Source organism: Streptoalloteichus tenebrarius (genome assembly GCF_024171885.1).
GTDB classification, from domain to species: Bacteria; Actinomycetota; Actinomycetes; order Mycobacteriales; family Pseudonocardiaceae; genus Streptoalloteichus; species Streptoalloteichus tenebrarius.
The window spans coordinates 346,029-430,866 of record NZ_JAMTCP010000001.1 but is presented as its reverse complement, the minus strand read 5'-3'; the positions used below and the strand labels follow the sequence as shown (position 1 = coordinate 430,866).

Genomic DNA, 84,838 nt, shown 5'->3' with positions numbered 1-84,838 from the left:
CCGGTGGGAGCTTGGTTCGCGGCTCCAGCACTCCGGCCCCCGATTCGGGGTCCGTTCCGCGCTGGCCCCGGAGAATGTACGCAGCGTCCCCCGGAAGGTCAAATCCCCTGGTCAGGAAGTTGACCATGCCGGGCTCGCGCCCGAGAACCCCCGAGCCAGCACCCAGCGCAACCCCTGCCACCGGAGCCTGGTCACCGCTCGGAGCAGGCAGCCCCGCTCCGCCTGGGTCGGCCGCCTCAGACCCACGACGAGGCCGCGCACGCCCCAGTCCCGGGCCAGCCCGTGACCGAGACAACGGTCTGTCCGCCGCACTCCCCCGGCTCCGCCCTGGGAACCCCGGGGAGCCCTTCACGGTCATTCCTTCGGTTTCCGTCCGATGAGGATTCCGTGGGGTGTCCACGTGGGGCACGGGATTCTCTCGAATCCGACGAAGCCGGCGTCCGCCATCGACTTCTCGTGCTGCCGCCACGGGTAGATCATGCCGCCTTCCGCGGGGAGGGCCGCGAAGTACACGCTGTCCAACGCTGCGATCAACGGGCCGTCTCCGGTGTCGTTCGACATGGAGTTGAAGATGACGACCCGCCCGCCCGGCACCAACGCCCGGTGCGCCTTCCGCAACAGCTCGGTGTTCTGTTCCGGCGTCCAGATCACCATCTGGTGTGCGAAGAGCACGCAGTCGTAGCCATCCGGGAACTCGTCGGCGAAGAGGTCGAACCCGCGGACGGTGACCCGCCCGTCCAGCCCGAACCCGCTGATCTTCTCCTCCGCCATGCTCACGTAGGCGGGCATCTCCAGAACGGTGACGTGGAGATGGGGGTTGGCGTGCGCGAGGGCGATCGCGTTGACCGCGTCGCCGCCCCCGCAGTCGAGCAGCGCGCGGGCCTCGGAGAGGTCCAGGCAGCGCGCGAGGTGGCCGTTGGCCAGCCGTGACCACGAGTTCATGTAGCGGTAGAAGGTTTCGCTCAGGTGAGGTGTCTGCGACAGGCGGCGGTAGAGGTCGTTCCCTTCGCCCGGGATCCGTCGCAGTCCGACGTTGGTGTTGCGTCGCAGGGACTCGGTGAAGTCGGCCTGCCCCTCGTAGACGATGTGTTGTTCGAACGCGACGACGTTCTGGACGTGTGGCCAGATTCCGCGCTCCACCAGGTCAGCCACCCGGGGTGCGAGGCAGTAGGTCTCGCGGTCGCGTCGGAGGAGCCCGAGTGACGTGCATCCCAACAGGAGGATGTCCCGTGCGCGTTCGGCGAGGCCGAGGCTCTCACCGATCCGCTGGGCGGTCATGGGCTCGCCCCTGGCCAGCAGATCGATCAGGCCCAGTTCGCAGGCGGCGTTGAGGTACTGGAAGGCCGAATGGCCGAAGAGGATCATGGAGAGCCACTCCATGTCCGTCCCGTCCGTTGACGGGTGCCGCACCGGAGTGAGGTTGTGGATGTGCTCGGCTTCCATGGTCTCTCCCCGTGCTCGACTCGGGTGCCGCTGGTTCACCTCGGGTGAGGCTGTCGTTCCTGGGGTCCGCGTGGTGGGGGGAAGAATCCGGTGTCGACGAAGTAGTCGAGGTAGCGGCGAAGGATCTCGTCGGAGATCTCCGGGATGTCGACGTCCGCGCCCGCGAGGTCACGTCGGGTGTTGCTGAGGTCGAACCGCAGTGCCGAGGCTCCCCGGAGCATGGGGACCACCTCGTGCCACAGGCCGGCGGTCCGCAGGGGGTCTGTGGCCGCGGTGGCTTCGTGGTCCACCCGCGCCAACCACTCTTCGACGGGGACCGGGTCGAGGCGGTACCCGACCGCGCGCATTTGGTCCAGGATCGCGTCCAGTGACACCGGTCGCGCGGCGGTCAGGTGATAGGTGTTGCCCGGCGCCCCGGGGCGGGTGGTCAGTTCGGCGGTGGCCCGCGCGACGTGGTCGACGGGGACCAGGTCGACGTCGATGCCGGTGCGGTCGCCGGCGAAGCACGGCGCGGCGCGGACGTCGAGCATGGTGCGGATGAGTGCCCAGAGGGCGTCGTTGGTGTTGCCCACTCCGCTGTGGGTGTGGCCGCCGACTCGGCCGGGACGCAGGATGGTTGTGGGGATGCCGCGTTCGCGGGCGGCGAGCACCAGTTTCTCCGCGACCCACTTGCTGCTGACGTAACCGTTGGCGCTGACCAGTTCCACGGGCAGTTGGCAGTCCTCCCGCACGTGTCGGCTGCTGCCGTCGGCCGCGATCGCGACGCCGATGGTCGACATGTGGTGCACGGGTTTCACGCGGGATGCCGCGGCCAGCCGGAGCACCTCGTGGGTGCCGTGCGCGTTGGCGGCGCGGATCTGCCGGTACGGGAGCATGACGTGCACCCGTGCGCCCACGTGGTGGATCACGTCGACCTGTTCGGCGAGGTGGTCGAACTGGGCGGGGGTGAGGCCGAGGCGGGGCTGTTCGAGGTCGCCGACGACCGGTGTGATCCGGTCGGTGGGGAGGTCGCCGACGATCCGATACCGGTTCAGGGTGTCGCGCAGCCGTTGTCGCGCCTGTTCGGGGTCGTCGGCGCGCACCAGGCACAGCACGTGGGCTCGGGTGCGGTGCAGCAGCTCGGCGAGGAGGAAGGCGCCGAGGAAGCCGGTGGCGCTGGTCAGCAGGATGTGCTCGGGGTCGGTCAGGCACCTTGTCTCTGCGGGGCGGCTGGTGTTCGTGGTGATCTCGGGGGCCAGGGTCGCGTCGGCCAGCAGGTGCGCGCGGGCCGACGAGGGTGCCGGAGACGTGTCGGTGTGGTCCAGCGTGGCGGACAGCTCGGCGACGGTCGGGGTGTCGAACAGCGCGGAGAGCGGGAGGCTGACGCCCAGTTCCTGGTTGATCCGCGTGACCAGTTGGGCGGCGAGCAGGGAGTGGCCGCCCAGGTCGAAGAAGTTGGCGTCGACGCCGACGGTGGGGCGGCCGAGGGTGTCGGCGAACAGTCGGCAGAGGGTGTGTTCGCGGCTGGTCCGGGCGGGGCGGCCGCCGGTGTCCCCGTCGAGGTCGGGTGTGGGGAGGGCGGCGCGGTCGACCTTGCCGTGGGGGTTGGTGGGGAGTCGTTCGAGGCCGACGACCGCGGCGGGGACCATGGGTGCGGGAAGTCGTTCCCGCAGGTAGTCCCGCAGGGTGCTGGCGACGCGGTGGGCGCGTTGGGCGGCGTCGGGGTCGTTGGCGAGGTGGACGGGGGCGACGCTGGGCGGGGCCGGGCGGTAGAGCCCGCTCGGGGTGGGGCGGGTCGGGTCGGTGGTGAAGACGACGTCGACGTCCCCTTCGGATGAGGCGCCGTTCCAGGTGACGGCGACCTGGTAGCCGAGTTGGTCCCCGAGGTCGTGCCAGTGTTCGGGGTCGACGCCCGGGGCTGGTGGGTGGTGGAGTTGGTGGACGGCGGTCGCCAGGTCCTGTCCGTCGCGCAGGGCTCGGGTGGCGGCGTTCTCGCCGGCGAGCCGGGCGTTGGGCACCTGGACCAGTCGGAGCGTCCTGGGGCGCTGGGTGGCCAGGAGTGCGGCGACGCGGTCCGGGTCGTTGGTCTCGCTCCCCCAGGTCCATTGCGACACGGGGTCGTCGTCGACGGGTGGGGTGGGGGCGCGGGACAGGAGGACGTCGTACCGGTGTCGGGTCAGCTCGGTGTGCTGGCGTCCTCGTCGGAGGCGGATGTCGACCTCGGTGATGTCTTCGAGGAGGTCGGGGAGTCGGACGAAGTAGTCGGGGTCGATCAGGAGTTCCCGTTCGTGGGCCGCTCGGCGCTCCACTGCCCGGCGCACGGCGCCCGGGTCGTCGTGGCGGTGCAGTTCCATGGCCGTGTACAGGAGGTGGCGGGTGCGCAGGTTGCGGATGTCGCCGAGGAAGATCCGGCCGTCGGGGGTGAGCAGGGTGACGGCCTGGCGCAGCACGTGTTCGAGGTAGGCGGTGTCGGGGAAGTACTGGACCGTCGAGTTGATCACGATCAGGTCGAAGAACGCCGTGGGCAGTCCGGTGAGGTCGTGGGCGGGTGTGGCGCGCAGTCGGGTTCTGGCGGCCGTCTCGGGGTGGTGGTGGAGGTGGGCGCGGAGCTTGGCGACGGCGACCGGGGAGATGTCGCTGCCCCAGTACTCGTCGCACTCGTTGACCAGGGCGGACAGCAGCAGGCCGCTGCCGACGCCGAGTTCCAGCACATGGCGGGGGCGCAGGGCGCGGAGTCGGGTGACGGTGGCGTCGCGCCATTCCCGCATCGCGGGCAGTGGGATGGGGGCGCCGTCGTAGCTGCTCACCCATCCCCTGAAGTCTTCTCCCCATTCGGGGTTGCCGTCCGGTGCGGCGTAGAGCGCGTCGTTGACGTGACGCCAGTGTTCGACGTGGTCGACGGCGCCGTCGGGGTTCGGGGGGCGGGGTGTCGGGGTGACGTAGGCGACGAGTTGGGAGCCGGCGGTGGGGTCGACGCGGGGGATGACGGCGGCGTGGGCGACCTCGGGGTGGTGGCTGAGGACGGCCTCGACCTCTCCGGGCTCGACGCGGAATCCGCGGATCTTGAGTTGCTGGTCGGCTCGTCCGAGGTGTTCCAGTTGGCCGTCGTGGCGCCAGCGGGCCAGGTCGCCGGTGCGGTACATCCGTCGCCCGTCGGCGGTGAACGGGTCGGCGACGAAGTGCGCGGCGGTGAGGTCGGGTCGGCCGGCGTAGCAGCGGGCCAGGCCGTCTCCGGCGACGTAGAGTTCGCCGGCCACGCCGGTGGGGCACGGCGTGAGTCGTTCGTCGAGGACGTAGGCGCGCAGGCCGTGGCTGGGATGTCCGATCGGTGGTGGTCGCCGTCCCGACAGTGGTTCGGACAGGGCCGCGCACACCGTGGTCTCGGTCGGCCCGTACCCGTTGATCAGGCGTCGTCCGGTGGACCAGTCCCGCGCGGTGGCGGGTGGGCAGGGTTCGCCGACCACGACCAGGGTGTGGACGTCGGGCAGTTGGTCGGGTCGCAGCGTGGCCAGCACGCTCGGGGGGACGATCAGGTGGGAGACGCGGTGGCGTGCGGCGAGGTCGGCCAGGGCCGGTCCCAGGGGTGAGGGTCCGTCCGGGGGGAGCACGAGTGTCGCGGCGTTGAGCAGCGCGCCGACGAGTTCGGCCATGATCCCGTCGAAGCTGGGCGCGGCGAACTGGAGGAACCGGCTGTCGGGTGTCACGCGGAGGTTGTCCGCGAGGGCGGCGGCCAGGGCGGCCAGTCCCCGGTGGGGCACGACCACGCCCTTGGGGACGCCGGTCGAGCCCGAGGTGAAGATCAGGTAGGCGGCCTGGTCCACCGAGGGGCGAACCCGTGGGTCGTCCAGAGCGGTGTTCTCGGTGGGTTCTGCCGGGTCTGGCTGGTCGACCAGGAGCGCGGGGGCGGGTGTGGTCAGGTCCTGGGCGAGTCCACGGGTGGTCAGCACGATGTGGGGTTGTGCCGTGGTGAGGACGGTGTTGACCCGGTGTGTGGGTGTGCGTGGATCGATGGGGAGGAAGGCGCCGCCGGCCTTGAGGGTTGCCAGGATGGCGACGACCCAGTCGACGGAGCGGGGAAGGATGAGGGCCACGACGCGCTCGTGTGCGACGCCGTGTCGACGCAACCGGTGGGCCAGGTGGTTTGAGCGCCGGTCGAGTTCGGCGTAGGTCACCGAGTCGTCGCCGCAGCGCACCGCCTCCCGCTCCGGGTGGTCGGTCGCGACGCGGGCGAACAGTTCCGGGGCGGTGGCCGGCGGAACGTGGTGTGGTGAGGTTCCCCAGCGCGTCAGCAGGCGTTCCCGTTCTCCTGGCAGGAGAACGTCCACCTGGCTGAGCTTCTGCTCGGGTCGGGTGGTGACGGTGGTGAGGACGTGGAGCAGCCGGTCGACGAGGTTCCGCACGGTCTCGCGGTCGAACAGGTCGCTGCTGTACTCGACGACGGCGGTGAGCCCGTGTGGGGTCGCGCCGTCGCCTTCGCGTTCGCGGAAGGAGATGCCGAGGTCGAACTTGGCGACGTCCAGGTACAGCGGTTCCATGCTGGTCCGCGCGTCGGGGAGGTCGAGTCGGATCTTCGGGATGTTCTGCACGACGAGCATGACCTGGAACAGGGGCTGTCGGGCGGCGGAGCGGGCGGGGTTGACGGCCTCGACGACGGCGTCGAAGGGCACGTCCTGGTGGGCGTAGGCGGCCAGGTCGATGGCGCGGACCCTGGCGAGGAGTTCGGTGAAGGTGGGGTCGCCGTCGGTGTTGGTGCGCAGCACGAGGGTGTTGACGAACAGGCCGACCACGTCGTCGAGGGCCGCGTCGGTGCGGCCGGCGACGGCGGTGCCGAGGGGGATGTCGGTGCCCGCGCCGAGGCGGGTGAGCAGCGCGGCCAACGCGGCGTGCAGCACCATGAAGAGGGTGACGTCGTGGTGGCGGGCCAGGGTCTCCAGTCGTTGGTGGAGTGCGGCGTCCACGTCGAACGACAGCACCGCGCCCTGGTGGGAGAACACCTTCGGGCGTGGTCGGTCGGTGGGCAGCGGGATCTGCTCGGGCAGGCCGGCCAGTGTCGTGCTCCAGTAGTCGAGTTGCCGGCGGTAGAGGCTGTCGGGGTCGTCGGGGTCGCCGAGCAGCCGGAGGTGCCAGAGGGTGTAGTCGACGTACTGGACCGGCAGTGGTGGCCAGGTGGGGGTGTGTCCGGCGCGGCGGGCGCGGTAGGCGGTGGCGATGTCCCGGCAGAGGGGTGCCATTGACCAGCCGTCGCCGGCGATGTGGTGGATGAGCAGCAGCAGCACGTGTTCCTGGTCGTCCACATGGAACAGTTCTGTGTGGACGGGAACGTCCCGGGTGAGGTCGACGGTCTTCCGGGCGGTGGCCACGAGGTGGTGCCGCAGGTCCTGCGCCCTGACGTGGTGGGTGCGAAGTTCGGGGCGCCAGTGGGACGGGGCCAGCACGACCTGGCGCGGAGTCCCGTCCAGCTCGGGGTAGACGGTGCGCAGGCTCTCGTGGCGCTCGACGACGTCGGCCAGGGCCGATCGGAGGGCGTGGTGGTCGAGGTCCCCGGTGATCCGGAGCAGGGCGGCCATGGTGTAGGTGGCGCTGGGTCCCTCCATCCGGTGCAGGAACCACAGTCTCCGTTGTTGGTGGGACAACGGGATCGGGTCGGGCCGGGGCGCCGGGCGTGGGGTGGGGCGGGCGGGGCGGGCCATGGCGTGGTCGACGCGCTGGCTCAGTCGCGCCGGTGTGGGGGCGTCGAAGACCTCGTCGACCGAGAGGGTGGCGCCGAAGCAGGCGCGGACGCGGTTGACCAGTCGGGTCGCGAGCAGGGAGTGCCCGCCGAGGGCGAAGAAGTCGTCGTCCGGGGCGACCGACTCCACGTCCAGCAGCTCCGCGAACAGGCCGCAGAGGATCTGCTCCTGGGGGCTTCTGGGGGCGGGGCCGCCGGTGGGGGCCGGGGGTGGCGGCAGCGCCCGGCGGTCGAGCTTGCCGGTGGGGGTCAGCGGGAGGCGGTCGAGGAGGATGATCACCGCTGGGAGCTGGTGTCGTGGCAGGCGGGTCAGGGCGTGCCGGCGGAGTTCGGCGGTGTCGGGTTCTCGGCCGTGGGCGCCCACGACGTAGGCGATCAGCCGTTCGGCGCCGGTGTGGTCGGGGCGGGCGACGACGGCGGCCGCCTCGACGTCCGGGTGGGCGGTGAGGGTGGCCTCAACCTCGGCCGGTTCGACGCGGAGGCCGTGGAGGTTGATCTGGTCGTCGACGCGGCCGAGGTACTCCAGGTCGCCGTCCGGCCGCCACCGCACGCGGTCTCCGGTGCGGTAGAGCCGGGAGCCCGGGTGGCCGAGGGGGTTGGCCACGAAGCGCGTCGCGGTGAGGGCGGGGTCGTGGAGGTAGCCTCGGGCCAGGGCTGGGCCGCCGACGTACAGCTCCCCGGGCACGCCCACGGGGCAGGGGTTGAGGTGGGCGTCGAGGACGTGGGTGTCGATGCCGGGGATGGGGCGGCCCAGCGGGGGTGTGTCCGCTCCGGCCAGGGGTTCGGAGATCGCGGCGCCGACCGTCGTCTCGGTCGGCCCGTACCCGTTGATGATCCGGCGGCCCGGCGCCCAGGCGGCGACCAGTGCCCCTGGGCAGGCCTCGCCGGCGACGACCACGGTGCGCAGCCCGGGGTGGTCGTCGGGGTCCATGCCGGCCAGGACGCTGGGTGGGATGGTGGCGTGGGTGATGTGGTGCTGGGCGACGAACCGGGCCAGTTCCGGCCCTGGTTCGCGTTCCGCCTCGCTGGGGATGACGACGGTTCCGCCGGCCAGCAGGGTGCTGATGACCTCGGCGAGGGCGGCGTCGCAGCCGAGGGCGGCGAAGAACAGCACCCGGCTGTCCTGGTCGAGCGCGAACCGGTCGGCCTGGACCTCGGCCAGCGCCGCGAGACCGCGGTGGGAGACCACGACGCCCTTGGGCGCGCCGGTCGACCCCGAGGTGTAAATCACGTACGCCGCGTTGTCCACAGTGGACGATTCCGACGACTCAGGCGGCCCTGACGAATCAGGTGAACCAGGCGAATCAGGTGAATCAGGCAGCCCAGACGACGCGAGCGTGGTGGCGACCGGTCGGAGTTCTCCCCCCTCGACCAGGATCGGGTCGACCCCACCCAGATCTTCGCTCCACAATGGACTGTCCATCGTGGAGATGAGGACCCGCGGGTCGGCGTTGTCGAGCAGGACCCTGATCCGGTCAACGGGTTGCGCCGGGTCCAGGGGCAACACGGCGCCCCCGGCCTCGGCCACGGCGAGCACCGCGGTGACCCACTCCGGCGCGCGGGGCAGCAGCACCGCCACGACGCGTTCCGGTCCCACACCACGTTCCCGCAGCACACGAGCCCAGCGGCGCACGTCGCGACGCAGGTCCGCGTACGAGGTCGCACCGTTGCTGGTGGCCAGGGCGGTCGCGTCGGGTGTGGCGGCGGCCCTGGCGGCGAACAGGTCTCCCAGGGTGGCGGGGACAGTGCGTGGTGGCGGGCCCTGGGCGAGGGCGAGCAGCGCGTGACGCTCGGCGGGGCCGACCACGCGCAGCCGGGCCACGGGGTCCCCGGCGACGCTGACGAACCAGAACAGGAACCGGACGAACCGGCGCAGGTGCCCCTCCAGCACGTCCTGGTCGTACACCTCGGCGTTGGCGAACAGGTCCAGGCGGGGGACGAGGTCCGTGCCCTCGCCGAACAGGTACAGCGACAGGTCGTGGATGGGGCCGGCCTGGAGGAGTTCCATGGTTCCCGGGACGTCGGCGAGCCGCAGGTCGGTCGGGAAGGGCATGGGGTTGACGACCAGGGACACCAACGGCAGGTCGGGCGGGACGGAACCGAGGTCGCGTTGGAGGCGTTCGAGGCGGTAGCGGTCGTGCCCGCGGATGTCCGCGGCCTCGTCCCGCACCTGGCCGACCAGCTCAGCGGGAGTGGAGCGGGGGGACAGCCGGACCCGGACCGGGACGACGTTGGACACCATGCCCGGCACGCGCCGCAGGTCAGCGGTCGGGCGGCACATCCGGGCGTGGCCGAGCAGCAGGTCCTGTGCGCCGGTGAGGTGGGACAGGTAGGTCGCCATGGCCGCGGTCAACACCCAGGCCGAGCGGGTGCGCATCCGCTGCGCCAGGTCCCGCACGCGGAGAACCAACGGTGAGGACAACCGCGCTGTGGCGCGGGACAGCCGTTTGCGGTGTCCGGCCCAACGGCCGGCCAGGCTCACCGGCTCGGGGTGGTCGGCCAGCCGGGCACACCAGAACGCGCGGTCGCGTTCCTCCTCCTCGGACCCCCGGTAGGCGAGGTCAGCGGCGCACAACAGGGAGTACTCCCCCAGTCCGCTCCGGCGCGGCCGGCCCCCGTTCGCCAGGTCGGTGTAGACCTCCGCGACACGCCCTCGGATCAGGGAGAGGCCGAGTCCGTCCGCGACGACGTGGTGCAGCCGGTTGAACCAGACGTGGTGGTGGTCGGTCAGCCGCAGCAGCGTCGAGGTGAACATCTGTCTGTCGAGCGCCGTGTGGCGCGCCAGGTCCTGGGCGATCCACTCTTCTGCCGCCAGATCCGGACGTGGCTCGCCGGACAGGTCGACGAACCGGGGTGGGTGTTCGGGTGTCGAGTCGACGCGCTGCCATGGTGTTCCGTCCCGGTCCACCAGGCGCATGCGGAGGACGTCGACCTCGGACTGCACGCGGTGGGCCGCCTCGACGAAGACGTGCCGGTCGACCCGACCGCCCAGGTCGATCCGCTCCCCCCAGGTGTAGGCGGTGCCGTCGGGTTCGAGCATCTGCGCCGTCCAGATCCCCTCCTGCCCGGACAGCAGCGGGAACTCTCGTGATCGGCGGGCGTTGTCGTGCATGGGAGCCACCTGCTGGGGGACGGGGGCCGTCACGGATCACGGCGCCGGGGCCAAGCCCAGGGCCAGGACCAGGGCCGGGGCCGGGGCCAAGCCCAGGGTCAGAGGAAGCCGGCGATGCCGTTGCAGGCGGCGTCGGGGTCGGAGGTGCAGTACAGCTCGACGTAGTCGGCGACGAGGTCCTCGACGTCGGCGTATCCGTCGCCGTCCCGGTCCATGCGGTCGAACGCGGCGTCGCGTTCGGCGCTGGTGAGCCCGTCCTCCTGGGTGACCCAGACGAACTCCGCCTTGCTGACGCGTCCGTCGCCGTCCCGGTCCATGCGGGACAGCAGGCACCGCACCCCGTCCTCGAAGACGTGGCGCACGGCGTCCCGGTCGTCCGACAGGGCCACCAGGGCGGTGACGAACCCGTCGTGGTCCACCTCGCCCCGCCCCTCGGGGTCGAGCGTGCGCCACCAGCGCTCCACCAACACGCGCACCGGTCTCATCTCCGGCGCCTCGTAGTCCGCGCCGCTGCGCTGGACCTCCTTGCGCACCACCGACTCCATGTCGGCGCGCCGCACCACCCCGTCGCCGTCCCGGTCGAAGAGGGTGAAGGCCTTGCCGAACTTGCGGGACTTGTAGTCACTGAGCGCGGTCATCTGCCCTCCAGCGCGGTTCAGGTCGGGAGCAGGTTCTGTCGGGCCATCACCAGCAGGCTGTCGGCGACGGCGGAGGTGATCTGGTCGATGTCGGCCTCGGTGTGCGCCGCGGACAGGTTCATCGTGGGAGCCCCGAGCGTGTAGACGCCGCGTAGCCGGAGGTGCAGGCTCAGCATCTGCATCGCGCGCACCATCGCCGGGGAACCCATCTCCTCTGCCCACTCCTCGTAGCTGGCGCGGTCGTCCAGTGGCTCGCCGAGCGCGAGAAGGGTCACGTGCCGGGGGTGGCCCCGCAGGTGCACGGGGATGCCGCTGCGGTGGGCGAACTCGTCCAGTCGGGCGCGCAGCAGGTCGTGCAGTCCGTCGATCCTGTCGAAGATCTCCCCGTGGTGGTCGCGCAGGTGCCGGAGCTGGGCCAGCGCCGCGACCACGGCCAGGTGGTTGGCCTGGTGGGTGCTGGACAGCCAGGTCTTGCTGGCGTCGCCGGGCAGGCCGTCGCTGCGGGCGCGGTCGAGGTGGTCGGCGCGGCCGGTCACCGCGGACAGCGGGACGCCCAGCCCGCTGGTGAGTTTGCCGAGGCACGTGATGTCGGCGGTGACGCCGAACGCCTCCTGCGCGCCGCCGGGGGCCATGCGGAACCCGGTGATCACCTCGTCGACGACCAGCGGCACATCGTGTTCGGCGGTGACGGCGCGCAACGCGCGCAGGAACTCGCGAGCGGCGTGGGGCGCCTGGCCGCGGAACCGGGGCACCGGGTCGACCACGACGCAGGCGAGGTCGGCCGCGTGCTCGGCGACCAGCCCCAACGCCGCCTGGTCGTCGAAGGGCAGCACCAGCAGGTCGTCCCCGGTCAACGCCCGCAACCCGTTCCCACCGGGCCGAAGCTCGTACCCGGACGCGGGGTCGCGGGGTCCGGCGGGGCCGAGGCTGTTGTACAGGCCGATCTCGTGGGACCCGTGGTAGGAGCCCTGGAACTTGGCGACCACCTGGCGTCCGGTGGAGGCGCGCGCCATGCGCGCCGCGGCGGCCACGGTGTCGGCCCCGGTGTGGAACAGCCCGGCCCGGTCGGCCCCGGGAACCGTTTCGGTGAGCAGTTCGGTCAGCTCCACCTGCTCCGGGCAGAAGTAGGCGGCCCCGACGCCGGTGGCGATGCGGTCCCTCACCGCCGCGACGACCGGGGGCGGGTTGTGGCCGAGGACCGCCGCCGTGTAGCTGAGGTGGCAGTCGACGTAGTCGTTGCCGTCGACGTCGTACAGGTGGGCTCCCTCGGCCCTGGCGCAGCAGACGGGCAGGATCGGAGCCGAGAACGGCAGGTTCGCCGGGAGCGACGTGGCGCTCTGGTGTGCGCGGTGGCTCAGGCGCACGGACCCGGGCTGGCGGGCGACGACCGCGCGCACCAGGTCCCACAGGTCGTTGTCCGTGCCGCACAGCACGGACAGGCTGGAGCGGTCCGGCGGGGTCAGGCCCGACGGGACGGCGACGGGTCGCACCGCCTCTTCCCCGCCGTACGACAGCGACGACGGACGATGACTGTCCACCCTGGTCACTCCCCTCTGGCTCGCGCCGGTCGGCGTTCGACGACGATGGGCATCCGCTCCGGCCGGACCGCGAACGGGAGACCGCCGACCGTGGGGCGGGCGGTGGACCGCAGGGACACCCACCGGGACCGGATCGCCCGGAGGATCTCCTCCAGGGCCAGCAGCGACAGGGCACGACCGACGCAGAAGTGCCGGCCGACGCTCCAGGTCAACGGCGGTGTGGCGAACGTGCGTCGGACGTCGAGCCGCAGGGGGTCCTGGAACACCGTCGGATCGCGGTTGGCCACGAGGATGTGGACGAAGAGGAACTGTCCCCGCCGGATGGGGACGCCGCGGATCTCGACGTCGTCCCTGGCGATCCGTTCGGTGGCGAAGACCGTCGGCCGGAGCCGGGTGCACTCCAGGACCGCGGCCGGCACCAGGTCCGGCTGTTGGCGCACCAGGTCCCACTGGTCGGGGTGCTCGACGAGGGCGTTGATCAGCAGCGCTGCCTGGGCGGCCACCATCTGGCTGCCGGCTCCGAGGATCGTCAGCGCCACCCGCAGCGAGTCCGCCTCGCTGTGGTTGCCCTCGTGCTCGCCGCGCAGGATGAACGACAGCGCGTCGTCGCGGGGCTCGGAGCGGCGTTGGCGGAGGAGGTCGCGGAGGTAGTCCTCGATGGTGTCCCGGAAGTCCGGGTACTTCCAGACGTTCTCCCCGCCCAGGAGTTCGCCGAAGTCCGCCGACAGCCGGTACACCAGGTCGGCGTCGGAGTCCGGCGCGCCGAGCAGGCGGCAGGAGAAGCGCGCGACGGCGGGTTGGGCGATGTCCCGCATCGCGTCGCACCGGCCGTCGGCGGGGACGGAGTCGACGATCTCGGTGGCGATCTCGGCCATGGTCGTGCGCCACCGGCGCATCCGGCCGGGGGTGAAGAAGCCGGCCACGGCGGAGCGCAGTCGGAGGTGTTCGGCGTCCTCCTTGCTGAACAGTTCCTCGGCCACGAAACGCAACACGCCCTGGTCGGTGCATCCCAGGGCGCTGAGCAGTTCGGGCATGCACGGGGTGAGGGCGGTGGTCTGGAACACCTCCTGACAGGCGCGGTAGGTGAGCACTTCGAGTCCCCGGGCGCTGCGGGCGATCGGGGTGCCGGGGGGCAACGAGGTCAGGGCGGTGTAGGGGTCGGCGGCGAAGTCCTCGGCCACCACCTCGGGAACTCGCGGTCCGTGCCGCGTCCACTGTCCTGACTCGACCAACGACCACCCCACATGCGCCCGGTTATCCGTCACCACCTCCGGGGGCGGCGACCACGAAACGTGACAGCGCCTTCCGGAGCGGGAGGACCCCAAGTCCACGTCTGATGGTGCCCGGCAGGAGTACTGACCGGCCCCGCGAGCACACAATGCGTCACCCAAACCCCCTGTTCCGGTGACACTTCTCGGTGCTGGGCCGCCTGGTGCCCCGCCCGCCGTGGGTGCGGCGCCGGCATGTGCCCGAGTGGCCGACGGCTGACGCCCGTCCGCGACGGCGTCGGTCGCGGTCGGCCGAGGTGGGTCGAGGTCGCTCGCGGTCAGTGGCGGCCGGTCCTGGTCGGTCCTGGTCGGCCCTGAAGACGGTTCACTAGATGCGATGACGGCGGGGCGGCACGCTGTGTGCTGGAGATACCCTCGGCCAGGCACGCCGTCTCCACAGTGGTGTGTAGGGCCGGACCACGATCCGGCCGAGCGAAGGCGTCCAAAGATGACTCACCGCGACGAGAGCGCACTGTCCACACTCAGCGCGATGGCCTCCCTGGTCACGCCCTGGGTGCTGCGCGTGGCCGTCACCCTGCGTCTGCCCGACCTGATCGGACGGGCGACCGTGGACGTCGACGAACTCGCCGTGCGCGCGGGCGCCAACCCCGACGCGCTGCGCCGGGTCGCCCGCCATCTGGTCCACTGTGGAGTCCTGCGGCACCCGGCCCCGGACCGCCTCGAACTCACGGCGCTCGGCCACCTGCTCCGCTCCGACCATCCCGCCCGGCTCGTCGACGCGCTCGACCAGGCCAACCCCTTCAACCGGCGGGAGGCCGCGGCGGTGGCCCGCCTGCTGGACGCGGTGCGCGACGGCCGCCCGGTCTGGGCGCCGCGCCAGGGGCACGAACGCGAGGGGCACGAACGCCACGGCCACGAACGCCAGGGCCATGGTCGCCAGGGCCATGGTCGCCAGGGCCACGACCTCTGGTCCGCCCTCGACCACGACCCGGAGCTGGCCGCGGGGTTCGACCAGGCCCTCGCCGGCGCGGCCGACCAGCTCACCGAGGGAATCGCTCGGGCGTTCGACTGGGAGTCCGTCGCACACGTCGTGGACGTCGGCGGGGGAACCGGCCGTGTGCTGGCGGCGTTGTTGACCGCGCATCCCCGACTGCGGGGCACGCTGGTCGACCTTCCGCCAATGGCCGAGCAGGGCCGGGTCCGGTTCGCCGGGCGGGGGTTGGCCGAGCGGGTCGCGGTGTCCGGGCAGAGCTTCTTCGACCCACTGCCCCGCGGCGGCGACGTCTACCTGCTGGCCAACGTCCTGCACTGCTGGAACGACGAGGACAGCCGGAAGGTTCTCGGTCAGTGCGTCGCCGCCGCGCCGTCCCACGCCCTGGTCGTCGTGGTGGACCAGGTCCTTCCCGAGGACCCGGCCGACCCGGCGTACGGCGCGCTCGTCGAGATCGACCTGGGGCTGTTGGTGTTGCTCGGAACGGCGCTGCGCGACCAGGAGCGGTTCCGGTTGCTCGGCGAGTCCGCCGGGCTGACCCTGCGCGAGGCGACGAGGATCGCGCCCCACACCGTCTCGTCCCTGCTCACGTACACCATCGACGACTGAGCGCGGGGAGGTCCGCGTGGCCACCGGCAACCCTCCGGCGGACGCCCTCCGCCGCTTTCCGTTCCCCCAACCCTCACCGCTGGTGCCACCACCGGCGCTGGCGGCCTGCCGCCTGCTCGCCCCGGTGTCCCGCGTCCGGTTGGCGGACGGCCAGGTGGCGTGGCTGGTCACCCGGTACGCCGACATCCGCGCGGTGCTGACCTCCCCCGACTTCACCCTGCACGTCCCTCGTCCCAGTCAGGACGACGCGACCAGCAGCCGCAGCGAGTTCATGCTGACCGACGACAACGCCAAGCACCACCGGCTGCGTCAGGTGGTCGGCCCCGCGTTCTCGCTGAGCCGGGTCGAGCGGCTGCGGCCGAGGGTGCGGGAGATCGTGGCCGGTCTGTTGGCCGCCATGACCGGTCGGGGGCCGACGGCCGACCTGATGGACAGCCTGGCCCTTCCCCTGCCGCTCACCGTCGTCTGCGAGGTGCTGGGAGTGCCGGTCCCGGAGTGGAGCCGGGCTCGTCACTGGGCGTCGATCTGTCTGGGCGACACCGCCGAGACGGGTGACGAGCGGGCGCTGGCGGCGTTCCAGGACGTGGAGGATCACGTCACCGAACTGATCGCCACCCGACGGGACCGGGCCACGGGTGTGCTGGGACGGCTCGTGCGCGCCGCCGGGGAAGGACGGCTCAGCGAGGGGGAACTCCACAGCATGGTGACCGGACTCCTGCTCGCCGGTTACCTCACGACCTCCAGCACGATCGGGGTCGGCACGCTGGTGCTGTTGTTGAACCCCGACCAGTGGGACGCGCTGGCCCACGATCGCGCGCTGGTGGGTTCCGCCGTGGAGGAGATCCTGCGATTCCGGCTCACCGGCACGGAAATCAGCACCCAGCACCGGGCGCTGGCCGACGTCACGGTGAGCGGGGTGCTCGTCCGACGCGGCGAGTTGGTGGTCACTCCCCTCGTGGCGGCCAACCGGGACCCGGATCAGTTCGACGACGCCGACCGCTTCGTCGTCGCCCGCACCGACAACGCGCACCTGAGCTTCGGCCTCGGCACGCACTACTGCCTCGGGGCCGCCCTGGCGCGGATCGAGTTGCAGGAGGCCATCGGGGCACTGGTCGACACCCTTCCCGGCCTTCGACTCGCCGTGCCGGTCGAGGATCTGCCGTGGAACACCTCCGGCGCGGAGGTCGATCTCCGCGCGCTTCCGGTGACCTGGTGATCCCCCACGCCCGACGGACGGTGCGGACGCGCGTCGCCCCAACGTCACTCCCCCGTCGCGGGAACTCCGTCCGAGGGCGTCCTGGTCCTCTTCGCGGCGGGCCAGAAGATGGCCGGGTGAACCGGAAATCCCCGGCGCGGGACGTTGAGCACGCACACATCTGGTCGCTGACAGCGCTGGTGCTCCGCGCGCCGACGACCTTGGGGTCCGGGGTGTCGTCCAGCCTCACTCTCGTGAGTGAAAGCGGGGCCGATTTGATCAAGATCCGTACCGTCACCCGAGTCGGTGGCCCTACGCTCCACCACGGATGGCACTCATGCCACCACGGACTGTCACCCCACGAGAGGACATGGTCATGGCGACCACCACCACCGACCCGATCACCGCCAAGCTGGAGGCGCTGTTCCACGCCACCGACTCCAACAACGACGGCCACGTCGAGTGGGAGGACTACCACGGGATCATCGAGCGCTGCCTCAGCGCTTACAAGATCGACAAGAACGACCGCAGGGCGCGGGCGCTCCTGGCCGCGTACCAGATGAGCTGGATCGAGCTGCTGCGCCACGCGAACGGCGAGGACCGGCTGTCGAAGGACCAGTTCGTCCTGGCGACCCGCCTGTCGGCCGTGGACACCAGCCGGCACAACCTGGTGGAGGGCCTGTCGCACGCGATCTTCGACATCATCGACTCCGACGGCACCAACGCCATCGACAAGGCGGAGTTCGAGAAGTACGTGAAGGTGTGGGGCATCGACGCCAGCAGCGCCCTCGAAGCCTTCGGGAAGCTGGACCTCGACGGCGACGGCGAGATCAGCCGCCACGAGTTCATCCGCGCCGCCCGGGAGTTCTTCTACTCCCCGGACCTGGACACGCCGGGCAGCCTGTTCTTCGGGCACCTCTCGGTCTGACGTCCTGGACGTGAACGGCGGCCCGGGCACTGGCTTCGACTGATCTTCGGAGGGTGTCCCGGCCTGTTGGTGGGTGGCTGGCGTGACGACGTGGGTCACCGACACCCGTCAGCCACCCACCACGGCCAGTACGGCTCAGCATCAGTGTTCTCGTGCTGATGCCCGAACTCCGGCCTGATCCCGAGGCCGCACGCGGAAGGCCAGCAGGCACGCCCACGCCCACCGCTTCGCGCCCGCGCTCGATTTGACGTCCACTGTAGACGATCCAACCGCGTGGGTGTCGTACCAGCGGGGGCGACCGTCAGGACCACACCGTTGGCCCGTATGGGGTAAGCGGTACCGCGAATCTGCCGATGCCACAACATTTTCCCTCGCGGTCTCCCGACCTCCCCGGCTCATCGCGAGGATGCTCGGCATGCGATCGGTTCGTGCGTCGGCCCAGCGGCAGTCACAACTACCTCCGTCAGTCCAGGCGGCCTACGTTGGCGCAGCGCTTCTGCTCCTCGTGAGCATCGTGATGGCCTGTCTCCTGATCGCCCTCCTCTTCGGTGAGCGTCAGGACATGGACCTGGTGGAGCTTCTCCAGGTCGGCATGACCCTGGAGACCGCCAGTGGAGGGGTCGCCGCGCTCCTGCTGACGGCCCGCCACCAGCGGGCATCCGGGGTTGGCCAGGAGAACGGACCGATCGCCGACCCGTACCCCCGCGCGCTCGCCCAGCTCGACTCCACGGAGGCCGCGGTCAGGTTGGACGCGGTGCGCATGCTGGAACGGTTGGCGCAGGGCAACCCGTACCAGCGACAGGCAGTCGTCACCACGCTCTGCGGCTACCTCCGCACGCCCCACCAGCTCCCCGACCCGGCGCCGTCTCCGGACGGAACGGAAACCGGCGTGTCGGAGCGGCAGGTCCGGGCGACCGCGCAGCAGGTCCTCACCGACCACCTCCGACCAGAACGCGGCGCCGACGGAGTGCCCACCAATCCCGGGTTCTGGCCGGACATCGACCTGGACCTCACCTCGGCCAGCCTCGTCGACTTCGACTTCGGGCGGTGCGAGGTCCGTGGAGCCGAGTTCACCAACGCCACGTTCTCAGGGCAGGCCTGCTTTGACAACGCGACGTTCCACGGCGACATCTCGTTCAGAGGCGCGACGTTCCACCACGCCGCATCGTTCCAACACGCCGTGTTCGTGCGAGGGGTCGACTTCAGGGACGTCGAGTCCGCGGAGCCGCTCAGCCTCAGCGGAGCACGAGTGCGGGTCGACGTCGAGGCCGAGGTCCGGGGAAACCGGTTCTGGCCGCTGGGCTGGGAGATCGGCTCCGCCGAGGACGACGCTGGTGGACAGGGGAACGGCACCGACGGCGTGTGGCGCCACCTGGTGGCTGTCCACAGCGACGGATGACTGTCGCTCTCGATAGTGTCCACAGTGCTTCGGCGGTCAGTCCCCAACGCTACGAGGACGCGGTGCGCGCATGGGCCCAGGACATCGCCAGAGCCTGGCAGGGTCGGGCCAGGGACCGCGAATGAGCCTCCCCGGCAGAAGCACCGAGGGCGGGTGCTGGTCGGCCCCCGCCCTCGGTGCACGCTCACGGTCAGCTCAGGTCGAGCCGGCCCTCCTTCACGGCCCCGACGAACGCCGTGAACGCGGCCGGCGCGAAGACGAGCGCCGGCCCGGCCGGGTTCTTCGAATCCCGCACCGCAGCCACCTCAGCTACCGACGCCACCTCGACGCACTGGCCGTTGCCAGCCGAGCGGCTGGACTTCCGCCACCCCGTGGCCACTGAAGTTGCTGACTTCCACATCGCAACCACTCCCCTCGACCCGAGTCAGACCCTGATGGTTCCCCACGACAGGTTGCCGAACGAGGGGCCAAACGAACGAGGGCGGGGACCGACCGCCCCCGCCCTCAGTGCATGCTCACAGTCAGCTCAGGTCGAGCCGACCCCGCTTCATTGTTGTTGCTTCGCGTGGCGGTGTCCGCTCACCCGCCGAATCAGACACGATCGAGCCGGCGGGTGGACCAGGTAGGTGTGGGCCACCTGGTCCCCCGCCCTCAGCAGTGTCTCGCCATGCCGTTGGTGGAGAGAGCGACCACCACCCAATGGCCTAGACGAGGTGGTCGAACTCGCCGGCCTTCGCGCCGGCGATGAATGCCGCCATCTCCTGCGGCGTGAACACCAGGGTCCGGCGCTTGCGCTCGGCCTCGTCGAGCTTGTCGTCCTGGAGACCGATCAAACCGCCAACCACGGCGAACGAAAGGCATCCACCGTTGCCGCTGCTGTAGCTGCTCTTCTGGTAGGAGGCCTCGACCACCGCCTGGTACTGGGCATCGTCAATCTCGTTGTACGGGTTGGAAGGCTGAGCCGCCACGGTTACAACTCCTTCATGACCTGGTTGATCAACGCCAGGCTGTCCCTGGCACTGAGAGCTTGGGCCAACGCCGCACTGAAGGTGTAGGTGCACTGTGTCACACGGTCCCGGTCCTCGTAGATGCGGCTGGCGGTGTCACTGTCTACGAACACTGCTTCACCGTCCCCTTCCTGCGAAAACGTGAAGATCACCAGACTGTCCGGTCCGGGTAGCGCACCGGCCGAGAAGGGGAGCACGTGTACTGACACCGGCAGCGCCTCGGTGATCGCGATCAGATGACGAAGCTGTTCGCGCATGACTTCGGGGCCACCAACGACAGTCCGGATGACACCCTCCGTCATCACTGCGACCAAGCGGCCGAAGTCGGGAGCACGCAGCCGTTGCTGTCGCCGCATCCGAAGTTCCACGAGGCGGTCCACATCGACAGGCAGAACGTGTGCTCGGGCCGCACCGACTACTGCCTCCGCATAGGCTCTGGTCTGGAGTAGTCCTTGAACGAAGGCGATGTCGTAACTGCGAATGCCGGTCGCGTCCTCGCCGAGTTCGGCCAGCATCTCGACAGGTTCAGGAACGTAGGCTCGGTACTCCTGCCACCATCCGCGCTCGTCGGCCCGCCGGCGGAGCTCCTCCAACTCAGCAGCCCGGTCCTGACTGGCGTTGGTGGCCGCCACGATCCGCGTCAGGTGATCCGGGATGAGCCGCGCGAGTCCTGTCTCGACGCGAGACAGGTGAGTGGTGGTCAGGCGTCGGGGCGGCTTGCCCGTGTTGACCAGGGCAACGAGATCGTCCTGGGATAGCTGCGCGTCCTCGCGGAGTTGGCGCAACAGCTTGCCGAGTCGACGCGAGCGAACCGTCTTGCGCAAGGTCATGAGCCATTGTCCCGCCCAGTCGGCGATCCTCTGTAGCCGCTTCCTCGCCACTGACCAGTCAACAGCATCACCCCATTGGTCGACTACAAGATCGTGAAACTTGCAGGCAAACTGCTAGCAAGTGGCTTGGATCACTCATCTTCTGAGTCAGGTGCCCAGCGCTCGAACGGCAGCGGGGCCAACGGGTTGCCTGTCGCATCTGGCCTCGGGCAAGCAAGGAAGAGGGAGCATGAGCGCCTTCAACTGGCCCACCAGCACCAGTCCGCGATCACGTCCTCCGCATGACATCGCCATGAAGGCCGAGGCCAGGGTGCTTGGCCGGCCAGTGCCGGCCCAACCCGTCGGCACGCCCTCGTCCCTGCCGCGTCACGCGCTCCGACCCCACGGGGATGGTGTTCCCGCCTCCGACCTCCTCCGCCGCCACCGGTGGAACCGTCCACACCGGACCTCTCACGCGAGAAACCCAGACACCCCCGAGACTTCCGGCGAGACGCAACGCCTGATCGAACGCACCCTGGACCGGCTTCACCGCCTCGGCCCCACCCCCACCTACGGGTCCGACCCGGAGGCCACCACACCCCTACCCACGCTGCGGGAGGGCTAGCCATGGTCGTGAAATGGCGTCCCCCGCAGCCGTTGAACTCCACCCGACACCTCGTGCGGCTGTTCCGCATCGAACGCGGCCAACGCGTCCTGCGCTTCGAGGGCATCGACGAGGACGACTACTGGCAGATCGCCCCCGGCGGCCCCGCCCACTACGCCGTCGGCTACGCCTACGACTACTTCCGCAAACACGGTATTCCCGCCGGTCAGCGCTGGATCATCACCGTTGACGTCCTCCCCCCAACCCCCACCACCACTGGGCCGAACCACCGGCTGTGCGAGGTCCCGCTCACCGTCCCCACCGAGGACATCCTCATCGGGCAACGCATCGGCCCACCCCTGCCCATCCTCAGCTACCTCCTCCGCACCCCCTAACCAGCCCCGGCCTGGCCCAGCGCGACGCGCCCCGACCGCACCCCACGCGCTGGGCCTCCCCCAGAGGGGGCTGGTGGGGTCGGGGTCTTCCGCTCCCCACCCGACCCCACCACCCCCTCCCCACCCGTGCTCCTCCTCCGAGGTCTGTCCACTCCTGGAGACCCCCATGTCCACCGCGCACCAGCCCCCCGTCCCCTCAGGCCTGCCGTGGGTCGCCCACGCCGGCCAGCTCCACGCCTACCCCCGCACCACCCGACCCCACCCCGTCACCGTCACCACCTTCTGCGGCCTCGCCCTCCTCATCACCGAGCCTCAACCCGACACCCCGTTCCCCCGGTGCGAGGAATGCCAACACCTCGCCCACGTCATCGCCGGCTGGCAGGCCACCCACGCCGCACACACCACCACCCACGCCGAACGCACCACCCCGCAACCCACCCCGCACGCCTACGGGGACCGCCCGCCCTGCCGACGCGGCTACGACCTCTGACCCTGACCCGACCAGCACCGAAAGCCCCTTGTCGTGCTCACCACCAGCGAGTTCGGTCTCGCCCTGGCCGAAAGCATCGCCCTGACCGCACCCCTGCGCCTCCAACACTGGAACCAATGCGTGAGGGTCGTCTGCTACGCCTGCGCCCGAGACAACACCATCCCCGCACCCCCACCCGGCATCACCGTGGTCGACGACTCCCACTTCCAGCCCGGCCCACCACCCCAGGAGCGGTACCGGCTCACCTGGTTCCTGATCCTGCTGCTCCTCCTCGCCGCCGGCCTCAGCCTCGCCTGACACCCCCTGACACTGAAAGCACCGATCCCTGATGCGACACCCCACGAAAATCCTTCGGAAACTCTGGAAGATCCTCCGCAGGAAACCCTCCACTGTGGACCCTCGGATCCTGATGCCGAACCTCCGGATCCTGCACCACCCCACCCCGGGGGAGGCGGCGGAGTGGGAGGCCTCCATGGCCCCGCTGCGCCGCCGCCGGGTCCGGGTCGTCCTGCCCGTCCCACCCCGGGCGCTACTGGCCTACGAACTCCGCCAGCGCGAACTCCGACAGGACAACGTCAGCCAGCGCAAACGGGGCCAGTCCCGTCGCTCCTGGTGGAGGCGAGGCCGGTGACCACGTTCGTGATCAACCTGGCCGCGATCACCGTCGACGTCATCATCATGTCCTGGCTGCTGCTGCCGCCCCTGTTCCGTCGCGTCGCCCAACTCTTCCGCCGAGTCCGCAGAGACCTCCGCCGCTGGAACCACGAACGCCGACAACGCAGGGACGAGTCGCAGACCATGAGGAGCACGCGTTGAAGATGCAACCGGCCGCCCGGATCACCGGCCGGCTCCGCCAACAGGTGGCCGCCGACCTGAAGAAGAAGTACGAGAAAGGAGCGAGCATCCGTTCCCTGGCCAGGTCCACCGGCCGCTCCTACGGATTCGTGCACAAGGTCCTCATCGAGGCCGGAGTCCAGCTCCGCGGACGCGGTGGCGCCAGGCGAAGGACCACCCGAAAACGACGATGACACCAGTGCCCCTGGCGGTCCCCGCACACACCCGCCCCCACGGCCCTACCGCACGCACGCGAGGTCAGGAAGTGTCGGCCCCGCCCACGCGGGGATGGTTCGACCATGTGTTCGTCCCACCCGATGGTGGTCCACTCGGCCCCGCACACGCGGGGATGGCTCGCACTTGGTGAAGCGGACAGACGAGGACGCTGGGACCTCGGTGATCTAGCTGATGCGGGCGGTGCGCAGGGTGTTGAGGAGGAGGGCGCCCACCAGGGACAGCGCCGTCAGCACCAGCAGGGTCATGCCGAACCCGCGCACCTCCCCGTTCGCCGCGACGAGGGTGGTGAACAGGGCTCCCACACCCGCGACTCCGACGGCCTCGGAGGCCTGCACCACGGTGAGAACGCCGCCCGAGGCAGCCCCCGAGTCCTCCGGCGACACCCCCGAGAGCGTCATCCCGATCAACGAGGTCGCCACGACTCCCCCGCCGAGGCCGTACAGGACCAGACCCGGCTGCGCGGCCACTGCCTGGGCGGACACCGGCACGTACCGGACCACCACCCAGAGGGCGGCCAACCCCAGCGCCATCACGGTCGCGGACACGGGAACCACGACGGTGCCGAACCGCGCGGTCCACCGGCGGGCGGGGATCGCCGCCAGGGAGGTCGCCAGGGCCATCGGGGTGAAGGCGAGCGCCGCGCGCAGCGGGGACAGACCCAGCGTCCGTTGAAGATAGAAAGCCAGGACGAAGACGAACGCGCCGTTGACGCCGTAGAAGAACAACGCGGCCGGGAGTCCCCGCGCGAATCCGGGCTGTCGGAACAACCGGGGTGGCAGCAGGGCGGCTCCGCCCCGCGCGGCCACCGACCTCTCCCAGAGCGCGAACCCGGCCAGGAGCGCGACCGCCAGCGCGGCCTCGGCGACCAGCCAGCTCGACCAGCCGCGCTCCGCCCCGACGACCAACGGGTGCAGGAGCCCGAACAGCGCCAGGGCCAACAGGGCCGCGCCGACCAGGTCCAACCGGACCCGCTGGCGTGGCGCGCCGTCGCGGACGAGCACGAGCGCGCCGACGAACGTGAGGGCGCACAGGGGGACGTTGACCAGGAAGATCGGTCGCCAGCCCAGACCCGCCACGTCGAGCCGCACCAGGAGGCCGCCCAGGATCTGCCCGCCGACCACCCCGACGCCGATCACGGCCCCGTACCAGCCGATCGCCCGGCCCTGCTCGGCCGGCCTGGTGAAGGTCGTCCGCACCAGGGCGAGGACCTGCGGGAGCATCAGCGCGGCCGCGAGCCCCTGCGCGATCCTGGACCGGACCAGGTCTTCCGGTGTCAGCGCGACCGCGCACGCGGTCGAGGTGGCGGCGAACGCCACGACGCCGGCCAGGAAGACCCGCTTGCGCCCGAGGAGGTCGCCCAGCCTGCCTCCGGTCACCAGTCCGATCGCGTAGGCCAGCGTGTACCCGGCGGGCACGAGTTGGATGTCGGCGAACGTGGCGTGCAGATCAGCCTGGATGGACGGGACCGCCACGTTGACCACGAAGATGTCGAGAAAGCCCATCAGCGCGCCGAGCAGCAGGACCGCCAACGCCGCCCAGTCCCGCCGGGTCGCCGCGCGCTCCACGCGCTCCTCGTCCAAGAGTGTTTCCTCCACGCCGGTTCCGGCTTCCCGTTCCGACTGGCCTGTGCCCACCACGAGTCGTTCTCCTCGTCGATCCGCATCATTCCGCCCCTGTTCCGGGGACTCGGGCGACGTGTGGCGCGAAGACCGCGCAAGGCACGTGGTCCCATCGGGGAAGGGGCTCGGGGAACAGGCTCGTGCCGGCGATCGGGTGTCACCAGATTGGTGTTTATGGTGTTGCCATGAGCAACAGGTTGCGGCGGCGTCGTGAGGAGCTGAGCGCGTTCCTCCGCAGCCGTCGGGCCCGCATCTCGCCCGGGGAGGTCGGCCTGCCCTCCGGGGGCGGTCGGCGGCGCACTCCCGGACTGCGTCGGGAGGAGGTCGCCGCGCTCGCCGGGGTGAGTCTCGGCTGGTACACGTGGCTGGAGCAGGGACGCGACATCACCGTGACCGCCTCGGTGCTGGACGCGATCGGCTCCGCGCTCCGCCTCAGCGCCGCCGAGCACGCGCACCTCTACCGTCTGGCCGGGCACGTACCACCCGAGCGGACGCCGTCCCACCAGGATTCGGTCCCCGACAGCCTGGCGTCCGTCCTCCGTGGTTGGGACCCCCATCCGGCCTACGTGCTGGACCGGCACTGGCGGTTCGTCGCGGGTAACACCGCCCTGTCCACCGTGTTCGGGTCGATCACGCCCGGCCTGAGCTGCCTGGAGGTCTTCGACGACGACAGCCCGTTGCGCCAGGTGCTGCCCGCCTGGGAGCGGATGGCCCCGGATCTGGTGTCGGAGTTCCGGGTGGACGTCGCGCGCTATCCCGACGACCCGGAGTTCCGGCACATCCTGCGGCGGCTCCGCGCCAACAGCGCGCTTTTCGAGCGCCTGTGGGGGAAGCAGGAGGTGCGGGTGTCGGCCCGGTCGACGAAGGAGATCGACAACGGGGTGGTGGGTCAGCTCACTTTCGACAGCGTCACCGTCAGGACCGACGAGCATCCCCAGATGAGGGTCGTCCTGCTGTCTCCTCGGCACGGCACGCCGACCGCCTCCCGACTGGCGGCCCTCAGCGTCCGCCATTGATTCGGGCATCTCGGCAATCACGCGATCACGCGATCACGAAGGGTTCGGACGCCTCGCGCGTTCAGCCCTCAATCAGGGCAAAAGGGCGACGGAGACCCCATCCGCGAAGAGTGTGAGCAGGCCGACACCGACGTCCGTCCACATGAGACATATCCCCGAACATCACCTAGCATGGCGTCTTCTGGCCAGCAGTGGAGCGAAAGAAGGGGTCTCGGGATGGAACACGAAACCGACGAGGACGACGACCTCTCTGCTCCGCGAGAGCGTGTCGTCATCGACCTCGCCGACGTGACGACGTCCGACCAACTCCACCGGCTTCTCAGGCGGGAGTTGGGATTTCCGTTGTGGTACGGCCGGAACTGGGACGCCTTCTGGGATGCCATCACCGGGCTGACACCCCTGCCGCTCGAAATCGTCTTCGAGGGTTGGCAGCAGATGCGGGGCCGACTTCCCGAGGCAGCGACCATGCTCCAACGGATCCTGGACGAGTACAACGAACAGTTCGGCATCTACCCACCGGGACCACGCGTGTTCCATTACCGCTGACCTCGCGGTCGTCGCGATCGACGAGACGACACATCTCCCCCAGACCGACGCCGAATTGACGGGAGATGCGGCCGAACCTCCCGTGACCCGAGGTCAGGGGCTGGCCCGGCGGGTGGTGTTGGCCCGGTACTGCTGAGGGCTCACGCCTCGCTCGCGCTTGAACGCGGCGCTCAACGCGAAGGCGCTTCCGTATCCCACCTGCCTGGCCACGGCGGCCACAGTCACGTGCGGATCGGTCAGCAGGTCGGCGGCCATGGCGAGGCGTTGTCCGGTGAGGAAGGTCATCGGCGGCTCGCCGACGAGTTCGGTGAACCTGCGGGCCAGCAGGGCGCGGGAGACACCGACCTCGGCCGCGAGCGTGGCCACGGTCCACGGGCGCGCCGGGTCGTGCTGGAGAACCCGCAGCGCCGGGCCGACCACGGGGTCCGTGGCCGCGCGGTACCACCCGGGGGCCTCGGCCCGAGGGCGGGAGAACCAGGTACGGAGCGCGGCGACGAGGAGCAGGTCGAGCAGCCGGTCGAGCACGACGACCTGTCCGGGCTCGTCCCTGACGACCTCGGCGGCGAGCATGCCCATGAGTGGGGAGTCCCCTGGTCCGCCAGGGAGCACCACCAGTTCCGGGAGCGCGTCCAGCACTCGCTGGCTGGTGGCGCCGCGCGTTCCGTAGGTTCCGGTGACCATCACCGTGGAGCCGGCCGGGCTGTTGCCCCAGGTCCGGACCCCGAGGTTCATCGCGTCCGTGAGGGGTTCCCCGTCGGGCGTGGTGCAGCGCTGCCCGGGATGGATGACCACGGTCGGGGGCGTCGCCGGGTCGTCGGCGACGGTGTAGTGCCGTGGGCCGCGCAGGAGCGCGACGTCGCCCGCCGCCAGGCGCGCGGGATCGTCGCCGTCGTACATCACCCACGCCTCGCCCTCGACCACGGCGACGAGGGTCAGCGGCGCCTCGTCCTGAACGCGGAGCGACCACGGCGGTTCCAGCACGGACCGGAGGAGGAAGGCTCCCCGGGCCCGGGGACCGTCGAGCAGGCCGGCGAGGGCGTCCACGGTGCCACTGTAGACGCTCGTTGGCGCGGCCCAGATTCTCAACCATGGCGCGGGGACGTTTCTCGATGTTCCATTGGAACACGAAGCGAACGCCCGGTGGAGGGCGACACCGGGAATGACGTGGAGAGGCCGACTCTCGCGGTGGGGGGTGTCCCACACAGGGGCGTTCGGGCTTCCCTTTCGACTTCTTCAGGAGAAATGCCATGGCTGGGTTGTTGCGGTACGTCACGCTGATCGCGGCGGTCATCAGCACCGGGCTCGTCGCGGGGCTGTTCTACGCCTTCGCGATCGCGGTCATGCCCGGCCTGGCGAAGGTCGACGACCGCGCCTTCGTCAGCACCATGCAGTCGATCAACCGGGTCATTCTCAACGGCTGGTTCCTGGTGGCGTTCGTCGGCACGCTGGTGCTCACCGCCGGGGCCGCGCTGTTCCATCTCGACCCCGGCCGACGCGGGGTGCTGCTGTGCGTCGTGCTCGCCTTCGCGCTGAGCCTGGCCACATGGGCCATCACCATGGTGGTCAATGTGCCGCTCAACAACGCATTGGAGGCGGCGGGCGATCCCGACCAGATCGGTGATCTGGCCGCGGTGCGGGAACGCTTCGAAGCGGTGTGGGTCCGGTGGAACATCGTCCGCGCGGTGACCTCGACAGCCGCGTTTGGTTGCCTGGTCTGGGCGCTCGTTCTTCTCGGCCGCGTCAGGGGCGTCGGCGACTGATCGTCGACCGCTGAAGGCAGATGATCCGGGGATGACGCCGGGTCGGTGCGGGCACAATCAAGCGCGAGAGAGAAAGGGAAGCCCGTGCGCACCATCTACGTCGTCACACACCCGGAAGCCACGCATCATGTTGAGAGAGTGGTGGGTGGCTGGCACGACTCCGCGCTCACTCCCGCCGGCGCGCACGCGGCGTCCGCGATCGCCGCCTCGCTTCGTGCTCGGATTCCCCAGGGCGCCGAGGTGGAGTTGTTCACGTCCGACCTGCTTCGTGCGGCACAAACCGCGAAAGCGGTGGGTGATGCGCTTGGTGTGGAACCGATCCTCGACAAGAGGTTGCGCGAGAAGTCCTACGGAGAGGCCGAAGGAAGGCCCCAGGAGTGGCTGGACCGGCGGTTCGTTCCCCCACCTCCCACCGGAGACCGCATGCGGCACGACGAAGGAGTGCGGGGTGCCGAAACAAAGGCTGTGTTCGCTCGGCGCGTCTACGCCGCCATGGACGCGATTCTGGAGCGCCACGGCGAACACCAGATCGTCGTGACCCACGGCTTCGCTCTCACCTTCGTGGTGGCCTCATGGATCAGGATGCCGATCGAGTCGACCGGGTACGTCAACTTCCGGGCGCCTTCCGGCAGCATCACCGTCCTCCACGAGGACGACTACTTCCACAACCGCCAGGTCGTCGCCCTCGGTGACACCAGCCATCTCGTTCCGTGAACCTCCCCGCGCCGGAACCAACGCACCGTCCACGACATGGATGGCCGCCCTACGCGTCAACGACGCGGGCAACGTCGTCGTCAACCGTCCCCAGGCGGCGGGCGCTCACGGCCGTCGCGGCGCGGACGAAGGCGGCGACCGCCGGGGATCGGGACTGTTCCGGCCAGGCGAGGACCAGGGTCGACGGTGTGGCGTCGAGAACCGGAACACAGACCAGTTCCGGGCGCAGTGGGGCGAGAAGCGACTCCGGGAGCACGGCGACCACCCGGCCGAGGGCGACGAGTTGCGACAGTTGCGCGGTGTCGGTGACCTCGGGACCGGTCGCGTCCTCGGACTCCGTCCCGACCCAGCGGGGCAGCGGCTCCCCACGCAGGTCGGCCATGCGCAGTGAGCGCCTGCTGGCCAGCCGGTGGTGTCGGGGCATCACGGCCACCTGCTGTTCGACGGCGAGTTCCTCGGCGTCCAGTCCGCGGAGGTCGTCACGAGGGCGGTGCAGCAACGCGAGGTCGGCGCGGCCGTCGCGCAGGCGGTCGGCCCGGTCGGGGGCGTTGGTGACCACGACCTCCACCGGAGGCATGCCCGGTTCGGCGTCGTAGGCGGCGAGGATGTCGGGCAGCAGCCCCCGGTCGCCGCCGGGTTTCATCACCAGCACCAGTCTCGGCTCGTCCTGGCCCGCGCGGCGCGTGCGCCGGACGGCGGCGGTGACGGCGTCGAGGGCGTGACGGCCCTCGTGGAGGAGGACCTCGCCGGCCTCGGTGAGGGCGACCCGGTGGCTGTCGCGGTCCAGCAGCCGGACGCCGAGCCGGCGTTCCAGGACCCGGATCGCCTTGGACAGCGCGGGCTGCGCGATCCCCAGGCGCTCCGCGGCCCGGGTGAAGTGCAGCTCGGTGGCCACCGCCAGGAAGTAGACCAGCTCGCGGGTCTCCACCCCTTCCATTCCCGGAGGTTATCAACCGAGATCGGACGGGCGTGGCGGCGGCCGAGCCCCGGTGATGAGCTGGCCCCATGATCGTTCACACCCTCGTGTACTCGTTCCCGTCCACCATGGACGAATCCGCCCGGCGGGAGTTCTTCGCGGAGATGCGGGAGGTCGTGCTGGGGTCGGGACTGGCGGACAGCTTCGACTACCGGTTCCACCTGCCGTCCTCGGGCGACGCGCACGCGGCCGTGTTCGTGGCCAGCGCGATCGCGCGGATCAGTTGCCCGGACGTCGCCGCGTTGGAGGCGTTGTCCGCGAGCCCGGAGCTGCTCGACACCATCTCGCGGTGGCAGACGAGGACGCCGTACCAGGTCGTCTGGGCCAACCACGAGCCGCTGTCGAGCTGACCCGACCCCGAGCCGGGCGCGCTGGTTCGCTGGGAGTCCCCGGCACCGGAAGCCCCTGGTCCATGACCAGGGGCTTCCGCGCGTCTCGACCTGACCGTGGTCGCCGGCATCACGCCGCCCCTGTCCATACGGGCCGGTCCCGTGGTCAGGTGGCCACCGTCCACAGTGGTCAGAAGACCACCCCTGCGGCCACGCGCTCCCCGCCACGGTCCGGCAACAAATTAGGTTACGCGCATACTTGCATAGATCGGTAAGGGGAGGCTAACTTGACGCCGGTCGCGGGCGGTCCGCGGCCAGTCACCACCCAGTCACCACTGGAGGGACAACGTGGCCTCGCCCACGGAGACCGACCCCACCGGAACGACGGCTCCCCCGGCCCGCGCCCTGCTCGCGCTGGTGGTCATCGGAACGGCCCTCGTCGTCATCGACATGACCATCGTGACCATCGGCCTGCCCCAGATCCAGGCCGACCTGCACGGCACGCTGGCGGGCACCCAGTGGGTGATCGTCGCCTACATGATCACGATGGGCGCCGTCACCCAGGTCGTCGGGACCCTGTCGGACCGGCTCGGCCGTCGCCGGACGTACCTCACGGGCGTGCTCGTCTTCACGCTGGCGTCGGTGGTCTGCGGCCTCGCCCAGGACACCCTCGTGCTGAACCTGGCCCGAGCGGCGCAGGGCGTGGGCGGCGCGATCCTGATGACCAACGCGGTGCCGCTGCTCTCCCACGGCTACGAGGGACAGCGCCGCAACATGGCCATCGCGACGTGGACGACGATGTCGACGGCGGCCAGCCTCGTCGCGCCCCTGCTGGGCGGCGTGCTGGTCGACCTCCTCGGCTGGCGCGCGATGTTCCTGGTCAACGTCCCGTTCGGCGTCGTGGCGGTGGCGCTGGGTCTGCGGGCCCTGCCAGCCGACCGGCCCGCGCGGGGCGGGCTCGCCTCCCTGGACTGGACCGGAACCGCGTTGCTCGTCATCGCGCTGGCGCTGGCGAACTTCGCGCTCCTGCGCGGCGAGGAGCAAGGGTGGACCTCGCCCTCGACACTGACCCAGCTCGGCGTCGCGGCCGCGTTGTTCGTCGCCTTCCTGGTCCTCCAGACGCGGATCAGCGCGCCGACCCTCGACCTGTCGCTGTTCCGCGTCCCGGCGTTCACCGGCGCGGCGTTCGCGATCTTCATGTCCCGCGTGCTGACGATCGGCGGCACGGTGTACTTCGTCCAGTACTTCCAGAACTCGCTGCACCTGTCGCCCACGGCCAGCGGCCTCCTGCTGATGCCGGTGTTCGTCGCGCAGATGGCGGCCGGCATGCTCGGCGGGAAGTTGCAGGCGTGGATGCCGCCCGCCCACGTCATCGCGATCGGCTACGCCTGCAAGGGAATCGGCGCGGCGTGGATGGCGCTGGCCTTCAGCCCCGGCGCCCAACCGTGGCTCCTGGCGCTGCCCCTGCTGCTGTGGGGAACGGGCGGCGGTGTCGCGGGCTCCCCCGTCTTCGCCGTCGCGATGGACGCCGCCACCAAGGCGAGGGCGGGCATGGCGGCGGGCACCATGACGACGCTCGCCTCGGTCGGCGCCGGCGTCGGGACCGTGATCCTCGGTGTGCTCTACAAGAGCCGACTGTCCAGTGTGGTCTCCGCCGACCCGGCGCTTCCGACGGAGCAGAGGACGGCGATCACCGACGCCGTGGCGCAGGGCGACGTGCCGAAGGCTCTGGACCTCGTGCCCGCCGCCGCCCAGGAGACGACACGTCACGTGTTCGAGCAGGCGTTCGCCGCTGCCGCCTCGTCCGTGCTGTTCACGTCGGCGGCCCTCGCGGCGGTCACGATGGCCGCGGCGCTCGTCCTGATCAGGAAGCGGAACCCGCGCGAGGCGGAGTTGGCGAAGGACGCGCCAGCCGCCGACTCCGAGGCCGGGACGCCATCCGTCCACTGAGGACAGTCCTCCTCGCCTCGCCGGCAACGGCTCCCCGCGCTGCGGATCAGCCAATGGGCAGGGGAATCGACGGTGACGCCGGTCGAATCCGGTCGAGAGTGTCGCGCTGGGCGGCGGTGAGCCGGTCGAACCGGACAGCGTCAGTGTCTGCGCCGGCGTTCAGTGTCTGCGCCGGCGCCCGCGTTGGCGCCGGCATCCGCGTTGGCGCCGGCATCCGCGTCAGCGCCGGCGTCGGTGTCGGTGTCGGTGTCAGCGTCGCCTGGCGGCAAGGCGGGGTGTTGGGACCGTGTTCGGCGTGGTTGTCAAGCCTGTCGCCCTTTTGAGGGACGGGTTTATCCACAGGGGCTCGGGTTATCCACAGCGGGCTGGTGTGAGCTTGGGGTGAGGGTCGTTCGCCGGTAGGCTGGAGCAGGGCTCGCCCCCCAGGGCGGGTGGGGGCTGAGCTGGGGTAGTTGGGGGTTGAGGGCCCGCTCCGCTGGTCTTCTTCGTGTGCCTCCTGTGCCGGGTTGGCGGGGCGGTGGTCGTCTCGGCCGGACTCGTCGGGCTGGTAGCCGCACCGTCTGCCGTTCTGCGCGACCTCTCGACCGACGGTCCTGGACTTCGCTCCGCGCCGGAACCGTCGTACATGCGATCAGTCAGCGGGTCCGGCGCGGGACAACGCTCAGGTCAGACGGGTCGGCGACGCTCGGACTGGTCGAGCAGGAAAGGCTTTCCCGGCTTCTCGGGCGCCCAGCCCCGGGCGCGAGCGGCGCGGATGGTGGCGGCCACCTCCGCAGGCAGGACGGGCCTGGCGGGCATTCCCATCCAGTTGCTCGGATGGGGCTGCGCGGTGGTCACCACCAACGTCGTCCCTGGCGTCTCGGTCTGTTCGACCACGTAGGTCAGCGGACTCGTGCCCAGTCCCTGGTCGTACGTGGGCCGTCCCCGAACCCACCACCGGTAGGGGACGCCGTCGACCGTGATGCGTCGGGAACCCTTCTTCGTCGGTGCCGTACCTCCTCCTTCGTCGGGACGAACCGTCATCACTGGCCACCGCCGCCCGTGCTGGTGCCCCTGAGTGATCTTGTTCGGCGACCGGGTGACCACCGGGTCCGGCGCTCGCGCCCCGAAACGATCACGGGATAGACCTGCCTGGCCATGGCGGCCACCGCCGACGACCACGCCGCCGTCACGCGCGAACCGGACCGGAAAGGACCTCCACCATGGGACGCCGAGCCACAACGCTCCTGTCGACCCTCCTCGGGTTGCTCACCGCCGGACTCCTGGTCCCCTCGGCGACGGCCGCTGCCGAGGCCGAGGCCGACGTCAGACACGAGATCCGCAACCTGGACCTGGGCAACTGCCTGGACCACGACCGCGAGGGCAAGGCCTACACGAAGGCCTGCACCCAGGACATGGAGAACGTCTACCAACGTTGGCGCCTGCTCCCCCAGTCCAACGGCGAGCACCAGCTCCAGGGCGTGGCCACCGGCCGGTGCCTCCACCACCGGGGCACCGGCCTCATCGGCACCACGCCGTGCGACGCCAGGGACCAACACCAGCGGTGGCGCCTGCGGAAGGGCGCCGGCGCGTGGGTCCACTACATCGAGGACGTCAGCACCGGTCGTTGCCTCGTGCAGTGGCGCGCCAACCTCGACCTGCTCAACATCGGGGACTGTGTGAGCGCCCCCTACAAGCGTTGGGAGATCGTCAAGCGCTGACCGCGCCTGCCTCCTCCGCTCCGAACCGCGTTCCCCTCACTGTCCTTTGTGGACAGACTGCCGCCGTGCGAATCTCGTCAACGGCGCAGGCTCTCGAAGGCGGCACGCGCGGCAGCGCCAATCGCGAGGTCGATGTCGTGGGCGATGCTCGCCCGGCGGTGGGACCGGGTGAGGGCCGCGATCGCCACCCGGTCCCCCGAGTCGGCCGTCACGACCCCGATCTCGTGTCGCAGGTACAGGAAGGAACCGGTCTTGCCGCTGACCCGCACCGTATCGGCGCGCAGGTCGCTGGACAAACGCTGGTTGAAGACCTGCAACCCCATCATCCGCCGCAGGTCCGCCGTGGCCTCCGGACGGGAGATCCGGTCGAGCCAGACCCGCTGGAGCAACGCCACGAGCGCGGACGCGCTGCCGACGTTCGCGTAGGCGGGGTTGAGGGTCTCGATGGAGTGGTGCCCGGCGATGTCGTCCCGGATCGCCAGCTCCAGGGCGAGACCGAAGTCGTTGTTGGAGACACCGGCGGCGCAGTCGTACATGCGTTGCATGCGGTGGCGGATGCGGATGCCCTCGCACCCCCACGCGCGGAGGCGCTGGTCGACGACCTCCACGCCGACCAGGTCGAACAACGCGTCGGCGCTGGCGTTGTCGCTGACCGTCAGCGCCTGGTGGACCAGGTCGACGACGGCCACGGTCGCGGGGTGGCGGAACGCGGCGACGCCGGTCGGGCCGACGCTCTTCGTCGCGGGGTCGAGGGTCACCGGCATCGCCGGGTCCAGCGCCCCCTCGGCGATCTCGTCCAGCACGACCAGGGCCAGCGGGACCTTGGCCACCGACGCCAGCGGCACGGCCGTGTCGACGTCGAACCCGAGTTCCTCCCCGGTGTCGATGTTGCGGGCGAGCAGGTGGCCGAGGGCGCCGACCTCGTGCCACTGCTCGGCGATCGCCTCGGCGACCGGGAGGAGATCGGGCGTGCTGGCGAGGCATTCCGGGCGGCGCTGCCTCATCCGCGTCCCTCCACTCGGGAGTCGGAGTCGGGCCGCGCGCCGCCGTCCGCCCCGGTGGACTTCGGGGAGGGGTCGTCGACGGCGCCGATCGCCTCGGCGAGCATCGGTTCCATCCAGTCGAGCACGAGGTCAACGCCGTGACCGACGCGGCGGGTGGTCGCCGCCAGCTCGTATCCGCGGTGCAGTGTGGAGTCCGCCAGCGGTGACCACTCCAGGCCGTGGCGACGCGCGAACGGCTCGGGGCACAGCAGCACGGCGTGGCCCGCGAGCGTTTCGGCTGCCGCCGTGGCGGCGGTGGCCACCGCGCGGACGCGCCCCTCGGACAGGCCGGCGCGCGCGGCGGCCTTGCGGAACCGTTCCGCGGCGAAGCCGGTCTCGTCCTCGGCGGTGACGAGGATCGTCGGTGGGGTTCCCGTCCCGCCTCCGCGCCGGGGCCGCAGGCTCTCCAGGTGCACGGAGCGACGCCCGACGGTCAGGGGCGCGGCCGACGCCAGGCCGAGCGGCACCCGGTGGGTCGCCGTCTCCGGCGCCACCCGCAGCAACGCGAACACCAGTGAGCCGTCCGCGAGACCGCTCGCCCGGTCCTCGGCGGGCAGCTCGCGCACGCCGATCGTCACGCCCCGCTCCGCGCCGGCGCGGATCACGCGGGCCAGCGCGGCCGGGTCGCAGTCCGGTGGGACGCCCAGCGCGTGCGCCGCCGACGCCAGCGCCGCGCGGGCCACCTGACGCAGGTGGTCGACCCGGCTCAGCACGTCCTTGGCGTGCGGGAGCAGCAGGACGCCGAGGTCGGTGCTGGTGACCTGCCGCCGGGAGCGGTCGAACAGCTCGCCGCCGAGGTGCCGCTCCAGGTTCTTGATCCGTCGGCTGAGCACCGGTTGCGCGACGTAGAGCAGGTCGGCGGCCCGGGAGAAGCTGCCTTCCTCGGCGACGGCGACGTACGCCTCCAGGTGCGCGAGCAGGTCCACCGCGCATGTATATCAAAAGTGTATAAGACGTTCAAACATATCTCTTGGACATGGGACGGGAGCCGTTGATTAGCTCGACGTGAGCTTTTCGACGTGTTCACGGATTTGCGAACGGAGAACCGATGTCTTCGCACGGTCCCCTTTCCCGTCGTGCCGCGTTGCGCGCCGGACTCGCCGCGTCCGCGGCCGGCCTCCTGGCGACCGGCTACCTCGCCGGAAGCCCCGCGATCGCCGCGCCTGATCCGAGCCGGAGAGCCTGCGACGAGCTGCGCGAGCTGGAGCGCCAGCACAACGCCCGGCTCGGCGTCTACGCGACCAACGTCCGCACCGGAGCGACCGTGGCCTACCGCGCGCACGAACGGTTCCCGATGTGCTCGACGTTCAAAACGCTCGCGGCCGCCGCGATCCTGCGCGACCTCGACCGCGACGGGGAGTTCCTCGACCGGTTGATCCGCTACACCAGCGACGACGTCGTGGACAACTCCACCATCACCAAGGATCACGTCGCCGAGGGAATGCGCATCCGCGAGCTGTGCTGGGCCGCGATCTGCCACAGCGACAACACCGCGGGAAACCTGCTGCTCCGCCAGATCGGCGGCCCCGCCGGCATCACCCGGTTCTGCCGCTCGCTCGGCGACCACCACACCCGCCTCGACCGGTGGGAGACCGAGCTGAACACCGCGATCCCCGGCGACCCCCGCGACACCACGACCCCGAGGGCGATCGGCCACGACTACCGCCAGTTGGTCCTCGGCGACGCGCTCAACCGCCGGGACCGCGATCAGCTCACCGCGTGGCTGAAGGCGAACACCACGAGCACCAAGCGGTTCCGCGCGGGCCTGCCCGCCAACTGGGCACTCGGTGACAAGACCGGCGCCGGCGACTACGGCACCGTCAACGACGTGGGCATCGCGTGGACTCCCGACGGCACGCCGATCGTCCTGGCCGTGCTGTCGACCAAGTTCGACCAGAAGGCGCCGATGGACAACGAGCTGATCGCCGACACCGCCCGCCTGCTCGCCCGCACCCTCGCACCGGGCGCATGAGACGAGAGCCAGGCCAATCCATGACACCGACGAAACGGCCTCTCTCCCGCCGCGCGCTCCTGGGCATGGCCGCGCTCCTGCCGTTGGCGGGGTGCGCGCAGCGCGACGACAAGGGCCTCCCGCCCTCGTCCCCGTCCCCCACCACGACCACCGCTGATCACCACGATCATCTGTTCGAGTTGGAACGGAAGTTCGACGCACGCCTCGGGGTGTACGCCGTGGCCACCGGGACGGGCGCCACGATCGCCCACCGCGCGGACGAACGCTTCGCCTTCTGCTCGACGTTCAAGGCGCTGGCGGCCGCGGCGGTCCTGCACCGCAACCCGCTGTCGCATCTGGACACCATGGTCCGGTACGGCACGGACGATCTGATGAAGAGTTCCGCCATCACGCGGCAGCACGTGGAAACGGGGATGACGATCCGCCAGATCTGCGACGCCGCGGTCCGCTACAGCGACGGCACGGCCGGCAACCTCCTGCTGCGCGACCTGGGCGGACCAGACCAACTGACCGCGTACGCGCGCGAACTCGGCGACACGGTCACCCGCATGGACCGGATCGAACCGGCGATCGTGGAAGCCACGCCGGGCGACCCCCGCGACACGACCTCGCCCCGGGCGTTCGGCACGGACTTCCAGAAGATCGTGCTGGGCGACGCCCTGCCGGCCGACAAGCGCGACTTCCTGCGTGACCTGCTGGAACGCAACGTCACCGGCGCCCAACGCATCCGGGCCGGGGTGCCGCAGGGGTGGAAGGTGGCCGACAAGACCGGGACCGGGGACTACGGCACCCTCAACGACTTCGCCGCCGTCTGGCCCCCGTCGGCCGCGCCGCTGGTGATCGCGATCATGTCCAGCAAGAACGCCAGGGACGCGCCCTACGATCAGGCCGTCATCGCCGAGGCCGCCCAGTACGTGGTGGCCACGCTCACCTGAGCGCATCTCGCCTCTGGCACGAACGTCCTTCCCCCTGACGGGACGAGTCACGTGTCGGACAGGAAACAACTGGGGGTTTGACCGTGTCCGAGGACACCGACAACGGCAAGCGCGCGGTTCCGGAGGGCGACTCCGAGGAAACACCGGCGACACCCGCGACAGCCGAGCCCGAGAACAGGCCAAGGCCCGGACGCAGGCGCCTGCTCCTCGCCGGGCTCCTGCCTCTGGTGCTCGCGGAGGCCGTCGTGGCGACACTGGGCGTGACCGGGCGGGCGACGTTCGCCTACGACCGGCTCCCCGGGCGGCCGGGGGCGATCCTGGAGGAGATCCCGGGTCCGGAGACCGGGCCGGTGTGCCCGGTCGACAAGCGGTACGTCGACGAGCAGCCAGAGGACCTGCGCCCGGACGTGCGGAACGCCTGGGACCGGTTGCGGGCCAGGGCCGAGGAGAACGGCGTCCGGCTGTGCGTGCAGGACGGCAAACGCAGCGTGAGCCAGCAGCAGCACGAGTTCGACGACGCCGTGCGGCGCTTCGGTACCCGGGAGCTGGCGGCGAAGTACGTTCTGCCGCCGGAGAAGTCCATGCACGTCAAGGGAATCGCGGTGGACGTGCAACCACCCGACTCGGCGGCATGGGTCGAACGCAACGGGGGCGCGCTGGGCTGGTGCCGCCGCTACCAGAACGAGGTGTGGCACTTCGAGTACGACCCGAACTACGCGACGGCCGGATGCCCGGCGTTGCTACCCAGCGCCACCGGGAGCTGAGCCACAGCACACGGAACGTGGAGGAGGCGAGGGCGCAGCAGGTCCGCCGCACGAAGGCGGCGGACCTGCTGCGCCCCTCAGTCGCTGGCGGTGGCGGTGGTGCCGCTCCGGCCACCGGTCATCGAGCCAGCAACCCCTCCAGCGCCACCGCCGTGTCCGGGTGGCGGCTGAGCAACGCCACACCCTGAGGGCCGTCGGCCGGCGTCTCCCAGGCGCCGTCGCAGCCCAGCAGACGCGCGACCGCGTCGCAGGTCTCGGGGTGGGCCGCGAGCAGCGCACTGCCACCACCGCCGCTCGCCCGCCGCGCCTGACGCGCGGCCGCCGGCTCCGGCCGGGCGGCCCGCCACGGCGGCACCCACGCGTCCAACGCCGCGAGCCGACCGGGGAAAATCCGCCCGGCCTCACGGATCAACAGCGGAGCCAGCTCGCTGCCACCAGCCCGCAACGTGCTGATCAGCGTCGTCAACCACGGCAGCAGCACCGGGTCGGGCAGGCGGGCGAACGCGTTCGACACCGCCTCCACGACGAAGTCCGTCAGCCCCGGCACCGGCTCCAGCGCGTGCAGGAACCCGCTGAGGTAGCTCGGATAGGCGGGCAGCACCAGCGGGTTGCCCAACAGGTCGTCACACCGCTTCCGCAGGTCCGCACGGGACAGGCGGCCGAGGTGCGTCTGCGCCGCCCACAGCAGCGCCACCTTCGACGGCTCCTCCGGATGCGACTGCGCGACGGCCAGTTCGAGCTGGTGCCGGTCACAGCCCAGCGACAGCGCCAGGCTCTCCATGCTGAACAGGAAGCCCAGCATCGCCGCCACCTGATGGACCGACGCGTCCTCGTCGGTGAACGCCGTCGGCAGCAGGGTGCAGTAGTGCGCGTAGCCGGTCTTGACGAAGGACTCGACCCACGCCGGCAGCACCGGCTCGTTGGTGCGGTAGTACGCCAGCAACCGCCGCACCCTGCGCAGCACCTCCGGCGCGCCGTCCACGCTGCGTTCGGTCGCCAGGACCTCCAACGCCCGCGTGCCCAACTCGTCGGCGAGCCGGCGGCTGCGCAGGTACAGGATCGCGTCCTCCACCGCACCCAGGACGGCTGCCGTGGTGGCGTGCGGGTCGTAGGCGGTGCGGCGCAGGCGCTGTTCCAGCACCTGCTCGATGCTGACGCCCTCGTAGCCCAGCTCGATGAGCGCCCGCTGGTGGGTGCCCAGCGCCAGGTCCCACGACTCCTGGATGGACCGCTCGCCGAGCCGCCGCTCCCCCATGATCGGCCGCGCCGCGCCGTGGGGCATCAGGTAGCGCAGCATCCACAGCACGTCGGAGCACCGCTCCAGTTCGGGCCGCGACGCGATGTCCAACAGCGCCCGCTGCACGCCGCGCTGCTGGAGTTTCAGGTTCAGCGGCGCGAGCCGGTCGTGCACGTCGCGGGCCAGGGGCGGCAGCGCGTCGTAGCCGACCTGGCCGACGCGGTCGCCGCCCATCATGATCTCCACGAGGCGGCGCACGTCCCGCCGGCCCGGCACCGTGTCCTTCTCGATGCAGGTGACCGCCGCGTCCTGGAAGTCGTACGGCGTGGGCTTGGCCCGGTCCCGCATCCCGGCCAGCAGGATCGACGTCTCGAACACGGCGATGGCGTCGGCGGTGGAGGCCAGGTAGCCGTTGCGGCGCGCGGCGCGCACGATCTCCACCGACCAGCCGAGCAGTTCCGCCTCGTCGAGGGCGTCGAGGACGGGTGGTCGCCGCAGGAAGCCGGAGAGCCTGTCCGGCGGCGCGGCCGTCGAGGCGGCACGGGCCGGTGCCAGGGCCTTCTTCGACGTGCCGCCCTTCTTCGCGCCCGCCTGCCCGGCCAGGCGGAACGGGCGCACGCCCGTGCGCCTGAGGTTCTTGGCCCACTCGGTCGCCGCGATGGACACCGAGCCCGCGGCGAGGCCGAACTGCGCCTCGATCGCCGCGTGGCTGGACGGGATCAGGCCGTGCTGCCACCGGCTCCCGCTGGGCGGGCTGATCTCGAAGGTGTCGGCGCCGTGCACGCCGAACTCGGCGACCCGGCTGGCGGCGTGGAACGCGCCGCAGACGTAGAGGCAGTCCTCGGGGTCGACGCCGCTGGCGGCGAGGTGCTGACGCATCCTGGTCCACATGTGGCGTTCGCGGTCCTCGTCCACGCGCACGCGCGACGGGTCGCCGGGGGCCAGGCGCCGGAACAGGCTGCCGATCAGGATCATGACCTGCCGATAGGTGTCGTGGTCGGCGTCGCCGAGCGGCAGCTCGACGTACTGGTGCCACCACTCCGACCAGTGCCGCACCCGGCCGTGGCGCAGCAGGTGCTCCTCCAGCTCCGCGAAGCGGGGCCGCAGGTCGCCGATCTCCACGCCGACCGCGTCGCCGTGCAGCGCGGCCTCCTCCTCCACCGGCGGCGCGTCCGGGTCGACCGGTCCGCCGCCCGGCTCCTGCCTCGGCAACCACTGGAAGACGTGGTCCGAGGAGCGGTCGACGAGGACCAGCTCGACTCCGGGGGTGTCCAACGCGTAGGCGATCGCCTGGTACTCGGCCGAGGCCTCGGTGATCGGCGCGACGACCGACAGCGGAGCCCAGTCGGCCGGGAAGCCCTCGACCTCGCTGGCGAAGGCCTGCACCGCCACCGGGAGCCGGCAGTTGCGCAGCTCGGGCAGCAGCGGGGCCATGTCCTCGCACAGCTCCAGGTACACGACCCTGGGCCGCTTCTCCCGCAGCCGCCGCGCCATCGCGATCGCCGAGGCCGGCGAGTGGTGGCAGACCGGGAAGATCTCCAGTGGCTCGCGCAGCGCGCGGTCGACGTCGTCGACCATGCCGAGCAGGATGCCCTCCAGCGCGTCGGGCCCGTCGGCGAAGGTCGCCGCGGCGTCGCGCAACTGGGCGCGCAGCGCCTCGAAAGTTCCCTCGCGCATGGCGGTCACGACAGCGTGGCGATCGCGTCGCGGCCGCCCTCCAGGAACTCCGGCCAGGCCCCGCCCTCCTCCTTGCCGCGCGGCTCGACCACGCCGTGCAGGTACTTGTTGAGGATGGCCAGGTCCTCCGGGGCACGCCGGGCCAGCGACCCGACGAGGGAGGAGGCCAGGGTGCGGGCGGTCAGGGCGCGCTCACCGAAGAAGTTGCTGTGCAGGATCGCGTCCTCCAGCACGCCGATCTGCTCGGCGGTGGACAGCGCGGACTCCAGCTTCTCGTCCTCGCTGCCGGCGGCGGCCGCGGAGGCGCGCAGGTCGGCGAAGCTCTGGAGCAGCACGTCCAGCAGCGTCGGCGGCACGTCGAGTTCGATCTGGTGGCGGCGCAGCAGTTCCTCGGTGCGGAACCGGACGATCTCCGCCTCGCTCTTCTTGTTCGTCACCACCGGGATGCGGACGAAGTTGAAGCGGCGCTTGAGCGCCGAGGACAGGTCGTTCACGCCCCGGTCGCGGCTGTTGGCGGTGGCGATGATCGAGAAGCCCGGCTTGGCGAAGACGATGTTGTCGCTGTCCAGCTCGGGGACGGAGATGTACTTCTCCGACAGGATCGAGATCAGCGCGTCCTGCACGTCGCTGGTGGAGCGGGTCAGCTCCTCGAACCGGCCGATGGCGCCGGTCTCCATCGCGGTCATGATCGGCGAGGGGATCATCGACTCGCGGGACTGCCCCTTGGCGATCACCATCGAGACGTTCCACGAGTACTTGATGTGGTCCTCGGTGGTGCCGGCGGTGCCCTGCACCACGAGCGTGGAGTTGCGGCAGATCGCGGCGGCCAGCAGCTCGGCCAGCCAGCTCTTGCCGGTGCCGGGGTCGCCGATCAGCAGCAGGCCTCGGTCGGAGGCGAGCGTGACGATGGAGCGCTCGACGAAGCTCCGGTCACCGAACCACTTCTGCGAGATCTCCCGGTCCAGGCCGTCGGCGCGCTCGGAGCCCAGGATGAACAGGCGGACCATCTTCGGCGACAGCCGCCAGGCGAACGGCTTGGGGCCGTCGTCGACGGACTCCAGCCAGTCCAGCTCCTCGGCGTACTTGATCTCGGCGGGGGCGCGCAGCATGTCGGACATGTCAGGGGGCCTTTCAGGCGAGGAAGGTCTTGAGTTCGTGGACGAGCTTGCGGATGTGGCCGGAGATCACCGGCGTGCCGAGGTCGCGGAAGCGCTCCCGGAACCACGGGTTGACGCTGCCCCTCCCGGAGCTGGTCACCGAGCCGACCGGGATGAACTTCGCGCCGGAGCGGTGGATGGCCGCCATGCTCTCGAACAGCGGCTCGCTCTCCCACTCGTAGAAGTCGGAGATCCACACGACCACGGTGTTGCGCGGCTCGGCGATCTTCGGCTGGGCCAGGGCCATGGCGACCCTGCCGTCCGTGCCGCCGCCGAGGTTGGTGCGCAGCAGGGTCTCGAAGGGGTCGTGCACCCAGGGCGTGAGGTCGAGCGCCTGCGTGTCGTAGGCGATCAGGTGGACGTCCACCTTCGGCAGCCCGGCGAAGATCGAGGCCAGGATCGTGCAGTTAACCATCGAGTCCACCATCGAGCCCGACTGGTCGACCACCACGATCAGCCGTGACGGCGTCGTCCTGCGGGCCGTGTGGCGGTAGTAGAGGCGGTCGACGTACAGCCGCTCCTCGTCGGGGCTCCAGTTGGTGAGGTTCTTCCAGATCGTGCGATCGAGGTCGAGGTTGCGGAAGACCCGCTTGGGCGGGACCGACCGGTCCAGCTCGCCGACCGTGGCCTTGGCGACCTGGGTGCGCAGCACCTCGGCCACCTCGTCCACGAATCGGCGGATGAGGGCCTTGGCGTTGGCCAGCGCGACCCCGGACAGGTTGTCCTTGTCCCGCAACAGTTGCTCGATCAGCGACATGCTCGGCGTCAGCCGCGAGGCGAGCGCGGGATCGGCGAGAACCTCGCGCAGGTGCATCCGTTTGACGAGGTCGGCCTCGATGGCGGCGAGGTCCGGCCCGATCTGCGGGATGAGCTGGCCGAGGTCGGGCGTCCCGGTGTTGCCGCCGGTGCCGGTCGGGCTGACCCCCGCTCCCCCCGATCCCCGCGCGCCCGCCGCCGGGCGGCCGCCGCGCAGGTCGCCGGGCCTGCACCCCAGCGCGCGCTCCAGCCATCCGGCGTCGGCCTGCCACCGGGCAAGCTGCTCGGCGTACACCGTGCCCGGGCAGGTCCCGTAAACGTTGAGCAGCAGCTTCGACACGAGCGCCGCGCGCCGCACCTCGGCGGCCCTGTCGCGCTCCTCGTCGGCGTCGGGCACCATCACGCCGTCGAACTCGGCGGCCAGCTCCGGGTGGCGCTGCACGATCGAGTCGAGGGAGACCTGCGGGTCCAGCAGCGCGGCGGGCAGCCCGATGTCCTCGACCACGGCGAGGCTGGCCGACTCCAGCGCCGCCTGCTCCTCGCGGTCGAAGAGCCGGGCCAGCAGCCGCCAGTACAGGACCTGACGGCGGTTGTCGTGGGCGTCCGCCCCCGGGGTGTGTCCGGTCGTGGGCTCGGTCATTTCCGCAACAGCCTTCCGGCGCGTTCGCGGAGCACCGCGACGGCGTCGGCGGCGGCCTTCTCGGCCTTGACGCCGGCCTTGTCGGTGGTGCCGCCGGCCCACGCCCCGGCGTGGACCGTGACGGCCTTCTTCCGCACGGTGGTCTCGACGGCGAGCGGCTGGACGTGGAAACTCCCGGCGTCCCAGCGCAGCAGGCCGAGGCAGGCGCGCGACGTCGCGACGGCGTCGGGCGTGAGCGGGCCGGCGACCGGAACGCGGTCGGTGTCGACGGGGAGGGGGTGGCCGGCGACGGTGAACGTCAGGGTGTCGTCGTCCCGCTGGACCTCGTAGCCCTCCAGGAACACGGGCACGGCGATCCGCGCCGGGTGCCGGTCCAGCGGCGCGGTCGGCGCGGCGGTCGCGGTGGGCAGGACGACGCGGGCCGTGGCCAGGGCGTCGGCCGGCTCGCCGGGGCGCGCGTGCTCGTCGCTCCAGACCAGGTCGCCCTCGGGGGTGGCCGGCATGTCCACCAGGTCCATCGAGCGGCCCTCGCTGACCGCCGTCAGCAACGACAGGTGCGGGCGGAGGAGCTGCCAGATTCCGGCGCCGACGACCGTGTCGGGCTTCGGGGCGGAGACCGCGGCGCGCACGAGCCGGGGCGCGCCGCCGTCGGCGGGCTCGAACACGGCGTGGACCTGGGCCTGCGCGGCGGTCGCGTGCTCGTGCAGGTCGACCCCGAGGGGCAGCAGGCGACCGGTGAGCGTCTCGGTGGCGGGCACGGCGGCCGCGCCGGGCAGCGTCAGGAGCAGGGCGCGGGACCACAGGTCGGCCCAGCGGCGGGCGGGGACGCGGTCCAGTGACGCGCCGGGGCAGGACGCGGCGAGTTCGGCGGCGAAGCCGTCCAGCACCGTCGCCAGGCGGCGCAGGGCCGGGTCCGGCAGCATCGCGGAGACGACCTGCGCGGCCCCGGAGACCACGTCGTGGTCGATGCCCCGCCAGCCGGCGCGCGCCAGGTCGCAGAGCCAGGACCGGGCGGCGACCAGCAGGTTCACCGCCTGGGCCTCGGCGGGCTCCGCCGCGATCGTCTCAGCGACGGGCCGGCCGGTCGCCTCGCCAACCCTGGCCATGAGCGCGTCGTGCGCGGAGCCGAGCAGCGCGGTGCGAGCGGCGGCGAGGGCGACGAAGTGGTCCTCGCCGGCGGCACCGGCGGCGGCCTTCTCGGTCGCCTCGGCGACCACGGACGCCAGCGGCGAGCCGGCGACGGCATCGGCCAGCGCCGCGAGGTCCTCGGCCTGGGCGGGTTGGGGACGCAGCAGTCCGGCCACGAGGACCCGGTCGACGGCGTCGACGGCGGCCAGGGCCTCGTCCAGCCCGGCGACGGGATCGGCGAGCAGGTCGGCGCGCATCACGCCACCGCCCTGCTCGGCGGGAACCACTGCATCTCCGGCACCGGCAGGGTCGTCGGGGCGAGTTCCAGATAGGCCAGGTGGCGCAGGAACCGGCTGAAGACGGAGGCGGCCGCGGCGCTGTCGGCCTGCGGTGGGCGGGCGCTCATCATGGTGGAGGCGATGGTCTGCTCGCTCGGTTCGGCGTCGACGATCTCCACCCGCAGGTAGCGGGCCACGCGCTCGGCGCCGTACTGGAGCACCGCCTCCCTGACCAGGGCCAGGATGTGGTTGCAGAACCCGCCCCTCGCGCCGCCGCAGGGCCGGTTGTTGTTGGTGCTGCACGCGAAGGCGTACGTCCCCGCCGCGACCGACGAGACGTAGACCCGCTCGATGTCCGAGCCGCTGGACACCACGCCCTGCAACCGCCCGTCGGCCAGCTCGACGAACGGCACCTTGGCGAGCTTGCGCGGCCGTGCGGGCGGCACCACCCGTGCCCTGCTCGACCTCTCCCACGTGGACAACGCACCATCTCCCACAGATCAATGAGGACTTCCGCACCGCTCGGGCGGAACACGGATCAACATAGGGATGGGCACTGACAGAACCGGCCGCCAGCGCGGACCCCTCGGAGCGACCGGACCGAAATGGGCGACGGGGAGCCGGGTGACGGGGAGCCGGGCGGCGCGGTCCGCCTCGTCGGCCGGCCCTAAGCTGATCACCCCGGCCGAGGGGAGGCATGGAGGGTGTCCGGACATCGGCGGCACGCGCTGTACCACCCGTATTTCCACGTCAGGGACGAGCGGTGGTTGAAGATCGCGGCCCTGTACTGGCCGAGGATCGTGCGCCTGGTCCCGGACGGCTACCCGACGCGGGACAGCGACACGGTGCGGGCGCTCGCGGACGAGGTCGTCCTGCGCCGGTCCCCAGAGTCCTCTGTGGACGCTGTCGCCCCGGTGTTCCTGGACCTGGTGAACCGCCACGCCGACCAACTCCGTCCGAGCCTGGGTCTCCGACACCCGAATGCTCCGGGGACTGCGGACGGGCCGTCCTTCGCATGGGTACACGCCAGCCAGATCGCACCGGCGGTGCGGCAGGCCCTGCACGACGCTGGCTTGGCCCTGGCACCCGACAACCCCCATGCGGCGCAGTCGGTGCCGTCGCAGAGCGGCTACCAACCTCAACAGCACACGCAGAACTCGGTCTGGGTCGCGATGAGCCCTCGGCTGGCGGCGGTGTACATGAGTGTGCTGGCCGAGGACTTCGCCACCGCCAACCGGCTCCAGCCCACCACTGACCAGGACCATGCGTACGCGGTGGTCAACCACTGGACGGCGGACAGCATCGCGGCCACGGTGCTCGACCGCGCCGCGGAACCTCCCCCGGCGACGGAGGAGGACCTGGCGGAGCGACTGGGCTTCCTCGCGCTGAGCCTGGTCGTTCCCGCGAACCTGGACGCCGTGCCCGCCGAGCGGGTGCTGGCGATCCGCCGTCGCCACGGCGCGGAGTTCCTCGCCTTCGGCCAGGCCGTCGACCAGACCGTGGAGGCGCTGTCCACCGACCTGGCCGGAATCCGCGACCAGGCGGTGCTGGAGGAGTACCTCCACGACGTGGTCGAGGCCCGGTTCGTCCAGCCACTCGACGAGCTGCGCCGCACCCTGCGCAGGCTCACCGGCGAGGCCGTGACGACCTCGATCAACGTGAAGACCGAGCTGCCCGCCGGACTGACCCTCGCCGGTGGCGCCTGGCTCAGCGGGCACCCGGTCCTGGCCGGGTCGGCCGCGGCGGCGATCGGCCTGATGGGCGTGCGCCGCGGCCTCCGGCAGCAACGCGAGTCGGCGCGGCAGGCGTCACCGGCGGCGAGCTTCCTCCTCCACACGGCCAGTGATCTCCCACCCCGCCGTCTGCTCGGGCGCACGCTCGCGCGACTGGGGCGTGTGGCCGGCCTCGTCTGACCCCCGCGCGCCCGACCTGCCGTTCCGGACGTCAGCGAGAAACACCAAGATCATGTGGACAACCCGCTCGACCGCCGTGGGGGCACGATGACGGTGACACTGGTCCAGCTACTCATGATCCTCGCTGGCATGGGCGCGCTGCTCCTCCACGGTCGGGCCCGCCGACGGAAACGCGACGCCCTCAAGACCCAGATGATCAGTCTGCGTCAGCGCCCCCAGTCCGCCGAGGTGGCGTTCCTGCCCATGGGGTGCGCCGTCGTCGGCTGGCTCGCTCTGGGCACGGGCCTGTTCGCCACGACGGGCTACGGGATCTACGTCCTGCTCGCTCGGCCACAGCTTCCGACGCTGCGCGCCTTCTCCACCGGCGAACTCATCGAGTTGGTGAAGATCGCGCTCGCGGTGGTGGCGGGTCTGGGCGGTGTCGTCGCGTTGACCGTGGCCTACCGCAAGCAACGGGTGGCCGAGGCGGCACACGTCCTCGCTGTCGGTCAGGAGCAGCGCGAGCGCGAGAAGATGTTCAACGAACGGTTCGGCACCGCCAGCGCCCAGCTCGGCGACGAGAAGTTCGCGGTCCGGCTGGCCGGGGCCTACGCTCTCGCCGCGCTGGCGGAGGACTGGACGAAACAGCGGCAGACCTGCATCGACGTCCTGTGCGGCTACATCCGTTCCCCCTGGCAGGAGGACGACCAGCGGGAGCGGGAGATCCGCCAGACGATCCTGCGGCTGTTGCTCGAACGCGTCGCCCGCCATCCGTCTCGATCCGCGCCGAACCCGGACTTCAGACCGGAGTTCGACTTCCGGGGCGCGACCTTCCTCGACCTCGACCTGAGTCGGCTCCAACTCCGTGGTGTGCTCAACCTCAACGGGTGCGTGTTCCGGGGAAGCTCCACCCGCCTGGAAGAGCTGGAGCTGGAGAACGGCGAGGTGACCTTCGACGGGGCCGTCTTCGAGACGCCGCTCACCACCTTCGCGGGATCCGCGCTCACGCGCTCGTCCATGAGCTTCCGGGGGGCGCGGTTCAGGGGAGAACAGGTGATCTTCGACGGAATCCAGGCCACGTCAACGAGGTTGTCGTTCACCGCGATCACGGTCGACCACGCCGCACTCAGCTTCGACGGCTCCGTACTGGAGAACGTGACCCTGGACTTCCTGCACGGTAAGCTCCAGAACGCCACGCTCGACCTGAGCCGGCTCATCCTCGCGGAAGCGATCCGGGGGGTGAACAGAGGGGTTCCCGAGCTTTCGCTGTCACAGCTCACGGCGTCCTCCAGCAGGATTCTGCTCGCCGGGACCAAGCTGTTCGATTGTCGTCTGGTGTTGGACGGTGCCCGGCTGGTGGACACCGCTGTCGACACGACCGGTCTCGTGCTCAAGGACGTCCGCGTTCCCTCGCCCGACCAGCCCGAGGACACCGATTTCGACCTCTCCGCGTTCTCCGAGTCCTGAGTCCCCTTCCTGTGGTTCCACCGACCGTTCTCGTGGGAATCAGGGTGACGCCTCGGCTCGTGCGCCGAGGTCAGGGGCCTCCCGGAGTTCGATGGTCGTGCCGGCGCGGTGGAGTTCGAGCACGACCAGCTCGTTCGCGCCGGCCCGCCACAGGGGTGACGGGGCGTAGAGGGTCTTCTGCGGCCCGATGTCCCAGTACCGGCCGAGCAGGAAACCGTTGAGCCACACCAGGCCCTTCTGCCAGCCGGGCAGTGCGAGGAACCCGTCCGCCGGTTGGTCGACGCGCAGGGTGGCGCGGTGGAACACCGGACCGGGGAGCTTCGGCGCTTGGTCGGAGAACCGCAGAGCGCGCAGGTCGTCCAGGGGCAGGGGGAAGATCTCCCAGTTGAACAGCGCCTGCGGCCCGAGGAGCACGGCGCCGCGGATTCCCTTGGTGTCGTGGATGTTCTGGCCGAAGTTGACGCGCCCGCCGGCGTCCACCAGGAGCTCCAGCCGGGCGGTGTCGCCGGTGACCGTCACGTCAACGCTCTGGGTTGGCTTGTTCCGGTCGAGCAGACCGATCTCCTTCCCGTCGAGGAAGACCAGGGCACGGTCACCCAGACCAGGGACGCGCAGGGGTTGCCGGGAGCGCGGCCCCTGGACCGTGGTGCGGTAGTGGATCAGCCCGTGGGGCTGGCCGAGCCTCTCCATCGGCACGGGGGCCGCGACGCGCACGGGCCTGGCCAGGCGGTCAAGCGAGTCGAGGAGCCCGGCCCGGTGGGTGGGGCGCACGGTCTGGGCCGGGAGTCGGGCCGGGGTCTCGGGAAGCGGCTCGCGGGGCAGGCTCGTGTACTTGCCGATCACCTCGCGCAGGCGGTGGAACTTCTCGGTCAGCTCCCCCGACTCGCTCACCGGCGCGTCGTAGTCGTAGCTGGTGATTGTGGGTTGGTAGGTCCCGCTGCCGTCGTCGAAGTTCGCGCCGCCGCCCCAGCCGAAGTTCGTGCTCCCCGCCGCCATGTACAGGTTGACGGAACCTCCGACGGCCAGGATCTTGTCCACATTGGACGCATCCTTAGTCGGATCGGTGACGTGGTGCTTCTCGCCCCAGTGGTCGAACCACCCGCACCAGTACTCGGTGCACCACAGCGGTCCCCGGGGCTGGTAGCGGCGCAGGGCGTCGAACGGCCCCTTGGGGTCGCCGGAGAAGTTGGCGGTGGCGAGCACGTCGGGCAGGTTGCCTCCGCGCAACATGTAGTCCGCAGTGCCGTTGGAGCAGAAGAGCAGGCTGTCGATTCCGTGCCGCCGCAACAGGTCAGCGATGTGGCGCAGGTGCGTCTGGTCGTTGCCGTAGCTGCCGTACTCGTTCTCCACCTGCACGGCGATGACCGGGCCACCCCTGGTCGCCTGGAGTGGCGCGACCCTGGGGATCAGATGGGCGAACCAGGCGTCCACGGCCCGGGTGTACTCGGGGTCGCCGCAGCGGAGCGCCGTCGCCGGGTTGGCCAGCAACCAGGCGGGGAGGCCGCCGAGGTCCCATTCGGCGCAGATGTAGGGGCCGGGGCGGAACACCACCTTGAGCCCCAGGTCGCCGGCGGTGCGGATGAACCGGGGCAGGTCGCGCCACCCGGTGAAGTCCACCTCCCCGCGCCGTGGCTCGTGGAAGTTCCACGCGACGTAGGTCTCGACGGTGTTGAGTCCCATCGCGCGCAGCCGGGTCAGCCGGTCCCGCCAGAGGTCGGGGTGGATCCGGAAGTAGTGGATGGCGCCGGAGACGATCTGGAACGGCCGTCCGTCCAGGAGGAAGCGGTCGCCGTCGACGGTGAGCCCTGAGGGGCGTCCCGCCTCGGCCAGCACTCCACTCGCGCTTCCGACGACCATGCCCGAGGAGGCGGCGACCGCACCCACCGCGCCCAGGAAACCCCGTCTGCTGATGCCGTCCATCCGCCGCACCCCTTCGAGCAGTTGTGTTCGAAGATGTCGCTTCTCGATCAGTCTTGAGCAACCACGGGGCATCGGACAACCGGCTGATCGTCGGATTCGAGCCTCCGCGTCGCGCCTCGCGCCACAGGACCCGACGCGGACGGCGGGGCGGGGCATGACCCGATCTGGTGCGAGCCGAACGAATGATCTTTGGCCGCGGCGCGCCACGACCGACCACACCTCTGTGATCATCACCACATCGTTCGTCGAGCGGGGGCACCATGGACGGCTTCGAGGTGGGGCGAGACGGTCTGCGCGCCGTGGGCGGCCGACTTCTTCTCGTCGCCGACGACCTGCGGTCGGTGCGCGGGACCTGGGACACCGCGACGGTCAACGGCGGGGTGGCCTTCGGCACGGCCGACTGCGGCAGCGCGTACGACGATCTCCAGCAACACCTGTTCCACCTCCTCGACCGCCGGCTCCGGCACTGGGCGCTGCTGGCGTCGTCCGCTGTGGACAGTGCGGCCGAGTACGACCTGGCCGAGGACGCCGGGAGGCGCGAGTTCGACCGGGAGCGACCGTGAGCGCGGACGAGGACGCGACCCTGGCGGGACGGGCGCGTCTGATGAGCGACCTGGCGGCCGGTCTCACCCCGGAGACCGCCCGCGCCGCCGCCCAGCGCGGCGTGGACCTCCTCGGCGATCTCCCCGGCGACCCCGAGGCGCTCGACGACCTGGCGGTGGCCTTCCGGCTCGCCGCCGACGCGCTGCGGGTCGTGGGCCAGGACGCGGCGGCGCAGGCCGACCTGACGGCCGTGTGGCAGGGCCAGACCGCCGAGGCGGCCGGAGAACGGATCGACGACGACGCGCGCCAGGTCGCCGCCGACGCCGCTGTCTTCGCCGAGGCCGGCGAGGTGCTCGGCGCCCTGGCCGGACAGCTCCGGCAGGCCGCGAAGGAGCACGCCGAGCTGCGCCAGCGACTGGTCGACCTCGACCACCAGGCCGTGGAGGCGGGCCAGGACCGGCTGGGCGACCTGAGCGTCCAGGTCGCCGGCGCGCTCGACGCGGGCGCGCGGTTGTTGGCGCAGGTCCACACCGACCACGACACCGCGGCGGCCCGCTTCCGGCGACTCGCGGCCGAACCGGCGACGGACCCGGCGAACCCCACGGCCCCGCAGTCCCTGCTGGCGGCGCGCCCCGGTCGCCTCCCGCTCGACGAGATCTACCGGCGGTACCAGGTCTCCGTCGACCCCGAGGGCCTGGTCACCTATCCCAACGGCGCCACCGGCTGGCTCATGAGCAAGCTGAACATTCGTCGCGCCGAGGTGACCGTGGGCGAGGCCCGGATGCTCGACCGGCTCGGTCCGTGGGGGGTCAAGGACGCCTACGACATCCAGAAGGTGGCCCTGAACAGGGCGGAACGGGTCTTCCCCCAGGACGGGATCACCGACGGGCACGCCGACGCGTTCCGGCACGCCTACTGGAACGCGCTGCTCACACGGCGCTTCGGCGTCGAGTGGGCCGAGCAGTACTGCACCGCCCACGAGCGCAACCCCAAGAACACCGGGGGCTCCGAGGCGATGGACCTCCACAACAACGAGGTGGGCCGCCGCATCGCCCTCGCCCATCCGGACGCGGACCCGGACGAGCTGGCGGCCCTGGTGGAGAAGGCCGTGCGGGCCGGGGACACGGTGGTGATCGACCGCGCCGGACATCTCGCCTACAGTGACCAACTCGACCCCGGAGACACCGGTCACGCGGACGACACGCAGCCGCAAGGACGCGCTCCGGGCACTTCCGCCCCCTACGGGGGCAGCGGGGGCTACAACCCCGGCTCCGACGCTGACATCTACGGAACGGCGGGAAACTATTGATGCGTACTCGATGGATGGTGGCGGCCGGGCTCGTCGTCCTGTTGGCCACGGGCTGCGGCATGGAACCGAGGATGCCGATAGAACGGAACAAGCACGTCGAGAACGAGCTGTGGGACATGCGCGGCACCGGACGGACGGTGCCGCTGAAGGAAATGATTCCAGGGGACTGGGACTCCGTGCGGGTCTTCAGCGGCCCCATCTCGCGGCGGCTCGTGGAGAAGCAGGTTGGCACCCCCGTCAACATGGACGACGCCTTCATGGACGAGGCGAACCTCCTGCTGCTGATGAAGAACGGCGCCGTGGTGCGCATGGTCAGCATCGGTTTCCACGCCCTGCTCGACGGCCACTACTCCTCGTCCGTCCAGGTCGTCACCCGGACCACCGAGCCGAACAGGCTCGCCATCCGCCTCGTGGAGCCGCACACGGACTCATCCGCGTCAGCCTCGACGCTCGCACCCAGTCCAGCCGCGGCACCCACCACACCGTGAACGGCGGGCCGGCACGCCGACCTTCACGCGCGTGAACTGGGCGGAAACGATCTCGAACTGGTCCTGGCATCCACACCAGGCAGTTTTTGGTGGTGCGTCGGGATATTCGGTCGTGGATGTTGTGTTCTCGAAGGCGGGGATGTGTGCGGCTGAAGTCTGAGGACACGGGCACGCGCGTGTGATCCGGCGCTGGGGCGAGGTGACCATCTGCTGGGGGTTCCTCGTGATCGCGGTTCTCGCCTGGCCCCTCCTCGCCGTCTCGTGGGTTGTGTTCAACAGACTGTTCCGCAACCGGCACGAGCGGGGTCTATGGAGTCAGCTTGATGCGGTGCGCGCGAAGGCACCGACCGAGTGGGGCGGCCCACGAGGTCGTCAAGGAAGTCCGGTGGGGGCCGGGACGCTTCTTCGGCTGGCTGGGTTCCTTCGCCTTCTTCGTCATGCTGTGCCTGCTCTGGCGGGAACTGGATTGAGGAGAGGAAACTGACTCGTCGCGGGCGCCGTCAGGCACAGGTCCACGTGCCGGTGCGCCCGGCCATCCTCTCGCCGAACCTGCGGGAAGTACTCGTGTTGTCCTGCGGTGGCCACCGCGGCGGCGGGCGAGGGCTCTCTGGCCCCCGCCCGGCCGTTCCGCACACGGTGGCGGGCACCGCGCCGGTCAGAGGCGAAGGGTGCGGGGCTTGTACCGAGGCCGACGCGCCTCGTACTCCGCGATGCTGGACTCGTGTTCCAGCGTCAGGCTGATGTCGTCCAGGCCCTCCAGCAGGCGCCACCGGGCGTTGTCGTCGAGGTCGAAGTCAGCCGTGATCCCCTCGGCGCGAACCTGCCGGTCGACCAGGTCCACGGTGACCTCGGCCGCGGGGTCGGCCTCGGTCAGCTCCCAGAGCCGCTCGACGACCTCCTGCGGCAACGTCACGGTCAGCAGGCCGTTCTTGAGGGAGTTGCCGCGGAAGATGTCGGCGAAGCGGGAGGAGATCACGGCCTTGAAGCCGTAGTTCTGCAACGCCCAGACGGCGTGCTCGCGCGAGGAGCCGGTGCCGAAGTCCGGGCCGGCCACCAGCACGGTGGCACCCTGGCGGGCGGGGTCGTTGAGAACGAACCGCGGGTCCTTGCGCCAGGCGTCGAAGAGCCCGTCCTCGAAGCCGTCCCTGGTGACCTTCTTCAACCAGTGGGCGGGGATGATCTGGTCGGTGTCGACGTTGCTGCGGCGCAGCGGCACGATCCGGCCGGTGTGGGTGGTGAAGGCTTCCATGGTGTTCAGGCTCCGGCGGTCATGGGGAGTGCGGACAGGTCGGCGGGCGAGGCCAGGTGGCCGAGGATCGCGGTGGCGGCCGCGACCTGCGGGGAGACCAGGTGGGTGCGGCCACCCTTGCCCTGCCTGCCCTCGAAGTTGCGGTTGGAGGTCGACGCGCACCGCTCGCCGGGGGACAGTTGGTCGGGGTTCATGCCCAGGCACATGGAGCAGCCCGCGTGGCGCCACTCGGCGCCGGCGGCGGTGAACACCCTGTCCAGCCCTTCCTCCACGGCCTGAAGCGCCACGCGCACCGACCCGGGCACGACGAGCATCCGCACCCCGTCGGCCACCGAGCGGCCCCGGAGCACGGCGGCCGCGGCGCGCAGGTCCTCGATCCGGCCGTTGGTGCAGGAGCCGAGGAAGACGGTGTCCACCGCGATCTCCCGCAGCGGCTGACCAGCCCTCAGCCCCATGTACTCCAGCGCCTTCTCGGCCGCCATCCGCTCGCTGGGGTCGGCGAAGGACGCCGGGTCGGGGACGGAGCCGGACAGCGGAGCGCCCTGCCCCGGGTTGGTGCCCCAGGTGACGAACGGGGAGAGGGTGGAGGCGTCGATGACGACCTCGCGGTCGAAGGTCGCCTCGTCGTCGGTGCGCAGGGCGCGCCAGTCGGCGACGGCGGCGTCCCAGTCGTCGCCCCGGGGCGCGTGCGGGCGGCCTTCGAGGTAGGCGAAGGTGGTCTCGTCCGGGGCGATCATGCCGGCCCTGGCGCCCGCCTCGATCGACATGTTGCACACGGTCATCCGGGCCTCCATCGAGAGCTTCTCGATGGCCGGGCCACGGTACTCGATGACGTGGCCCTGGCCGCCGCCGGTGCCGATCCTGGCGATCACGGCCAGGATCAGGTCCTTCGCGGTGACGCCGGGGGGCAGTGCGCCCTGGACCGTGACGGCCATGGTCCGGAACGGGGACATCGGCAGCGTCTGGGTGGCCAGGACGTGTTCGACCTGGCTGGTGCCGATGCCGAAGGCGAGGGCGCCGAACGCGCCGTGGGTGGAGGTGTGGCTGTCCCCGCAGACGACGGTCATCCCGGGCTGGGTCAATCCGAGCTGCGGTCCCACCACGTGCACCACGCCCTGCTCGACGTCGCCCAGCGGGTGCAGGCGCACCCCGAACTCCGCGCAGTTCTTCCGCAGCGTCTCCAACTGGAGGCGGGAGACGGGGTCGGCGATCGGCTTGTCGATGTCGATCGTGGGGGTGTTGTGGTCCTCGGTCGCGATGGTGAGGTCGGTCCGCCGCACGCGCCGGCCGGCCTTGCGCAGCCCGTCGAACGCCTGCGGGCAGGTCACCTCGTGCAGCAGGTGCAGGTCGATGTAGAGCAGGTCCGGTTCGCCCTCGGCGCGCCGGACGACGTGGGCGTCCCAGACCTTCTCGGCCAGTGTCTTGGCCATGGACTTCCTCCGAGCGAATGGTCGGAACCGGAGCCGGAGTGGCGCCGGGTTTCACGTTGTGCTCGCGGACAGGTGGTCCTGGTCGACTGGTGCGGGCCGGTCTTCCGCCCGCCGGCGGTGTCGCGTCGCGTTCCCATGCCCTGGCTGTCTGCCCTGCCCGCCCTCCGAAAGGGCGTGGTCGAGTTCTCGGCCATGTGGACAGCGACTCGCGTGGCGCCGGCCGTTTCCCCGCGCTCCCCTTCCGGGCATGGGAAGTGAGCTGGGCACCTCCCGCACTGGTCGACAGGACGGCGGGTTCAGCCCGCCAGGCGCGCGGCGAGCGCGTCGCCGATCTGCTCGGTGCGGCGCGGTGCGTTCGGGTCGCGTTCGGCGAGGTCGGCGGCGACCGCGGCCTCGACCCGCTCCGCCTCCTGGTCGTGGTTCAGGTGGCGCAGGAGCAGCGCGACCGACAGCACGGTCGCGGTGGGGTCGGCCGTGCCGGTGCCCGCGATGTCTGGCGCGGAGCCGTGGACCGGCTCGAACATCGAGGGGTGGGCGCCGGTGGGGTTGATGTTGCCGCTGGCGGCGAGGCCGATGCCACCGGTGACGGCCGCGGCGAGGTCGGTGAGGATGTCGCCGAAGAGGTTGTCGGTGACGATCACGTCGAACCGCTCGGGCCGGGTGACGAAGAAGATCGTGGCGGCGTCGACGTGCAGGTAGTCGGTGGTGACGTCGGGGTACTCGGCGGCGACCGCGTCGAAGGTGTTCTTCCACAGGTTGCCGGCGTGCACCAGCACGTTGTTCTTGTGCACCAGCGTCAGCTTCCGGCGCGGACGGGCGTTGGCGCGTTCGAAGGCGTACCGGATCACGCGTTCCACGCCGTAGGCGGTGTTGACGCTCACCTCGGTGGCGACCTCGGCGGGGGTGCCGGTGCGGAGCGTGCCGCCGTTGCCCGCGTACGGGCCCTCGGTGCCCTCCCGTACCACGACGAGGTCGACGGCCGGGCTGCCGGCCAGCGGTCCGGCGGTGTTCGGGTGGAGTTTGCCGGGGCGCAGGTTGACGTAGTGGTCGAACTCGAAGCGCAGCTTGAGCAGCACGCCGCGTTCCAGAACGCCGGACGGGACGGTGGGGTCGCCGATGGCGCCGAGCAGGATCGCGTCGTGCTGCCCGAGCGACCTCAGGTCGGCGTCCGTCAGGGTCTCCCCGGTGGCGTGCCAGCGCCGGGCGCCGAGGTCGTACTCGGTGGTCTCCAGCTTCACGTCCTGAGGAAGCACGGCGGCCAGGACCTTCAGCCCTTCCGCCACCACTTCCGGACCGATGCCGTCACCGGGGACGACCGCGAGGCGAATGCTGCGTCTGTACGGCATGGCATCTCTCTCCTTGTCGAGAACCGGCCCGGTGTTCCGTGGCCGGGCGGCACACGCGTGGTCGTGGTTGCCCTGATCCGCGACCGGCCGCGGGCCGCGCCCGCGGACTCCGCGTTCGGGTGGCGGACGTCGGGCCCTCAGGCGGCGGGCTCCTTGGCGGGCTCCTTGGCGGGCTCCTTGGCGGGCGCGGCCGGCGTGGCGCGCGGCGTGGACGGCTGCTCGTCCCTGGCACGCCGGGCAGCGGCCAGCACGGCCCTCCGGACCGCCTCCGCCTCCTCCTCGTGGAGGCCCACGCCCCACAGGGAACGCCCGTCCAGGACGGCCTCACAGAAGGCGGCGTACCCGGGACGCCCCTGGAGTCGCTCCACGGTGACGCCGTGGACCGCGCCGGGGATCGCCCAGGTGGCGAACACCCGGTTCGCGGAGTTCTTCCAGTCACCGGGCACCCAGTCGGAGGCGGGGATCCCTGGGGCGCCCGCCGCACCCTCGTCGGGGTCCGTGCCCGCTGCCACGTACCGCTCCGCGAAGAACTCCCACAACTCCTCCGCACTGACCTCGCCACCTCGCCGTTCACAGAGCTTCTGCATGACGTGGGCGAAGTCGATCTGGAGCGGTCTGGGCAGGACCAGCCCTCGCGTGGTGCGCAGCAGGTGGGCGATGCCGCCCTTGCCGGACTGGGTGTTGATGCGGATCAGCGCCTGGTAGCTGCGCCCGATGTCGCGGGGGTCGACGGGGAGGTAGGGCACGTCCCAGACGGCGTCGGGGTCCCCCCGCTCCTCGCGGTCCTTGAGGCCCTTGGCGATGGCGTCCTGGTGCGTGCCGGCGAAGGAGGTGTAGACGAAGTCGCCCACCCAGGGGTGGCGGACGGAGACCGGGAGCTGGTTGCACTCCTCGACCACCGCGCGGACGCGGTCCAGGTCGCTCAGGTCGAGCATGGGGTCGATGCCCTGGGAGAACAGGTTCATCGCCAGGGTCGGCAGGCACACGTTGCCCGTGCGCTCGCCGTTGCCGAACAAGCACCCCTCCACCCGGTCGACGCCGGCGAGGATCGCCAGTTCGCTCGCCGCGACGGCGCTGCCGCGGTCGTTGTGCGGGTGCAGGGTGACGATGGTCCGCTCGCGGTACGCCAGGTTCCGGCACGTGTACTCGATGCGGTCCGCCAACTCGTGCGGCGGGAAGCACTCCACCGTCGTGGGCAGGGCGATCCGGAGGGTGTGGTCGGTGCGGGGAGCGCAGTACTCCTGCACCGCGTTGCAGATCTCCACGCCGAAGTCGGGTTCGGTCTGGCTCCAGGACTCCGGGACGTAGGACAGGAACAGCTCGGTCTCCCGCAGCGTCTCCTGGAGGTGCACGGCGTGCCGGGTGCCCTGGAGGGCCAGCGCCACCGTCTCCTCGCGACTGGCGCGGAAGACCACCCGCCGCTGCGCGACGGAGGTCGGGTTGATGTATTGCAGGACCGCCCTGCGGGCTCCGCGCACCGCGTCGACGCTCCGGTCGATGGCGTCGGTCCGCATGGAGCACAGGACCTGGATGATGACGTCGTCGGGGATGGAGTCCGTCTCGATCAGGTGCCGCACGAAGTCGTAGTCGTCCTGGGACGAGGCGGGGTAACCCACCTCGATCTCCTTGAACCCGATGGACACCAGGAGGTCGAACATCACGCGCTTGCGGGCGACGTCCATCGGCTCCAGCAGGGCCTGGTTGCCGTCGCGCAGGTCCACGCTTCCCCACAGGGGCGCGCGCGTCAGTTGCCGGCTGGGCCAGGTGCGGTCCTCCAGCCCGATCGGCTGGTAGGGAGCGTACTTGTGCACGGGCATCCCGCTGGGCGTCTGCGCGCCCATGTCCTGGGGGCGGAAGGCGCGGTGCTCATGTGCTGAAGGGCTCATCTCTCCCTCTCTCCTCGATCTTGTGGCGCCACACCCCGCCGCGCGGGCGGCGTTGTCGCCACCGGGACGCGATGTGGCGCAGAGCGGGTCAGGGGCAAGAGCGCGGACGGTCTCGGAACTCCGGAGCAGAAGTCCTTACAGGGACAGGAATTCCTGTCGGAAGCGGACGTGTGCGCCCCGCCGAGGGCTTCCCCGTGGCGAAGAGCGGCGGCGTCACCTACCGATGAGTCCAGGCCGCCGAGTGGGCCGGGACCCGTGGTGCCGGTCGAGCACCACGATCGGGAGCTGACCGTCCACGTACTGGTCCCGGATGGCTCGCTTGTCGTACTTGCCCACCGAGGTCTTGGGTATCGCCGGCAGGACCGCCCAGCGCTCGGGCACCATCCACGCGTCGAGGCGTTCGGCCAGGAAGTCCCGCAGTTCCGCGAGGTCGACGTCGCTGTCGCGCAGTGACACGGCGGCCAGCGGGCGCTCACCCCACCGGTCGTCGGACACCGCCACGACGGCGGCCTCGACCACCGCGGAGTGTTCCATCAGCGTGTTCTCCAGTCGCACGCTGGAGATGAACTCGCCGCCGGACTTGATGACGTCCTTCACCCTGTCGGTCAGCTTCAGGTAGCCGTTCGCGGTGATCGCGCCGACGTCGCCGGTCCTGAGCCAGCCGTCCTCGGTGAAGCTCTCCGCCGGCCGCTGCGGGGGAGCCCCCTCACCGCCGTGATAGGCGCAGGTCACGTCGGGGCCGCGAAGCTGGAGTTCTCCGGTGGCCACACCGTCGTGCGGTGCCAGGGTGCCGTCCGGGCCGACGAGCCGGAACTCCACCGATGGCGGGAACCGCCCCTGGCTGACGCGGTAGGCCCACTCCTCGTCGGCGCTCGCCCCTCGGGGCGGGACCGCCGCGCTGACCAGCCCCGCGGTCTCGGTCATCCCCCAGCCGTGCAGGAGTTCGATGGAATGCCGGTCCCGGTAGGCGGCCATCAGGGCGGGCGGGCAGGTGGAACCGCCCACGTACGCCCGCGTCAGGCTTCCGGTGTTGTACGCGCGGGTGTCCAGTTCCTCCAGAAGGGAGGACCAGATGGTGGGGACGGCGGCGCTGAAGGTGGGTTGTCCCTCGTCGATCATCCGCGCGAGCGAGTCCGCTCGGGTGAAACGATCGGGCAGCAGCAGCTCAGCGCCGGTGAAGAAGGCCGCGTGCGGGATGCACCACCCGCTCGCGTGGAAGATGGGCGTGATCTGGAGGATGACGTCGTGCGGGCTGATGTTGTAGTGGCTCGGCGAGATCACCTGGAAGCAGTGCAGGTATGTCGAGCGGTGGCTGTAGACCACTCCCTTGGGTTTTCCGGTGGTGCCGGTGGTGTAGCAGATCGTCGCGGCGGCGCGCTCGTCCAGCCGTTCCTCCCAGGGGTAGTCTCCGGGGTAGCCGCTGATCAACTCCTCGTAGTCGTGCACCTGGCCGGTGAACCCGGACAGCGCCTCACGGCCTCCGGGACCGGCGACGACGATGTGCCGCACGGTCTCCGGCAAGCGCGCGAGCACGGGAGCGAGCGTCTCCGCCAAGCCCGCGTCGACGAAGATCACCTCGTCGCCGGCGTGGCCGATGGTGTAGGCCAGATGGTCCGCGGGCATGCGCCAGTTCAGCGTGTGCAGCACGGCGCCCATCGCGGGAACGGCGACGAAGAGCTCGAAATGGCGGGCGTTGTTCCACATGAACGTGCCGACGACGCTCTGTTCGCTCTCCGCCCGGGTCCCGGGGCGCACACCCAGCCGGTCGCGGAGCGCGTGCGCCAGGGAGGCCGCCCGTTCGCCGACTTCCGCGTAACTCCTCCGGTCGAAACCCTTCCCGTTCCACGTGGCCACAGTGGACGAAGCGTGGACCGTGGTGCCGTACCGCAGGATGCGGGCGATGGTCAGCGGAGCATCCGGCATCGTGCTGTACATAGCGTTCCTCCGGAATTCGGTGCCTGCGTCAGAGGGGGCGATTCGTCGAGCGGCGCGAACCCGTTGACGCGAAAGCTATTCCGGTGCTCTCACCACCCGCAACCGTGCGCCGTGGTCTTGTGTGGCCGGGGTTTCGGAGCCGGTCGCGGGCGGCGTTCCACCACTCTTCCAGCAGGTCAGTGCCGTCACCGTCGATCCCGCTCGGCGCCCCCGGTCGGGGCGGGGCGCGCGGAGGCGCAGGATGAGGAGTGATCGTCACCTCGGATCGCCCCATGTGATCCCGGCTTTCCCCAGCTTCCACATGAGACGGGAGGTGATTTCGTATTGGTGGCGCGGGAGGTGACGCGGAACCGCGCCTCGCCCCCGCCGCGCGCCGAGCACGTCTCGCACAACAATGACGACGCCCTGACCACGAATGCGCCTACCGGCGGGCTGTGTGCGCCACCAGGTTCGGTCTCATCGGCCGGCACGGCCGTCCCGAGGCTTCTCGCAGGTCCTCGGGGCCGCGTTCGGGTCCCACCGGATCTGGTTGAGCGGGTGCCGCAAGCGCGCACGGAGTCCGCATCCGCCGCCGCAGGACGACCCGGTCGCCCTGGCGGCCGAACCACGACAGCACCTTCCCGGCGAGGCTGGAGAAGGGTGGGTAGACGTCGGTGCGCATTGCGGCGGGACCAGTGCGGTAGCGGATGGCCGGATGTCCTCTGGATCTCACCGTCTCCACCACACCTGTCGACCTTGCGGCGTCTGACGATCCTCCGGCAGGACTTCCCTGTCCGACGTCGATACCCGCATCGAAGCCGGACTCGACTTCGGCGGTGGCCGAGTGCCGCGCCGCGCCAGAGATGACGTCGTCGACGCGTCGCGAGGTGGTGGAGTCGCGAGGTGGTGGAAGCGAAGGCCGGCACCCATAGGTCAAACTCGTGGTGCCCCTGAGTTGGTGCCGGCAGGGCGTCGGCGATGGCGGACACCGTCCCGGGGTGCGGCAGCCGGTCGATCGTCAGGAAACCCGTCCGGAAGAGGCCGTGGGATCAGGACGTCCAGCTCGGTGCCGCACCCTCACCTCACACGACGTGTCAGGTGCGAGGGTTCGACCGGTCTCGGCAAGAAGCTGATCAGCGACGCGCGGGACTCCCATCGGGATTAGTCATCCTGATGGCGCGGTCCTGCGCCCGCAGAACCACATCGGCACCGTACCTCCCCACAGCGAGCGCGGCGACTCCACCCAGGCTCACCATCCGCGTGATCTCGTTGTCCTTGTGGAAGACAAGAAGGTTGCCGTCCTGCACGTAGTCACCGCCGTACGTCCCGTCACCCTTGATCTCGACAGGCCGACCCAGTTCGTTCTCGATCTGCGTACCGGTCGCGGGGCCGAACAGGACGTGCACCGAGGTCCAGTCGCCGGGGGCCAATTCCTTGAGCGGTCGCGAACCACCTGAGCGGGCCAGATCCACGATCGCCTTCTCAAGGCCCACGTCGAATTCCACCTTCACCCCCGAAGTGTTCACGCCACATCCCACCAACAAAGCCAGCAGTGCGAGCAGGGTCACGATCACACGCATCTCAGTACTGCTCCGGAATTGCCGAGGGTTCGCCAGGATCATGGTCGTCGCCGCGGTCCGGGTTCTCCCTCGACCAAGGCTTGTTCTCGGTGTCGTAGGTCTCGCCTGGCTTCACCTCGTGGGACGGCGCCAGAGTGCCGTTGTTGTCGATGACCACCATTCTGCCGTCCTTGACCGCCTGCTCGACCAGACTCGCCAACTCCTCGGGACCGGCGTCGGGGTGTGCCCGCGCGATCTGGCGGCCCACCTCGTTGTTGTGCAGGTCCATGGCCACCGGGACGTGGTGGCTGGCCGGGTTCCGCTCGTGCGCGGTCGCGAACTCGCACGCCCACTGCTCGCCGTACCGCTGCGTCATCAGCGCGTTCCAGTAGGCGTGCCGGAAGGCGTCCGCATGCCCGTCGGTCAAGCCCTTGCCCCCGAACCTGCCCTCTGCGACATGGAGCGCGTCCTGCCGGATGTCGGCGAACTCCTTGAGGCCCATGAGCCCCTTGCGCGCCTGAAGGTCGTCGAGCATCTTCACTTCGGCGTTGGTGATCTGCTCCTTCGTATAGCCCGCCCGCTCCGCGAGCCAGCCGGTCAGACCGCTGGGCCACATCGTCGTGCCGTCGGTCCTGACCTGGTACCTGGCCAGCAGATCGCGATGTCGCTGCTCGTCGACGATGTGATCGTCGCCTGCCTGCGCGGCGGCCACCAGCGTCGCCGCTCCGGCGTCATCGATCTCACGGGAGAGGATGCTCTCCAGTACGGAATTCAGCTCGGCATCGATCGCGGCGGCCTGGTCCAGGATGACCCGCACCTCCATCCGCAGGGTCGCGGCGGTGAGGACGCCCTCGGAGCGCCCGGTCTCGACGACCTCGCCGTTCTCGATCCGGTACCCGTTCCTCGCGGCGTGCTCCTCGATCGCCTCGACGCCGCGGACCAGAGCCCGCACCGCCAGCTCGGTGTCATCGATGATCTTCACCGCCGCGGATCATCGCGCCGCGAGTTCCTCGAGCGCCTGACGGCGAACGCGAAGATCACTCTCCGCGGCCTCGGCCGCATCTCCGACCCACCCGGCCGGTCTGCCGAGGTCCAGCTCGGCCTGGAGACCGACGACCAGCTTGTTCTGCGCGGCGAGGTGGTCGCCGACCTGACCGACCACGTCCGGCTTCCACTGCTTGATCTCGGCCCAGCCGGCCATCAGCGGCCTCCGGTCATGCCGAAGGAGTGCGCGGCGGCATCGTCACGCGCCTGGTAGTCACGGGCGGCCGAGGTGAGCGCGTCCGCATACGAGGCCATGCCTTCTGCCCACTTCTTGCCGCTGGCCTCCCAATGCCGACCGAGCCGACCGGCGGTCCCGGCGGACTCCGTCCCCGGCAGTGCGGCGGCGAGCACCGCCACGCGGCCCAGCTCCAACTTGCGCACGACCTCCGCGGCCTGCCGCGCGGCGCCCGCCGCGACGCGCAGTGCTTCGGGATCGACCTCGAACCCCGACATCCTTCCTCCCCGCGTCCCTACGGAGAGTATCAGTGACACCACAGCGTGTATCCGCGTGCCGCGTCATGCTCATCGCGTCGTCCCCCGCCCACCCAGGACTCGGCGAAACCGCCAACTCCCGTTCGTGCGGGTGTCTCAGCCCGACTGGCGCAAGGACCGGCCGCCGCCCAGATCAGCGAGGAGAAGGTGCCGAGCACGTCCTGGATGCGGTTCCGCGGCACGGCCCGTCGCGTCTTCGCGCCCTCGGTCTCGTCCGCCCGAGTCTTCACCCAGCGTCGGCCAGTGGAAATCGGTGCGCAACTGACGGTTCCGCAAGCGCTGCTCTGCGGCGACCGAGATGACGGCAGGCAGCGGTTTGCGTGCGCTGTGAACGCCGTTGAGCGCCGACTGCGAATCGCGGGCCGTTCTCGCCACCGCGCTGTGCCGCGCGTCTTGTCTGTCGTGATGCGACGTTCCGCGACCTGATGGCGCGCACCGGGTTGCGGTTGTCGGAACAGTCGAGCCTGCCACTGTTCGAGGTGCCGCACGTGGATCTGGGGCGAGCGTACGCCTTGCTGGTCGTCGCCAACCGGCACCGACAGCGAGCGTTGACCAAGACGGGGGCTGTGCCGCTGACTGGCCGCCATTGACCGTCATCCTGGGCTGTCAGTGAACAGGCTGCTCCTGCCAGACATGGTGAACCCGGCCCTGGCGGGGCCGGGTTCACCATGTTCTCCCTGCTGCGGGTCGCCGCTACTGGACGGTCAGGGAGTGAGGACCCTGCGGACGCAGTACCTGTCGATGACCACGTCGGCAGACTGACCCTCGTCGGCCATTTCGGCGGCTGTTACTTCAGATCGGCGAGGAGGCCGTCCAGGGCCTCACCGAGGGCTGCGGCGTTGGCCGGATCGAACCACGTGGTGCGGATCCGCTCGTTGTTCCCTTGGGGCGTCTCGTGAACGGCAGCAAGCTGATGCAGAGGGCGGCTCTCGTCATTCAGTGAGCGGCCGACGTTCTGGAAGAGGCAGCGCACATACTGGTCAGCGACGTCGGGGGCGATGCCGTGCCGAGTGGCCCACGAGGTGAGCGTGGCGAGGTAGGCGTAGTGGGCGGTGAGGGTCCCGGTCAGTGCGGAGAAGACGTTGAAGGCGTTCTCGTCCGCGACGGACATCGCCCCGCCCAGATGTTCGAAGAGAGCGTCCACCGCGGGGTGCGAGGGGCAGGTCACGGTGACGGAGCGTCGCTCGCGCACGGCGGGCAGCGGGATGGCGCGGACGATCGGGGCGCCGGTGGCGAGGGTTCGACGCACGTCGTCGATGGCGACGCCGGCCATCAGGCTGACCACGGTCTTGTCGTCGTCCACCTTCAGCCCGGCGAGCGCCTCGTGGTGGTCCTGGCGGCGCACGGCGATGACCACCAATTCGGAGCGGTCCACCACCTCCTGGTTGTCAGCGCACACCTGGACGTCCTCGAAACGCTCGGACAGTTCGCCGGCCACGCGGGCACCTCGGGGAGAGAGGAAGACCTCCGGCGACGCACCGCCCCCGCTGAGCAGACCCTCGACGATGGCCTTGCCGATCTCACCCACGCCGATGATGCCGATTCGCCGCACTGTGTCGTCCTCCATGGTGCGCTGTGGTCGTGGCTCGCGTTGTGCGGCTCGGTACGGCTCGGTACGGCCGCGATGGTTGCGTGCGAAGCGAATGGAGCCGTCGTCACATCGGTCGCCTTCTTCTCCACAGCAATGTGACCGCGAGAACGCCCGCCAGACAGGGAACCATCCCGGCCCAGCCCAGCTCTGGTGGCAGTCCGGTCGCGCCGGACGTGTCCTTGGTCAGCAGCCCGGCGAGTCCGGCGCTGGCGCCGAGCACGAGCAACACGGTCGAGATGGGGCGGGCCCACCGCTTGCCTGCCTTGACGGCCCAGGCCGCCGTGAGCCAGCCAAGAACGCCGAGCGCTCCGATGGCGGACGACACGACCAAGTAGGTGGTGACGGCCGAGTCAACCTGCGCCTGGGAGTAGGTGGGATAGCCGGCCCGGATGTGATCGGCGAGCAGGTGGGTGGTGCCGCGGTCGACGTACGCGGCGACCGTCGCGAGGACGGTCAGCGCAAGACCCACGTACATCGCTGCGAGCGGCCCTCGTGCATGGGGTGGTTGCGTCATCAGGATGCTTCTCTCGTCAGTTCTCTTCATTTCTCTTCACGGCGGCTAGGGTGCCGACGGACTCCTCGACGGAGGCGGGATCGACGCGGGCAAGGAACTACCGGTCGAGGTGATCGGTGCGCGGGTGGCGCAACGACGCTGCGCAGGCACGCCGCAGATCGTCCGGTGAACCAGGGGGCACCAGGTCGTCGGCGGTGCGTCGGACTCGGGTGTTGATGGCCAGCACGCCACGATGGCGCTGCCGTGCGAGGGTGCGGCCGAGGAGTTCCTCGTTTGTTCCGGCGACGTAGAAGCCAGCGGTGTCGAGCACGGTGACGCGCAAATCGAGGGCCTCCAGCAGAGTGGCCGCAGCCTCGCGCGGGTCAGGGGGACCGTAGGTGCCGGTCACGCTCATGCGGCGAAGTCGAGTCGGGAGACCGCCCGGCCGTCGGGTCCGAGGGTGCGGCGCACCACTCCTCGGTCACTTCGCCAGGGCCTCACGGAGGAACGCGAGGATCTCCGCCTGGGCGGCCTCGGCCTGGGGTTCCACGCCGGGCAGGGTGAGGAACGCGTGCTTCGCGCCCGGGTATTCGGAGAGCCGCACGGAGGTCCCCGCCTCGCGTAGCCGCTCGGCATAGCGGCGGCCGTGGTCGGCGACCGCGTCCTGGGTGGGCACCACGACGAGCGCCGGGGCGAGCCCGCTCAGGTCATCGGCGCACAGCGGCGAGACGGCGCCCGCGTCGGCTCCCGGCGGAACGGCGAGCCGCTGGAGGAACCGCAGTAGCGGCAGGGCGCGGGACGGGCTGTATGCGTACTCAGCGACGGAGGGGTACCCCAACATCGTCTCGGTCACATCGACCACGGGGTTGACCAGCACCTGGGCCTTGAGCGCCAGGCCGGCCTCCCTGGCTCGGACGGCCGTCAGCGCGCTGATCAACGCGCCGCAGCTCTCACCGAAGACGGCCACCCGCGCCGGGTCGACGCCCCACTGCGCGGCGCGCCGCACCACGTGCCGGAGCACGTCCCAGCCGTCGTCGGCGGCGTTCGCGAGCGGGCTGTCGGGGGCGAGGAGGCGGTGTTCGACCGAGACGACGACGGCGGGCAGCCGCGCGGCGAGGTGGCTGTTGGTCCAGTCGCACTGCGCCGCCGTGCCCACGAAGCCGCCTCCGTGGACATGGACCACCAATGGCAGGTCCGTTGGGGCCGCGGCTTCGTCGTCTCCCGTCGGCGCCGGCCGGTAGACCCGGACCGGGAGGTCGCGGCCGGGCAGCGCGATCTCCCGCCAGTCGATCGCGGCGCCGGGATCCGGTTCTCCGAGGAGCGCCCGCGCCGCGCTGGAGGCTCGGAAGCGGTTCTCCGCGTCGCGGTAGGCGAGCAGTTCCTCGATCGTGATCACCGAGAAGTCCGGCTCTGGCGGTCGCGTCGCGGTAGTGGGGTCGCTCATGTCTCCTTCTTCTCTCCCGGGCCGGATGCCGGGTACGTCGTCGTGACTGGACAGCGCGCTGTCCTCATTATGCACGCGGTGCGTGCAACGGCAAGTGCATCAGCAAGTGCATCGGTTAGACTGGGACAGGACGAGAGGGGCGAGATGACCGGCCGAAAGCGATGGTCGACCGAGGAGATCCTGGACACGGCGGCGGAACTGCTGCGCACGAGCGACGCCGAGTCGTTCAGCGTGCGCAAACTCGCCGCAGCGCTCGGGACCGACTCCTCCAGCCTCTACCGGCACTTCCGCAACAAGACGGAACTGCTGCGCGCCGTTGCCGACAGGGTCCTGCTGGCCGCCATGGACGGCTACCGCCCCGAAGGCGACTGGAAGCAGCGCATCACCGCCCTGGCCCTGCGCCTGCGCGAGGCCTTCGGCGAGCAGCCCCAACTCGCCACGGTGTGGGGACGCTACGCGTCCGGCGGCACCGGATCCCGACTGGTCATGGAGGAACTGCTCCAGGCCCTGCGCGCGTCAGGCCTGCCCGACGAGGAGGTCCCGGTGCGCTACCACCGCATCGTGATCCTCCTCGCCGCGCTGATCGCCTCCGAGGCCGGTATCAGCACCCTCACCCCCCAGGAGTACGAACAGGGCGTGGAGCAGTTCCGCGTCGCGGTGCTCGGCGCGGATCCCGAACGCTTCCCCGCCCTGGCCCGCTTCGCCCGCGAGGTCCGCCCCCTCGGAGCGGACCGCCGCGCCGCGTTCGACGAGATCCTCGCCGCCCACCTCGCCCACATCGAGACCCAGATTTCCTGACGCGCTGGATCAAGAGCGCGATGCGGTCGGGGCGCGCCGCCGCCGCAGGCACGGTGCCGGAGGCCGGGTGTCGGAGTAGCGGCCGAGGAAGTTGATATGGCCGCACCGAGGCGAGGAGAGCTGGGCGGTCGTTCGGACCGCCCCTGCCCGGCCGCCCGCCGACCGGGCAGGGGGCACTCCGGGCGCGAGTCGGCATCGGTGAACCTCTCCTGCCACTTCTCCACGCCCAGGATGTCGTGGAGGAGCAGGCTATTGATATGCACCAGCCAGCCCATCGGGTTTCTCACCCGGCGGATGCGCGATCTCGACGTCCCGGTCCCGCTACACCTGACAGGGTTCGCCGTGCGGCCGCATCTGGTGGTGGCGGATCGCGGCGGCCAACGGCGAATGAGAGCCGGTGAACCCCAACTCGGCCAACTCGTCGAACAGCCTGCACACCCACCGATGCGGGTCATTGCAGGATGGCATCTCAGATCAGTGCCATGTCCTCAAACTGTCCCGCAGGCTGCCCGGAGGCGTCGCGAACCTGCATCGGCAGCCATCCGTTCCACCCATGCACACACGGTTGGTGCTTGCTCGATGCGGCTGACGATGTCCTTCTTGGACGCTCTGTCCAGGGTGTCCGGGATCTTGTCGAAAGTGGACGGTGCGAGGAAGGTCTGGGGCCATGCCGGGACGATCGCGAGAAGCCCCACGGGGCAGAAGATCAGTAGAGCCGGAAGCCCGGTGATCACTTGCCGTCACCGAGATCGCGAGGCGGTGGGTCTCCGCCAGGGCCTGTCCTCAAAGCCAGATGAGCAGGGTGGTCAGATCGATCATGCCCTGGTAGGACATGGCGGTCTTGTCGAACCGGGTCGCGAGGGCACGGAACCGTGTGCGACGGGTTGACGCAGCGCTCAACGACGGTGCGGCGGTGGTAGGCAGTGCGGTCGAAGGCCGGTAAACCCCGCCGGCCCGGCCGCGACGCAGCCGGTGGGCCTGCTGGTCACGGCGTTCGGGAATCGTCGCTGGGATGCGCCGTAACGCAGGTGGGAGCGGATGGCTCGGCGGGAGTAGTCGTTGTCCACGATCACCCGCACCTCTGTCACCACGGGTGGTCAGGGCGCCGGTGCGTGACCACCGCCAGAACCGGTTGTCGACACCTCTTCCGCAACCCCTGTCGTTCCGGCAGGTCACGTCACGCCACACCGGTCTTGGCCTGGAACCGCTATCCCATTGATCACCCGGTCGTCTACCCGGGGACGTCCCTTTCGCGCCGGAAGGGGCAGCAGTGGTTCGATCGCCCGCCGCTGCTCGTCCGGCACCTCGTGCCCGCGTGCCGCTGCGCAAGATCACATCAGATCAGCCACACCAGCTTTGAGGACAGGCCTAGCAGTCACATGGTGGGCAGGCGGATGCTGATCGTGCTGGACAACGCCGCCACCACCGACCAGGTGGTCCCCCTGTTGCCCGGCGGGCACGGGCGCACCGTGCTGATCACCAGCCGCGACCACCTGCGGGGGCTCACCGCCCGCCACGGCCGTCCCGGCGGAGTCCCTGGGGACGGCCACCGCCCCTGGTGACCGCTCGGACGTCGAAGACGCCGAGGCCGCAGAGAAAAGCGTTCGTCCACAGTGGACGACGGCGTGGAGGAAGGCCTCCCGTGCGACGACCGCAGGAGGCTCAGCCCCGCTCGGCGGGCGACGCGGTCAGGCCCTGGCAGACCACGGCGACCAGACGACTGGTGTCCCCGCGTCGCCGGGCGCGGCGCTCAGCCGTGCCGCAGGCGACGAGCAGGTCCTGCACGTCCGTGATCTCCAGGTCGGATCGGATCGCGCCGGCCTCCTGAGCCCGGCGCAGCAGGGTGGCGACGGCGTCCAGGAAGTCGTGTTCGACGGCCGAGGTGGCCTTGAACCCCGTGCCGGTGCTGGCTTCCAGCGCGTCGCAGAGCGCCTGGTTCAGCGACAGTTGGTCGATCACGCCGGTGATGAGGTCGAGGAACGCCCGGCCGGGGTCGTCGGCGGTGGCGAGCGCCGCCGCGTCGTCGGCGAACTGGCGGATGCGATCGAGGAGGACCGCCTCGAACAGGGCCTCCCTGGTGGGGAAGTGCCGATAGACGGTGCCGACACCCACGCCGGCCCGTCGGGCGATCTCGTCGAAGGAGATCGCCAACCCCTCCTCGGCGAAGGCGTCCTGGGCGGTGGCGAGGACGAGTTCCCGGTTGCGCCGGGCGTCCGCCCGCAGCCGCCTGCCGCCGGCGACCGCCACTGACTCATCGACCACGGACCGATCGTACCTGGCCCCCCTTGCCAACCGGAGAGATCTCTCCGTATATTCCAGTAACCGGAGAGATCAATCCGGTTAGTCCGGTGAAGCCACCACCATGCGAGGAGTCGTGATGACCGAGCGGAACACCGTGCCCGGCCCCCGGGAGATCGTGGAGCGCATGCGGCGGGGGATGGTGGGCGACACCGCCGCCATCGAGTTCGCGGAGGACGCGGTGTACGAGACGCCGTTCGCGCTGCCGGGCTCGCCCCGGCGGTTCGAGGGGCGGGAGGCGATCCAGAACCACCTGGCCGCCCGATCCGCGGAGGGGATGCGCGCCGCGCTGGACATCAGGGACGCGGTCGCGACCGTCTACGAGACCACGGACCCGGACGTCGTCGCCTTCGAGTTCGAGCTGTCCGGGGTCTCCGTGCCCGCCGGCACACCGTTCCGATTCACCTCGTCGATCGGGGTGCTGCGGGTGCGCGACGGCCGGATCACACACTGGCGGGACTTCCCGAACTTCCTGGGTGGCGCCGAGGCCGCCGGCGCGCTCCCCCAGCTCGCCGCCATGCTCGGCGGCCAGGACACCCCGTGACCGAGGGCGACACGCCCGCCGTGAACGCTGTGAACACCGTGCCCACCCGCACGCGCCTCGACCTGGTCCCGTCCGCGAGACAGACGCGCGAGATGGCCGTGGCGCGGTCGTCATCCCACGCCGGCACGACCCGGTGACCCAGGGTGAGACCGGGTGAGACCCGGTCAGACCCCGTGACCGCTCGACCACCACGCGGTTCGAGGATCTGGGGCTCCGGACCGCGCGCAGCTCCAGCTCCTCGTCGCACCACCACCTCTGAGATTCCTTCTCCGCCCCCTCACGGAAGCGAGGTACCGCCGTGTCCACCCACCACACCGACGTGCTCGTGGTCGGCGGCGGCCCGGTCGGGTTGCTGCTGGGCTGCGAGCTGGCCCGACGCGGCGTCACGACACGGGTCATCGAGCGCAGGCCCGTCCGCACACCCACGGGCGCGCGGGGACGCGCGCTGTCCGCGCGGAGCCTGGAGATCCTCGACGACCTGGGCGTCGTCGACCAGGTCTACGCCCGCGGCCGGCGGGACCCGAAGGCGTACCTCTACGACGGCGACACCGTGGTGCGCGTGCTGGACCCCGCGTCGGCGAGCGCCAGCCACCCCACGCCGGAGGCGCCGCACCGGTGCTCCTTCGTGGAACTCCCCCAACAGTCCACCGAGGAGATCCTGACCAACCGCCTGGCCTCGTGGGGCGTCGAGGTCGAGTTCGACCACGAGCTCGTCGACCTCCACGACCTCGGTGACCACGTGGACGCCACGGTGCGCACCAGCGGCGGCACGAGGCGGATCACCGCCCGGTACGTCGTCGGGTGCGACGGCGGCTCCAGCCGGGTCCGCACCCTCACCGGCATCTCCTTCCCCGGCCAGACCAGGACCGCCGAGCAGTACCTCACCGGCTGTGTCGCGCTCCGGGGCCTCGACCCCGACCACCTGCACATCTGGTCGACGGGCACGATGTTCACCTGGCAACGGGACCTCGACGGCTGGGTGTTCTTCGTCCGGGTCAGCCCCGACCACACCGGGACGCCGCCCGCGCCGACCGCCGCCACCCTCCGCCGGATCTTCGACGACGAGTGTCGTCTGCCCGGCGTCACCTTCGGCGCCACCTGGGCGACGTCGACGTGGCGGCCGAACATCCGCATGGCCGACCGCTACCGGCGGGGACGCGTCCTCATCGCCGGCGACGCCGCCCACGTGCACCCGCCCACCGGCGGCCAGGGCATGAACACCGGAATCCAGGACGCGTACAACCTCGGGTGGAAGCTCGCCCACGTCCTGCGCGGCGCACCGGAGTCCCTCCTGGACACCTACGAGACCGAACGGCGTCCGGTCGCGCGGGGCCTGTTGGCCACGACCACCCAGCGTTTCGACACCGCGACCCGGGAGGACACCGAGAGCCGCCTCGGTCTGGTCCGGGACGCGTTCCTGGCGCAGGACAGGTTCGCGGACACCACGCAGCTCAGCATCGGCTACCCGGACAGCCCGCTGTCCCGCGACCTGGGCGGCACGGGGGTCAGGGCCGGCGACCGCGCCCCGGACGCCCCCGGCCTCCGTGGCCGCGACACCACCACCAGCCTGTTCGACCTCTTCCGGGGGCCACACCTGACGTTGCTGCGTTTCGGCCAGGCCCCCACTCCCCCGCCCGTCGACGTCGAGGGGCTTCGGGTGGTGAGCGTGATGCCGCCGGGAGCGCGGGAGCTGCCCATGGGCGACGCGGTGGTCGACGCCGAGGGGCACGCCCACCACGCGTACGGCGTCACCGCGCCCGCCACCGTGCTGGTCCGCCCCGACGGCCACATCGGATTCACCGCGCCCGACTCGGCGGACACCGCCCTGGCCGACCATCTCCGGCTCCTGGTCGCGACACGCAACACGTAGGTTCGGGCGGGCGGCGGCCGCCGAGCACCCGCAGGAAACCCCAACAGCGACAGGGTCATGAGGCCTGCTGCCGGACCCCCTTCACCAGGGCAGGCGACCCCTTTCCTCCACGCCTGTGAGGGCAGGAAAAGGGGTTCCGGAGCCAAACCATAAGACAGGTTCGCAGGAAGTTTTCGAGGGTAGGGGCCTACGAGAGGTGTTGGACCGGCGCTCGTTGATGTGCTGACGTGCCGGGTGTGCCACAGGTTGTTCGATCGCTGTCATCTGCGGCACACCCGGCACCTGGTCATCAGGATGACAGCGGATTCGTGCCCGGTCGCCCGAGGTCCTCATCTTCCCGACCAGTCGGATAACAGGGTCGTTGGAGTTCTTCCTCGCCACCGGTGTCCACGACGAGGTACTGCGTGGGATCGTGATGTTCGACGTCCGGGAACGGCAAGCGGCTCACGCCGTACGTGCGCAGCGCAGGTGGGACCGAGCACGGAGGGACGGTGGTGCGCCAGGTCCTGCGACGTGTCTTCCGCGATGGGCCGGCCGCCGAGGACATCTGGCGGCACACCGAATCAACGAGAAGTGAGCAGTCACAGGCCCGCCCCGGTTTCACGCCGTGCCGGCCTGGCCGTGGATCGACATCTCCCGCCCGAGACCTCGTACGGCGCTGGCCGAGGGAGTGCACGCACCCGCGGGAAGCGCTGAAGCACCACGCCAACCGCATTGCAGGCGAGACGCGCGAGGGGAGGTCGTCGCGCGATTCTTGCGCCTACCTACCGGTTCCGTCCCGCTCCCGGTGCGGCCAGCACGCGACGTTCGCTGTCATCAACTGGCCCGCAAGCAGGCGATCAGCTCGGCAGCCAACCTCCTCACCACAGGCCCATGGGGCGCGTCCTCACAGGACAGCTCCTGCGCGCACGCCCACAGCCGCGCCAGCAGCCCCGACCGCGACTCCAATTCCGCAGCCCGCTCACGCGCCACCCGCTCAGCCAGCTCCGGAACCGACCAGGACGACGCCCACAACATCGCCGCGTCCAGCCCGCGAGGCGCCAACCCCCAGTCCTCCCAATCCAGCAACCAGAACTCCGGCGCGGTGAGGTTGTTCCAGTTCAGATCCCCGTGCGCCGTCGCCCACTCCGGCACCACCGTGTCGACGACCTCGCCGAACACCTCCACGATCTCCCGCGTGAAGCGCTCCTGCGTCAACGGCACCGTATGGACCGTGGCCACCCGGGTCGTCTCACGCTCGGACAGCGCGTCCAGCGAAGCGTTCAACCCCGCCCACCACTGCTCCGACAACACACCGTGGTCGAGGAAAACGTCAGCCAGCGCAAACACGGCCAGGCTCGACGCCGATGGTGGAGGCGAGGTCGGTGACCACGTTCGTGATCAACCTGGCCGCGATCACCGTCGACGTCATCATCATGTCCTGCGTGCTGCTGCCACCCGTGTTCCGCCGCGTCGCCCAACTCTTCCGCCGAGTCCGCCGGGACCTCCGCCGCTGGAACCACGAACGCCGACAGCGCAGGGAACAACAACGCAGGGACGAGCCACCCACGACCCCGACGACGCAGGCCACGAGGAGCACGCGTTGAAGATCAAACCGGCCGCCCGGATCACCGGTCGGCTCCGCCAGCAGGTGGCCGCCGACCTGAAGAAGAAGTACGAGAAAGGAGCGAGCATCCGTTCCCTGGCGAGGTCCACCGGCCGCTCCTACGGGTTCGTGCACAAGGTCCTCATCGAGGCCGGAGTCCAGCTCCGCGGACGCGGTGGCGCCAGGCGAAGGACTACCCGCAGGCGACGATGACACCAGTGCCCCTGGTGGTCCCCGCACGGCCCTACCGCACGCACGGGAGGTCAGGAAGTGTCGGCCCCGCACACGCGGGGATGGTTCGACCATGTGTTCGTCCCACCCGATGGTGGCCCAATCGGCCCCGCACGCGCGGGGATGAGCCGGACAGTCGCTACCTCGCGATCATCACTCGTCGGCTGGCTGCCACCGCACACACGTCGGCCGCAAGCCACCAGACTCGCGGAACTCGTGCACTGCGGCGCGGAACTGGTCCAGAGTGATGGCCGCGTTCGCGGGGAACGGGGTGGCGGAGTCGATGTCGCGGTAAAGCTGGGGTGCGTGGGCTGGAGCTGGCTCGGAGAGTGACACCTGGGCGCCCTCGTCGTCCGGGCCGTAGTACCGCAGGGCCGCCATCCGCGCCCGGGGGTCGATGTCGAGCCGTAGTCCGTGGTCGGGCATGTCGTTCCACTTCGGCCCCTCAGCCACGTGCATGGCGGGGTTGTGGTTGAACCCGGCTGCGGCGGCGATGAGCCGGTCGACTGCCGAGTCCACCTCCTCACGAGTACGCGCGACCATCGGGAGCGCGTCCTCGACCTCGGATTGCAGGTAGATCTCCAACGTGTAGTTCATGGCCACAGCTTTCTCGATGGTGGCGTCCGAGCTATCTACGCCTCAGAAGACGTCTGCTTCCTGCCATCGCACGCAACGGGGCCGCTCACCGGTCTTCCTGAACTCATGGACGCGCCCAGCGGACCACGTCGAGTGGGAGCACCGCGTCAGCGGGTAACACGACAGGGACGATGGGGGTCACTGTCGAGCGCATCAGCGTTTGCGCGATCATGGAGCGACGAACACTCCCCACCCGCCCCACAGATCGCGATAGCAAATGGTCAGAACCGGCGCCCCAGCCAGATGAAACGCCAGGTCAGCAAGTATCGGCCCCGCCCACGCGGGGATGGCTCGATACTGCCCGGCGCCGAGCCACCGCCGACGGGATCGGCCCCGCCCGCGCGGGGATGGCTCCGGGCGCAGACCTGTTCACCACCCGTTTGGTCCATCGGCCCCGCCCACGCGGGGATGGCTCGAGTGGTGGGAGGTCGACGAAGACGCCGACGCCATCGGCCCCGCCCACGCGGGGATGGCTCCTACTATCCGCGCCGTGACAGATACCAAAACCCATCGGCCCCGCCCACGCGGGGATGAGTTTCGTGGCCGTGATCCTGTGCAGTGGGCCCCTGGCCCGCCCCGGGGTGGAGGGTGGACCCCGGGGCAGACGTCGGAGGGGGTTACGAGGCCGCGAGGGCGTCGACCACCACGCAGGCGATGTTGTCGGGGGCGCCCGCGTCATAGGTGAGCTGGGTGAAGCGGTCCACGGCCTCCTGGGGGTCGCTCGCCGTGTCCAGGACCTGGTGGATCTGCTGCTCGGGGATCACGGCGTGCAGGCCGTCGGAGCAGAGCAGGTACCGGTCGCCCACGTGCGCCTCGCGCAGGTGGAGGTCGGACTCGGCGCTGCCGTCGGCGTGCAGGGCGCGGAGCAGTCGGGCCCGCTGCGGGTGCGACACCGCCTCCTCCGGCGTCAGCTTCCCCTCGTCGACGAGTGACTGCACGACGGTGTGGTCGTGGGTGACGCGGGTCAGGTCCCCACCCCGCAACAGGTAGGCCCGGGAGTCGCCGACGTGCGCGAACCCGACCTGGGTTCCCGACCACAGCATGGCGGTCAGGGTCGTGCCCGCGTTCGCGTAGGCCGGGTCGGAGGTGACGATCTCGCGAACCGCCGTCCGCGCGCCGAGCACGGCGTCCCCGAGCGCCTTCAGCACGTTCCCGGCCGGCGCCTCGGTGTCCAGTGGGGCGAGGGCGTCGATCGCGGCGACGCTCACCCCGGGCTCGGGCCCCGTCGTCCCGAACCCGTCGGCGACCGCGAACAGGTGCCTGCCCTGGTACGCCGCGTCCTCGTTCTTCTCCCGCACCAAGCCGCGTTCGTTCCGGAGGGCGGACAACAGCTCCAGCTTCGGGGAGAGGTCGGCCATGGCAGTGTCCCTTCTGGACAGATGGTCGACGAGGAAGGTGGCCAGTTCCCTGCGCGCGGCGGTGTCGGCCTCAACCTGCCGCCAGTATGACGAGACCTCGGCGGCCGCCGCGAGCGGCGGGAGGTCGCAGACGACCCGGATGCGGGCCAACGGCATGCCGAGCCCGCGCAGCCACAGCACCAGCTTGGCCCGCGCCAGTTGGGACGGGTCGTAGGACCGGTATCCCGAACGCGGGTCGACGTGGGCGGGTGGCAGCAACCCGAGTTCGTCGTACAGGCGCAACGCCTTCGGCGTCAGACCGGACGCCTGCGCGAACTCGCCGATGCTCAGTCTGGCCATGTCTCCCTCCTCGCCCCGGGCGCCTCACCCGGTGACCCCACGGTGTGGCCTGCCCTTGGGGGAAGGTCAAACCCGGTCGCCCACACCCGGCTCGGGCACGTTCCGCGACCGTACCTCCGCGCATGATCACGATCAGTCACCAGTGCGGGGCAGGGCGAACAGGCAGCTCACACGCCCCGCGACACACTCGCCGTCGTGCACGAAACACCTGAGGATCTGGAATGGTTGCAGCGCCTGCTCGATGACTCCTACGCCAGGTCGGGCGACCACCTCCGCTCCGTCATCAACGAGGAACGGCGTCTGGACGCCGAGGGCGTGGTGGCGGAGATGGGCAACATGCGGGTGATGGCCCTGGCCACCACGACCGCCAAGGGCGAACCCCGGGTCGGCCCGGTGGACGGCCTGTTCTACCGGGGCCGTCTCCACTTCGGCTCCGGCGCGAACTCGCTCCGGTTCCGGCACCTGCGGGCCAGGCCTGCCGTCTCGGCCTCGGTCATCGACGGCGAACGACTCCAGATCACGGTGCACGGCACCGCGAGCGAGGTGCGACCGGCCGAGGACCCCGGGCTGGAGGCGTTTCTGGTCGAGGTGTACGGCCGTGAGGCGTGGGAGGGCTGGATGCGGGAGCTGCCGTGGGCGCGCATCGATCCCGTTCGGATGATCACTTTCCGCAACCCGGCCGCGGCGGAGCGCTAGCGGACCGCCGGCGGGCCGGTGCTGGAGCGGCCGGTCCGTCCAGGAAGGACCACGCCCCTGGCGCGGAGGGCGTCCGCGCCAGGGGCGTGGGTGCGTGGGCGTCGACCTCAGCCGCCGAAGGCGGCGGCGTTCTCCCTCACCCACTGGGCGAAGGTCCTGGCCGGCCGTCCGGTGACCTCCTCGACGGTGGGCAGCACCGTGTACCCGGCCTCGGGCGGGTTGGTCCTCATGGTCAGGAAGAACTCGACGTCCTCGTCCGAGAAGCCCTGCTCCCGCCAGCGCGCGACGATCTCGTCCCTGCCGAGTTCGACGTACCGCACGTCCCGGCCAAGGACCGCGCCGATCACACGCGCCTTCTCCGGCGCGGTCAGCGCCTCGGGGCCGGTCAGCCAGTACTCCCGGCCCGCGTGGCCGTCGGCGGTCAGCGCGGCGGCGGCGACCGAGGCGATGTCCGCGTCGTGGATCATGGCGCTCCGCACGTCCGGGAACGCCTCGCGGACGACTCCCTCGTCCCGCACGGACTCGGCCCACTCCAGGGCGTTGGACATGAACTCCACCGGCGCCAGGTAGGTCCACTCCAGACCGCTGGCCTCGACGGCCTGGTCCAGCGCGGTCTTCTCCGTCTCTCCCTTGAGCACGGTCACCCTGCGCACGCCGGCCCGCACCGCCAGATCCATGATCTCCGAACCGTTGGTGAGCGGGGCGTAGTCGCCCCCGAAACCAATGAGATGGACGGCGGTGACACCGGCGAACACAGTGGACAGACTGGAGGTGTCCGCGAGATCACCAGCGACGACCTCAGCTCCGGCAGGGAGGGTGGCCCGTTCCGGGCGGCGGCTCAGGGCGCGCACCCGGTGCCCGGCGGCCAACAACTCGGCGACGAGGGGACGGCCGACGTGGCCGGTGGCGCCGGTGACGAGAACGGTGGAGGGCTCGGCTTGCGTCATGGTCACGACGCTAGGGACCAAGGCGGACGACTTCGGTCCTCGTTCACGGGGGACCTTCGAGTGGAGGGAACAGGAGTGGACGACGAGCGGGTGGAGGACGTGCGGCTGGCCGTGTTCCGGGCCTTCGCCGAGACCGGGAGGGCGCCGGAGCGGGCGGAGCTGGCCCGCCGGTCGGGGCTCGACCCGGCCCGGGTCGAGGAGGCGTTGCGGCGGCTGCACGAACACCGGGACCTGGTGCTGGACGCGGAGGGGCGCGTCGTCATGGCGCACCCGTTCTCCTCGGTGCCGCTGGGTTTCTCGGTGATGGGCCGGAACACCCTGTGGTGGGGCGGGTGCGCGTGGGACTCCTTCGCGATCCCGCACCTGCTGCCCGAGGAGCCCGAGGTGTTGGTGGCGACCCGGTGCCAGGGCTGCGGAGCACCGCACGCCCTGGTCGTGCGGCGGGACGCGCCGCCGGACTCCGGGCTGGTCGCGCACTTCCTGACGCCGGTCAGCCGGGCCTGGGACGACGTGGTGCGGGCCTGCGGCAACCAGCGGATCTTCTGTGACGAGGGCTGCGTCGCGGGCGGCCCGAGCAGCCGCCCGCGACACCTCGGCCCCACCCGGGATCGTCAGGCGCAGGGGGTCAGCAGTTGCGGGTTGACCACGAGCGCCAGGAAGCGGACTCCGCCGAGCAGGGCGCCCTTCTCGTCGCGCACGCTCACCTGGAGGGTGTGCACCCCGCCGACCCTGGTGTCGTCGGGGAGGTCGAACGCCAGGCCGAGCGGAGCCGCGCCGCCGGGCCTGACCCGAACCCTGACCTCCCTCCCGCCGGCGCCGCAGAGCACGTTGTCGCCGAAGAAGGTGAGGCCGCGGACCGGGTTCTGGGCGGCGGCCACGGTGTGGGTGGCGACCGCGTCGACCAGCACGGGAACGCCGCCGGCTCTGACCAGCGCCAACTCCAGCGGTTCCCCGAGCCGTCGGCAGAACTCCTGGTTCCGCAACCGCTGGATCTCCACCGCGTCCATGCCGGTGATCGTGGCGCCCCAACCGGACAGGACCTGGGCGAGCCCGATGAGGCCGAGCCCCTCGTCGCCCCGGAGTTCCTCGGCCGTCACGGTGAACGTGGCCTCGGTCGGCGCGGGGTTGGCGACGCCGAGGGTGAAGCAGGCGCGGCCGCCCGGCGGGAACCGGCGCAGGTTGATGTTGTGTTGCCCGCAGTGCGGGTCGATCACCACGGGGAAGTCGGCGGTCGCCGAGGTGATCTGTCGCCCCTCGGGGGAGCCGGGGCAGCCGTGGGTGTAGCAGTTGGCCCCGAGGCACATGTGCGCGGAGTTCGGGTCGGCCGGGTTGATGAACGAGCTTTCGTCGGGGATCCAGTCGACGCTGGCCACCGCCCACCCGTGGGCTCGGACCACTCCGACCGGGAAGACGGCGTGCGACCGGTTCGGGTCGGGCGCCGGCGGGAACGGCATCGAGTGGACGGGCGCGATCGGCGCGATCGGTTTGGACACCCAGATCTGGACCATGACGCCGGAGATGTCGGTGTCGCTGTTGTTGTCGACGCGCACGTGGATCCGGTTCGGCACGCCGGGTCGCGCGGTGGACAGGTCCCAGCCGCCGGTGAGCCACATCGACGGCGACTCCCAGTAGGCGGCGCCAGGAGGGATCGGACGGGCTCCCGTGTCGTTGCTCCGGTACTTGATGTACAGACTGGCCATGGTGTTCCCTTCTGGTGGGAGCGGTGGTGGGCAGGGGTTCTGGGACGTGATTCCGCGCCGCGATGGCAGATCCTCTCGCGCACAACGAAATTTGGCGTCGCGCAAGGGCGTGCGTCCCGCGCCGTCGGACACCTCGGAAAGCACGTGACATTCGAGACGGCGTGATGGGGATTGCACTTCGATGAGGGCCTCGTGGCACGAGGAGGCCAACCGGTCTCGACGTCACGTGATCGCGTCACACCTCAACGTCATGCGTTGACGTCATGCATTGACGTCGCGCGATCACGTCACGCGTGGGACGAGCCGAGCACGAACGAAAGGAACACACCTCCTTTTTTGGGGTGGCCCGCCCGAGATTTCGACAACGCCGGTGACATTACGAAGCGATCATCTGCGCCGAAAGCCCCAAGAGGGCGACACGCTGTTGTACGAAAGACTCACCCACGCCGGACACAGCCGTCACTCCCCGCCCGCTGGTGAACAGCGGCCACACCGTGCCGGTGGCGCTCGTTCACCCCTTGACCCGAATCGAGCAATCAGCGCGGGAAATGGACCCTGACCACACGCCGCCACCGCGCGAACGACGGGAGCGCGCCCGCTCGGGCAGGAGAGAGCTACCTCGGTCGGCTCAGGGCCGGGCCCAGCCGACGGCGCCAGGGCGGCGGAGCACAGGACCGACCACCGAGGGGCGCGCACCAGGCTTCTCGCGAAAACAGCAACAAAAATTGCCGGCAGGGTCATCGCGGTCGCAGCCTGGCGTCAGGAGGTGATCGCGATGAGCGGCATGGCGAGCGCGCCCGGCGTCCGCCTACCAGGGCGGGCACGGTGTGGCCGCATGGGGAACGCCCTCCGGTGACGCGGCAGCCGTGCGCCCGCGCGACACCGAGCGGCAATGAGCGACGATGAGCGCCGACTCTCGCCACCGGTCCCCGGGCCGGAGACGCGGGTGACGCCAGGACGGCTGCCCGGCGACAGCACCGGCTCCGCGGTCCTCTCCCCGCACCGCCCGCGCCCTGGCGCGGCATTCGTCCACTGAGGACAGAGAAGACGACTTCCCGCACCGGCCCGATCGTCCGTCGGCCTCCATCGGGCGCGTCCCTGCCCACCCGCGCGAGGAGATCCCCCATGTCAACAGATCTGGGAGACGCAGTCTCCGTCACGCCGTCCCCCGTTCCCGACGGGAGCGGAGAAACCACCGGTCGACCGAGGGAACGCGGGCGCGCCGCGTTCGCGATCCTCGCCGTCGCCCAGGGAACGCTGATCTTCACCATCAGCCTCATCACGGTGCCGCTGCCCGTCATCGGACGGGAGTTCGGCGTCGGGACGGCGGAACTGGTGCTGATCAACGCCGCGTACGGGCTGCCCTACAGCGGGCTGTTGCTGTTCGGCGGACGGCTCGCCGACCGGTACGGCGGGCGGCGGATGCTCGTGACCGGGCTCGCGCTCTTCGGGGCGGCATCCGTCGCGGCCGCGTTCGTCCCCGGCTTCGAGGCGTTGGTGGCGTTGCGGTCCACGCAGGGCGTCGGCGCGGCGTTGACCGCGCCGGCCGCCATCGCCGTGCTGCGCGAGCTGTTCCCCTCCCCCGACGCCTTCGGCAGGGTCATGGCGACGTGGGGCGGCGCGTCCGTCATCGGCGCGATGCTCGGGCCGCTCGCCTCCGGCGTCGTCACCACGTGGGTGTCGTGGCGGTGGATGTTCGCCTTCCCGGTCGTGGTCGCCGCGCTCACCCTCGCCGTGTCCAGGGCGCTGTTCCCGGCGGGCCGGGCGGACCGCGGCGCGTCCCGTCCCGGTGTGGACCCCGTGGGCGCGGTGCTGGCCACGCTCGGCATCTCCGTGGGCAGCTTCGGGCTGATCTTCAGCGTCGACCTCCCGTGGACGTCGCCGACCGTGCTGGTCCCCGTCGTGGTCGGCGTCGTGCTGCTCGGCGCGTTCCTCGTGGTGGAGCGCCGGGTCCGCGACCCGCTGCTGCCGCCGGGGTTCACGCTGGAGCCGCGCCGGTTCGTGGGGCTCGTCGCGATCCTGCTCGCGGCCGCCGGCTCCGGCGTGGTGTCCTTCGTGCTGTCGGTCTACCTCCAGCAGGTCCAGGGCTGGTCGCCGCTGGCGACGGCCGGCGGGTACGTCCCGTTCACCGTCGCGCTCATCGCGTCGAACGCCGCCGCCGCGCCGCTGGTGGCCCGGCTCGGGGCTCCTCGGGTGACGATCGCGGGCCTCGTGGTGTCGGCCGCCGGCTTCGCGCTGCTCACGGGCATCGACCACGGCTCGTCCTCCGCCGCCGGCCTGCTCCCCGGGCTGCTCCTGCTGCCGGTCGGCTCCTCCCTGGTCTTCTCCGGCTCGGCCGTGCTGTCCACCGCGCACGTGCCGCCGCGCCAGATGGGGCTCGCCGGCGGAGTCATGAACACCGGGATGGAGCTGGGACCCACCGTGGGGCTGGCCGCGTTGATGTCGGTCGCGGGCACGCGGCCGGACGTGGTCGACGGTTACGTGTGGGCGTTCGGCACCGCCGGGACGGTCCATTTCGTGGCCGCGCTCGCGTCGGCGGTGCTCGTGCGCGCCCGCCCCGGAGCCGCCACGAACCCCTGAGAGCCCGACAGCCGTCCCGTTCCCACCGCGTGGCCCGCTCCGCGCACCACGAGGCCACCCCTGCCCTCACCTGGGCGTGCCGTCCGGCTCGTCCAGACAAGGAAAACGAAGGAGTTCTCCCGTCATGCCCACAAGCCCCGTCTCCGCCGTCACCGAGCAGACCTTCGAGCGCCAGGTGCTCCAGGCCCGGCGGCCCGTGCTGATCCAGTTCTGGGCTCCCTGGTGCGCGCCGTGCCGGATGATGACGCCGATCGTCGAGCAACTGGCCAGCGAGCACGCGGAGTCCCTGACCGTCGTCAAGATCAATGTGGACGAGGAGCACGGGCTGGCGGCCCGGCACGGGATCTCCGGGATCCCCGCCTTCCTGGTCTACCGGGACGGGCAGGTCGTGGACGCGTGGGTGGGCGCCGCGCCCAAGCCCATGCTCGAACAGCGGCTCGCCGACCACCTCCCGTGAGTTCCGCTCCCGGGGAAGGGGCTGGCTCCGACGCGGTGGACGTCGGAGCCAGCCGCTCGGCGCGGTCCCCGCGGTTCGACCTCAGGCGCCGCGCAGGGCGAAGCGCTCGGCGAAGGCCGCCATCTCGTCGCGCTGTTCCTCAGGGTCGGTGGAGCTGGGGCTGACGACGATCCTGGTCACGCCCTGGGCGGCGTACGCCTCGACGGCCTCCGCCGGCATGTCGATCGAGCCCCAGCGGGTGTACTCCAGCCGGTCCGGGTCGCGGCCGGCCTCCACCGCGCTGGACCGGGCGAGGTCCATCTGGGCCTCGCGTTCCTGGGGAGTGAGCATGCCGCCCGGGAAGTAGCCGTCGCCCCGACGACCGGCACGCCGTGCCGCCGCGCGGCTCGACCCACCGACGTGGATGGGGAGCTGGCCGCCGCCGTAGGGCTTGGGGAAGCTGCACGCCCGGTCGAGGGTGTAGAACTCGCCCTGGTAGCTGACCCCCTCCTCGCCGCCGGACCAGAGCAGCCGCATGACGTCGATCGCCTCGTCGGCCCGCCGTCCGCGCGTGGCGAAGTCGACGCCCACCGCGCTCGCCTCGCCCGGCAGGCTGCCCAGCCCCACCGTCAGCAGCCGCATGCGTCCCTTCGACAGCACGTCGATGGTCGCCAGGCGCTTGGCCAGGACCACGGGGTGGTGGTACGGGAGCAACAGGACGCCCGTGCCGAGCAGGAGCCTGTCCGTGGCGGCGGCCACGAAGCTCAGGCAGTCGAGCGGGTCGGCGAACGGCAACGAGGGTGGCAGCTCCATCGCCCCGACGGCGGCGCCCGGGTACAACACGACGTGTTCCGGCAGGTACAGCCCCTCGAAGCCGCACTCCTCGGCGCTGCGCGCGTACGCCACGATCCGGTCGGGGTCGACCCCGTGGTAGGCCGTGTTGTAGCTGATCGCGAACTTCATCGTCTCCCCAGTCCACCCAGGAACGAAATCTGTCCATAGTGGACAGTACAGGCGGGACATCCCCGCCGTGTCCGGCCAGACTACGGCCGAGCCACGACAGGGGACGCCGCTCTCACCGGCTGGACCGGGAGCCGCGCGCCAGCTCCTGGATTCCCGCCAACACGCGGTCACGGGTCATGCCACGGGCGGTGACGAGGTAGTCGATGACGTCGGAGCGCAGCGCGGTGAAGACCGCGTGCGCGAGGTACTCGGTGTCGTCGGTGACACCGGCCGCCGCCAGCCTCCGGTCCAGCTCCTCGATCCAGAACTGGCTGGCGTCGTTGGCGTAGTAGGCGTCCGGGCCCCGGTGTTCCAGCGCGCGAATCATCGGACGATTCCGCCAGACGAACGCGAACAGCGCGTCGACGTAGGCGACGAGGGCGTCGTGA

76 protein-coding genes and 1 pseudogene (1 of these 77 running past the window's edge) are annotated in these 84,838 nt (G+C 70.8%); 36 read left to right on the top strand and 41 right to left on the bottom strand.

Annotation, left to right across the window (positions count from 1 at the left end):
* Positions 1-354 precede the first annotated feature (354 nt).
* The 5 genes from LX15_RS01760 to LX15_RS01730 all read right to left on the bottom strand — a co-directional run bounded on the left by LX15_RS01760 (position 355) and on the right by LX15_RS01730 (position 13,670).
* Entirely contained in the window at positions 355-1,443 is a 1,089-nt protein-coding gene (locus LX15_RS01760) for a methyltransferase (RefSeq protein WP_301303796.1), read from the bottom strand.
* Between the two features lie 35 nt (positions 1,444-1,478).
* Entirely contained in the window at positions 1,479-10,262 is an 8,784-nt protein-coding gene (locus LX15_RS01750; protein WP_301303795.1) for a non-ribosomal peptide synthetase, read from the bottom strand.
* Between the two features lie 98 nt (positions 10,263-10,360).
* On the bottom strand, positions 10,361-10,900 hold the full coding sequence (locus LX15_RS01740; RefSeq protein ID WP_253667645.1) for an EF-hand domain-containing protein: 540 nt from the start codon (positions 10,898-10,900) through the stop codon (positions 10,361-10,363).
* A 17-nt stretch (positions 10,901-10,917) separates the two neighbouring features.
* Positions 10,918-12,390, bottom strand: a complete 1,473-nt coding sequence (locus LX15_RS01735; RefSeq protein ID WP_253667644.1) for an aminotransferase class III-fold pyridoxal phosphate-dependent enzyme — start codon at positions 12,388-12,390, stop codon at positions 10,918-10,920.
* A 53-nt stretch (positions 12,391-12,443) separates the two neighbouring features.
* Entirely contained in the window at positions 12,444-13,670 is a 1,227-nt protein-coding gene (locus LX15_RS01730; protein ID WP_253667643.1) for a cytochrome P450, read from the bottom strand.
* A gap of 484 nt (positions 13,671-14,154) precedes the next feature.
* Between LX15_RS01730 and LX15_RS01725 the strand changes: the two genes are divergently transcribed.
* The 4 genes from LX15_RS01725 (at position 14,155) to LX15_RS01710 (ending at position 18,789) form a co-directional block, all read left to right on the top strand.
* On the top strand, positions 14,155-15,267 hold the full coding sequence (locus LX15_RS01725) for a methyltransferase (RefSeq protein ID WP_253667642.1): 1,113 nt from the start codon (positions 14,155-14,157) through the stop codon (positions 15,265-15,267).
* A 16-nt stretch (positions 15,268-15,283) separates the two neighbouring features.
* Entirely contained in the window at positions 15,284-16,483 is a 1,200-nt protein-coding gene (locus LX15_RS01720) for a cytochrome P450 (RefSeq protein ID WP_253667641.1), read from the top strand.
* Between the two features lie 355 nt (positions 16,484-16,838).
* Positions 16,839-17,390, top strand: a complete 552-nt coding sequence (locus tag LX15_RS01715) for an EF-hand domain-containing protein (RefSeq protein WP_253667640.1) — start codon at positions 16,839-16,841, stop codon at positions 17,388-17,390.
* 505 nt (positions 17,391-17,895) lie between these two features.
* Positions 17,896-18,789 carry a pentapeptide repeat-containing protein gene (locus tag LX15_RS01710; RefSeq protein ID WP_253667639.1) on the top strand — a complete coding sequence of 298 codons (894 nt, stop codon included), beginning with the start codon at positions 17,896-17,898 and terminating at the stop codon, positions 18,787-18,789.
* A gap of 190 nt (positions 18,790-18,979) precedes the next feature.
* Here LX15_RS01710 and LX15_RS01705 read toward each other — a convergent pair whose 3' ends face one another.
* The 3 genes from LX15_RS01705 to LX15_RS01695 form a co-directional block, all read right to left on the bottom strand.
* Complete coding sequence (locus tag LX15_RS01705; RefSeq protein WP_253667638.1) at positions 18,980-19,189, bottom strand: DUF397 domain-containing protein; 210 nt, start codon at positions 19,187-19,189, stop codon at positions 18,980-18,982.
* Positions 19,190-19,493: 304 nt separating this feature from the next.
* Positions 19,494-19,757, bottom strand: coding sequence for a DUF397 domain-containing protein (locus LX15_RS01700; protein WP_253667637.1), 264 nt, complete (start codon positions 19,755-19,757; stop codon positions 19,494-19,496).
* Positions 19,758-19,759: 2 nt separating this feature from the next.
* The gene (locus tag LX15_RS01695) at positions 19,760-20,626 is read right to left on the bottom strand and encodes a helix-turn-helix domain-containing protein (RefSeq protein ID WP_253667636.1); all 867 of its coding nucleotides are present in this window, start codon (positions 20,624-20,626) and stop codon (positions 19,760-19,762) included.
* 606 nt (positions 20,627-21,232) lie between these two features.
* Here LX15_RS01695 and LX15_RS01690 point away from each other — a divergent pair.
* The 6 genes from LX15_RS01690 (at position 21,233) to LX15_RS01665 (ending at position 23,122) form a co-directional block, all read left to right on the top strand.
* A complete protein-coding gene (locus tag LX15_RS01690; protein ID WP_253667635.1) occupies positions 21,233-21,604 on the top strand; it encodes a hypothetical protein in 372 nt (123 codons plus the stop codon).
* A 166-nt stretch (positions 21,605-21,770) separates the two neighbouring features.
* Entirely contained in the window at positions 21,771-22,094 is a 324-nt protein-coding gene (locus LX15_RS01685) for a hypothetical protein (protein WP_253667634.1), read from the top strand.
* A 33-nt stretch (positions 22,095-22,127) separates the two neighbouring features.
* On the top strand, positions 22,128-22,391 hold the full coding sequence (locus LX15_RS01680) for a hypothetical protein (RefSeq protein ID WP_253667633.1): 264 nt from the start codon (positions 22,128-22,130) through the stop codon (positions 22,389-22,391).
* A gap of 112 nt (positions 22,392-22,503) precedes the next feature.
* Complete coding sequence (locus tag LX15_RS01675) at positions 22,504-22,725, top strand: hypothetical protein (protein ID WP_253667632.1); 222 nt, start codon at positions 22,504-22,506, stop codon at positions 22,723-22,725.
* Entirely contained in the window at positions 22,722-22,910 is a 189-nt protein-coding gene (locus LX15_RS01670) for a hypothetical protein (RefSeq protein ID WP_253667631.1), read from the top strand. Before LX15_RS01675 ends, LX15_RS01670 begins: the two co-directional genes overlap by 4 nt.
* A 2-nt stretch (positions 22,911-22,912) precedes the next feature.
* The gene (locus LX15_RS01665) at positions 22,913-23,122 is read left to right on the top strand and encodes a helix-turn-helix domain-containing protein (protein ID WP_191892492.1); all 210 of its coding nucleotides are present in this window, start codon (positions 22,913-22,915) and stop codon (positions 23,120-23,122) included.
* A 207-nt stretch (positions 23,123-23,329) separates the two neighbouring features.
* Here LX15_RS01665 and LX15_RS01660 read toward each other — a convergent pair whose 3' ends face one another.
* Entirely contained in the window at positions 23,330-24,745 is a 1,416-nt protein-coding gene (locus LX15_RS01660; protein ID WP_253667630.1) for an MFS transporter, read from the bottom strand.
* 224 nt (positions 24,746-24,969) lie between these two features.
* Between LX15_RS01660 and LX15_RS01655 the strand changes: the two genes are divergently transcribed.
* Both LX15_RS01655 and LX15_RS01650 read left to right on the top strand, forming a co-directional pair.
* A complete protein-coding gene (locus tag LX15_RS01655; protein WP_253667629.1) occupies positions 24,970-25,800 on the top strand; it encodes a helix-turn-helix transcriptional regulator in 831 nt (276 codons plus the stop codon).
* Between the two features lie 216 nt (positions 25,801-26,016).
* On the top strand, positions 26,017-26,346 hold the full coding sequence (locus LX15_RS01650; protein ID WP_253667628.1) for a barstar family protein: 330 nt from the start codon (positions 26,017-26,019) through the stop codon (positions 26,344-26,346).
* A 93-nt stretch (positions 26,347-26,439) separates the two neighbouring features.
* Here the strand turns inward: LX15_RS01650 and LX15_RS01645 are convergent, their stop codons facing one another.
* A complete protein-coding gene (locus LX15_RS01645; RefSeq protein ID WP_253667627.1) occupies positions 26,440-27,390 on the bottom strand; it encodes an AraC family transcriptional regulator in 951 nt (316 codons plus the stop codon).
* A 203-nt stretch (positions 27,391-27,593) separates the two neighbouring features.
* Between LX15_RS01645 and LX15_RS01640 the strand changes: the two genes are divergently transcribed.
* Together LX15_RS01640 and LX15_RS01635 are read left to right on the top strand one after the other, a co-directional pair.
* Entirely contained in the window at positions 27,594-28,106 is a 513-nt protein-coding gene (locus LX15_RS01640) for an anthrone oxygenase family protein (RefSeq protein WP_253667626.1), read from the top strand.
* Positions 28,107-28,190: 84 nt separating this feature from the next.
* Positions 28,191-28,820: a histidine phosphatase family protein gene (locus LX15_RS01635; protein WP_253667625.1), complete on the top strand. Its 630-nt coding sequence runs from the start codon at positions 28,191-28,193 to the stop codon at positions 28,818-28,820.
* Between the two features lie 49 nt (positions 28,821-28,869).
* Here the strand turns inward: LX15_RS01635 and LX15_RS01630 are convergent, their stop codons facing one another.
* Positions 28,870-29,757 carry a LysR family transcriptional regulator gene (locus LX15_RS01630; protein WP_253667624.1) on the bottom strand — a complete coding sequence of 296 codons (888 nt, stop codon included), beginning with the start codon at positions 29,755-29,757 and terminating at the stop codon, positions 28,870-28,872.
* A gap of 68 nt (positions 29,758-29,825) precedes the next feature.
* Between LX15_RS01630 and LX15_RS01625 the strand changes: the two genes are divergently transcribed.
* Positions 29,826-30,146: a hypothetical protein gene (locus tag LX15_RS01625; protein WP_253667623.1), complete on the top strand. Its 321-nt coding sequence runs from the start codon at positions 29,826-29,828 to the stop codon at positions 30,144-30,146.
* A 327-nt stretch (positions 30,147-30,473) separates the two neighbouring features.
* The gene (locus LX15_RS01620; RefSeq protein ID WP_253667622.1) at positions 30,474-32,075 is read left to right on the top strand and encodes an MFS transporter; all 1,602 of its coding nucleotides are present in this window, start codon (positions 30,474-30,476) and stop codon (positions 32,073-32,075) included.
* Between the two features lie 666 nt (positions 32,076-32,741).
* Here the strand turns inward: LX15_RS01620 and LX15_RS01615 are convergent.
* Positions 32,742-33,098 carry a hypothetical protein gene (locus LX15_RS01615; protein WP_253667621.1) on the bottom strand — a complete coding sequence of 119 codons (357 nt, stop codon included), beginning with the start codon at positions 33,096-33,098 and terminating at the stop codon, positions 32,742-32,744.
* A gap of 179 nt (positions 33,099-33,277) precedes the next feature.
* On the opposite strand from LX15_RS01615, the gene LX15_RS01610 reads away from it, so the two are divergent.
* Positions 33,278-33,775, top strand: a complete 498-nt coding sequence (locus tag LX15_RS01610) for an RICIN domain-containing protein (RefSeq protein ID WP_253667620.1) — start codon at positions 33,278-33,280, stop codon at positions 33,773-33,775.
* 77 nt (positions 33,776-33,852) lie between these two features.
* Here LX15_RS01610 and LX15_RS01605 read toward each other — a convergent pair whose 3' ends face one another.
* Both LX15_RS01605 and LX15_RS32135 read right to left on the bottom strand, forming a co-directional pair.
* Positions 33,853-34,779: a serine hydrolase gene (locus tag LX15_RS01605; protein WP_253667619.1), complete on the bottom strand. Its 927-nt coding sequence runs from the start codon at positions 34,777-34,779 to the stop codon at positions 33,853-33,855.
* Positions 34,776-35,744, bottom strand: coding sequence for a LysR family transcriptional regulator (locus tag LX15_RS32135; RefSeq protein WP_308213388.1), 969 nt, complete (start codon positions 35,742-35,744; stop codon positions 34,776-34,778). The genes LX15_RS01605 and LX15_RS32135 overlap by 4 nt, the downstream gene beginning before the upstream one ends.
* A 122-nt stretch (positions 35,745-35,866) precedes the next feature.
* Between LX15_RS32135 and bla (LX15_RS01595) the strand changes: the two genes are divergently transcribed.
* The 3 genes from bla (LX15_RS01595) to LX15_RS01585 all read left to right on the top strand — a co-directional run bounded on the left by bla (LX15_RS01595) (position 35,867) and on the right by LX15_RS01585 (position 38,489).
* The gene (gene bla, locus LX15_RS01595) at positions 35,867-36,790 is read left to right on the top strand and encodes a class A beta-lactamase (RefSeq protein ID WP_253667618.1); all 924 of its coding nucleotides are present in this window, start codon (positions 35,867-35,869) and stop codon (positions 36,788-36,790) included.
* A 20-nt stretch (positions 36,791-36,810) separates the two neighbouring features.
* Positions 36,811-37,725 carry a class A beta-lactamase gene (gene bla, locus LX15_RS01590; RefSeq protein ID WP_372502102.1) on the top strand — a complete coding sequence of 305 codons (915 nt, stop codon included), beginning with the start codon at positions 36,811-36,813 and terminating at the stop codon, positions 37,723-37,725.
* Positions 37,726-37,808: 83 nt separating this feature from the next.
* Entirely contained in the window at positions 37,809-38,489 is a 681-nt protein-coding gene (locus LX15_RS01585; protein ID WP_253667616.1) for a D-alanyl-D-alanine carboxypeptidase family protein, read from the top strand.
* Positions 38,490-38,607: 118 nt separating this feature from the next.
* Here the strand turns inward: LX15_RS01585 and LX15_RS01580 are convergent, their stop codons facing one another.
* Genes LX15_RS01580 through LX15_RS01560 form a run of 5 tightly spaced genes read right to left on the bottom strand, consistent with a single transcriptional unit; the run spans position 38,608 to position 45,844 of the window.
* The gene (locus LX15_RS01580) at positions 38,608-41,403 is read right to left on the bottom strand and encodes a DUF5682 family protein (RefSeq protein ID WP_253667615.1); all 2,796 of its coding nucleotides are present in this window, start codon (positions 41,401-41,403) and stop codon (positions 38,608-38,610) included.
* 5 nt (positions 41,404-41,408) lie between these two features.
* Positions 41,409-42,521 carry an ATP-binding protein gene (locus LX15_RS01575; RefSeq protein WP_253667614.1) on the bottom strand — a complete coding sequence of 371 codons (1,113 nt, stop codon included), beginning with the start codon at positions 42,519-42,521 and terminating at the stop codon, positions 41,409-41,411.
* Between the two features lie 13 nt (positions 42,522-42,534).
* On the bottom strand, positions 42,535-43,956 hold the full coding sequence (locus LX15_RS01570; protein WP_253667613.1) for a vWA domain-containing protein: 1,422 nt from the start codon (positions 43,954-43,956) through the stop codon (positions 42,535-42,537).
* Positions 43,953-45,371 (bottom strand): hypothetical protein, encoded by a 1,419-nt coding sequence (locus LX15_RS01565; protein ID WP_253667612.1) that lies wholly within the window; start codon positions 45,369-45,371, stop codon positions 43,953-43,955. The genes LX15_RS01570 and LX15_RS01565 overlap by 4 nt, the downstream gene beginning before the upstream one ends.
* On the bottom strand, positions 45,341-45,844 hold the full coding sequence (locus tag LX15_RS01560; RefSeq protein WP_253667611.1) for a hypothetical protein: 504 nt from the start codon (positions 45,842-45,844) through the stop codon (positions 45,341-45,343). Before LX15_RS01560 ends, LX15_RS01565 begins: the two co-directional genes overlap by 31 nt.
* A gap of 222 nt (positions 45,845-46,066) precedes the next feature.
* On the opposite strand from LX15_RS01560, the gene LX15_RS01555 reads away from it, so the two are divergent.
* Positions 46,067-47,275, top strand: coding sequence for a DUF6236 family protein (locus tag LX15_RS01555; RefSeq protein ID WP_253667610.1), 1,209 nt, complete (start codon positions 46,067-46,069; stop codon positions 47,273-47,275).
* Positions 47,276-47,362: 87 nt separating this feature from the next.
* A complete protein-coding gene (locus tag LX15_RS01550; protein ID WP_253667609.1) occupies positions 47,363-48,721 on the top strand; it encodes a pentapeptide repeat-containing protein in 1,359 nt (452 codons plus the stop codon).
* 39 nt (positions 48,722-48,760) lie between these two features.
* On the opposite strand, the gene LX15_RS01545 is transcribed toward LX15_RS01550, so the two are convergent.
* Entirely contained in the window at positions 48,761-50,641 is a 1,881-nt protein-coding gene (locus LX15_RS01545) for a glycoside hydrolase family 35 protein (RefSeq protein ID WP_253667608.1), read from the bottom strand.
* Positions 50,642-50,901: 260 nt separating this feature from the next.
* Here LX15_RS01545 and LX15_RS01540 point away from each other — a divergent pair, with 260 nt between their 5' ends.
* From LX15_RS01540 to LX15_RS01525, 4 genes are all read left to right on the top strand, one after another.
* Positions 50,902-51,204: a hypothetical protein gene (locus tag LX15_RS01540; protein ID WP_253667607.1), complete on the top strand. Its 303-nt coding sequence runs from the start codon at positions 50,902-50,904 to the stop codon at positions 51,202-51,204.
* A complete protein-coding gene (locus tag LX15_RS01535; protein WP_253667606.1) occupies positions 51,201-52,493 on the top strand; it encodes a WXG100 family type VII secretion target in 1,293 nt (430 codons plus the stop codon). The genes LX15_RS01540 and LX15_RS01535 overlap by 4 nt, the downstream gene beginning before the upstream one ends.
* The gene (locus LX15_RS01530) at positions 52,493-52,981 is read left to right on the top strand and encodes a hypothetical protein (RefSeq protein ID WP_253667605.1); all 489 of its coding nucleotides are present in this window, start codon (positions 52,493-52,495) and stop codon (positions 52,979-52,981) included. Before LX15_RS01535 ends, LX15_RS01530 begins: the two co-directional genes overlap by 1 nt.
* Before the next feature lie 323 nt (positions 52,982-53,304).
* Entirely contained in the window at positions 53,305-53,451 is a 147-nt protein-coding gene (locus LX15_RS01525; protein ID WP_253667604.1) for a hypothetical protein, read from the top strand.
* A gap of 185 nt (positions 53,452-53,636) precedes the next feature.
* Here the strand turns inward: LX15_RS01525 and leuD are convergent, their stop codons facing one another.
* The 13 genes from leuD to LX15_RS01460 all read right to left on the bottom strand — a co-directional run bounded on the left by leuD (position 53,637) and on the right by LX15_RS01460 (position 67,429).
* A complete protein-coding gene (gene leuD, locus LX15_RS01520; RefSeq protein ID WP_253667603.1) occupies positions 53,637-54,230 on the bottom strand; it encodes a 3-isopropylmalate dehydratase small subunit in 594 nt (197 codons plus the stop codon).
* Between the two features lie 5 nt (positions 54,231-54,235).
* On the bottom strand, positions 54,236-55,660 hold the full coding sequence (gene leuC, locus LX15_RS01515) for a 3-isopropylmalate dehydratase large subunit (protein WP_253667602.1): 1,425 nt from the start codon (positions 55,658-55,660) through the stop codon (positions 54,236-54,238).
* 296 nt (positions 55,661-55,956) lie between these two features.
* A complete protein-coding gene (locus LX15_RS01510) occupies positions 55,957-56,988 on the bottom strand; it encodes a 3-isopropylmalate dehydrogenase (protein WP_253667656.1) in 1,032 nt (343 codons plus the stop codon).
* A gap of 155 nt (positions 56,989-57,143) precedes the next feature.
* Entirely contained in the window at positions 57,144-58,892 is a 1,749-nt protein-coding gene (locus LX15_RS01505; RefSeq protein WP_253667601.1) for a 2-isopropylmalate synthase, read from the bottom strand.
* Between the two features lie 213 nt (positions 58,893-59,105).
* Positions 59,106-60,827 (bottom strand): long-chain-fatty-acid--CoA ligase, encoded by a 1,722-nt coding sequence (locus LX15_RS01500; protein ID WP_253667600.1) that lies wholly within the window; start codon positions 60,825-60,827, stop codon positions 59,106-59,108.
* A gap of 1,112 nt (positions 60,828-61,939) precedes the next feature.
* The gene (locus LX15_RS01495; protein ID WP_253667599.1) at positions 61,940-62,386 is read right to left on the bottom strand and encodes a hypothetical protein; all 447 of its coding nucleotides are present in this window, start codon (positions 62,384-62,386) and stop codon (positions 61,940-61,942) included.
* 1 nt (position 62,387) lies between these two features.
* The gene (locus tag LX15_RS01490; RefSeq protein WP_253667598.1) at positions 62,388-63,347 is read right to left on the bottom strand and encodes a DUF6973 domain-containing protein; all 960 of its coding nucleotides are present in this window, start codon (positions 63,345-63,347) and stop codon (positions 62,388-62,390) included.
* Positions 63,348-63,356: 9 nt separating this feature from the next.
* Entirely contained in the window at positions 63,357-63,566 is a 210-nt protein-coding gene (locus LX15_RS01485) for a hypothetical protein (protein WP_253667597.1), read from the bottom strand.
* A complete protein-coding gene (locus tag LX15_RS01480) occupies positions 63,566-63,862 on the bottom strand; it encodes a hypothetical protein (RefSeq protein WP_253667596.1) in 297 nt (98 codons plus the stop codon). The genes LX15_RS01485 and LX15_RS01480 overlap by 1 nt, the downstream gene beginning before the upstream one ends.
* A gap of 826 nt (positions 63,863-64,688) precedes the next feature.
* Positions 64,689-65,468 carry an NAD(P)-binding domain-containing protein gene (locus LX15_RS01475; protein ID WP_253667595.1) on the bottom strand — a complete coding sequence of 260 codons (780 nt, stop codon included), beginning with the start codon at positions 65,466-65,468 and terminating at the stop codon, positions 64,689-64,691.
* Positions 65,469-65,556: 88 nt separating this feature from the next.
* A complete protein-coding gene (locus LX15_RS01470) occupies positions 65,557-66,006 on the bottom strand; it encodes a hypothetical protein (RefSeq protein ID WP_253667594.1) in 450 nt (149 codons plus the stop codon).
* Positions 66,007-66,103: 97 nt separating this feature from the next.
* The gene (locus LX15_RS01465; RefSeq protein WP_253667593.1) at positions 66,104-66,400 is read right to left on the bottom strand and encodes an aldo/keto reductase; all 297 of its coding nucleotides are present in this window, start codon (positions 66,398-66,400) and stop codon (positions 66,104-66,106) included.
* A 66-nt stretch (positions 66,401-66,466) separates the two neighbouring features.
* Complete coding sequence (locus tag LX15_RS01460) at positions 66,467-67,429, bottom strand: alpha/beta hydrolase (RefSeq protein WP_253667592.1); 963 nt, start codon at positions 67,427-67,429, stop codon at positions 66,467-66,469.
* Between the two features lie 144 nt (positions 67,430-67,573).
* Here LX15_RS01460 and LX15_RS01455 point away from each other — a divergent pair, with 144 nt between their 5' ends.
* Positions 67,574-68,227 (top strand): TetR/AcrR family transcriptional regulator, encoded by a 654-nt coding sequence (locus tag LX15_RS01455; protein WP_253667591.1) that lies wholly within the window; start codon positions 67,574-67,576, stop codon positions 68,225-68,227.
* A 1,394-nt stretch (positions 68,228-69,621) separates the two neighbouring features.
* Positions 69,622-69,789 carry a hypothetical protein gene (locus LX15_RS01450; RefSeq protein ID WP_253667662.1) on the top strand — a complete coding sequence of 56 codons (168 nt, stop codon included), beginning with the start codon at positions 69,622-69,624 and terminating at the stop codon, positions 69,787-69,789.
* A 100-nt stretch (positions 69,790-69,889) separates the two neighbouring features.
* On the opposite strand, the gene LX15_RS01445 is transcribed toward LX15_RS01450, so the two are convergent.
* Positions 69,890-70,489, bottom strand: a complete 600-nt coding sequence (locus LX15_RS01445; RefSeq protein ID WP_253667590.1) for a TetR/AcrR family transcriptional regulator — start codon at positions 70,487-70,489, stop codon at positions 69,890-69,892.
* Positions 70,490-70,604: 115 nt separating this feature from the next.
* Between LX15_RS01445 and LX15_RS01440 the strand changes: the two genes are divergently transcribed.
* Both LX15_RS01440 and LX15_RS01435 read left to right on the top strand, forming a co-directional pair.
* A complete protein-coding gene (locus LX15_RS01440; RefSeq protein WP_253667589.1) occupies positions 70,605-71,069 on the top strand; it encodes a nuclear transport factor 2 family protein in 465 nt (154 codons plus the stop codon).
* Positions 71,070-71,367: 298 nt separating this feature from the next.
* On the top strand, positions 71,368-72,939 hold the full coding sequence (locus LX15_RS01435; RefSeq protein WP_253667588.1) for an FAD-dependent monooxygenase: 1,572 nt from the start codon (positions 71,368-71,370) through the stop codon (positions 72,937-72,939).
* A gap of 816 nt (positions 72,940-73,755) precedes the next feature.
* Here LX15_RS01435 and LX15_RS01430 read toward each other — a convergent pair.
* Positions 73,756-74,205: a phosphotransferase gene (locus tag LX15_RS01430; RefSeq protein ID WP_253667587.1), complete on the bottom strand. Its 450-nt coding sequence runs from the start codon at positions 74,203-74,205 to the stop codon at positions 73,756-73,758.
* 98 nt (positions 74,206-74,303) lie between these two features.
* On the opposite strand from LX15_RS01430, the gene LX15_RS01425 reads away from it, so the two are divergent.
* Together LX15_RS01425 and LX15_RS01420 are read left to right on the top strand one after the other, a co-directional pair.
* Positions 74,304-74,525 (top strand): hypothetical protein, encoded by a 222-nt coding sequence (locus tag LX15_RS01425; RefSeq protein WP_253667586.1) that lies wholly within the window; start codon positions 74,304-74,306, stop codon positions 74,523-74,525.
* On the top strand, positions 74,522-74,737 hold the full coding sequence (locus LX15_RS01420) for a helix-turn-helix domain-containing protein (protein WP_253667585.1): 216 nt from the start codon (positions 74,522-74,524) through the stop codon (positions 74,735-74,737). The genes LX15_RS01425 and LX15_RS01420 overlap by 4 nt, the downstream gene beginning before the upstream one ends.
* A 171-nt stretch (positions 74,738-74,908) precedes the next feature.
* On the opposite strand, the gene LX15_RS01415 is transcribed toward LX15_RS01420, so the two are convergent.
* Positions 74,909-75,352, bottom strand: a complete 444-nt coding sequence (locus tag LX15_RS01415) for an Imm1 family immunity protein (RefSeq protein WP_253667584.1) — start codon at positions 75,350-75,352, stop codon at positions 74,909-74,911.
* A 656-nt stretch (positions 75,353-76,008) separates the two neighbouring features.
* Entirely contained in the window at positions 76,009-77,088 is a 1,080-nt protein-coding gene (locus LX15_RS01410; protein WP_253667583.1) for a MerR family transcriptional regulator, read from the bottom strand.
* A 195-nt stretch (positions 77,089-77,283) separates the two neighbouring features.
* On the opposite strand from LX15_RS01410, the gene LX15_RS01405 reads away from it, so the two are divergent.
* On the top strand, positions 77,284-77,784 hold the full coding sequence (locus LX15_RS01405) for a pyridoxamine 5'-phosphate oxidase family protein (RefSeq protein WP_253667582.1): 501 nt from the start codon (positions 77,284-77,286) through the stop codon (positions 77,782-77,784).
* Between the two features lie 107 nt (positions 77,785-77,891).
* Here the strand turns inward: LX15_RS01405 and LX15_RS01400 are convergent, their stop codons facing one another.
* A complete protein-coding gene (locus LX15_RS01400; RefSeq protein ID WP_253667581.1) occupies positions 77,892-78,731 on the bottom strand; it encodes an NAD(P)H-binding protein in 840 nt (279 codons plus the stop codon).
* A 261-nt stretch (positions 78,732-78,992) separates the two neighbouring features.
* Between LX15_RS01400 and merB the strand changes: the two are divergent.
* Positions 78,993-79,274, top strand: a pseudogene (merB, locus tag LX15_RS32925) (organomercurial lyase); the annotation flags it as partial.
* Between the two features lie 68 nt (positions 79,275-79,342).
* Here the strand turns inward: merB and LX15_RS01390 are convergent.
* Positions 79,343-80,431 (bottom strand): hypothetical protein, encoded by a 1,089-nt coding sequence (locus tag LX15_RS01390; RefSeq protein ID WP_253667661.1) that lies wholly within the window; start codon positions 80,429-80,431, stop codon positions 79,343-79,345.
* A 1,125-nt stretch (positions 80,432-81,556) separates the two neighbouring features.
* Between LX15_RS01390 and LX15_RS01385 the strand changes: the two genes are divergently transcribed.
* Together LX15_RS01385 and trxA are read left to right on the top strand one after the other, a co-directional pair.
* Positions 81,557-83,011, top strand: coding sequence for an MFS transporter (locus LX15_RS01385; RefSeq protein WP_253667580.1), 1,455 nt, complete (start codon positions 81,557-81,559; stop codon positions 83,009-83,011).
* Between the two features lie 124 nt (positions 83,012-83,135).
* Complete coding sequence (trxA, locus tag LX15_RS01380; protein WP_253667579.1) at positions 83,136-83,468, top strand: thioredoxin; 333 nt, start codon at positions 83,136-83,138, stop codon at positions 83,466-83,468.
* 81 nt (positions 83,469-83,549) lie between these two features.
* Here trxA and LX15_RS01375 read toward each other — a convergent pair whose 3' ends face one another.
* Both LX15_RS01375 and LX15_RS01370 read right to left on the bottom strand, forming a co-directional pair.
* Positions 83,550-84,410, bottom strand: coding sequence for a TIGR03619 family F420-dependent LLM class oxidoreductase (locus LX15_RS01375; protein WP_253667578.1), 861 nt, complete (start codon positions 84,408-84,410; stop codon positions 83,550-83,552).
* Between the two features lie 112 nt (positions 84,411-84,522).
* Positions 84,523-84,838, bottom strand: partial view of a TetR/AcrR family transcriptional regulator gene (locus tag LX15_RS01370; protein ID WP_253667577.1) — the 3' portion only. Its footprint extends 263 nt past the window's final position; only the last 316 of its 579 coding nucleotides appear in the window; its start codon lies beyond the right edge, outside the window — the gene reads right to left on this strand; the stop codon is at positions 84,523-84,525.

Coding starts and splice junctions, on each gene's coding strand:
- LX15_RS01760 (WP_301303796.1), bottom strand. CDS start 1,443: ATGGAAGCCGAGCACATCCACAACCTCACTCCGGTGCGGCACCCGTCA.
- LX15_RS01750 (WP_301303795.1), bottom strand. CDS start 10,262: ATGCACGACAACGCCCGCCGATCACGAGAGTTCCCGCTGCTGTCCGGG.
- LX15_RS01740 (WP_253667645.1), bottom strand. CDS start 10,900: ATGACCGCGCTCAGTGACTACAAGTCCCGCAAGTTCGGCAAGGCCTTC.
- LX15_RS01725 (WP_253667642.1), top strand. CDS start 14,155: ATGACTCACCGCGACGAGAGCGCACTGTCCACACTCAGCGCGATGGCC.
- LX15_RS01715 (WP_253667640.1), top strand. CDS start 16,839: ATGGCGACCACCACCACCGACCCGATCACCGCCAAGCTGGAGGCGCTG.
- LX15_RS01705 (WP_253667638.1), bottom strand. CDS start 19,189: ATGTGGAAGTCAGCAACTTCAGTGGCCACGGGGTGGCGGAAGTCCAGC.
- LX15_RS01695 (WP_253667636.1), bottom strand. CDS start 20,626: ATGACCTTGCGCAAGACGGTTCGCTCGCGTCGACTCGGCAAGCTGTTG.
- LX15_RS01690 (WP_253667635.1), top strand. CDS start 21,233: ATGGTCGTGAAATGGCGTCCCCCGCAGCCGTTGAACTCCACCCGACAC.
- LX15_RS01685 (WP_253667634.1), top strand. CDS start 21,771: ATGTCCACCGCGCACCAGCCCCCCGTCCCCTCAGGCCTGCCGTGGGTC.
- LX15_RS01675 (WP_253667632.1), top strand. CDS start 22,504: ATGCCGAACCTCCGGATCCTGCACCACCCCACCCCGGGGGAGGCGGCG.
- LX15_RS01665 (WP_191892492.1), top strand. CDS start 22,913: ATGCAACCGGCCGCCCGGATCACCGGCCGGCTCCGCCAACAGGTGGCC.
- LX15_RS01655 (WP_253667629.1), top strand. CDS start 24,970: ATGAGCAACAGGTTGCGGCGGCGTCGTGAGGAGCTGAGCGCGTTCCTC.
- LX15_RS01650 (WP_253667628.1), top strand. CDS start 26,017: ATGGAACACGAAACCGACGAGGACGACGACCTCTCTGCTCCGCGAGAG.
- LX15_RS01640 (WP_253667626.1), top strand. CDS start 27,594: ATGGCTGGGTTGTTGCGGTACGTCACGCTGATCGCGGCGGTCATCAGC.
- LX15_RS01630 (WP_253667624.1), bottom strand. CDS start 29,757: ATGGAAGGGGTGGAGACCCGCGAGCTGGTCTACTTCCTGGCGGTGGCC.
- LX15_RS01625 (WP_253667623.1), top strand. CDS start 29,826: ATGATCGTTCACACCCTCGTGTACTCGTTCCCGTCCACCATGGACGAA.
- LX15_RS01615 (WP_253667621.1), bottom strand. CDS start 33,098: ATGACGGTTCGTCCCGACGAAGGAGGAGGTACGGCACCGACGAAGAAG.
- LX15_RS01610 (WP_253667620.1), top strand. CDS start 33,278: ATGGGACGCCGAGCCACAACGCTCCTGTCGACCCTCCTCGGGTTGCTC.
- LX15_RS01605 (WP_253667619.1), bottom strand. CDS start 34,779: ATGAGGCAGCGCCGCCCGGAATGCCTCGCCAGCACGCCCGATCTCCTC.
- bla (WP_253667618.1), top strand. CDS start 35,867: ATGTCTTCGCACGGTCCCCTTTCCCGTCGTGCCGCGTTGCGCGCCGGA.
- bla (WP_372502102.1), top strand. CDS start 36,811: ATGACACCGACGAAACGGCCTCTCTCCCGCCGCGCGCTCCTGGGCATG.
- LX15_RS01580 (WP_253667615.1), bottom strand. CDS start 41,403: ATGCGCGAGGGAACTTTCGAGGCGCTGCGCGCCCAGTTGCGCGACGCC.
- LX15_RS01575 (WP_253667614.1), bottom strand. CDS start 42,521: ATGTCCGACATGCTGCGCGCCCCCGCCGAGATCAAGTACGCCGAGGAG.
- LX15_RS01570 (WP_253667613.1), bottom strand. CDS start 43,956: ATGACCGAGCCCACGACCGGACACACCCCGGGGGCGGACGCCCACGAC.
- LX15_RS01550 (WP_253667609.1), top strand. CDS start 47,363: ATGACGGTGACACTGGTCCAGCTACTCATGATCCTCGCTGGCATGGGC.
- LX15_RS01545 (WP_253667608.1), bottom strand. CDS start 50,641: ATGGACGGCATCAGCAGACGGGGTTTCCTGGGCGCGGTGGGTGCGGTC.
- LX15_RS01540 (WP_253667607.1), top strand. CDS start 50,902: ATGGACGGCTTCGAGGTGGGGCGAGACGGTCTGCGCGCCGTGGGCGGC.
- LX15_RS01530 (WP_253667605.1), top strand. CDS start 52,493: ATGCGTACTCGATGGATGGTGGCGGCCGGGCTCGTCGTCCTGTTGGCC.
- LX15_RS01525 (WP_253667604.1), top strand. CDS start 53,305: ATGCGGTGCGCGCGAAGGCACCGACCGAGTGGGGCGGCCCACGAGGTC.
- leuD (WP_253667603.1), bottom strand. CDS start 54,230: ATGGAAGCCTTCACCACCCACACCGGCCGGATCGTGCCGCTGCGCCGC.
- leuC (WP_253667602.1), bottom strand. CDS start 55,660: ATGGCCAAGACACTGGCCGAGAAGGTCTGGGACGCCCACGTCGTCCGG.
- LX15_RS01505 (WP_253667601.1), bottom strand. CDS start 58,892: ATGAGCCCTTCAGCACATGAGCACCGCGCCTTCCGCCCCCAGGACATG.
- LX15_RS01500 (WP_253667600.1), bottom strand. CDS start 60,827: ATGTACAGCACGATGCCGGATGCTCCGCTGACCATCGCCCGCATCCTG.
- LX15_RS01495 (WP_253667599.1), bottom strand. CDS start 62,386: ATGCGTGTGATCGTGACCCTGCTCGCACTGCTGGCTTTGTTGGTGGGA.
- LX15_RS01485 (WP_253667597.1), bottom strand. CDS start 63,566: ATGGCCGGCTGGGCCGAGATCAAGCAGTGGAAGCCGGACGTGGTCGGT.
- LX15_RS01480 (WP_253667596.1), bottom strand. CDS start 63,862: ATGTCGGGGTTCGAGGTCGATCCCGAAGCACTGCGCGTCGCGGCGGGC.
- LX15_RS01475 (WP_253667595.1), bottom strand. CDS start 65,468: ATGGAGGACGACACAGTGCGGCGAATCGGCATCATCGGCGTGGGTGAG.
- LX15_RS01470 (WP_253667594.1), bottom strand. CDS start 66,006: ATGACGCAACCACCCCATGCACGAGGGCCGCTCGCAGCGATGTACGTG.
- LX15_RS01465 (WP_253667593.1), bottom strand. CDS start 66,400: ATGAGCGTGACCGGCACCTACGGTCCCCCTGACCCGCGCGAGGCTGCG.
- LX15_RS01460 (WP_253667592.1), bottom strand. CDS start 67,429: ATGAGCGACCCCACTACCGCGACGCGACCGCCAGAGCCGGACTTCTCG.
- LX15_RS01455 (WP_253667591.1), top strand. CDS start 67,574: ATGACCGGCCGAAAGCGATGGTCGACCGAGGAGATCCTGGACACGGCG.
- LX15_RS01450 (WP_253667662.1), top strand. CDS start 69,622: ATGCTGATCGTGCTGGACAACGCCGCCACCACCGACCAGGTGGTCCCC.
- LX15_RS01440 (WP_253667589.1), top strand. CDS start 70,605: ATGACCGAGCGGAACACCGTGCCCGGCCCCCGGGAGATCGTGGAGCGC.
- LX15_RS01415 (WP_253667584.1), bottom strand. CDS start 75,352: ATGAACTACACGTTGGAGATCTACCTGCAATCCGAGGTCGAGGACGCG.
- LX15_RS01410 (WP_253667583.1), bottom strand. CDS start 77,088: ATGGCCAGACTGAGCATCGGCGAGTTCGCGCAGGCGTCCGGTCTGACG.
- LX15_RS01400 (WP_253667581.1), bottom strand. CDS start 78,731: ATGACGCAAGCCGAGCCCTCCACCGTTCTCGTCACCGGCGCCACCGGC.
- LX15_RS01390 (WP_253667661.1), bottom strand. CDS start 80,431: ATGGCCAGTCTGTACATCAAGTACCGGAGCAACGACACGGGAGCCCGT.
- LX15_RS01385 (WP_253667580.1), top strand. CDS start 81,557: ATGTCAACAGATCTGGGAGACGCAGTCTCCGTCACGCCGTCCCCCGTT.
- trxA (WP_253667579.1), top strand. CDS start 83,136: ATGCCCACAAGCCCCGTCTCCGCCGTCACCGAGCAGACCTTCGAGCGC.
- LX15_RS01375 (WP_253667578.1), bottom strand. CDS start 84,410: ATGAAGTTCGCGATCAGCTACAACACGGCCTACCACGGGGTCGACCCC.